Here is a 115,343-nt window from a genome sequence, read left to right as displayed (position 1 = left end):
ATTACAAAAAAAGAAGATACTGTTCTGCACTGATATACAGCACACCACGGTATCTTCTCCTTTATAATCTTCTTTTTTAATGAATGGAAACATTTAGTCCATACTCTTCCATAATACCTTTCAACTTCTGCATGTATTCTTCACTCGGCGGAGTCGCCTCAGCCACCGGTTTATCACTGATGCGAAGATATTTCATTACTCCAAGATTATGGTACGGCAATAATTGAATCATTGTAACTGCATCTCCTAATTCTTTACAAAATTCTGCCGTCTTTCTGATATTTTCTTCATCATGATTAAATAACGGAATGACCGGAATACGAATTTGTAATTTTTCTTTCATTTTAGCTGCATCTTCCAGATTGATTCCATGCGGATAGTGTAATGGCTGATTCATATATGGTGCAAGATTCTGCATTGCATGCAGACCTCTCGATACATGCAGCAAATCAATTTTATCTTCAATTTCCCGGGCAAATGCAATCTCATCATCCAATGACGGTGAGCCTTCTACCATATCACTTGCATTGATTCGATATTCAATTGCCATTGTATTTCCTATTTTTTTTCGAATTGCTGCTAAAAGTTCTTTTGTAAATCTTGATGCATTTTCAATTGTATCCGCACTATATTCATCTGTTCTTCGATTAATCACTTTAGATAAAAAACACCCCGGAAGCTGTCCATGCGCTCTATGCACAACCAGACTGTCAAATCCGCAACGTTTTGCCCGCTCCGCTGCATTTGCAAAATCTTCTATAATTTCTTTCAGCTGTTCTTTTGTTAAATCTGTAGGATCCAGCTCTACTATTTAAATACAAAAACCGGAAAATTCTTGGATAAAATAAGAGACAGGAAATATTACGCACCTTTGAGGAATCACCCACTACATATTTCCTGCCTCTTATTTTTATTATTCTAAAGCATCTCTAAAATAGCTTCTTTTGACTGTGCGCCTACGGTTCTGGCTGCCACTTCTCCATTCTTGAATACAAACAGCATCGGAATGGAAAATACCTTGTACTGTCTTGCAATCTCTGGGTTCTCATCCACATCAATCTTGCACACTTTAATATCTGTTCTTTCCTCTGCAATCTCTTCTATGATCGGTCCCACCATCTGGCACGGTCCACACCAGGTTGCCCAGAAATCAACCAGTACCGGTTCTTTTGCCTGTAATACTTCCTGTTCAAAAGTATCATTTGTCACATGAATCACTGCCATATCTATCGTCCTTTCTTCTATTCTTCTTAAAGTTAGTTTTTCTGTTTTTCAGCTATTATTATACTATATTTTGAAAATATTTTCGTAGCATTTGTTACATATTTTTAACTTTTAATGGCTCTTTCCTTTTCCTCCGCATCATCTTTATGCTTTGCTGATCCGATCAATCGCATCCAGTTCTTCTTTTGTAAATGATATATTTTGCAATGCTGCAATATTATCCAGGATCTGTTCCGGTCTGGATGCTCCGATCAATACGGAACATACGTCTCCATCTTTTAAAATCCACGCAAGCGCCATTTGCGCCAGTGACTGTCCACGAAGCTTTGCGATTTCATTCAACGCTGTTGTTTTCTTTACCAGTTCCGCTGTAATATCGGATTTGTGTAAAAATCGCGGATCTCTCGCTGCGCGGCTGTCTTCTGGAATTCCATGCAAGTATTTATCTGTCAGACACCCCTGCGCCAGTGGACTGAACGCAATAATTCCAACACCGTTTTCCCTGCAACAGTCTTTTACACCATCCTCTTCAATCGTCCGGTCATAAATTGAATAGCGGCGCTGATTTACGATAAACGGACAATGTCTTTCACGCAGCAACTCTACCGCCCGTTTTGTATATTCTTCGTTATAATTTGATACGCCTGCGTACAGTGCTTTTCCACTGCGCACAATATCGGTAAGAGTATCCATCGTCTCTTCCAGTGGTGTATTCGGATCCATTCTGTGATGATAAAATACATCTACATAATCCAATCCTAACCGCTTCAGACTCTGATCAAGACTTGCCATCAGATATTTTCTGCTGCCGCCGTCCCCATAAGGACCATCCCACATATCATATCCTGCTTTCGTTGCAATGACCAGCTCGTCCCGGTATGGCATAAAATCGTCTTTTAAAATCCTTCCAAGACTCTTCTCGGCACTTCCATACACCGGGCCATAGTTATTTGCCACATCAAACTGTGTAATTCCATTGTCAAATGCGGTTCTGCACATTGCTTTCATATTATCATAGTTATCTTTTGAACCGAAATTATGCCACAATCCAAGTGACACAGCCGGGAACTTAAGTCCGCTTCTCCCAACACGGTTATATGTCATCTTCTCATAGCGGTCTGCTGCCGCTGTATAAATATCTGCTATATCTGCCATTCTTCTGTCCTTCCTTTCAACTGTCTGATTTGCATATTGTTTTCTCTGATTGTGTAACGCTGTTCCTTTTTACTCAATCCAGAATACTCTTCCTTCTTTTCTGTCGGTTGCCTGCGGCAGTTCTCCATCCGCATATCCGACAGCACAGTGGGCAATTCCTTCCCATTCGCCTTCGATTCCTAATTTCTTCAATAACTGCTTGTATTCCGACATCTCAAATTCTTCTTTTGCACGGTGGATCCAGATGCTTCCAAGTCCCAGTGTATGTGCGGCAAGCATCATATTTCCCATAACAAGGCTTCCATCATAAACACAAGTGGATCTCTCCTTATTTGCTAACACAAGCAAAATCGCCGGTGCACCGTAAAATGGATCAAAGCCTTCATCCCAGCCACCAATCTTGCGGTTGATCTCTGATAACTCATCGCGAAGTTCTTTATTTGTCACAGCGATTGTAATAGTTGCCTGCTGTCCCATGCCATTTGCTGCATACAGACCTGCTTCAATGATCTGCTCCAGATCCTGCTTTGCCGGCATGTCCGGTTTGAATTTACGGATACTGCGGCGTTCTTCCATTGCTTTTATTATTTCATTCATATTCATGACCTCCAATCAATCTTTCAAACTACCGTCTATTATATATGATTTTATTTGATTTAGAATACTCTTTTTCGCTTTTTCCCATTCTGTCATATTAAAATTGCCTCTTGTTTTTCAGCAAATCACAAAGTAATTTTTGATTATCTTTTCAAAAGTTCTTATATGCCGGTATAGCCTATTGTTACAGGCTTTTCCGGCATTTTTTGTTATGGAAGATACTCTCAAATCTTCTTATATCCCCGTATGTTTTGATGTTCAAAAGTAGTATGTGGAGTAGTAAATTCTCCGTTTACTACTTATGCAATTAGCCGCTTCATTTCTGTTATCGACGTTTCGGAAGTCGTATGCGCGTAATAGTTCAGCGTCATATTGATGTTGGAATGTCCCATGATGTACTGCAATGCTTTGGGGTTCATTCCCGCATTTGCTAACGTGGTGCAGAATGTGTGGCGTAAGGTGTGCGGTGTCATTACTTTTGGCAATGCTACCTTTTGCGTTTTGTTGTATTTCCTCACAAGTCCTCGGAACATACTTTCATAGTTGACCGCCACTTTTGGCAAGCCGTTCCGGTTAAGGAACAGAAATTTTGTGTAGCCCTCTAAAATAATAGGCTGTGCATATTTCCGTTTGTTCAGCACCCGCTGAAATGCTTCCAACACTTTTTCACTCATAGGAATAACCCGGTTGCCGCTTTTCGTCTTAGGTGTTTCCACATAGTAGCCCACGTCTGCAATTTTCAAAAGTTGGTGGTCTACATTGATAAGCTGTTTGTCTAAGTCAATGTCAGCTTCCGTCAGTCCGCAGAGTTCCGAAATGCGAAGCCCTGTCCCTAACAGTATGATAATCTCGTCGTAGTATTTCTGATAGACTTTATCATGCTGCACAAAGGACAGAAAAGCCGCTTCCTGCGTAGGGGATAGAGGTTCCTTTGGTTCCGTATCATCTTCAAGGACGGTGTTCAACTGGAAGTCAAATGGATTTTTACGAATACAATCGTCCTGTATGGCTGTGTAAAAGGCAGCCTTTAAGGAACGCTTGTGGTTGTTAATAGTCTTGAAGCCGTAACCTTTTTCTTTCATGCGTAACGCCCATTCCTTTGCGTCGGAGAGCTTCACATTTTCAATCCGACAGGCTCCAAGTTTATCCTCCTGCAAAATCCGCATGAGCTGTTTTCGCCCCTGCTTTGTACCATGCCGCACATTTGCCCGGTGGCGTATCTGCTTTGCGTAGAGTTGGCAGACCGTCATTTTCTTTCCGATATGGTCGATACCGTCGTCAAGGTCTTTTTGGATTTCTTTCTCTTTTTCCCTCAACGCTATATCGTCGCGCTTTCCTGCCGGGGTTTTGTCCGTAGGCACTAACTTCCAAGAATAAACAAACTGCGGTTTCCCAAAGGTATCTATATATTTGTAGGCATATCTTCCGTCTTTTCTCTGGCTCTCTCCGGTTCGGAGAATACGATTTTTATTATCCCGTCTTTTTTCCGACATCGTTATGCTCCTTTCCATAATGGAAAGAGCCTTGATATGCTTGACTACATTGTACCACATTCAAGGCTCGATTTCACTATCAGATTGCGTCCACCGTATCAATCATTTTTTCAAACTGCTTACGCTTAATCTGAATACGGTTTCCGTTCATCATTACCCAGTCCGGGACGGGATTTTCTTCTGCCAGTTTCCGCAGCTTGCTTTCTCCGATACGGAAATATTTTGCTGCTTCTTCTATGGTAAGCGTGTACTTTTCCCAAATCGGCACGTCGTTATTGTTCAATTTGTCGTCCCCCTTTCTTAACGGGTCAAAAATCAATCTGTGACATAGGCTTTAATCGGACGGCTATTAGCGTAACCTCATGGGAGTTGCACCCCTCCGGCGGTCTGCCGAAGCCCTACCCATTGCCTGCGACGCTTCTAACGCTCGGACTATGGCTGTAAGGAAGTATCATTATATATTCTGTGCGTTATCGCCCGCAGGGTGCTATCCCTACTTTACGGTGTGGTATTTCTCGCTCGCTTTTCGGTTAAGAAAAAGGTCATGGCGTACCCACCGCATGGCTCGGCACAAAAGGAACGTATCCGATTTGCCTTATGCTGCGTCGCCGTTCTCTTGCGTCGCTTTCTTTGTCAAGGTTCAAAATGGCTGTGCTGCCGCGTCAGCAGCGGAACGGAAAAGGGGGAGTAAAGACGTTCCACCGCCGATTGCGGTTATTTTTCTGTTCTAAAATTGAGGACAGCCATCATCAGTTTGGCTTGCAGCCGTTCCCGAATGTCGTTGTCTATACCAAAATAAACATTTCCACGCTCGTCATATAACTTTCGCATGGATAAACGGGCTATATAACCGCTGAAATGCTGCAAGACCATTTTCATAGCGTCCGGGTCGCCCTTTGTCGCTGCCACAATGACAGGATAAGGAACAAGGGCATTTTCAGGGTAGCCGGGTTGATTACCATTCGTCCCATTCATCAGCATTTTCCTCCAAATATTTTCTTAATTGTTCAAAAGAGCTTGTCCGTCTGTACTGTATTGTACTTCTCGGTGTATTGAGCAACTCTGCAATTTCTGTATCGCTCATTCCCTCGAAATAATACAGCAATATGGCTTTGCGCTTTTCTTCCGGCAAAGTACGGATTGCTTCAAGAAGCAACTTCGGCGTGATTTTCTTTCCGGCTTTTTCAAAGACGGTTTCAGCAGTTTCCCGTTTGAAATATTCATCAAAGGTATGTAGCTGTCGCGCTTCATCTAAGGTCATGTCGGAAAAGGTTACTTCCTTTGCCTTATGTGTACGAAGCTCTCTATGAGCGTCGCACGCTTCATTGTGCAATACCGCATTGCAATACTTCTGAAAAGAACATTGCTTATAAAACTCCCTGCTATTAGGTTCCACATTCTCACCTCCTTTCTCGTTGAAAGTTGGTGGTGCTTCCCCCTTTTCGCGGGGTAATACGGAGCTTTGAAAAAATGCCAAATATTTTCGGAAATTTTTTCAAAAATTTTTTTAAGCATACAAAATGCGCCCGTCCGCAAAAAAACGCGGACAGGCGCATAGGAATAATAAAAAGTATTTAGATGATTTAATAGTTCATATCTAAGGGTAGGAATATCCCCGGTGGCGGTCGGGCTTTTTTTGATAAATCAAAGAATGTAAGAATTTGTTGTTGTGGTTTATAACTCATGGCGGCTACCTCCTAAAGCCGCCATGTCTACATGGTTAAGGGTCGTCGTACAGACAAAAAGAAACGGCGGCTCTGAAAATCAAAGCCGCCGAAATAGAATAGGCGCGTGAAAATATGGCTGCTCTGCGACGGCTTTTTTTCTTTGCCGTCGTCCGGCAGATGTTGGTTGTATCATTACTTATTTTTGATTGTTTTTTTAGATATTAAAATCAAGACAGAAAACAATCCACAAAAGAACAAACTCATAAGGCTAATAATGATTTCTCCAAAGGTGGCAGAATAATAGCCGGAAATATTGAATGTAGCAGTAATAGGATAGCAAGCCGAAAGAACATCGGATATACTTGTGAATAATCCTGCAAAAGAATAAATTACTGTAAAAATCAAAGCAAGCCAATAGCCTTTCTTTATTCTTGATACAACCGCAATAACAGGTGCAATAGCAAAGAAAATCCCAATGCCGTCAAGTAAATAGATTTTGAAAAAACTTAAAATCATTTTGATAGACAAGCCCCTAAAATGTAAAATAACTTCAACTAAAAATGTAATGCCGAAAAGCAGCAAATAAAAGAGTACGCTAAATGCAAAAGTAATAAGTAATTTTGCAATCGTCATTTTAGCTTCACTTATAGGAATTAAACGTAATGATTTAATAGTATCTTCTTGTTCCTCACGACAAATCATATAGCTCCCCAAAAGTGCAATAACCGCAGGAAGAACAAAAAAAGTTGCTAAAGACTGTGCTGCGTTCATAAACCACCCTGCGTCATCTATATAGCGTTTTTCCCCAAAAGAAAACTGCCCTTGAGTAAAAACAATAATTGCAACCATAATAACTGCGAATATGGCGACCAACACAATTTTTGAACGTCGGAGTTTTTGATGTTCTGCCCAAATCAATTCTTTCATCATTCAATCACTCACTTTCTATGCTTTAAGGAAATGTACGCAAATACGATAGAAACAATAGTCCATATACCGATACAAAAAAGTGCAGCCGGAATATTGACTTCCTGTGCCAAAATAACACCGGGAATATCTCGCATGATAATTGCTGTTGCACTGGATAGAGGGTGTAGGTACATATTAACCATAAGCAAAATAAAGCTAAGAAAGGTGTAAACCAGTGTCACACATACAGGGAGTATATAGTTCTTCCCGGCAGCTGCAACCGCTAAAAGTGGTAATATGGAAAATGCGGTAAGTATGGCGATTTCAATACATTTCTTAAATAGATAACTGATACTATTCCATTCAAAGGTTATATAACCGGGAAGCATACCGAAAAATACAGACGCTATGGCTGTAAGCAACATAAAACAAACGGAATAAGACAGTACAACAATAAATTTGCTAAAAAAATATCCTGTCTTGCTAATCGGTATAATCCACAACTGTTTGAGCATATCGTTTTGATTTTCGTCATACATGAGCATAGTAGAAACCAAACCCAATACAACAGGAAGTATAATCCAAGCTGTATAGCTGAATGTAGTCCACTTATAAAATTGTAATGGTTCAATAACTGTTTTATCAGCACTTCTGAAATAAAAAACTGCAAGAAGTGGCATGAAAAGAGCGGATAACAGCATTAACACAATAAATTTTTTTCGACGCAGTTTAAGAAACTCTGCCTGTATCAGCCTAAGCAATTCCTTCTCCTCCTGTGATTTTTTTGAAATAGTCCTCTAATGTATCATTGCATAGCTGAGAACTGATAACAGCTATATCCTGTACCACAAGAGCTTTATTGACAGCAGCCATATCCAACGAAGTGTCATAAATCCGCAGGGTGTGTTCGTCCTGTACGGAATATTCGGTAACCCCAAACTGCCTTTCCAAAACAAGAGAAGTTTTCGGTATATCAGAAACTTGCAGAAGTATATACTTACTGTTTTTCTTTTGTAGCTCATTCATGCTGTTTTCTTCCAGTAGTACACCATGGTCAATAATGCCGATGTCATCAGCCAGTAGTGCAATTTCGGACAGAATATGACTGGAAATAAGAATTGTTTTTCCGCGCTCGATACTTAAAGTCTTAATAAAGTCCCTTACTTCTGCAATGCCTATCGGGTCAAGACCGTTTGTGGGTTCATCTAAGATTAGCAGTTCAGGGTCATGTAAAATAGCATTTGCTATTCCAAGACGCTGCTTCATTCCAAGAGAATACTTGCTAAACAATTTTTTGTCCCGATAAGGCAGACCGACAATCTCCAAGGCGTTTTTTACTGCATTTGGCGCAGCAGTACCGCGCAGTTTTGCAAATATCTCCAAGTTTTCCGTACCTGTTAAATTCGGATAAAAGCCGGGTGTTTCAATAATAGCACCAATCCGGGGATATACTCTTTTTTCCCTCCCTTTGATATTTTGACCGAATACGTCTACTTCGCCGGAAGTAATATCGGTCAACCCAAAAATCATTTTCATAATTGTGGTTTTACCCGCCCCATTACGCCCCAACAGCCCATATATCTGTCCTTGTTTCACATGGATATTAACAGAATTGACTACCGTTTGCTCTCCATAAGTTTTTGTCAGTTGTTTTGTTTCAATTACATATTTATTCATCATATATCCTCACTTTCAATAGGTCTGTTTCCGCAATGCAAGTACGGAAACAATGGCTGAAATACTTCCAATTACCAAAAGAGAAATTAAACAGATATTCGGAGATATAGTTATTTCTATTCCTCCCGCCCATTTCTTAACCATTTCTGCTGCGTCAGATGAAATATAGGGATAAATTCCCATAACACTCGCCAGTGGGTGCAGTCCCATAATCCCCGACGGAATAAGCACGACAGGCACAAGATAAAGTAATGCAGCCCCAATCGGTAGAACATATCCCTTTGCCAATGTTGCTAAAAAAATAACGGGGAGCATTGCAAGTGGAACTAACACGCCACCGGCTAAAAATAATAATCCCGCCTGTAAAATTGTTTCCGTATTCAAATCTGTAAAGCCGCCTGCAAGAAAGCCGCCAAGAATACAGATTGCAAAAGTAAGCAGACATAGTGCTAATGACATAAAAATTACCACTGCTATCTTTGAAAAATAAAGTTGCGTTTTGGAAATCGGAATAATCAGAAGTCCTTTTAAGGTATCATTTTTCTGTTCATCAAAGAACAATGTGGTTGCAAACATACTCAACACAATAGGCAGAAACAAACTTGTAAGGTTCTTAAATGCCAATGTGTATAAATCACTAAAACTATTCATTAGTGAGCTACTTCTTGATATACTGAAAGCACGTTCAACTGCGAATATTCCTAAAATTGCAGTTAGAATAAAGATACCTAAGACTGTCTTATTGCGTTTCCATTTCAGCATTTCAGTAGAAATGATAGTCATTGTCTTTTCCTCCTTTCTACCTCCCATTATATAGTATCAACCTTGCCATAACCTTGCCGAAACCTTGCTTTTTTCTTGTTTTATAGCAGGAAAGCCCCGCATTATTTACAGGGCTTTGGGAAGCAATATAGTAAATACAGTCCCTTTATCAGAGCTGTTTTCAGCGGTAATGGTTCCTTTGTGAACACTGATAAGCTCTTTAGCAATCGCCAGTCCTAAACCATTTCCCTTTGCAGACCGCGACTGGTCGCACTGGTACATTCTTTCAAAAATATGTGGCAGCTTATCGGGAGCTATTCCTTTTCCATTATCTGAAATTATAATTTTAGCTTGTTGTATATCTTCACAAATATGCAGTGCCATTTTATCTCCCGCACTATGGATAATAATATTTTGAAAAAGATTGTTAAGTACGCGGGTATATGCGTTTACATCTATGTGAATAAAATACTCTGTTTCGGGTATGACAAACTCATATTCAAAATGATTGCTTTCTAAGACGGGAATCCAATCCGCTATAATGTTGCGGGATAACTCGTTAAGGTCAAATTTTTCAAAATGAAAAATCTGCTCTCCGGAATCCAGTTTTACCCATTCAAACAAATTTTCCACAAAGGATTTCATATAGTGGGCTTTTTCATGTGCGACATGGATATATTCGTCCTTTTCCTCTCCAATAACAATTTTGTTTTCAACCGCTTCCAGATAACCTACAAGAGAAGCAAGCGGGGTCTTTACATCATGTGAAAGACTTGTCATCAGCCGTTTATATGCCTGTTCAGATTGTCTTTGCCGTATAAGCTGCGCCTGACTGTTTACTGCTATTTTGTTAATGTCATAGCAAATTGTTTTTGTCATATCGTTTTCGCCTGCTAAAATACGTCGGTTCAAATTCCCGCCCTTTATATCCTCTAAGGCGTCTTTTATCAGCGCAAGCTGTGTCCGCACACGCCGTAAGACAAAAAGGAGATACATAATAATAAGCAGCATAAGGGCTATCACTATGAAAAGATAAACATTTATATCCATGTTACGCCTCCTTGTTAAAACGGTAGCCGACACCCCGGACAGTTAAAATGTAAAAGGGGTGGTCGGGGTCTGGCTCAATCTTTTTCCTTAATTTGCTAATAAAAGACATAATATTGCTATCATCAAAAGCGTATTCTTCCTCCCATACCTGTGAATAAATTTGTTTTTTGGTAAATACTCGTCCTTTGTTGGAAGCAAGAAAGAGAAGTAAATCAAATTCTTTTCCTGTAAGCAAAACGGGAATATCTTTGACCGTAACTGTACGATTTAATTTGTCAATTACCATATCTTTCAACGATATGCTGTCTATGTCTGCCGTAAAGGGGTTTAAGGTGGTATATCGCCGGATAAGGGAATTGACACGCGCCAAAAGCTCGTTAATACCAAATGGCTTTGTCAAGTAGTCGTCTGCTCCCAGTCGCAGACCGAAAACCTTATCTTCTTCGCTGCTTTTTGCAGTAAGCATAAGCACCGGGATATTGCTTGTATCTCTAATTTTTTGGAGAATCTGAAACCCGTCTATATCCGGCAGCATTACGTCCAAAATAATAAGGGAATAGCTATCTTTATTTTCATCAATTAGACGAACCCCCTCAATACCGTTATATACAGTTACGGCTGATAATTTTTCCTGCTCTATGCACTTTTTCATAAGAGCGCAAAGCTCTTTATCATCATCTATAATCAAAACTTTATTCATGGTGCAGCTCCTTTCCTCGTTTTGTTCTCCCGTCAATCGGTTTTTCAGCGTCCTTTGGTATCAGCCACATATATCCAAGTTTTGAAACACCCGGTATGCGGTTTTCTCTGCAAAGTACCTGTACCCGCCTTTCAGAAATTCCCCATTTCTTCGCTGCTTCGGGGCAAGACATATATTCCATAACACCCAAGTCCTTTCTACAAATCATATCAGTATAATTATAGTCGGACATACGAATAATAGCAAGTATATAAATATGAATTATTATGGCTAATTAGTGGAACTGTATAGACATATCCAAGAAGAAAGGGGAACAGTAAAATGTAACTGGGTGAATAAATATGGCAAAAAGACCAGTAGAAAAATATGACTTCAAAGCCTTTGGAGAAGCGATAAAAGCTGCGCGGACAGGACGCAAGGAAAGCCGCAAACAGGTAAGTGATGAAATGTATATTTCCCCTCGCTACCTTGCGAATATTGAGAATAAAGGACAGCACCCCAGTCTGCAAATCTTTTTTGAGCTTATGCTCCGTTACAATATATCCGTAGACCAGTTTCTTTTAGATACGCCCGTCGGAAAAGATACAAAGCGGCGGCAGCTCGACGCTCTGCTTGATGATATGAGCGATAACGGCATACGGATTGTAACAGCAACCGCAAAGGAAATTTCAGAAGTCGAAAAAGAGGACAAATAGAAACGTCCGGCAAAATTGAATATGGATTTTCGGAAGCGTTGTAATCTTTTTTGAGATTGCAGCGTTTTTCTTTTGCATAAGTTCGGCAAAATGGTTTTTTCTCCGTAGAGGGAAATAAGGACATAAAAGATAAAAAACTTTCTTAGCAAGCATAGGAAAAGAGTACCCTTTTCCGTATTTTCGCCCTCCCGCCCTGCGGTGCGTCGGTTAAAAATTGCTTGTTGGGAAGTGTCCCAAACCCTCGGAATGGAAAGGAACGATTGCATGAACGGACGCAAAAGAAAAGTACAAATCAAATTCTATGTAACAGAGGAAGAACGGGCATTGATTGAACAGAAAATGAAGCTCGTCCCTACCCAAAATATGGCGGCGTATCTTCGCAAGATTGCCATTGACGGGTATATCATTCAGACAGACCATAGCGACATAAAAGCCATGACAGCGGAGATACAGAAAATCGGGGTCAACGTCAATCAGATTGCAAAGCGTGTCAATGCGACAGGCAGCGTCTACCAAGAGGACATAGAGGAAATAAAGGGGGTGCTTGCGGAGATATGGCGGTTACAAAGATTAAGCCTATTAAAAGCACGTTGAGCAAAGCCCTTGATTATATCCAAAACCCGGATAAGACAGACGGGAAAACGCTTGTGTCCTCCTTTGGGTGCAGCTATGAAACGGCAGATATTGAGTTTGAATATACTTTGTCGCAGGCTCGGCAGAAAGGGAACAACTTAGCCTTTCATCTGATACAATCGTTTGAACCGGGAGAGGTGGACTGTGAGAAAGCCCACACAATCGGAAAACAGCTTGCCGACGCGGTAACAAAGGGACAGCATGAATACGTCTTGACTACCCACATAGACAAAGGGCATATCCATAACCATATCATTTTTTGTGCGGTCAACTTTGTTGACTACCATAAGTACAATTCCAATAAGCGCAGTTACTACGGCATACGGAACATAAGTGATAAGCTGTGCAGGGAAAACGGGCTGTCCGTTGTCATTCCGGGTAAAGGCAGTAAGGGAAAAAGCTATGCAGAATATCAAGCGGAAAAGACGGGAACAAGTTGGAAAGGCAAGCTAAAAATTGCCGTTGATACACTTATCCCCCAAGTAGCAAGTTTTGAAGAATTATTGCAGCGGTTACAGGCGGCGGGCTATGAGATAAAACCGGGAAAATATATCTCCTGCCGCGCTCCCGGACAGGAACGCTTTACCCGCTTAAAAACCCTCGGTGCAGATTATACAGAGGAAGCAATCAAAGAACGGATTGCAGGCAAGCGCACAAAGGCAGCGAAAGCTCCCAAAGAGCAGCGCGGCGTATCGCTGCTTATCGACATTGAAAGTAGTATCAAGGCACAAGAGAGCCGGGGCTATGAACAGTGGGCGAAAATCCATAATCTGAAACTGGCTGCAAAAACTATGAATTTCTTGACAGAACACAAGATTGAGCAGTACGCGGATTTAGTCAGCCGGATTGAAGAAATAAATGCGGAAAATGAAAAGACAGCAGACGCATTAAAGAGCGTGGAGAAACGTCTTGCAGACATGGCGGTGCTGATGAAGCACGTTACCACCTACCAAAAAACAAAAACCGTCTATGAAGCATACCGCAGGGCAAAGGATAAGGACACATACCGGGCAAAGCAGGAAAGCAGTCTGATACTCCATGAAGCGGCGGCAAAGGCATTGAAAGCGGCGGGCGTTACCAAGCTCCCCAATCTTGCCGCCATGCAGGAAGAATACGGGAAGCTCCAAGCGCAGAAAGAAGCCCTTTACACTGATTATGGCAAGCTGAAAAAACAGGTCAAGGAATACGACGTTATCAAACAGAACATAGACAGTATTTTAAGACTGGAAAAAGAACCGGAACGGGGCAGGGAAACCGAACGCTTACAGTAGAAATATCTATAAAAGCGTGGTAGGATAAAGGTATTCCAATATAGACAGGAGCGTGAAAACATGGCAGACCAAACGATACCCGATTATGAAACCATAAGCGCCGCCGTTACCGGAGAAACATGGGCGGTGGAAAAGGTGCTTATGTGCTACAAGGACGAAATCGACAGGCAGGCAACTGTAAAGAAACGTCAGCCGGACGGAACATTCAAACTGGAAATTGATGAAGATATGCGCCAGTATATCACAATGAAGCTGATAGAAGCCCTCCCCCAGTTTCCCCTTGAAGAAATGGAAAGAGAGGAAAAAAGAAATCGGGACAAAAAATCATAAAAAGGTAGACGGGAAGCTGCTGCGGACAGATAAGCAGTTCCGGCATTTGAAGCAACGGCAGAAAGAAACTATCAGTACATGGCTTTATGAGGAATACCGCCGTCTTTGGATAGAAAAGGGACAGGAGCCGCATAAGTACAACAACCGGGAAATCGTTGCCGCTGTTATGGAACGGATAGAAGCTGCGGGGATATGGCTGCCGGAACAGGAAGTAACAAAATATTTTTACCGCAGGAAAACCCATTACCGGAACCGGATAGAAAAAGAATTACAGCCGAAGCCGGAAATGCAGGATAAAGACAGTCAGACACAAAAAGAACAGGGCGCAGGAAGCCAGTAATGACCTCCCGCACCCTGTTCTTTTATAGGTACTGATTTTAAAATGTTACGCAGTAGAACCCCCATTTTAAGGGAAAAGGTATTCTGTATCGCCTATGCCAGTTTCACGTCATTTATGCCCTGTAAATCAAGGCTTTTTTTGCCCTTATCGCGTAACCGCCGCACGCCGTTTCCTCATGCGCTCGGCTGCCTGTCTGCGGGTAATCCGCTTCCGGCAGTCCGGGCAGTATTTGACGCTGTTCGATTTTGATACAAAGAACGTGCCGCACTCGGTACAACGCTTTTTGTCCTCTGTCTTGAAAAGCTCTGCATACAGTAGCTTATCAAGAGGAAGTACGGCAATTTGAAACCACTTGCATAAAAGCGAACAGGAAATGAGCTGCGGGCAGACACATTCCTCCCCGTCGTCCAGTAAGATACAGTGTCCGCGCTCGCAGTTGCAGCACTCCTTTTTTACAAGGCTGTTGACTTTTCGGCTCTGTGGCGGCGTAAGCCGCTTACCCCCGGTCATACTTCATCAGCGGCGAAAATGGCAAGCTCCGCATACTCGTTTTCTGTTAGCGGGGAAATTTTCTGTAAGGTGCGTTCTGCAAAGGGGCGCATATCCTCGTCCATGAACGGCAGCGCAGCCGTCATATTTTCCATAAGCTGTGCTTTGCTTCCCTCATGGTAAATACTCAACAGGTTCATTTCTTCAACGGTCAGTCTAATCATGCTCATACCTCCAATTCGTGATGTTTTGATTTTGCTGTCTTTTTCGGGACTTTTGGGGATTTTTCTGTTTGTAACTGCGCCCGGACAGAGGGAGGGGACTGTTTCATCTCTTTCTTCCTCTCGCTTTTATCTATCAGCGCATAAACGCCATGCCTGCCCTCCAACGTAGATAAGGAAAGGCTTTTGTAAGGGAGCATGGAAAGCAGCCGTTCCATATCCTTATCCGTTGCCAGTGGAACAAAGTAGGGAGAAAGTTCTACCGCACAATGGGTCTTTTCGGGGCTGTCCGGTTCTCCAAGCCCTTTTACATTTTCCACAATCCGGCGGGCTTCTGTTTCAATCTGTCTATCATGCAGGGCGGCGATATGTAACTGAAAATCCCTCTGCGTATGCGGTGTTCGTTTTTTCTGCTGTTCCCTCAAAAGGCTTTTTAAGGCTTCCGGGTCGTTTGGCTGTGCTTCAAAACGTATAAACTTTCCAAGTTGCGGGTCAGTGTCCCCGTCAAAATATTGTCCGGCAGGCTTTGTCAGCTCCCCATGCTCATAAATCAGCGTGTAGTTGTCGGCAGGGATTGATTTTTCGATTACTTCCCGGAAATGCTGCAAATAATCCAGTTCATAAAGATTGCCCTTGATTTTTTCCTGCTCTGTGCCTGTCAGTTCCACCGCATAGGCAAGGATAGTATCGCGGGTCTGTTCCCCGTAAAACCGCCATGTATTATGCTGCCTTGTGTCCTTTAGAAAAACGTCCCGTTCCCGGAAGCAGCACGTCCCGGACGGGCGGGAAAACCACAAAAGCCGTTTGTCCTCCGGGATAAGGCTTACCGCCGCTTTCCGCAAAATCTGTTTGTCTATGTCAAAATCGCTCTGATAAAAAGCGGTGTTCTGTTTCATTATGGCTTCAAGGGAAGCAATAACGTCCACATTTTCAAATTTTTGTAACTTCATAGGTCAGCTCCTTTCCAAATCCTGTGTTTTCTGTCTTGCCTGTTTCTTCGGTGCCTGTTCTTTCGCTGCTTTAAGCTGCGCCCGGATAGAGGACTTTTTCTCCGGCTCTGCCTGTTTCTTTTCTGCTTTGAGGGCTTCGGCGTATTCTGCAAGGGAAATCTGTCCTCCGGCTTTTGCTTTTTCTTCCAGTTCCGTAGCGGTCGGGGTGTTGTTTATCTGCCCGTCAATCATGTTGTAATTCTGCTCGGTGGTCTGTTCGGCAGCTTTCAGATAATTTTCCGGCTGCAAAAACTCCGGCACGTCCTTATAACCGAAGCTGTCTACATAGTGGGCGGTGTCCTGTCCGTTCTGATGAAGTACCACCACGTCGGAAACGGAAAGGCTGTGTCCCTTAAAATCTTTCGGGTGGTCGATATTAAAGCGGGTGTAAATATCTTCAAGGGAAGTCCCCGGCGTAAGAGGTGCGGAATAGACAAGTGTATAGTTTTTCGCGTCTACCCGGTGTCCGGCGGCAATCAGACGGTCGTAAGGCTCAAAACGCAAGTCCCTTGTTTCGTCCCCGCCTTTTATCTGATAAATGGAAAAGGTGTCTTTATCCTGTGGGGCTTCCTGCTCCGGCTGCCCTTGTGCGAATTGTTCCTGTGCAGCTACCTTTTGCGCCCGGATATGCGCCCGCTGTAACTCGGTAGGCTTTTCCCCGGTAAGAGGTGCAATCGCCTTGACATAATCAGCCGCATAATAGGCGTTACTGGTAAGCTGCCGCTGCCATACCCCGGCTTTTGGCGACCAACGGAAGCCGTTGCTTTTTAAGGCTTCCCGCGTAGCTTCGTCCGGCTTATCCTCAAAGAAGATTTGCAGACGGTTCGCTTCGGTGTTTGCTTCCACCTTGCCGCCGTCGAATTCCCAACCCACAAAACCGATTTCTTTTTGCTGTGAAAGGGATTTGATACGGTCTTTCACGCGCCGGATTTCCGCGCTGTTGTTGGATAACGCCCAAGTCGCAAAGGGCTTGTCCCCCAAATGCCAACTGCTCGCCATGTCCGCTTTTAATTTTTCAAGCTGTTCCGGCAACAAATGCGGGCAGCCGTCAAGGGTCTTGTGCTTACGGTAATAGGCGTTTACGGCTTTCATGGTTTCCTGTGATTTTTCAAGGCTTTCCAGTTTCTTTTCTAACTTCTGTACTGCCTGTGGGTCGTCTGCACTGATACCGCCCATGCCGGTACTGCGGATTTTATCAAGAAGTCCTTGTATGTCCTGCCATTCCCGGTAATTGCTGTCGCGGGCTGCGTTCTGCTTTTCTTTCTTCCTTGTGGGGAAGTTAGAGCCGCCCGCAATGAGGATAGAGGGAACACGCGCGTCAATCTCATAGCCTTTGTTCATGTTCGCCGCCAGTTTCCGGGCGTAGGTGTCAAGCAGGCTGTCGATTTTCTCATGGTACATCGGGTCTACCCGCTGTTTCTGCCTTTCTGCAAGCTGTACGGCTTCATCTACATAGTGCCTGTATTCAGCCGTCGCGCTGCCTTGCTTATAATCGGAAAAACTGTTTGCGTCCTTTGCACGTTTGGCGGCAGCTTCGTTGATTGTGTAATAAGGTGCGGCGGGTGCAGCTTGTTCCGGCTGTGGTGCTTCGCTGCTTGCGCCTGTATCAGCTTCCGGCTCGGTCTGTGCTTCTTTTTCCTGTACCGGGGCTGTTTCTTCGGGAAGCTCCGGCGCGGCTGCTTCTGCTTCGGGCTGTATGGTAGCTTCCTGTGGGGTCTGTGCCTGTTCGGTGGTCTGTTCCTTATCCTGTGCCTTTTGGATTTCTGCAAAATGTCCGTCTATGGTATCAATCAGACTTGCGGCGGTGCTGCGGATTGTTTCAAGAGAGCCTTTCAGTTCTGCAAGTTCTTTTCCGCTGCTCCACCCGGCGATATATCCAAAGGAATAGTCCGACGTATCAAGCCCGTAGTGTTGGCAAACGGCATAGGCGACGCTTTCTGCCTGTACCTCGCGGGTGCGGCGGTCGGGACGTTCCGGCGCGTCTTTGTCTATGTCATGGAGTGTCGCATGGGCAATTTCATGGATAGCGGTCTTGATATTCTGCAATTCGTCCATGCCCTCGTTGATGAGAATACACTTTTCCTCATAATTGCAGCGTCCTTTTATACTGCCGCTTAGTGCTTCAAATCCCATAGCAAAGGGGGAAGTTTTTTCAAGGGCAGCGAAAAAATCCTGATACTGTTCCACGTCGCCCGTAAGCTCCTTTATCCCAAGGTCGGGCAACTCCTTACCCTCGGTCTGCGACACGTCAAAAACAGATACCACACGAAAGGCGGGGATTTGGATTTCCTTTTCCTCGGTAACGGCTTTCCCGTTCTTATCGAAAACAGGCTTTTGCGTGTCCGGGTCGATTTTTTCCACCTGTTTCTTAACGGTAAAGGGCGCGGGCGCAATTATCTTGATAGCTTTTTCCCCCGGCTTTACATGGCGGTCAAATTCCTTTTCCCATTGTTTATAGCCTTTTACAAGGTTGCCGCCCTGCATGGCGATAAGGATTGTATTGTTTAGGCTGTAATCATGGAATTTAGACATAGTACGCAGATAGTCGGCGTAACGGTCGCTTTCATAAATCCCCAAAATGCCCTGTTCCAGTCGGTCGGTAATCTCTTTCATTTTGTTGGCGGGCTTTTCGGAAGATAGGATAATCGGGAGAACCGGGGGCTGCTCTGTGGCAGTGGTCGGTATGGCTGCGGCAGCGTCAAGGTCTGCCTGTTCCTTTTCCTGTACTGGCGGCTGCGGTGTTACCCGATATTCCTCCGGCACGTCCCGTCCGTCATACCACTGTGTAAAGGTGTTGCGGTTGTTGTAGATATATCCCTGCTCGGTAAATCTGCCCCCGTCATTGATAGCAGCGTCCCGCCCGTATTCCTCATAGAGAAAATAGTTTTTTGCTTCTTCCGGCAGCTCCAACTCGTCCAGTTCTTCAATCAGATAATGCCCGTAATCTTCCTCGGTTTTTACGGACGGATAAATCCAGTAACAGTCAAGATTTTGTGCAAGGTTTATAATGTCCTGCAAGTCCCTTGTATGGTCGCCGTATGTGATAGCCGCAGCAAATTTTTCCCGGTCGTCGTCAAACTGCATTTTCAAAAGCTCGCCCAAATAGTTCAGTTCGTCAAGGCTTTCAAGCTCGGTCAATTTCCCTGCCAGTCCCGGAATAGAGGACTGATATTCTGTGATGTGCAGCTCCCCGTAGTTTTTGCCGTCTATCCCGATACGGTCAAAGACTTCTTTCAAATGTTCAGCAGTCGTGGGGAATGATACCCATTCGCCCGCAGGTCTGCCCTCGGTGTACTTTCCAAGATTAGAAAGATACCCGCTTAAAATCGTTTCTTCCATGCGCTCACTCCTTTCTTTCTCAATCATGCGGTGCATAAGCTCGTAGTCCTCCATGCTCATGCTCCCGTCAAATAGATAGGGGTCGGGTTCTTCGCCGCCCCGGTAGGCTTTTTCAGAAAAAGGCAGCCCCGCAGCGTGGGCGGCGGCTCTTGCTTCCTCGATAAGCTCCGGCGGCAGCCTGTCGTCGTGGGCTTCGATAAATTCCCCGATATTGCTATATCCGTTTTCGTAGTGGCGGCGCACCCCGGCGGTCAGTTCGTCAAGGTTCCTGTCCTCGCCAAGATAGCCGGAATAATAGCCGTTTACCACAACGGCGGCAGGGTCAGCCTGTTTGATTTCTTCCATGCGGCTTCTGTCCTCCGGGTAGAGAATATCGCCCATTTCAAGGTGGAAATATTCCGCGTTCCAAGAACGTCCCGTTTTCCAAAACGCCACCCAAGCGATACCGTCCCTTAATTCTTCTTGATAGTCTTTTACGGTGTCCCGTAAATTTGCCATGTGTAACCTCCTTTCCCAAAGGCAGCGCGGACGCTGCGCTTTCCAGTTTCATCATTCAGTACCCCGCGCCCGCGTTTTTGCCAAAGAGTTTAGATATTTTTTCAAGATTTCAGAGGGTTTGGGAAACTTCCCAACAAGCAAAAATCCCCGCCGTTCTCGGTAGAGAAAGCAGGAATTTTACGGAAAAGGGTACTCTTTTCCTATGCTTGCTATTCAGTTATTTTTTCTTCGGAAGCTCCACCCGGTAGTTGACATATTTCCCGCCCGTATCAGCCAATACGATAGTTCCGTCGTAGGTCTTGCCCGTCTTTGGGGAATAGAGCTTTTTCACATTTACCTTGCCGGATTGTAAGAGCGCGGCGGCAATCTTCGGGGTAAAGGTTACTTTTCGTTCTTCAAAGAAACGGTCATTTTTCCACATGGTAAAGATACATTCCTTATTGCTGCAATAGTAATTCTTCTTGCCCTCATAGACAGGAGAACCGCAGCGGGGGCAGCTTCCCAACGCTTCCCGTTCCGGCTTGAACATCTGCGCTTTATCATCAGAAAGAAACGGGTACGTCTTTACCAGTTCCCGCGCCATATTCTCAATACCCTCCATAAATGCGGCGGGGTCTGCCTTGCCTTTTGCAATCTGTGTCAGATTGTTTTCCCATTCTGCGGTAAGCTGCGGGCTTGTCAAGGTGTCCGGCAGGACGCACACAAGGTTGATACCGTCCTTTGTGGGAAGTAGCTGCTTGCCTTTTCGCTCCACAAAACCGCCCTTTACCAGTTTTTCAATGACGGCGGCGCGGGTGGCGGGAGTTCCAAGCCCTTTGCGTTCTGCGTCCGGGTCGGTGTCCTCGCTTCCGGCGTGCTCCATAGCAGAGAGCAGCGACGCTTCGTTGTGAGGTTTTGGCGGTGTTGTGTCATGTTCCGTTACCGTTGCCGCCGGATTTTCAAAGGTCTGTCCCTCGGTAAATGGCGGCAGGGTCTTTTCTGTGTCGCTGTCTGCGTCGTCCGTTTCGGGCTTGTTCTTTAAGGCTGCCCGGTAACGGCGGTCAATCTCTTTCCACCCGTCGTACAGCACTGTTTTTCCCTTTGCGGTAAAGGACTGTCCGGCACATTCAAATGTAGCCGTAACCGCTTCAAAGGTATGTACTGCGGCGGTCGCCATGAGCAGACGCGCCCCGGCAAGGGTAAGGATATTCCTTTCGCTTTCCGGCAGCGCGGCAAGGTCGGTCTTTGCAAGCTCCATAGTCGGGATAATGGCATGGTGGTCTGATACCTTTTTACTGTTCAGCACTTTTGCAAGCTCCGGCGCAAAGTCCATGCCCGCCATAAAAGAAAATTTCCCACAAAGCAGCTTGATAATGCCCGCCGCTGTGTCGCCCATGTCGTCGGTCAGAAATGCGCTGTCGGTTCTCGGATAAGTAAGCAAACGCTTTTCATACAGGGCTTGTGCAAGGTCAAGGGTCTGCTTTGCGGTATATCCGAACAGGCGGTTTGCTTCCCTCTGCAAAGAAGTAAGGTCAAAGAGCTTCGGCGGGGCTGCGGTCTTTTTCTCTTTCACAAGGGAAGTACAGACTGCTTTTGAAGCTTCACAAGCAGCTTTCAGCCTGTCAGCTTCGGAACGGTCAGACAGTTTTTCGCTTGCAGCTTCCGCGCCGGATAAGGACAGGCGCACATGATAGTATTTTTCTTTCTTGAACGTGGTAATCGCCGCGTCCCGGTCAACAAGCATTTTTAAGGTCGGGGTCTGTACGCGTCCCACATTCAAGGTATGGTTGTAAAGGACAGAAAAAAGACGGGTGGCGTTGATACCGATTAGCCAGTCAGCCTTTGCCCTGCATAATGCGGAAGCAAAGAGCGCGTCGTATGCTTCGCCGTTCTTCAGATGAGAAAAGCCCTCTTTGATAGCAGCTTCTTCCATTGAGGAAATCCACAAGCGGCGCGTGGGCTTCCTGCACCCGGCAACTTCGTAGACAAAACGGAAAATGAGTTCTCCCTCGCGCCCCGCGTCGCAGGCATTGACGACTTCGGAAACGTCTGCCCGGTGCATAAGTTCCTTTAAGGTCTTGAATTGCTTTTCCTTGTCAGAAGCAACGGTGTACTTCCATTCCTGCGGCAAAATCGGTAAGCTGTCATAGCTCCACTTTTTATACTGCTCCCCGTAGGCGGCAGCTTCGGAAAGCCCTACCAAATGTCCCACGCACCAAGAAACGATATAGCCGCTTCCTGTGAGAAATCCGTCTTTCTTTTCCTTTGCCCCAAGTACGGCAGCGATTGTCTGTGCCACACTGGGCTTTTCTGCGATAACTAAAATCAATGATAATTCCTCCTTTTATCGTTCGGTCTGTCGTTTGTTTTCCAGTTTTCTCATACAGTACCCCACACAAGGGGACTGCCCCTTGTAAGGGCAGCCCGCGCAGCGTGGGGAAGAAAGCTCCGGCGGGGATTTTTCCCGTTTGCCATAGTCCGGCTTCTGTATCATCATCTTTTCAAAGGGATTGTCGGTAAACAGGGTCATACTTCCTCGTCCTCCGTTTCTTCCTCTTTGGAAACTTCCCCGGTATCTGCTTCCGGCTCGTCCTCGTCGTAATCCTCAAAGTCAAAATCTTCAAGGTCGGTGCTTCCTTTCACGTTATGCTTCGGTTTTACAAACTTAAAGTAGTAGAACGCCGCGCCGCCACCAAGCAGCACAAAGAGGACTAAGGCAAGCACCGCGCCGGGATTGCCGTCTTTTTCTTTGGGTTCTTCCGGCTGCTCGGTGGGTGTTGGCGTGGGTTCCTTGCCTGTGCAGCCTGTCAGAGTAGTTGCACATACCGGGCAGGACGTATTTACCTTTCCGACTTCGCATTTTTCCGTACAGTTGCAGACTTCCGGCTTTTTCGTGGCTTCCCCGGTTTCGGTCAGTGCCATAAGGTCGGCTTCGTCCACTTGATTAAGGAAATGTACGGTCTGTTCCCCCTCGGCTGCCCGGTCAATGAGGATATAAAAGTAGTTGCCGCCTTTGGTGGTAACAGTGATAAGCTGCTTATTGCCGCCGAAATCGTCCACCAGTGTTGCGTTGCCCTTTGGGGTAAGGGGCGGCGTTTCCGGTTCTTCCACCACTACATTGCTGTCGTTGGTCGCGTCCTCTGTGGGTGGCTCTGCGGCTGTTCCCTGTGCATAGGCAGGGACAGAAAAACCGCCCATAAGGATAAGGGCGGCACAAAGGGCAGTCATGGTCTGTTTGAGTTTATTTTTCATCTGCATTGTCCTCCTGTTCTTCGTAGTCTGCCGCTTCGGTAGCGGGTGCGGCGTTCATGCCGGGAATACCGCCGCCGGACAGCATAGCATTTAATTCCTGCGGGGTAAGTCGCATAGCGCGTACAAGCTGCACGATTTCAAGGTTTTCCGCTTCGGTTTTCTGCGCTTCCAGTCCTTTTAACTTGTTCTGATACTCTGTGATTTTCTCGCGGGTCTTTGCGATTTCCTTATTGATACGGTCGATTTTGTTGTTTGCCATAAAATAAATTCTCCTTTCTTTTCGGGGCTGCTTACCAGTTCATCAGCCCGTAGCCTTTGATACATTGATAGTTGAGGTCATAGCTTTTAATCTTGCAGGCGTCGCCGGAATTGCCCTCAACGGTATAGACGCGGCTTCCGTCCCTGCCAAGCACAAGCCCCACATGGTCGGCAACGCCGTCTAAATCCCAGTCGAAAAAGATAGCGTCGCCCGGTGCGATATTCTCATAGCCGCGTGCGCCCCATTGTCCCCTTGACTGGAACCAAGGAACGCCCTGCCATTCGCAGCCCGCAAAGCGGGGTTCGCTTTTTCCGGCTTGATTGTAGCACCATGACACAAAGCAGGCGCACCATTCCACGCGGCTGTTAAAGCCGTACCAAGACCAGTAAGGGTAGCCGCCCACGTTTCCGACCTGCTGTTTTGCAAGCTCCATAAGCTCCGGGTTTCCGGGACGTGTGCCGTTTACAAACTCCACGCCGCTTAAATCCTCGGACGGGCTTCCGTCGGGAGAGCCGCCGCCAAAAATCAACGGTTTGTTGCCCTGTGTCTGTAAGTACACCTTGAACATTTCAAACTGCTGTGGGTTCAGCAGTTCTTCCGCAAGGGAAGCAATCGGCTTGTTTGTCAGTTTCACATTTAAGATACGGTATTCGTATTCTTCCTCGTTGCCCTCCTCGTCGGTGGTGGTGCGTATCTCGATTTCTTCCGTCAGCGTCAAGGTGTACTGTAAGCCGAACAGCCGTTTTAGCTCTGCCTGTGCGCTCTGCGGGGTGTAACTCTGCAAAAGGGCAGTCAAGTACGACGCTAATTCGTGGGGGTTATGCCCGATAGTATCAAGGTCATAGCGGTATTCATCATAGCCGCTGTGGGTGCTTTCGATATTGTCAATTTCCTGTTGCAGCTCATTTTCCATTGCAGCATAGCTCTGTTCCGTTGCCACAAGGTCGCTGTCCTCGGACGTGTAGGAAGTCCCTAACACGCTGTTCATGCTGCCGGAAAACATTGCCCCACAAGAGGAAAGCCCTACGGATACCATGATGAACAGAAGCAGCGCGGCGATAGCGATTATCACGCCTGCCGGGTGTCGTCCTGCAAAGGCAGCCGCTTTCTTTGCTGCTGTTTGGGACGCTCCGGCGGCAGCTTTGGCGGTGGCTGAGCCGCTTTTCTTTACGGTTTTTGCATACTGGCGTTTGATTTTCTGTTTCTGCATGAACCGGGAAAAGGGATTGCTTGTAAGCTGCGGGTTCTCCTGCAAGGCTTTGTGATACTGAAAATTGACGTTTGCCTTAAACGCTGCCTGTTCTGCCTTTGCCGCTTCCCGGTAGGGTTTCAGCTTATGGCTGCGGTAGCCCTGTTTTAATTTTCTTGTCCCGTACCTTGCGCCGCGCTCGGCAAGTTCCTCCGATTTGTGCGCGCCCTCCACACCGGAATTATCTTTCTCGACGCTATGGATTTTGTTGTGAACAAAAATACCCGCTTCCTGCGCGGGGTGGGATAACGGGTTACTGTGGGCTTTGCCGCCGGGTATCGGCTTTTCCTGTTCTTCAAAGCGTAAACGGGTCTTTGCCTTTCCGGTGGTTTCCTCAAAGGTGCGCTCTTTTACAAGTTTCTTCTGCTTCGGGAGAGCTGCCTTTGCTGCGTCCAGTTTGTCGGCTGCTTTTTCCGATTTTTTGATGTAGGGTTGCAGTTTTGGCGTTTCCCGTTCCTCGTCGGTAAACTGCAAGCGTGAAGTGGAAGTACGCAAAACAGCCGCTTCCTGTGCTTTCTTGACTGCCTTTTTGCTTGCCTTTCGGGTATGGGCTGCGTCAAGGTGTTCCATGACACGCTCTGCGGTAGCGGTGTCCGGCTGTGAAAAGTCGCTGTCTGCTTCCCGGCTGCTGATACGCTCGGCAGTCTGCTGTGTTTCATTGATTTCCACCGCACCGTCGCGGGTCATTTTCTGCGTGATTTTATCGCGTGGTTTTAACTGTTTCATAGGCTGCTCACTTCCTCCGGCTTCGTCGTCATAATGCGGTAAAGCTCGGTATCTTTCGGGAAATGGTCTACAAAGGGAAGCACCACATTCCCATAAAAGATAAGTCCCTCGCCTGCTTCGGTGTGGGTTACATACTTCATCTGCTGTGGGCTGATATTTAACTGCTTTGCAAGGATAGCCCGGTCGCCCTGTGCCTGATTGAGCATAAGGACAAAATCAGAGTTTTCAAAGATATTTTCCACCTCGCGGCTTGCCAAAAGGTCTTTGATGTTCTGCGTGATTGCTGTGGGTATGCCGCCCCATTTACGGAAACGCTTCCAAATCTCCACGCTGTACGCGGCGGTCTGTTCCTCTTTTAAGAGCAGATGAAATTCGTCCATATAGTAGCGGGTAGATTTTTTCTCTGCCCGGTTAATGGTAACGCGGTTCCATATCTGGTCTTGCACAATGAGCATACCTAATTTTTTGAGCTGTTTTCCAAGCTGCTTAATATCGAAGCAGACAAGGCGGTTAGAAAGCTCCACATTCGTTCTGTGGTTGAATACATTAAGGCTGCCGGAAACATACAACTCCAATGCTGCCGCAATGCGGGCAGCTTCCGGCTCCGGCTGTTTTAGCAGCTCGTCGTAAAGGTCGCCCAAAATAGGCATTTTTGCCGGGTCGGGGTCTGCAAGGAACGGGCGGTACACATTTCTTACAGCCCTGTCAATGACGGTCTTATCAACGGGCTGCAAGCCCTCCTTGCCGCCAATGACAAGCTCACAAAGGGAAAGGATAAAATCACTTTTCAGCGCAAGGGGGTTGTCGTCCTCGCTGTAATTAAGGTTTATATCCATAGGGTTTACATACTGGGGCGTACCGTCCATGCCTTTCCCAGTTGGGGATAGGCGTATCACTTGCCCGCCAAGCCGCTTTACAAGGGCATAATATTCCGCTTCCGGGTCGCAGATAAAAATATCGTCGTCAGTAATGAGAAAGGCATTTGTGATTTCCCGCTTTGCTGCAAAGGATTTTCCACTGCCCGGTGTTCCCAAGATAAGCCCATTCGGGTTTTTAAGCTGTTTACGGTCGCAGAGTATCATGTTGTTTGACAGGGCATTTAAGCCATAATACAGGGCAGCCCCGGTCTGAAATAGCTCCTGCGTGATGAACGGGATAAAAATAGCGGTGCTGCTCGTCGTCAACCCTCTCTGAATAGGGATAAGGTTTTCCCCAAGAGGGATAGAGGACATTAGCCCCGCTTCCTGCTGATAGTCAAGACGGGTCAAGGCGCAGTTGTATTTCTGTGCAATGCCCGCCGCCGCGAAAATGTCATTTTCCAGTTTCCGTTTCGTGTCTGCCATGTTTACCACAAGGAACGTAAGGAGAAACATTCGCTCGTTTCGGCTCTGTAAATCCTGCAACAAGTTCTTTGCTTCATTCCCAAAAGTAGCAAGGTCAGACGGGATTATATCCATGTCATAGCCGCTTCTAACCGCTTTTTTCTGTTCCTCAATCTTCATCTTGTCAAGGTCTGTGATTTTGCGCTTAATGGTCTTGATTGCTTCCGACTGGTCGATACTTTTAATGTGGAGATTGACAATAACCCCTGTTTCCAAGTCCAACATATCCGCTAAGATACGGTCGTTCAGCTCCGGGGCAAGGATTTCAAGGAACGACACCGCCCCCGTCTTTTTCCCCATAGCAAAGTAGCGTCCCTCCCCAAACTTGAAAGAGGACGGGGCGATAAAGTCCTTTGTGGTAAGCCCTGTCGGGGTCAGCCAGTCATAGGAGAATGAGAACGGCTCGCCTGCCGGGTGGAATACCCCATGCAGCACCTTTAAGCGTTCATAGCCGGATAAGGGGTGCGCCGATACGCCAAGCACCTTGAAATTGTTGAGTACGTCCGTTTCGATACGGGAAAGTCGCGCCCTTGCCGCCGCCGGATTGTCCGCTTCAATGGAAAACGTGATGTACTTGTGCTTTACAAGCCCGTTGTTCCCTTTGGCAAGCTGCATTTTCAGCATATCGGAATACTCGGTGCGAATAGAGTTAAAATCGTCATTTTGCGGCGGGATATGGATTGCCCGCGCTGCCTGTTCCTGCTGTGAGCCTTGATTGATGAAAGAAAGCTGCACGTTCACGCTTGCGTCAAAGTAATTGAGGAAATCGCACCAGTTTTCAAAAATGGCGGTCTTATCGTCTGCCTGCGCAAGCTGATAGTTAATGTCCTCAAAAGCAATGCTCTTTGAATACTTCCGCTGCGCCACTTTGCAGATACCGTCCGGGTACATGGCAAGGTAGGGAATGGTCTGCTGTGCGGTGTGGGCTTTGCCGTCCCCCTTTGCCTGCCGGATAACCGCCGCTATCTGTTTCTTTTCCGCGCGGGTCAGCTTACGCCTGTTTCCTGCGGCTTCCCGCGTCTTTTTTGTCTGTCCTTTTGACAATCGCTGATACCTCCTTTTCTAATGCCCGCTGTTTCTCCAAGAGTGCATATAGGTTTTCTGTCTGATACGGTCGCACTTTGGGGCGGGTAAATTTTGTCTGAACGATGTTCTTTATTACCACTTCAAGGGGCTGCCCATGCTTTTCATACATGGCAACCAAGAAGCAGGGAAGCATGACGACAATCATTACCATTGCCGCAAGGCTCGTCCCTGCGCTGTCTTTGAGCAAAAAGAAAAGCGGCAGTCCCATAAGAAGTGCCACTGAAAAACAAAGGATTTGCCGCTTTGTCAGATTGAAAGCGACTTTTGTTTTGACTTTGGAAAGGTCTTTGGGTACAGGTACATACGCCAAGAAAAAACCTCCTTTCTGCCCTTAGTGGGCGTTGAATATGGATTTTGCCAGTGCGCCGGATTTGAACAGGGAGAAACAGAGGATAACGGTATAGGCTGCAAGGGAAAAAATCGCGCTGTGCAGGTTGTCCGCTAAGACCATTTCGCCTACCAAAACCGCATAAATGCCGACGCATATCATAATGAGGAAGCCTTGAAAACCAAGTGCAAACAGCCCCTTTAGGTAGTTGTTCCCAATCTGTCCCCATTCCCGGTTTGTCATGGTGGCAAAAGGGATAGGGGAAACGGAACAGTAGGCGTATATCTCAATCATTCTGCCGTAGAGGATAACGGTTATCAGTACGGACATGATTTTCATACAAAGGCTTACAAGGCTCGTTTCCATGACAAGTAACAGTAGTTCGGGGATTTCCATATCTTTTAGTCCCTCCTGCATGGCGGCAAGGGCTTCGGTTACGTCGATATTCGTATCGCCGCCGATTACCCCCGCCGCGCCGGACACAATATGCTGCGCCATATCAAACACCGCCATAGTAATATCAAAGGTATGTGTTACCAAGAAAACGGCAACAAAGGCTTTGAAAAACCACTTAAAGAACATGAATGTGTCAACGTCGTGCATATTGTTTTTTTCCGTTACCATGCTGATAAGCTCATAACAGAGGACATAGGTAATGACAAGCCCCGCAATGGGTACAATCACATTTTCGGACAGATTTTGTATCATGTTGAAAATGTTCGCGTTCCACCCCTGCGGGGTCTTGCCTACCTCCGCTGCAATGGTGCCTACTTTTTCGTTTACGTCCCCGAACATCGTTGACAGATTACCGTTTATCGCGCCGATAAGGATTTCCTTTATCCATTCGTTAATCGCGTCAAGTATGCTCTCCATAGGCTACCCTCCGTAAACTTATCCGAACAGACCGGAAAGAAGCGGTACAAGGATAGTGCCAATAAGGGCAACGCCGCCGCCCGCCATAAGCTGCTTAATGCCCTGTGATTTTGCACCTGGGTTGTCGTTTCCATATCCCTCTAAGAGGTTGATAACGCCCCAAATGCCTAAGCCTGCGCCCAGTGCGATAACAAGGGTCTGTAATACGTCGATAGCAGAGTTAAAAAATTCCATAAAGCTCCTTTCTGCCGCAAATGCGGCTTGCCCCATAAAAGGGCATAAAAAACGGCGGTCAGTTTTGTAACTGCCGCGGTCATAAGTCCCCGCGCTGCCTATGTGTCTGCCGCGCGGCGGTATTCAGTTGTTAGCGATAGGAATTTTTGTAGGGGCGCGTATTCTGTAAGTTATCTGTTTCTTTGTTACTGCGTCAATTCCTCCTTTCGCTGCTGCTCATACAGGGTTTCACACCGTTTTACAAACTGCCGGATAGCTGCCTGTCGCTGTTGCTCCCGTCGCTCGGCAATGAAAATAAGCCCGTTTATGGCTTCTGTGATTTTCTTATCCTGTTTCTTTCGGATACGTCTATTCATGGGCGGTGTCCTCCTGCAAATCTGCTTCGCTGATTTCGTAATAGTCAAAGGGTTCGTCCGGCTTCACAAGGGCGGGTCTGCGTCTTAAATGCTTTTCCATATCAAAAGTATTTTTCTTGTCATAGTCGGACAGGTATTTATAGTTGGGGTGTTTTGTAATGTCGTACTTATCAGAGAAGAACGGGCGCACCCCTCGTAGCTGCAAGATACATTTCCCGCCGTCCATGACTGCTATTTCATCTTCCGTCATAAGCTGCTTGCCTAACTTCTGATAGTTCAGTCCATGTGATACCTCCCGCCCCCGGTTCTCAGAAGTGTTGAAGCTGTCAATGGTTTCTTTCCCCAAGATTTCCGACATTTCTTTGAGGGTGGTTTTCTCCTTGCCGCCCAAGAACAGGGTGGTGTCGCAGTTGCCGGCTATGGTATCGGCGTTGTCCTTGTAAATGGCTTTTAGCTGCGACTGGCTCTGCAAAATGATTGAAGCGGAGATTTCCCGGCTTCGTATGGTGGCTATGAGCTTTTCAAACTTCGGTATCTGCCCGATATTTGCAAACTCGTCTAACAGACAGCGCACATGGACTGGCAGCCTGCCGCCGTATTCATCATCTGCCTTGTCGCAAAGCAGATTGAAAAGCTGCGTGTAAAGAATACTCACAACAAAGTTAAATGTATCGTCGGTGTCGGAAATAATAACAAACAGGGCGGTCTTGCGGTCGCCTATGGTGTCAAGCTCCATTTCGTCGGTTTCCATAAGGTCGCGCAGCTCTTTAATGTCAAAAGGGGCAAGCCGCGCACCGCAGGAAATGAGGATAGAGCTTCTTGTCTTTCCCGCAGATAACAAAAATTTCTTATACTGCCGGACGGCAAAGTGTTCCGGGTCTTTTCCCTCCAACCGTTCAAACATAAGGTCAACGGGGGACTGAAATTCCGGGTCGTCCTCGCGGGCTTCCGACGCATTTATCATTTCAAGCAGCGTCGTGAAGTTCTTTTCTTCCTCCGGGGCTTCGTACCAAATGTAGCCGATAAGGGCGCAGTAAAAGAGCCGTTCCGATTTTACCCAAAAATCCTCCCCGGCTTTTTCCCCGTCCCCTTTGGTGTTGGCAATCAAAGTGTTTACCAGTTTCAAAATGTCTTTCTCGCTGCGGAGATAGGCAAAGGGATTGTATTTCATGCTTTTTTTGAAGTTAATCGTGTTCAGCACTTTTATCCGGTAGCCGCCCCGATGCAAGAGCCTCCCGCACTCGACTAAAACCGTACCTTTCGGGTCAGTTACAACGTAGCTTGAGTGCATTTGCATTAAGTTGGGCTTCACGAAAAATCTCGTCTTGCCGCTGCCGCTTCCCCCGATAACAAGGATATTTTTATTCCTTGCATACTTCGGCTGCTTTGGGCGGCTGTTCATGGTAAGCCGTTCCGTCTGTGTCAGCAGCACATTATTTTGAAATACCGGGTCGGTGTAGGGCTTAATATCTTCGGCAGTCCCCCAACGGGCAGAGCCGTATTCGATACCTTTGCGGTATTTCTTCGCGTTCTTGCCTTTTACATAGACAATCAGCCGGATAAGGACAGCCCCCACAATACCGATAAGCAAATCCATACGGGCAAGGCTCGGAAGCGGATTTGTAAAGGCAGCGGAAAAGCCGTCTGCAAGGGAAAGCACCTTGCCGGACAGGTCAGCCCCCGGCGCAAGGCGTACCGCCTGCCCGACTTTATCAAAGAGATACACAAAGAGCAGATAGGGAATGTTGGGAAGCAGCAGCTTTTTCCAGTTGATAGCGTTCATCTTGCAATCCCCCTGTCTTTGTTTTTTACTTTGTCCCGCTGCGCGTTCAGAGCCGCCGCCTTTTCTTTGAGGGAAACAATCAGCTTGCGGATAGAGGGCTTTTGTTCCTGCGTCAGCTTCTTTGCGGAAAACTCCTTAAAGGCTGCGGTCAGTGCGTCCGCGTCCCGTCCCTTGAAAAACACAAGATAACGGGGCGGGGTTTCGGTGCTGTCTTTCTTTAGGGCAAAGTCAATCCCGTATTTTTTCGCCGTACTCTCAAAGGCTTTGATATTGTCCTTTGTGATTTCAATGTTGGAAACGCCCGCGTTCTGCTTCATAAGCTGCTTTAGGGTCTGCTTTCCATGTGGGATTTTCTGTCTGTCATGCTGCTTTTTCATCTGTGCAAGCAGGGCTTTCATAGCCTTTTGGAGCTGCTGTGCCGTCAGCTTCCCGGTCTTGATGTAAAGGGCTATGGTCTTTTCGTTAGTTTCCTCCTGCAATGGGTGTCCTCCTTTCGTGTTCTATGGTGGTATGCCCGCCGCCGGGAAGCGGGGCGGGCATGAAAAAAGAGCGTCCGCTTTCACGCCGCCCTGTTAAATCCGTACCCGCAGCCCGGAAAGGTCTGCCGCCCGAATACCCACAAGATACCAGTTGTCCCCGTACTCCATACGGGTCGGCTTCCATTTGCCCCGCACAAAGACCTCCATGCAGTCGCCGCAATGCAAGCCCCCGTAATAGTCGTTTACGTCAAAGCGAATGTCGTAGCGGTCAGCGGTTTCATCAAAAATCAAAGCTCCTGTTTTCTGTGTCATCATAAAATCCTCCTTTGGGTTGGTTTACAGGCTTTCGCCCTCGTTGCAGGTGTAATCGGGTATGCCCTTGCTTCTTGCCGACTGGATAGTACGCCCGCCGTACATATCGTGAGATACAAGGGACGTGTAATAGTTGCCAATCGTAGACGGGGCATTGAAAAGGGCAGCTTTCATGTACTGCTTGATGTTGCGGATTTTGGTGGTGTTTTCCTGCATACAGTCCAGTACAAAGCGGATATGTTCGCTGTTCAGTTTCATAAATTTTGCTTTTACAAGCTCTGCCGGGTGGTCGTCCCCGGCGATACGGATTGTTCTTCGTTTGGTGCAGACAGTTTCAAGAATAAGGGCAAGGATTTCCTCTATCCTGTCCCGGTCAAGGTATCTATCCTGTATCAGATAGTCGTACTCGATATTGTCCTTGATGATTTCCTCATACACGCTATATGCGTCTGTCGTTTCCTTTCGCTTCCGTTCCGGCGGCTGTGCCGCGTCCTCTAAGGGAGAGGGATTTAGGGAATGGAAAGGAATGGAATGGGTACTTGATATATCTGTATTTAATTTTTCTTTTGTTGGTAAGTTAGTCTTTAATAGTTCTTTATTTAATTGCGTTGGATTTTCCAACGTAGGTTTTTCCAACATAGGCTTTTCCAATGTTGGATTATCCAATGTTGGTTTTTCCAATGTAGGTAAATCCAACTTAGGCGGCTGCTCATAGATAACATACGTTGTACCGCGTAAGCATCCTTTCTCATCACGTTCCCTTGAACGCTGTATATATCCGGCATTTTCCAGTTCCCGTACTGCTTCCCGGATAGCGTCAATCTTTTCCCGGTTGATAAGGGACAGTCCTGCAAGGGTGTAGTCCCAATCTTCGGGAAGTGAGAGCATTTGCGACAACAAGCCCTTTGCCTTTAAGGAAAGCTCCTTGTTGCGTAAATGGTGGTTGCTCATAACGGTATAACCTTTGTTCTTTTCCACGCGGAAAACTGCCATAGCTTCGTCACTCCTTTTCGTTGGATTTGTTACGCAGTAGAAACGCGGTTTTGAGGGAAAAGGTATCAACCCTTGTCTTTCTCATTTCCACGCTCTAAGAGCCGCATAAATCAAGGCTTTGTTTGCCCTTACTGCGTAACACGAGGGCATAAAAAAAGCAGCGTTCCTGTTCTCCTGTGTAGGAGTGAGAAACGCCGCCTTATAGGTGGTGCTTATTTTATTTTTTCTTTTCGACGTGCCGCGTAAGGTGGTGCAGCGGTCTATCCGGCAGTCCGCAGGTGCTTTTTGCATATCAAGGCTCAATTCATTAAAAGTAGTAAATGAGTAGTAAAATCAATCTGCAAACCTGCGAATATGCCTGCAAATCAAGCATTTTTCAAGACAATCAACTAATTTTTATAAAATAGAAACGAAGTTTTCTATTTTATAAAAAGTAACGGCACTGTATAATGATTCATCACTACACAATGCCGTTATCCTGTTCCGTTAAAATGGACCTGGCGGGAGTTGAACCCGCGTCCGAAAGCCCATCCATCAGAGCATCTCCCATCACAGTCATTATTCTGACATTCCCTCCGCGAATCACCTAATGACAGGTTATCCGTTTTAGTAGCTTCATAAGTTCTTCCATCTCCGCAAAGCTTTGGAAACGAAGTGCTCCGCCTGTTTGAAGCCGGTTACCGGAACAGCGGATGATTCCGGGCCGACTGCCGCCTAATTAGGCTGCGTACGCTAAATTTTCGTCTGCGTTTATATTTAGTTGGAACTTTTAACGTAGTGTCCCGCTACGGATGGCTTCTCCAACTTCCAGACCCCCGTCGAAACCAGTACAAGCCCTTATGTGTAGACTACTGGTGTGCAGACGTCTTTCGTCTGCATATCATTATAGGGAGATGCCGCTGAAAAGTCAAGGGTTGCTCATTAAACTTGTAGTTTAAAATATCATCACTTCCTGCAATCTCCAGCAGTCACCGATTCCTTCAATTTCTACATATGCTTCTCCAAGTACTCCCGCACCATCCGAAACTCATCTTCATAAATACAGTTCGGCAGGCTTCCGTCCTGCACACCCTTCAGACATTCTTCATAGTCCATCCATTTTACGGATTCAACTTCTGACTCCTGTAATTTAAGATCCGCGATATCTACCGGCTTTGTATAAACATAGACACTGCTGAATTCTTTATCACGGAACATGCGGCCGTAAAACTCCGCTTCAAATGCCGCATTGTGAACCCCGACATAATGAAGATCTTCTGCCGCGACAGCAAGTCCCAGTTCTTCACCCATTTCACGGATTGCGGATTCCAGAAGCTCTGCGCCTGCCTCTACATGTCCTGCGGAAGATATATCGTAACAACCCGGATTGGAATCCTTGCAAGCACTTCGTTTTTGAAGCAACACATCATAATCTTTGCCATGTTCTGTCTCTTTTTCACGGACAATCCACATATGGACCGTTGCATGCGGACTTCCTTCTCTATGCACCACACCACGCTCTTTTGTTATGCCGGTTTTATTTCCATTTTCATCCAGTACATCGAAAAGCTCCATAGGCTTTCCATTCAATGCTGCTGCAACCAGCTTGTCTCCGCCGTCATAGGTCAATTTCAAAGAGAAAAATTCTTTCTGTTCATCCAACAGACGGAAGAAGATCTTATCTCCCTCCCAGATATTCAGATGCCATACTTCTTCGATATCCACCCATTCCAGTTCGCCTTCATCGCATGGAATCGGTTCTCCTTCAAATCCATCTGCAGTAAATAAAGACATATATTCTGTCACACCGCCACCGGATACAAAGGTCACGATTCCGCGGTACTGATAAGATGTCAGCGTATAGCCGGTCTCTTCTTTTACTTCGCGAAGAAGACACTCTTCCGGACTTTCATCCACTTCAAAATGTCCTCCGACTCCGATCCATTTATCTTTATTTACATCATTTTTCTTCACCGTTCTGTGAAGCATCAGATATTTTCCGTCTTTTTCTATATAACATAGTGTACTTAATCCTGTCATTTTCGTCCTCTCCTCTTGAGTGTCCGTTTTATCTTATGGTATGATACCAATGTTCCGTTATTATGATAATGAATTTTCAGGAGAAATGCAATGAATCGAACGATTGAATATAAAATAACAGAAGAGCAAAACGGACTCCGCGTGGAGCAGTTTTTACGCCGCAAAGGTTATTCCGGTCAGAATCTTGCCGAGATCAAGCGTATGCCCAAAAGCGTACTTGTAAACGGAAAACATTATTATATGCGCCAGACATTAAAAACCGGTGATGATCTCGTTATCAAGATCTGCGAAACTGCCTGTTCGGAAAAGATCCCACCGGTTTATCATCCACTTGATATTGTCTATGAAGATGAAGATATCGTTGTTATAAATAAAGCCGCCGGTATGCCGATCCATCCGTCTTTGAATCACTACACCGAATCGATGGCAAATGCGCTTGCATGGTACTATCAGGAACAGGAAAAACCTTTTATTTTCCGTTGCTGCAACCGCTTAGACCGGGATACTTCCGGGCTGACAGTTGTCGCCAAGCATCTGGTGAGCGGAAGCATTTTATCCACTATGGTAAAGGAGCGGCGTATCCACCGGGAATACCTCGCTATCTGCAAAGGTTCTGTCACACCGTCCGAAGGCACGATCAATGCGCCTCTTGGCCGCAAACCCGGAACGATCATTGAACGGACGGTAGATTTTGAAAATGGAGAAAAAGCGATCACACACTACCATGTCATGGATGAAAAAAACGGGCACAGCCTTGTCTCCCTCCGTCTGGAGACAGGCCGCACCCATCAGATCCGGATCCACATGCGCTACCTTGGTTTTCCACTCATTGGCGATTATCTGTATAATCCCGACATGGAACATATTACAAGACAGGCTCTTCATTCTCACAAATTGTCTTTTACACATCCGATCACCGGTGAGACAATGGAATTTACCGCACCGCTTCCTGATGATATGGCACAGGTACTTCAGTAAACTCCTGTGCCATTTATAACTTTATATCTTCTCAATTTTGTCTCGGAGTTTTAACATCCGGGCGTCCAGTTTTGCAATATCCTCTGCATATTTCTTTAATTCTGCTGCCACTTCATCGCTGCCGTCCAGCTGCTTCTTATAAAACAACTGATAATCCAACACAGACCAGTAATCCATCGCAACTGTCCGAAACTGCACTTCTACTTTCTGCTTCTGAGAACCTTTTGCAAAATAAATCGGGATTTCCAACGTAATATGCAGACTCTTATAACCATTCTTTTTCGGTACCTTGATGTAGTCCTTCTCCTTAAGAACTTCTACATCTCCCTGCGCTTTTAATATATTTGCGACTTCATATACTTCATCTTCAAACGGGCAGACCACGCGAACGCCTACAAGGTCATTCAATTTCTCCGCTGCCGTCTGGAAATCTGTCTTGTAGCCTTTTCGTACCAGTTTTGCGTAAATACTTTCTGCACTCTTCTTCCGGCTGCTGATCTGATTCACAACCGTTCTTCCTTTTTGTTTGGATAATTCTGTATTAATCATCTGTAGTTTCGCTATAAGAATGTCTATCGCACACTGGCATTTAATTTGATATTCTGTTTCAGCCAGACATTCCGCAATATCATCTATCTTCTGTTGTTCTTTTTCAGACAGGCATTGCAGTCTTTTTTCCTGCCTGTCTTTTTTTACACTTTTTTTCTTCTTTTTTGTCATGATTTTACTCCTTTATAAAGCAAAATAGTACCTTATTTTTCCGATTCTATCTATCGATATATTCGTAAATCCAGGAAAATTTTATGTAAAATCAGCACTGCATTGCCTTTCTAATTTCTATTGTCAATAGTTTTGCAGCCACCGGCTTCGCCACATATCCGTTCATTCCCGCATCCTTACACATCTGTTCGCTGTCTGAGGCACTTTGTGCAGTCATTGCCAGAATTGGGACATTTTTTGCATGGTCAGTTTCCAGCTTCCTAATTCTTCTCGCTGCTTCCATACCGTCCATCACCGGCATCATCAGATCCATTAAGATCACATCATAGTTACAGTTTTTACTCACCATATCAACTGCTTCCTGTCCGTTCCATGCTTTTTCTACCGTTGCCCCGGCATCTTCCAGATAGAACTGTGCAACTTCCATGTTGATATCATTATCTTCTACCAGTAAAACATGCAATCCTTTAAGTGATTTATCCGTTTTTTCTTTTTCTGATATGTCTGTCTCATATTCGGCAGTATCCAGTTCAAATGGAATCTGTACAATAAATACAGAGCCTTCACCAAGCACACTTTTTACTTTAATACTTCCATGCATCTTATCAATCAGTCCCCGCACGATCGACATTCCAAGGCCTGTTCCTTTATACTGTGTACGCGCATCTGTCTTTTCCTGTGTAAATGGCTTATAAATCTGATTTGCAATAAATTCTTTACTCATACCGATACCGGTATCGACAATCTTAAATTCATACAATGCATGTGTATCATTATATTTCACTTCTTGTACATACGTGTCAATATGTCCGTTTTCTTTATTATATTTGATCGAATTACTCAAAAGATTAATTAAAATCTGACGTAAATGCAGCGGACTTCCAATCAATTTTACATGCCTGAGATCAATTCTGTGCTTTTCATGCGTAATTCCGTTTTCTTTAATCTGGATATCCAGAAGTGCACTTACTTCATCCATCAGTTCTTCCAGATTAAATGGTTCTTTACCAAGTTTCATTTTCCCCGATGAGATTTTATTCACTTCAAGTACATCATTTACCAACGCCTGTAAATGATCTGTAGAAAGTCGAAGCTTTCTTAAGCAATCGTCCAGTTTCTCTTTATCATCCCAGTTTTTCTGGATAATATCTATCATTCCGGCAATTCCATTAATCGGTGTGCGAATATCATGACTCATACGGTTCATAAATTCTGTTTTGGCTTTGTTCTCTGAATCTGCAGTTTCATAAGCGACCTGCAGACGTTCTCTCTCCTGCTGTTCTTTTGCATGAAACAGCGAAGTATTTTTGAACAAAATCATTCCCTGGATCACTGTACTTCTTTTTCCTGTTTTACTGTCAAATAACGTGTCCAGTGACATAAGAACTGTTTTCTGCATCCAGACATATTTCCCTGTATGATTCCGTTCCTGATATTCTACTGTAACCTGTTTTTCGCCATTCAGATAACGTTCCAGCAGCTTGGAAGACGAATCTACGATCCGATAATTCTCCAGTGTCTCTTCTGCAACATACTGCTGTCGTTCCTGACAATAGAGGTCATAGGAACACGGTGTCTTTGCATCTACCGCAAATTCGTGTCTTCCGGTATGGTAGAAAATACTCTTCAGGCAGTCATTGGTCAGATCTACCGCATAAATTGCCTGTGCGGTTTCCATCAATGCTTCTACATAATTGCCGTTTTCCAGAATGGACTGTTTCATCTGCTCATAATATCTCGTCAGTTGAAATTTTTCATCTGTACCCATCTTCTCACTGTCGTGAAATTCATCAAATCCAAGGATGAAATGATGCAGTCTTCCATCTGCCGCATCATTTACAAAAAGTGCCGTCATTCTTCCATAACGATATCCCGCTCCCACTTTACGTTGATAAGAAAACTCTGTCTTCTCCATCGCAGGGCCAAGTGACTGTTCCATTGAAGCAATCTCAAGCCATTTCCGCATTTTCTTTCTTGTATCATCTGCTGCAAATTCCCGCAGCACCTGTTCTGCCGCTCCCGTATAACTTCCTTCTTCTGCAAGGAAAAATCCTTCTTCGGATCTTAACATACGATAAGTATCCATCCTTGCGTCACAGTACAGACAGTTTGCAAATACATAATGCTTTTCCCGAATCCGGTCCAACAATTGAAGGCTTTCTTTCCTTTTTCTCTCATTCTCCTGAACCTTGGCATGGTTTTTGTCTACATACATATTCTTATCCGCCTGTTTAAACAGCATGCGCATCGTACATGGCTCATAATCATCTGACAAAGCATATCCTGCCGCATAACTGATCGGCATTTCCGGATGCTGCCGCGAATACAGTTTTACACTTTTTCTCACACCTGCCAGGCACTCCTGCACTTCGGTATGATTTTTTCCTGTCAGCACTGCAAGGAATTCATCTCCACCATCACGGCCTACAAAGGCATCCTCCGGCATGGCTGCGCGAAGCTGTCCGGCAAAAGACCGGATATACGCATCCCCTTTGTCATGTCCGAGATTGTTATTGATCATACGCAGATTATTCAGATCAAACACACAGACTGCGATCTGTGCTCCCGCTTCAAGTTCTTTGTCATTTTCCAGAATCTCTTCGCATTTATTTTTATTCGGAAGTCCGGTTGCCTCATCCAGATAAATCTTTTTCTGTAAAAGACGGTTCTGCGCTGCATAACGCAGCATCTTCAAAACTTCCAGTCCAAGGAGCAGTACCAGACCACATATATCAAGAATTACAATTTTTTCCAATACATCCAGTGTTGATGTTCTTTTATCTGAATATACTTCCGCAAATCCGGTTGCTTCATCACATATTTTGAAAAACTCTTCACTCTTTTCAACAATCTGTGTATGCTCATATCCTTTCTCCCGGACAATCAGGATTTCTTTTTTTAACTGTTGGAAATAATCGTCCAGTTCTTTCATCTTACTCTGAAACTTCTTATCTTCCAGACGTACAAGTTGTAACTTATCACTTCCGCCCCGAAGACCATCGATATAATCCTGCACATCCTGCAGCATCTGATCCTGCGGTTTTCCGGCATCTTCCAGCTTAATGATCCGCTGTGTTTTTCCTCTGACCAGACCGGCATAATTGACAACACGCCCGGTTCCCTGAATCCTGGATACGAGTGCCATCATTAAAACAAATAATACAATCAGAACGAGCGTTAATATCATCATCCCGATACGCAACAGATATGTTCTTTTCTTCTTTTTATTGCTTAGTTCTTTATCCATTTTCATGCTCCAAAATCGTATGTTAGACTACACTCATTTTAGCCGATTTTCTGAGAATAAGCAACAAAAGCTTCTGATGGAATCTTCCGCAAAAAAGGAAAAACAGGTTGTCTTTTCATCAATTTCCAACAATGAACTTTAAACTCCAAAACCTTTTTCCAATTCCGGACGTCCATTCGGGAAAAAGAAGAAGTATATCTATGGCAAGCTCTCTGTCACACATAACCTTCCATATCCGCTCTCCGCATTCGGTCTCTCCTCATACCCCGGCAGTGGTTTTGCTCCCCCTTCTCAGATAAGCCTTCACCTTCTCCCCATACAAATATGGATCATTCCCTTTCACAATCCCCCATTCCATCAGAAGTGCTGCTGCTCCTGTCACAAAAGGGGTTGCAAAAGATGTCCCGGTAAATGCTGCATATCCGCCGCCTGTTGTCACCGTCGTCACATCGACTCCCGGTGCGACCAGATCCGGCTTCTGCACAATGCCTCCCCCTCCCCTCAGCGGACCTCTTCCTGAAAAATCAGCATAGGAAAATGTTGTTCCGTTATATGCACCGACAGATATTACCCGTCCTGCCGTAGAAGGAATCGTAAGCGTCGTCGTTGCTTCTGGCTTTAAAAACCCGGTTCCGCGGTTCAGCATGATATCTCCCGAAAGCCATAATTCATATAAACCATTCACAATCTTTACGGGTTGTATTATAATTTTCCACACACCACTGCCGACAAAACGGCTTACCGGCAGAAAATCAATATAAATTTCCTGCGCAGTACTGTATGGACTCGGTTTTCCATAATAAATAAGCAGTTCTGTCTGTCCCAGTGTAAATCTTTGTGTTCCAAGTATTTCTGCAATCTGCGTACTTCGAAGACCGGATGGCGCAATTACAGAAATCTCCACAACATCCGTATATTCTTTCCAGATCTGCACATTCAGCGCCGGCTGATTTTCCTGCACCGCAAGTTCAATGACTGTTTCCGTATTTTCCTGCAGCATACCGGATGTATGCCCGGCACTTGCCGCCTCATTTCCGGTTCCGACACAAATAACACTTTTCCACATATTTGACATATCATCAATATAACGTTCCACCAGTGATGTTCCATCATGTGTTCATTATAACTAGGGGAAAGTTATTGTAAAAAAATTTGCAGTCTTTACACTGCATTTTTCTCTTTAGAATAAGGTGACTGATACTTAAATACGATGTCAATGCTCTTATCTCCATTCACAACAATCTTTTCTATCAACTCTGTCACAATTTCTCTTGTCACTTCGGATAATGTTCCATACTTGATAAATTTCTCTATCCAGTTTTCATAAGATTCTTCTGCCTCTCCAAAGCTGTCTTTCTCTTGTTCTGCCAACTGAATCTTCGCCCTGATCTCTTTATCCTGCTTTTCATATTCTGCCTTATAGGAGAGGTATTCTTCTTTATCCAGAACACCATCTACATAATTTTCGTAAGTTTTCTTTTTATACTTCTGGACAGCCACAAGTTCTTTTTGTAACCGTTCAATCTTCTGATTTGCTTCTGCACATCGTCTCTGCACCTCCTTCTTCCTGTCTGCTGCTTTTAATATTTCATCCTTATCACTCTCTTTTAGTGCCAGTTCCGCTTGTCTTTGGATTTCATTTTTCACAATAGAATCTAATACTTCTTTTTTAATGAAATGAGAATAACAAACTGTGTTTCCTTTTTTATGATAGGTACCGCACTCATAACCATCCCGACAGGTAACCCTCTGGAAATTATATCCGCAATCTCCGCAAACAATAATTCCTGCGTATGGATTTACCTTTCTCACTTCGCTATTAAATCCCGGTGTCCGTGTTCTTTTCTTCATAAGTTTCTGTACCTGCTCAAAAGTATCTTTGCTGATAATTGCTTCGTGCATTCCTTCCACAATATACTGCTGTTCCTCTGGAATATATTGATACTTTTCCACTTTATAGGATATCTTTTCTGATTTATGCTGTACCATAGCCCCTGTATAAACTCTGTTTCGCAAAATTACATTGATCGTAGGATATGCCCAGCCCTTTGCACCCGCTTTTTCTAATGCATTGGCATATTTCAATCCCTGCACCTTTCTCTTATACTCTGACGGTGTCAGAATTCCTTCCTGATTCAGTTTCTTTGCAATACCATCCCTGGAATATCCTTCCAGACTCATATAAAAGATTCTCCGTACCACTTTAGCTGCTTCTTCATCTACAAGAAAATGATGCTTATCTGCCGGATCTTTTACATATCCATATGGGGCAAACCCAGACATAAACTGTCCCCGTTTCTTCTGGGCGGTCAATGCACCTCTGATTTTCTTAGATATATCACGACTATACATATCATTAAACAGCGTCTTAAACTGTGCCAATTCTTCATTACTGTGATGAACAGAATCCACGCCATCCAAAATTGCAATATAACGCACACCCAAAGATGGAAAAACACGCTCGATATAATTACTGGTTTCAATATGTTCACGCCCAAGCCGGGAAATATCTTTCGTAATAACGCCTTGAATTTTCCCTTTGTAGATATCCTCCATCATCCGCTGAAATTCCGGTCTATTCGCAAAATAAAGCCCCGAATAACCGTCATCAATATAAATATCTGCGATTTCCAGATCCTCTGATTTAGTCACATACTCACGAATCAGTTTCATCTGATTTTCAATACTCTCACTAACTTTATTCTCTCCATCATCCTTCGACAGACGACAATATACACCCATCTGATACATCATATCACCCCATCTTTCTCAAGTATTCTATCTGGTGAACTCTCTACTGAAGCAAACTTAAAATATATATCTATTTTCTGCTCTGGATATACATAAATTTTATCAACTAACTCCACAAGCACTTCTCTGGTAAGCTGCTTTACCGTTATTCTTCTGCGATTAAAATGCTCCAACCATATCTTTGTTTCATTGACCGCCGCCCGCTGCCTTTGCTCTTCATGATTCAGTTCTGATAATTCTTTTTGATATTTCTGATTCTCTGTTTCATACATCTGTTTTAATTCCAAATATTCCTCTTTGGAAAGTACTTCATCCATAAACTGTTCATATACTCGTTTCCGGTATTCCAGATTTCTTTCTATTTTTCCCTGCAATTTTGCAATTTTACCATCCAGTTCCGGCTGTTTCTGTCTGATCTGAGTTTCCAGATTCTTCATATCCATCTTCATCTGTTTCAATTGCTGGTTGATTGCAAATACAACCAGTTCATCCAGCTTTTCAAATGTAATATGATTCAGCTCACAGTAATTCTGCCCCTGCTTCTGGTGAAAACCACACATATATCCGTCATAATCTTTATGAGATGCCAGATAACGTTTTCGCATGGCTGTTTTACATTTCCCACAAAAGAGCAGTCCCACATATTTATGTGGTTCATTGCTTTTATCAAAATAGGAAACTCTGCGCCCCTTTCTTATTTGCTGAACCCTATCAAACTCGTCTTTAGAAATGATTGCTTCATGTGCATCCGGCACCAGCTCCATTTCTTCCAGTGGAATTGCCTTTTTGTATTTCAGCTTATAAGACGGTCTTTCATGCTTCCGAATCACAACCGCCCCAGTATAGACCGGATTCTTTAAAATTCCACTTACAGTAGACGATGTCCACAGACCTTTTCCCGAATCCCATACATAATTGGTTTTTAAAACTTCCTTTTTATATTTTGCGGGACAAGGGATTTCATCTTCATTCAAAGTCCTGCAAATAACCGTACAGCCAAATCCATTTTGATACATTTTATAAATTCTTCGGACAACCTCGGCTGCATAAGGATCAACTTCCAGATGATTATGAATTGTTTTACTTTTCACATATCCAAAGGGAGGCTGTTTCGGTGTATATTCGCCCATACTTCTTTTTGTCTGAATGGTCATTTTAATCTTTCTGGATGTATCTCTCAAATACATATCATTCAGCAAAGTTTTTATTTCTAACATTTCATCATAAGTTCCAACTACTGAATCATAATTATCCAGAATCGAAACAATCCGAATCTGTTTCTCCGGGAAATATTTGCCTAGATAATAGTTGGTATCAATATGTTCTCTTCCAAGTCGAGATACGTCCTTAAAAATCACCATATTGATAACACCAAGCTCAATATCTGCCAGCATCCTCCGAAATTCAGTTCTTTCAAAATTACTTCCAGAAGCCCCATCGTCTACATAAACTTTTTTCTCTGCAATATCTTTATTCTCTGCAATATAATCTCTTGCCATCTGAATCTGAGAGTGAATACTATTGCTGTATTCACCCTCTTTATTTTGCTCTTCAATGGAAATTCGGCAATAAATTCCTGCCTGATACATTCTATCCCTCTTTTCATCGGTCTTGCATAGTCATTGTCTTTAATTGTCTTCATTTTACAACAAGAACTTAAGAAAATCAACCTGCAATTTTTCGTTCAGTAAGATTCTGAATGCACTGGATCAATGTCTTTTCCCCATTAAAATGCACTCGAATCTGATATCCTGCATGTTCATAGCTTACATTCTCTTTTTGGATTTCTTTTTTTGTATCCAGAACTTCTACAGAATCAAATAACGTATTCATGCTATATGCCTCCTTCAGCATACAGTTCTCTCTACATCCTATGCCGGCAGGATTGTACAAAAGTTCTGTATGAATTGAATTCGGCTTTCGAAAGCCTGATTACATTCTAAAATTATTCTGCACCAATCACATTGAATTGAAATTGACCGCAGATTGAGTTTTTAAGATTCATTTTCTTCCTATACAGTATCAATTCCTATTGTCCGGAACATTTGTTCGTGTTATAATAAAAAGACTTTAAGAATATAAAACACGAAAACCAAAGGAGGGATTTCTGTTGGAACGATGTGATTTTTCTTCTATTAGCACATGCCTAAAAAATCAAATCAGTGAAAGCAATCAGATGAACCAACCTGATTTTTTATACGAATTATTTGAAGATTTTATGAATGATCCGATAAATGAAGATTTTTCTATGGATAATGGTCTAATTTGCCGCTGGATAACCGGACAGGCAAAAATCAGTCCCAAAATAACCTCATATTATGCAAAACCCAGCAATCAGAAAAAACTGGCAACAACCATTCAGCGGAACTTACTTCCCTTAATGGCAGACTGCAACATGGTTATACAGGACATTTACACGTTATTCATACAGGACGATACGATTTCGGATACAAAAAAGCAGGAACTTGTATCTCTATATAAACCTTCTGATTCAAGGCTGTTGTTTTTAGCAAAAGTACTTTCTTTTGGTATGGAACGGCAATTTATTAAACGTGATACAAGAAATCAAAAACTGATTGCAGGAGGTGTTCTATCTCCGATTGTTCTGGATTACATTATGGACAGCGAAGTCCCGAAACCATGCCGTCATTTTCTAGGAAGAGAAGAAGAACTGGATGAACTCCATACTTTGTTTAAAGAGAACCGACATATATTTCTTTATGGAATTGCCGGAATTGGAAAAAGCGAGCTTGCTAAAGCCTATGCAAAGCAATACAGAAAACAGTACACCAATATTCTCTATATGGAATACACCGGTAATCTATATCAAAATATCACAGACATGGATTTTATTGATGATCCACCAGAAATCAGTGAGCAGGAATGTTTTCAAAGACATAACCGTTTCTTACGCTCTTTGAAATCTGATACACTGCTGATCATAGACAATTTTAATGTCACATCCACACAGGACAGTTGCCTGTCAGTCGTATTAAAATACCGTTGCCGGGTTTTATTTACAACCAGAAGCCAACTGTCTGAATACTGTAGTTTTCAGTTAAAAGAACTAAAAGATATAGCCACTCTTTTTCAACTGACATCTGTATTTTATTCAGAAGCAGAGGAACACCGGGCAATCGTAGAAAAAATCATAGAAACTGTACACTACCATACTTTTGCTGTCGAACTGGCAGCCAAACTTCTGGAAAATGGAATTTTAACTCCAGAGCAATTATTGATAAAACTTCAAGAGGAAAAGGCTTCTCTTCATAATGAAGATAAGATTAAAGTAATGAAAGATGGTCAGAGCAAAAAAGCCACCTATTACAACCATATCCATACCCTGTTTTCGTTATACTCCTTATCACGGAAACAGCAGGATATTATGTGCAATATGTGTTTTATGCCTTCATCTGGTATTTCTGCCCGTATATTTTCCAAATGGCTGGAGCTGCCTACTTTAAATGACGTGAATGATCTGATTGAGACAGGTTTTGTACAGTCAAGTCTCCGGCATACTATTTCTCTGCATCCAATGATTCAGGAAATTGCAGTTTCCGAGACCGCACCTTCTATTACAAGCTGCCACACGTTATTGGATTCTCTGCGAAAAATATGTTTGATGCATGGCATTGAAGTTAGCTATTATAAAAAATTATTTCAGACAACAGAAAATATCATCCAATTCATTGAAAAGGATGATATTCCCCAATACCTGTTATTTTTAGAAGATGTTTTTCCATATATGGAGAAGTACCACTATCAAAAGGGTATGAAAAAAATCATTCAGGAACTACAGCATTTTATAAAAGCAAATACTTACGGGACTGCATCTGACCGTGCCTTACTATTGGATTATCAGGCAACTCTGGAACCCAAAACAGAAAAAGCGATAAAATTAGAAAAAGAAGCACTTGCTCAAATAAAAGAAACCACAAAAAAGAATGCACACCTTGTTTCCAACCTCCATTCCAATCTTGGGGGGCTTTACCGAATCAACGGACAACTTAATCTGGCTAAAAAACACATGGAAATGGGTATCTCTCTTTTAGAACAATACCAGCTTCTTTATACTAATGACAGTATTCCTCAGATTAATAATTATGCTGTCCTCTTAACTGAAATACAAGAACCTGACCTTGCCCTGTCTGCTCTTCAGAAATTAGCACAGATTATCAAAGAATATAATTCAAACCACTGTTTGGATTATGCACAGGTACAGGAATCCCTTGGAAGTATCTGCCTGATCACTGCAAATATTTCACAAGCGAAAACCCATTTTAAAAAAGCCTTGAAAATTTATGAAGATATATGGGCAGATGAACCTGAATTGATTGAAGAAAAATATAAAAAAATTCAGGAATTATATCCACAAGCTGGAATTGCTCTGGCAAAAAGTATTCTTCCCACCAAACACTAGCAGTTCCTATAACGCTTGTAAAATATATAATCAACTCGTTTTCTATAAATCATGATTACAGCAGAAGATACAAAAAATCCGTGTATCTTCTGCTCTTTCTAAAAAAACTTTTTTACTATATCACCCACTCATAAGAATTTCCCTTATTCTCTGATCAATTTCTGCTATTTCTTCTTCAATTCGACTATTTTTATTTTGCAATTGTCTTTTAAATTCATCAGCAAATTCCGCTTTTCTCAATCTTATGTTATCTAAAATGCTCTTTTGCTCATCAATCAAGAGTATTATCTTCTCATTTTCTCCCGCATATTCCCGCATATGTTCTAGTCCTACCAGTGCAGCGTAAATCTGTTCATCTTCCTCCTCTTCTTCTTTCCAAATCCTCTGTTCTTGAAACTTTAATTCCTCTTTATTTTTCTCCATCTTCTTCAAATGTGCCCGAAGTTCTTCCTCAGACATGCAATTAACCTCATTCACATAATACCTCCTTTATTTTTGTTGCAACAATTTATTAAGCTTCCTTATTTTCTGTATTCTTTTTTAAAGCAATCCATAAAACTATAAAAAAAGCCACATACACAACCATCCCCATCATAGTCGATTCCCTAGCATACTTTGTTGACAAATTTAATATACCCTGCTCTTTCCCAATTTCTTTTACCACATCCAAACCAGAAAATTTTTCCATCCAATGTTTGAGTTGCCATAAATAATAGACAATTACAGCAAAATATATACCTATAATTCCGCCTAATCCCAAAGTATAATTTTTCATAGATTTATTCCATAAAATTTCTTTCTTCGCTACATAAATATATAAAGCAAAGATAATGATACTCCCTAAAATAAGGATTCCCATTTCCATCATAAAGGCTGTAATAATCAAATTACTTGCAGACTTTGCAAATTGTTCTATAATAGCATCTACACCCATTTTTAAACATGCTACCGCTAAACCAAACATTACTCCAACAAATCCAATTTTTAAATAATTTTCATTTTTTCTGTTTTCTATTTTAATAGCTACATACAGCGCAGCACTATAAAATGTCCACAAAATAAATGCTGCTATAAACAATTGATCAAAATATCCCCATGCCATATATGGAACTCCAACTAATATCTTAGAAGCACCTCCGAAAATAAGCGTTGCAATTATTACAATCAAAATATCTTTATTCTTCTCCATCATTCATTTTCCCCTTTCAATAATTCTTCTAATAATTTCTGACTATCCTCGTCCGCAAAAGATGGTGTAGATAATTTATCACTAAAATCTAAAATTTGTGTTCGGCCAAACTCCATAAACCCATCAACAGATTCAATATATGCTTTATCACCAGAATAGGTTAACGGTGTATACATTAATTTTCCATCCGTTGAATATGATAAATAACCCGAAATATTTGTATCTTTATGTCTTTCATCCAAAGTGCCCGTTATCGTATAAGTTCCGTCTGGATTTGGAACATCTTTTCCCGAAGCTATTTTATATATTCCTGCTGCATAATCTGATGCCCATATTTTTCCAATGCCAGGTTCTGAGTCTCTATATGTATCCATTGGAATATTATAATTCCAGTTCTGAAAAGTTGCTCTATCTTCTGAATTTCCAACACAAATAGTGCCTCTATTTCCACCTTCTGAAGACTGGAAAATAACTGTCACTTCGCTTTTGGATAATGAAGAAAGTGTAAATTGCGTTAACCCTAATAACGCACTCAAACCTGCTGCTGCCTTTACATTTGGATCTGTTGAAGATAATTCTCCTGATAATACCTTATGTCCAGATGTTGTATATATATCTTCTTTAGGTATTTCTTCCAAACTAAATCCTAAAATTCCCTCTAATGCATCAAACTCCATTGCTGAGATTTCTTTTTTCCCATCCAACTTCCAAATAGGTTGAAAAGATATTTCATTATCTGGAACATAAATAGGATATATCTCTCCTTTATAAAACAACGCTTTTTTATCTTTTGAAAGAAATACTAATTCTGTTCCTTCTGTACGTTTTATACACGCAATATCCATTGTCGTTAAAACAATTCCTTTTTGTTTCAAATACTCAGTTTCTGATTCGCTTAATTTTAATTCCTCTTTAGCTTTCAACCACGATTCCAGCTTTAAGCATTCCACCTCCATAATTTTTTTCCAATCGAAACCTGTTCTGGGTATGTATGTTCCACTTTGAAATCGTCCGCTCATACTATTAAGTGCAGTTGTGATAGCTTCACGCAGACTACTTGTCGTTGAAAACAATATACTTGTACTACCTTCAATTTCATCATATTTATCTGATTTGCTTTTCCATTCATCATACAACTTCTGACTAGATTCAGCCAATCGTTTATAGTCATTTACCTTCCAACTATAATATAAATCTATGATAGAATTAGAAGTCTCTTTTTTCATTTCATACTCATCTGCTTTTTCCAAATAAAACTCCTTGTTATCAAGTGCTTTTTTCATTTGGCTTTGAATATTCGCCCCATCAAGAACTTCATCTCCTACCAAATCTTTTAGTGTTGAAAATTCTGCAATATCATACGCATTCGCCGACTTTATTGCATCAATTACAGTTATATAATCGGCCAACTGTTGCTTTAAATTCTCAAAAGAAACGCTTTTAATTTCATTATCTGTAGAAAATGCAGTTACACTCTTAGAAACAATATCCAGAGTCTCATTATCATTTTCGAGCTTATGGATTGCCTGATCACATTGGCTTTTTATATCATTCGGGTTTAAATAATCACTTTCTTTCATAAACTTTCCTCCCTAGTCATCGGCGGCTTTAATCACTGGATATCTAGTTCCATGTTGTGCAAGTTTCCCCATCATCTCATCAAACTGCGAAAAACTAAGATTCAGACTTCTTATATTGTGAACATCACCATCTAAGGTCTGCCCTAATAATTCAATTCCTTGCTGTGCATATCCGTATGCCTCTTTACTTTTACTGTTCGCTGAAATTGTTGTCTTAGAATCCTGTGGAACTAACGGAACATGACGAAAATAACTTTTAGCCGTTTCAATTTGAGTTGCAACTTCGTTTACATGCCCATTATTTACTTTTATTCCTTTTGACATCGTCACCATCTCCTTTACTAAATTTATAAACATGCACTCTTATATTTAATACTACTTTATTTACCATAACATTCAGCATAAAAACTTTATTATTATTTTCATAAATAATATTTCCATTTAAACCTAATGTTTTTATATAATTTCCTACTTCTATATTTGTGACACTTGTGTCAAGTTTTATATTATTTTCTTGATTATTCTGTATATCTGCTATCACCTTAATTATAGTAGCATAAGTCGAATTTATTGCCTTCTCAATCCCAGATAGTAGTAAAGATGAAGCCACTTTTTCTTGTAGTACTTCTGCATCAGTTTTCTTTTCTCCAGCTATCTCTAAAATAGTTTTTTTACCTAAATTGTGTTCTATAAAATAAGAATTTCTCCACGATAGTATTTCAAATCTTTGATTTCTTTTAGCATTCTGGTTACTTTCAATTACAACACCTAACGGGTTGTAATAATTAATAAAATCTGTATGTGTTAACTTAACAATATACTTTTTGCATTCTTCCTCCCAAGAAATAGTAACATATTTTCCATGCATCATTGTTCCCAGATCTTTCATTCTACAAATATAGGAGATAATAGCAGAAATCGTACAATGATTCTTTAGATTTTCTTGTTCCTGATTCATATAATCTAACATTCTACTTTGAGCAATAACCGCTGTTATTTCTGAATATCTTTTTAGAAAGTCCTATAAAAAAGGACTTAATTTAGCATCTCCATTGAACCATCTACAGCTTCTTCAAATATAGCAACACTAAATAAAACTGCCAAAAGTACAGATGATACAATTCCATAGATATTCAATTTTTCATATCTATTTCATGATCCTACTTTCTTCTTTATTCTGCCTCATTAATTGGTTTTTTCATAATATCATCATTGATTTGATATGATGGATCGTCTGCTTTTTTCATTATTTCTTTTAGCTTTTCGTACGAAAATGACTTGACATCCTGATTTGGAAAGTCATTCCCCTCCCTAACATAATTGAGCACAATCTCTGATAGGCGTGTCCAATACCGTTCTATCTGATGTTCGCCTTCAAAGTCCATACCAGTATCTGTAATAACTCTTTTACGATACCATTCAATGTAATCATGCACTTTATTATTTTTATTTAGGACATATAAATTCCCTTCCTCATCAAACTCACTTGATAAATACTTTTTTACATCCTCTAATGTGACCTTTTCTTTACAACGGTCAGACATATTATAAACATGTAACGCAACAAACAACTCCTTTTCATCAATATGTTCATATGAACTATATTCATATAAATGAAGCGGACCATCCTTGCGAATTAATGCATCATTTTGTCTTCTATAAGCTATACAAATCTCCCATTCTCTTTCTTCCGCTTCCTTCTTTTGAAATTGCAGATATCGCAGATATAAAATAGAGCCTATTGCTATAAAGCAACATATTAACACACCAACTTTCACTATTTTTTTCATAATCAATCCTCCATTATCGAATCCTTAATAACATACCACGAATTTTCTTTTTTCTTTATCAATTCCCTTAACTGTTCTTCCGAAAGTGATGCAACTGACATTGGTATATCATATTCTACATTAATCGTATAATTATCGCCTGCTCCCGGCGTACTTTCTGCTATCTCTACAGGTATTTGAATCTTTTCTGTCAGCTGTTCAGCCTGGGCAATCGCACTAGAAATTTCTTTCAATAAGTCTTGTTTGGGATTATTCTGTGCTCCCGGAACATCTACAATGGAGAATGTTACAGAAGGCGGAACTTCTGTTCCTGTTTGCTGAAAAGTAACTTGATAACTTCCATCAGGCTGTTCGGTGGCAACCAGCATCGGTACTTGAGATTTCAGTTCTTCCAAATAGCTTGCTAACGTATCCGTTAATTGTTCTTCTAATTTTTTATTGTTCTGATTATTAGCATTTACCCATCCATTCTTTATTTCTGTCAAGTGATTTTGAATTTCTCTTAATTGGGTTTGGATTCCGCCTTTGTCTGGAGCCTGACTCACATACTCTTTTAAAGACTGTTCTAACTTTTTATTTGCTTCCTCTGCAATTGAGTTTCCTTCCTCATCTACCGTTAAGTCTATTTCTTCCACATTAGAAGCAATTTCTGTTAAAACATTGGCTAAAGTATTCCCATTTTCACTTAATCCCTTAATTTCTTTTTCAATGTCTTCGACGCATTTTAAATATTGTTCATCTATATTTTTAGCTAATTCTGAATTTTTTTCTGTATAAGAGACAAAATCTGGTGCTTCAATTTTATTTTCTTCTCTCACAATTTCTGGCATTTCAATCAATGCCACAAGATCTGATGCCGCAATACGGTCAATCGCATCTTTATCCCGCAAATCATTACTCATTACATTAGATGCCCCGTCCTGTGCATTGTGAAACTCATTCAGAATATTGTTCAAATACATATAACTCAAACTGTCATTTAATGTTTCCGCATAACTTACAACATTATAAAGAAGTTCATATTGAGACTTTCCAGAAAATGATTTGTTAATCACATACTCAATCTGTGAAGCTTGAGGGGTTCCATTTAAGCTTTCAACACTTTGAGAAAAAGTGGCAGGAATTGTAACATACGCTCCATATTTTCCAGTTTCAAACCCCATACGTGCTTCTTCTAACGAAGAATATTCAAAATCTGTACTTGGAAATTTTGATATCCTATCAGCATAATTAATAATCTCTCCACCAACAGTTGTCCCTTCATCAAGATTAACTACTGCAATTTTTCTTGATTCCTGTTTCGTGTCTTCTGTTTCATCAACTGGGGCAACTACTTGTTTTACATCAGGTTCTTTTTGATTTGTTTATCCAAGAAAATATCCCAAAGTTCCTACAAGCCCAATACATCCCACAGCAAGCAGAACTGCAACGACTTTTTTATATTTCATTACAAATCATTCCCCTCCTTATCTTTAGAATTACATTTCAAATGTAGTTTCTATTTAGCCCATTTTACAATAATCTTCCTTTTCTCACAATATTTTTTTGACAGACTAACTAATTTTTTAACAATTATAGAAAGTATTTTGTTTACTTTCTCAGCAAACTGCATATCAGCAAGCACCATAATAATAAAAGGTATATTTTTTCAATTTCAGCTCAATTTCCCCTCAATGTCTTTTTCCTCCAACTTTCGTATGCTTATCTCACAGCAAAGCAGTACCACACCGGTACAGCCTGCTGAATCAATCAATACGAAAATGGAGGTGTTTTTTATACGAGAACTCAGAAACACAAAAATCATTGCTGTAGATCACGGCTACGGCAACATGAAAACAGCAAATACCGTCACACCAACCGGAATCAAAGCCTATGAAACAGAACCCATCTTCACCGGGAATATTCTGGAATATAACGGCATTTACTACCGGATTGGCGAAGGGCACAAAGAATTTATCCCGGATAAAGCTATGGACGAAGAATATTATCTTCTGACGCTGATGGCAGTTGCAAGGGAACTGAATGTCTTTTCCATCCGTGAAGCAGACATTCATCTAGCTGCCGGGCTTCCTCTGACGTGGATCAGAAACCAGAGGGAAGAATTTCGTTCCTATCTGCTCCAGAATTCTGAAATCCATTACCGATTTAACAGCAAAGAGTATCATATCCGCTTTGTGGGATGCAGCCTTTACCCGCAGGGATATCCGGCTATTGTAAACTGGCTTGGAGATTTCAAGGGAACCAATCTTCTTGCAGATATCGGAAACGGAACCATGAATATTCTATATATCAACAATAAGAAAGCTCAAGAAAGCCGGTGCTGGACAGAAAAGTTCGGCGTAAACCAATGTATGATTGCCGCTAAAAACGCTGTTCTGGACAAATTCGGAGTAAAGATTGAGGAATCCACCGTAGAGCAGATTCTACGGTTTGGAACCGCTGACATTTCAGCGCCTTATCTGGATTGTATTACTGCTGTTGCCAGACAGTATGTCACAGATATTTTTGCCACACTCCGCAAATATGAATACAATCCTGACCTGATGCGCCTGTATGTGGTCGGAGGCGGTGGATGCCTGATCCGTAACTTTGGAACGTATGACAAAGCACGAGTTACCATCCTTGATGATGTCTGTGCCACTGCCAAAGGTTATGAATCTCTGGCTTATATGAGCCTGAAAAGGAGGGGATAAGCCATGCAGAACCATATCCGCAACACAAACCTGCGATTTAATCTGGACAAAGACCAGCAGCGGAAAGCCTGGGAATATTTACAGACGATGGACAGGCAGAATTTTAAATCTTACAGCCAGGTAATCTCCCTTGCACTGGTCGATTATTTTGACCGCTACTACCGCACTCAGGCTGATCCCTATCTGGAAACAAGGGAACGGGAAGAACTTTTTGTGAAACAGATTGTAGAAGCAGTGGAACACAGCCTGAAACAGTCATTGCCGATTTTTCTGTCCGGGCTGACTGCAGGCATGTTGGAAAGGGAATCCCCCATCAGGGTGCCCTTTCCAGCTCCTGAAAAAGAACAGCCGGATCGTGATATAGACTGGGATTTCCTTGGAGAATAAACCATTGTGATTGGAGGTGAACACATGACGGACTTTCTGACAGCAGACACAAGCCTGCCATCTTATATGATGTTTCCCCGTTTTCCTCTGGACATGGAAATAAACGAAACTGCCAAAATGCTTTATATGATCCTGCTCGACCGTGCAAGGCTTTCCCAGAAAAATGAGGGCTGGTCAGATACAAATGGTCATGTGTTCCTCTACTTTACGATTGAAGCACTGGCAGAAGTTCTCCACAAAAGCCAGATGACGGTAAAAACTGCTCTGGCAGTACTGGAAAAACAAGAGCTTATCTTCCGAAAACGGCAGGGACCCGGACACCCTAATCGGATCTATGTAAAAATCCCGAAAGAAACCCTCAGCAATACAGACAGAATTCTTTCCTCAAGACAGACAGAAAACTGTCCTATTGACAGACAGGATTCTTTCCCTGATACAGACAGAAAACTGTCCAGTAATAAGAAAGAGATAAAAAAGAACCATTTAACAATAAGAGGGAGTAAAGAGCCACGCTCACCCTATGGAACATTTCAAAATGTTTTTCTGTCAGAGACGGAGCTGGAAGATATCCGGCAGACAATCCCTGACTGGCAGGACTATATGGAACGCTTATCCGGTTATATGGCTTCTACCGGAAAGAAATACCAAAACCATGCAGCTACCATCATCCGTTGGGCAAGACAGGATCATCCTGTTTCCCGGCAACGAAATTATGAAAGTGAGGAATACGAAACACTATGACAAGATTTACAGAAAAAGCAAATGCTATAACACCAAACAGAGAACTTCAGCCTGATGAATATTTTAACGAAACAGACCACCTGATCTACTGTTCCAAATGCAATACGCCAAGACAGTGCAGGCATGAATTACAGGGAAAGGTTCTTATTCCTTCCATCCGCTGTAAGTGCCAGCAGAAGATCTTTGAACAGGAGGAAGCCCAGAGAAAACTTCATGAAAAGCGAATGGAAATAGAGCATCTCAAAACCAGCGGCTTACAGGACAAATCACTTTATGACTACACCTTTTCCAAAGATAACGGCATCAATCCGGAAATGAAACTTGCACACAATTATGTAAGTAACTGGGAAGAGATGAAAGCAAACGCTTCCGGACTTCTCATCTGGGGCGATGTCGGTACTGGAAAATCTTTCTTTGCAGGCTGCATTGCCAATGCCCTTCTGGAAAAAGGCGTCCCGGTACTGATAACCAACTTTTCCCGGATTCTGAATACCCTTACCGGAATGCATTTTGAAGACAGGAATCAGTTCATCCACAGCTTAAACCGCTACAGCCTTCTGATCATTGATGACCTCGGAATTGAACGGAACTCTGACTTTGCACTGGAACAGGTTTTCAATGTGATTGACAGCCGTTACCGCAGTAAAAAGCCCCTGATCATAACAACCAATCTCACTTTATCAGAGCTGAATAACGCCGCTGATATCGCACACAAGCGAATTTATGACCGGATTCTGGAGAGATGTGTTCCCATCCGTATCAATAACCGGAATATCCGTCAGGACAATGCAACAGCTAATTTAAAAAAAACGAAAAAAATTCTGTTAGATAATCACACTTCAAACCAGAGTTGAAACAAAGCAGCATCGCACAATAACTATTTTTCACTGACAGTAGTACTACTTTCTTTTCTTATTTATCACCAGAGACATGCCACTGTCAGTTATCTAAAACTATAGTACTAAACCACAAGATTTTAAAACTAAATCGCCCGGATACGGGCATAAAAAGGAGGTGCCAGATATGGCAAATAAAAGAATTATGACACCAGAAGAAAAAGTGCTTTTACAGGCAAAACACAGACTGGAAGAAATCGAAGCAAGAAACCGTAAAAAGGTACGTAATGCCAGAACACGCAGATTGATTCAAGAAGGAGCGATTCTGGAAAGCATTGCTCCCCATATTAAAGAAATGGATTTAGATACCCTAAAGCGGGAGCTGATGATCCGGCTAAGGGGAATGTAAACGCACAAGTTCTACTCCCGAAGGGCGCACTTACTCACCACCCGATAAATCGGGCGGTGGTATCCCCTACGGGGCTCGTGCGCTCTGCCGAGGGCTATCCGCTGTTGCAGGCAACATCGAAAGGAGGTGCCAGATATGGCAATTTATCATATGCAAGCCAAGGTCGTCAGCCGTGGTTCCGGGCGGTCTGCTGTCGCTGCATCTGCTTATATGAGCTGTAGCCGCATATACAATGATTACGATGGCATCCAGCATGACTACACCCGAAAACATGGACTGATCTATCAGGAAGTAATGCTTCCCCCTATGGCTCCGCCTGAATGGAAAAACCGGGAGCAACTCTGGAATGCTGTAGAAGCTGCTGAAAAAACAAAAGACAGCCGACTGGCAAGAGAATTTGTTGTCGCACTCCCTATTGAGTTGGATAAAGACAGCAATATTTCTCTTCTTCAGAATTTTATTCAAAAGAATTTTGTAGATATGGGAATGTGTGCCGATTTCGCCATTCACGATACAAATGGTCACAATCCCCATGCACACATTCTACTTACTGTCCGTCCATTAAACGAAAACGGAACATGGCAGTATAAAACCGAAAAAGAATATCTATGCATCAAAGATGGAGAGGAAAAGGGATTTACTGCTTCTGAATTTAAGGATGCTCAGAAAGAGGGCTGGGAAAAACAGTATCGTTATAAAGCTGGGAAAAAGAAAGTATATCTGACTCCCTCGGCAGCACAGGAGAAAGGTTATGAACGTATCGACAAACATCCAAAAAGCACCCGGTATGGCAGACAAAACCCGATTTCCGAACAATGGAACAGTGAGAAACAGCTCTGCCTCTGGAGAGCAAACTGGGCAGATGCCGTAAATAAAATGCTTGCCCTTAATCAGATAAATACCACTATTGATCACCGCAGTTTTGCAGATCAGGGAATCACCGAACAGCCAACCATCCATGAGGGCTACATTGCCCAGAATATGGAAAAGAAAGGCTTGATAGCAGACCGGTGTGAAATCAACCGTCAGATTCGTGCGGATAACAGAATACTACGGGAATTAAAAACACAGATAAAAAAATTGGTTCAAGCTGTCGAAAAATCTATTCCGGTAATTGCAGAAACATTAGAAGCAATCCGCAATCATATGATTTTTACACAATATCATTTACTTCATAATGAAATGCAAAAAGAAGTGATCCATGACTGGATGCAGCATTTTCGTCCTATCCTAAATAAATATGATACCATTAAGAAAAAGCTCAAAGCGAAAGTTACTGAAAAGAAAGAACTAAATGTGCAAAAAAGTAAAACCAGTATTCTAAATCCTTTCCAGCATATAAAGTTAAACCAGCAGCTTACAACCGTAACAGAAGAAATCGAGGAACTGAAATCTGCCAAAGAACAACTGCTGTTTCAGGCTGAATGTTCCACAGATAAAGATATGGTGAGTCTTTCCAATAAATATAACCAGATGGATAAGAATCTGGATATTCTCGATTCTCAGGATATGGCTCTCAAAGAGCAGCTTGAAAAAGATGCTGTCGCTTTCCAAGAGGAAAAACTCCGGCCTAAACCAGAGCAATATACAGAATTACTGGATGCCAGAATCCAGATACGACCTACTTTCCGAGAGAAACTGATTGAGCAGCTCAAAGGTACTTTTGGTGAATATTATGACTATCACTATCGTGATATCGCAACCCATGAAGTGGATGATCTCAATATGGAAGATCCCTATAGCTTCTCTCATCGTACCTGGGAACTTGAATATCAGAGGAAACAGGAATTGCGAAAAAAACATCCTGTTCAATCCAGGCAAAAATCGCACAACACGGAACTATAATGTTTAAACTGATAACATGAAAAATATCCCGTTTTCTCAAAACAGTTATATTGCTTCATCCCAATAATTCACAAACTGCTAACCACTGAGCAAAAGGGGGTTGGGAGTTCTCCCAAAGTGCGTCTGGATATCCAAACGCTATGCTTGCAAAACCAGTTTCACTGATTTCCCTCGATACTCCCTTCTTCTAAAATCAATGATAATTATAACATTGCCAATTTTGTAAAGTAATAATCAACTTAAAATATAGACGACAAACAATAAAACCATGATACTGTTACAAAAAGCAGTAGCATGGTTTCTTTCTATTTCATTATAGATTTTCTCTATCTATCATATTTTCTATTGTTTCTGAGAAACAACACTCTTTCAAATCAATACTTTTGTCCATCTTTACAAGATTTGTATATTTCTCATCTGTATAGTGTTTTGATATTACAGCAAATACTTTATATGTAGGCTGTGCTGTTACATCTCTGATGTCCTTTTTCAGCAATGTGTTCGGTACATTTAATTTCGTATTTTTATCTTTTACGAAGCCAATACAACCACATATATTCCCGGCAGCTTTTTCTGTATATAATTTCGGTCCTCGATCTGTAAATTCTCCTATCATTGTTACGTTTTTCTTAATAAGCATCATACGTTCCAATATATCCAATTTTTGCCCCGTAGAGCCATCTTTTGCAAAAACAAAATCATTTTCTGTTAATCGCTTATCCAGGCATTTCTGGTAAAAATGAATTGCAGAAGCTGTCTCTTTTTTATTCAATCGAACTCCTGTCAAATGTAAAAAATTGTATCTATGGAAAACAACTTCATATCCCTGTACAGATGACAAAATCTTATTACTTTCCTGTAATTGCTTATTCACCTCTTTCGGTAAGCCATATAGGAACAAAACCTTCTGATCCTCAAGATGTTCTTTATATAGTTGTGCCGCTTTTGTCATAATCTGAATTCACGTCTTTTGTCCATAACTTAATCCTTATCCCATAAAATTTAGAGAAGGGAATGTTCACGCCGCAGCACTAAACATTCCCTTCTCATGGTTGATTTTTCCGTTGTCTGCCAACCTCCAGCACCTTCGTCTGGAAAATATCAGGTTTTTCCGTTGCCTGCCAACCTCCGACACCTTCGTTCGGAAAACGTATCAGATTTTAGGTGTCAACCCACCGCTGATGCACAGCTTTTCTAATTACATTTTACACGAACTATGTGGAAAATGCAATTACAATTTTATCTTATGATGCCCTACTACATTTTATACACTATTTATCTTACATTTCATTCTTGATAAATTATCTCTTTATCCACAATCTCCCTCGCACATACTTGTATATTGTTCATTCTTCCTATCCATTCCAAGACATTTTCCACCTTTAGCTGTTCTGCAATGCCTTGTGCCTGTTTCATCTGTTCTACAAGTCTTTCAAAGCGTTCCTGTGCCTGTTCTTCTATATCAGCCAAATAACCATTCAGCCTGCCGCTTGTAAGCATATTCAGATATAGCAATCTGCGGTATTCCTTCAAATACCGCAAATGTCTTTGTCCCCATACACCGACAACCCTTTGTTCTTCTTCCTTCGGTAAGGTAAGAGCAGGGATAAGATAATCCCCATGTCTGATATAAGTACCGCCCATCTCTTCAAAAATTGTTTTCTTCATTGTCTGTTCTACCTTTCTTATCGTTCTCTATTCATAGATTTTCTTTACGACCGTTCCAATTTTACAGTAACAATAATTCTTCAATTTTCAGTTCACATTGCCCCTCCCGAAGAAGTATGATAGAATAATTCTATTAAATTGAATCGGAGGTGCCACATGGCTATCAGTTCCAACAATATTCAGGTCTATACTACTTTGTCCAAAGAACTGGTTGCTGAGATTGATAAGGATGCGAAAGCGAACTATCGTACACGTTCCCAGCAGATTAACATGATCCTGACCGAGTATTATAAGACCCAAATGACAACCAAACATGAATCCGAGTAAAGCACTGAATCGCCTGAAAACACAGGAAATATCAGTGTTTTCTTATGTTTTCCCTTAATTATAAGGTTCATGTGAACCGTAGGTATTTCCAAAACTTAAATTCACAGCTGCCGGCATGCGAAGCTCCAACGCTTTTCGGATAACATAATCCAGTGCCAGCATAAGCTCCGTTGTCCGCGGGAATCCCTCCACATCAGGTGTTCCAAGTTTGACAACCAGCAGTTCACTTTCCGTCGCCACGCCCGCATACCTTCCATTACTGTTTCGTCCATTCCCTGCTGCCACACCAGCCACCGCTGTGCCATGCCCGGAAACATCCCGGCTTCTCACTCTTTTCATCCGCTCTGTCACAGAATTTTCCTGTAAAGCTTCATCGATCTGCTCACTTGTATATTCCACGCCAATTTCATATCCTTTCGGCGCGCTCTCCCCCGGTTCTGGATTTAAAGACTGATCCCACAGAAAACGGATTCTTGTATTTCCATCTGCATCTCTGAAATCCGCATTTGCATAATCAATCCCGGAATCTATGATTCCGATCAGAATTCCCTGTCCAAATAAAGAAAAACGCGTATCCTGTACTTCGTTAATACAAGATACCCGCTTTCCATTCGCTACCTGAAAAAATAATCTTTTCGGCTTTTCCACATATTCAACTTCTGTAATCTCCGTCAGATCTTCTATTTTTGATTCCGCGATTCTGATGACTGCATATTCATTCTGAAGTTCCGTTACACGTACTGCAATATTTCTTACACGTCCCAGGTTCCCGGAATATTTAACGATCAGGTCCCACTCTCTTTCCAGCCGGTCATACCCAACATCCAGATTCCGTGATCTTTTTCTCTCTTCTTCCGTAGAATCCAGTGCCAGATTTAAAAGATTCTCCAATTTCTGACTGGTCATATAAACACCTTAAATACTTTCTTATTTACTGAAAGTATATTCCACGTACACGCTTCATTTTCCTGAAATAATACATATTCATGATAAATGGCAGCACTTCTTCCCGTTTTTATTTTTCCGGAACTACATTTACAACAATATCTGTTATGAGTAAAAATACCGTAACATGAAGCAGAATGATACAGCGCTTTTTCTGTGACTATTGTGACTTGATTTTTCTCTTAAAATACACCGGCAATAAAGATCTCCAGACCGATCACGATCAGAATAATTCCCCCAAGGATCGTTGCTTTTCCGGCAAATCTTGTTCCGAACCGTTTACCGATCGCAAGTCCTGAAATACAAAAAAAGAACGTTACGGTAGCAATGACCAGGGAACAGACAAGCGCCATAAAAAAGTCATATTCTGCAATTGTAAATCCAACAGACAGCGCATCAATCGATGTTGCCACTCCCTGTACAAATAAAGCCCATGCGCCTACACCCGGCTTCTCTTCTTCCTCATCATTCCTAAATCCGTCCCACAACATCTTTCCACCGATATAAAGAAGTAATATTAACGCAATCCATGGGATAAACTTTTCAAACGCCCGGAAATACTGCACGATCGTATGTACACATATCCACCCGGTCATTGGCATCAATGCCTGAAAAAATGCATATACACCTGCTACTCCGCACATTTTTTTCTTCCGCATCTTTGGCTCATTAAGCCCATTCGCTAGCGACACGGAAAACGCATCCATTGTAAGACCAACACCCAGCAACACACTGTTTACAAAAAATAATACATTCCATTCCATCTTTCTTCCTCCGATATTAAATAGCAAAAAAGAACCAGATACAGTTCCAAACTATACCTGGTTTCTATTTTAATTAAATCCAATCAGACGTCTTGCAACGCTGTATGCAAGAGAAGAAATCTTTCTTCCTGATCTTCCCGGAATGTTCATTGTCTGTCCAAGAATTCCATAGCGGATTTTTACAAAGCTACGGAAATCCTTTCTTCGCAGATACTGCCAGAGTTCCTTTTTCTTCGCCAGATTCTCTTTATCTTTGGAACGAATACATAAAATAGAAGAAACTGTCATCATAATTGCAAGATAATTCAACATATAAGATCTTAGTTTCTTACAGCCGATATCCTTTAACTGGTACATATCGATCATTGTCTTTGTAACAAAAATCTGCTGATCCAGACGTTTGATCATTACTTTCTCATTGACTGACTGATCGTCTCTTCCAATAAAGTAACGGTAGAAATCCACATCCAGATAATATATTTTACGCACATGCGGAAGTGGATAATACACATAAATATTATCTACATAGAATGTATGCTTCGGAAGATGTAACTGAATCAGCTTCAGCATATCTGTACGATAGATAACCGAATGCATTAGGATATACTGATCCAGATGGAAATGCCCAATATCCTCCCAGTGGAAGATCTCATCCTGTGGCAGTACATTTCTGTAATGAATCACTTTCTTATGCGTTGCTCCAACCTTCTCGTAAACATAGTTGGAAATAAGCATATCAATCTCTTCACCGTCTTCTTCCAGATTTCTTAAAAGTGCAAGAATCTTATGCAGTGCTTCTTCATCTACCCAGTCATCGCTGTCTACTACTTTAAAATACTTTCCGGTTGCATGACTTAAACCTGCATTCACCGCGTCTCCGTGTCCGCCATTCTCTTTGTCTACCACCTTTACAATGTCCGGATACTTTTCCATATATTCATGTGCGATCTCAGATGTTCTGTCCTTAGATCCGTCATTAACAATAATAATCTCTACTTCTTCTTTCCCCGGCAAAATGCTCTCAATTGCTTTTGCCATATATTCCTGTGAATTATAACTTGGAATTGCAAATGAAATATACTTCATTGTATTCTCCTTTCTTTCGTTTCCCGAATCAGTATACCTTATTTTTCCCAATTTTCCAATAAAGAACAGTTAAATTTATTCTTAAGATTCTCTTTGGGATTGTAAATATTTTTATTTTCCGTTATAGTGAACCTGTAGTATGCATTATTGTCATACAGGGTTTTTGTTCAAACCGAAATAAAATATTTTAATATGGAGGATTAAATATGAAAAATATAATCGTTGGACAGTCCGGCGGACCAACCGCCGTTATCAACGGAAGTCTCTACGGAGTTGTTACCGAAGGACTTGCACATCCGGACAAGATCAGTCACGTCTATGGCATGATAAATGGAATCGAAGGTTTCTTAAACGACCGCATCATGGATATGAACGCACTTGCCGAAAACAGAGAACTTGAATTTGTAAGGACAACCCCCGGAGCTTATCTTGGCTCCTGCCGCTACAAACTGCCGGAGGATTTAACTGATCCTGTTTATCCGGAACTGTTCCGCAGATTCGAAGAAAAAAACATCGGATATTTCTTCTACATTGGCGGAAATGATTCGATGGATACCGTAAGCAAGCTTTCCCGCTATGCTGCCGGAACAAACAGCAAGATCCGTTTTATCGGTGTTCCGAAGACAATTGATAACGATCTCGTAGAAACTGACCACACTCCCGGATATGGAAGTGCCGCTAAATACGTTGCTTCTGTTGTCCGCGAAGTTACAGCGGATGCTTCTGTTTACGACAATAAACAGTCTGTTACCATCGTAGAAATCATGGGACGTCATGCCGGATGGCTGACCGCTGCCAGCGTTCTCGCCCGCAAATTTAAAGGCGATAACCCGGTTCTCATTTATCTGCCGGAAGTTGCTTTTGATCCGGATGCTTTCATTGCAAAAGTAAAAGAAGCTTTAAAAACAACACCGAACCTTGTTGTTTGCATTTCAGAAGGAATTAACGATGGAAAAGGTACTTTTATCTGTGAATATGCAAGCGATGTCGGAGTAGATACCTTTGGACACAAGATGCTCACCGGTTCCGGTAAATACCTAGAAAACCTTGTCAAAGAAAAAGTCGGTGTAAAAGTCCGTTCCATCGAACTGAATGTCTGCCAGCGCTGTTCCAGCTCCATGCTTTCTGCTGCCGATCTTACAGAAGCAATCGGTGCAGGTACTTACGGCGTTCAGGCTGCACTTGCCGGCAAAACCGGTAAGATGATTACTTTCATTCGCCGTCAGGATCATCCTTATGAGTTATCATACGGCACTGCCGATGTAAATCATATCTGTAATAAAGAAAAAGCAGTTCCAACCGAATGGATCACCGGTGACGGATCAGATATCAGTTCTGCATTTATTACTTATGCACGCCCGCTGATCCAGGGAGATGTAACGGTTCCAACCAAAGATGGGCTCCCTGTTTTTGCTTATCGCAAATAGCTCTGGAACGTTCATATTTTGTTCACTTTTCTTTAAAAATTCTTTCACTGATACAACACGTTTTCTTCACAGGTGTTGCATATAATGTAAACATACAAAGAAAAGACAACAACTAAACTTTTGAATAAACTTTTTCATAATACATGCCGGGTATCGCAAAAGCGATCATCCGGCATCCTCCCTTTTTAAAGAACTTTTTTACTCTGCCACCGGCAGCTTTTTTATTTATAAATCAGGGTCCTCGTAGCTATAACATAAAAGCCGCATAACCGCGCTTTAACAAGCGCAGCTATACGGCTTTTCTAAAATCCCCTCTCGTATCTTATTACTGACATACAAAAAAGCGGGTGATGGGAATCGAACCCACGTATCCAGCTTGGAAGGCTGGTGTTCTACCATTGAACTACACCCGCATTATCCGCATCACTCTCCGTGACACGAATAATATTATATTATGCGAATTTTAAAATGTCAACACTTTTTTACAAATGTTTCTCTAAATATTCTTTCCGTATCTCATCCGGTACAAGTCTGCCACCGGTTGCCCACACAATCTGTGTCGCATTTTTAAGTATTTTCTCCGTTAAAGCATGCTTCTTACAATATGCCTTTGTCTCCTCTTCTTCAAGCAAACGGACAGGTCCGATAAAAGTTGCACAGCTGGATGGCTCAATCTGCTCCTCTTCTGTCTTGTAGAGAAGTCTTAGGAAATCATACAGTTTGTTGTCATTGACTGTGAATCCCCCCGATAGCAAGTTCGTCATAATTCTTGTCACAAAGCTGGACGGACTGGCACATGCAAGACCATCCGCCTCTGTTTTGCCTGTCATTCCATAATCCCGCACATTGGCATGCTCAAATTTCTGCGTTGCAATTCCAAGCATTACAGACGGACATTCTACCGGCTCTACAAAGAAACAATGTACCAGATCTCCATAGAGACGTTTCAGCCCGTAAGACACACCACCCGGAGCGCCGCCAACACCTGCCGGTATATATACAATCAGCGGATGTTCTTCATCTACAACAACTCCCTGCTCTTCAAACTGTTTCTTAAGCCGCCCTGCTGCCACTGCATATCCCAGAAACAGATTCACCGATTTCTCATCATCTACAAAATAACTCTTTGGATCAGCATCTGAATTTTTCCGGCCTTCCTCAACTGCTCTGGAATAATCCTGCTCATATTCAATAACTTCCACTCCTTTGCTGCGAAGGAGGTCCTTCTTCCATTGTTTTGCGTCAGCCGACATATGCACGATCACATGAAAGCCAAGCGCCGCACTCATAATTCCAATAGACATGCCAAGGTTACCGGTAGAGCCGACCTGAACCGTGTATCCGGACAGAAACTCCTTCATCTTCTCATCTGCGAAGACTTCATAAGAATCCTGTTCTTTCAACATTCCGTTTTTCAGTGCCAGATCTTCTGCATGTTTTAATACTTCATAAATACCGCCTCTTGCTTTCACAGAGCCAGCGATTGCGAGATGGCTGTCTTTTTTCAGGAACAGTCTTCCCGGTATCTCACATGTATATTCCTTCTTTAAGCCTTCCTGCATCTTGTCGATCTCAACTAACGGAGATTCGATCAGTCCTCCCGTTTCCCTTGTTTCCGGGAATTCTTTCATAATAAATGGTGCAAATCTCTCCAGACGTTTTTTCGCATCTTCGATGTCTGCGTCCGATACTACCAGTTCGCAGACACCATTCACAAAATCAAATGGTAAATATGCCGGATTGCTCCACCCGACTTCCTGCTTGTCACGCATCTGTTCGATCATCTGTGCATTGCGCTCTTCCAATATGTTCTTATATGTTCCGTTCGCCATTGTCTGTCTCCTTTCCAGTCATTTTCCTGTCACTCTTCTAGCCTATGAAAACATTATAGACATTTCCGGGCACGGAGACAATCTTTTTCATAATTTCTTTTTCCGAACTACTTCAGTTCCCATTTCCGAAATCTCTTTTTCCCAATAAAATACGGCAGTAAAATCAGAATACCACATCCGAAAATGCAGCAAAATTCACTTCCCGCAAACGAAAGAGTAAGATCATTTTCCATGAACCAGGAACCGCAGGTAATCCACAGTATTCCCGGATTACATATGGCAAGTACGATATCCAGAAATGTTGTCGTATGAACCAGAGCAGCCTGTACCGAACCCATCAGCAATACACTTAAAGCCAGAAATACAAGATAACTGTTTTTCAGGCAATACCATCCCGCACCTGCCAGTACACCCGCCAGAAGTGCAATTGCCAGGAACATTACAAGCGTCAGAAGCAGATAAGAACGCAGATTCACATTCCAGAATGTCACAAATGGATTAAGCATTCCAAACCTTGGTTCTGCCATCATGCTTGCAGAAACCGGCACCTTCCACAGCCCCTTAAGCGGCAGTTTTGCTAAAAACCATCCATAGCTTGCAAGCAATAACAAAGCACTGTATATCAGCCCGCTAAGAATACCACCGATCATTTTTAAATGCAATGTATCTTTTCCACATCTTGTTACGAATACCTGATCTTCTGTTTTCTGCACCCGTTCGTAATCCATCAGATACAACACCGAAAGAAAGACAAGTACTACAATTTCAAGTAGCAGTTTCTTTCCAAGTTTTCCAAATAATGTGCCATGTACAAAATAAACAATTCCCGGATAAAAATCCGCCTGGTCTGCGCCGCTTGCTTTAATTTCATCAGTTCTCTTCTGCAGTTTTTTATAATTATTCTCAATGAACTTCTGATATTTTCCAGTCGGTTCGTAACGGCTCATCTTTTCTTTCATTTTCATAATTTTAAGCATATCCAGATTATCATACAGCTTCCCATAAGCTTTCTTATATTCATTATAGACTTCTACGTCACTGTTCTTTTTTCCCTGTTCCTTCGCCTGTAATACACGATGCATTCGCTGCACCGATTTCTGGTCATCCTGCGAACCATATGCATTCTGCACGACAACTATATTTATCAGAAGGAAAGTAAGAAATACAAGCAGGACAAGCGGATTACGAAATATTTTCTGACATTCCAGAAATATGATCCGGTAAGTCAGTCTGGTATTTTTTCCCCCTTTCTTATCTCTGTTTATCATAAAATATCCCTCTTTTCATCCCATCTGAGCCTGAAGTATACGACTAACACTGCAAGCACGACACACCCTGTCAGAGCATATAACTCCCACATTTTCATGGAAAACATGTTGAACGAACTGCACAAACCTTCAAATATAACAGAACCTGCCGCGCCTGTTATTACACAGCCGGGGATAGACAATACCACTCCGGTAATATACCCCTGTGCAAGTCTTGCAAGTCCATAAATTAATGCCATTGCTGCGATGCAGAACAATAATACAAGGATCTCATATATTCCCATATACTGTCCGAATGAGATACCTTTAATCCAGCATTCTATACCTCTTGTCTCCCATGCCGGACACTGCCAGAAGATTCCCATGCCTTTTGCATACCACACAATTGTATATGCCAGAAGCTGCAGCACTCCAATGATCAGGCAACAGATGAATCCGCCAAGATACTGGATCGGATAAATCTCCCTTCCCGTTTTTGTTGTGCTATAGAGCGGCATCACACCGCGAATCCGTTCCCTCACATGATAAGCTACCAGAAGAACGGCATAGCAGATCAATATCATTACCGGCATTTTGCTCATATCCGTCTGCAAAATATATAATGCGCCACTTCTTAACAGATTGACCTCCGGGCGGTCAGTTAAGGCAAAATCATCCAGCAGACTATTCGCATACTGGATCTGGAACATGATCTTTTCTCCTTCTGTCTCGAATGACGTGAAATCCATGATTGCTTCCTTTTCTTTCTGTTCTTTTTCTGACATCTGTTCATCCGTATAATCCGTAAGCCGGTCACGCTCTTTCATCATCGTATCAAAATCAGAAATTCCTGCCTTTATCAGGGCGGAATCTTCCCGGATCAGCTTTGTTGACTGTTTTTTCAAATCTTCAACTTCTTTTTCAATCTTTCCTTTCTCTGTGACCGGAAGTGTCGATCCATATTTACGGATCAGTTTAGCGGCATAGGGCATGTCATACGGCGAATCTGTACACTGACCACCTGCCGGATACAGATTCAGTTCAAAAAACATGTTATAAAATAACACGGTAAATAACGCAAGTAATAACAACAAACGGACAGACAATATCTTTTTACATTCCTGTATTAAAATTCTCACAGTATCACCTCCGTCTTCTCATCGCCATAACTTACGAGGAATACATCCTCCAGATTAGCGGCACACAAGACCGGTTTCCATTCTTCCTTAAGCTTTCCTGCCCTGGCAAACGAGCTGTCCGGATCATAATAGCGGACTTTCAGATAGCCATGCTCCTGTCTTGCTCCCAGCACCAGATACTGCTTTTCAAATAATGGAAATTCCTTCTCCGGAACTGCACATTCAAATATCTCGCCGTCCAGCTCGCTGCAAATATTTGATACGGTGTCTTTCCGGTACAGCTTTTTATCCTTGATCATGATCACCTGATTAGCAATCGATTCAATATCCGACACAATATGTGTAGACAGAATCACAATCCGATTCCTTGACAGAGACGAAATCAGATTACGGAATCTTGCCCGTTCTTTCGGATCAAGCCCGGCAGTCGGCTCATCCAGAATAAGAATCTTCGGATCATTTAACAATGCCTGTGCGATTCCGACACGTTGGATCATTCCACCGGAGAATTTTTTCATTTTCTTATCTGCGTTTTCACTAAGCCCGACAAGCTCCAGAAGCGCCTTTATTTTCTCTTTTAATCCTTCTTTCGGTACAGCTTTTAATGCTGCCAGATAATTTAAATACTGCACAGGTGATTGATTTTTGTAATAACCGAACTGCTGTGGCAGATAACCGATTAGATCCCGGTAATTTTCTCCCATTTTCTGGATTTCTATTCCATCATATGTGATTGTACCTTCCGTTGGGTATAAGAGTGTAACGATCATCTTGATAAGTGTTGTCTTTCCGGCTCCGTTCGGTGCAAGCATTCCGTAGAGACCATCCTCCAGTTCGAGAGAAATATCGCGGACTGCACAGAATTTTCCATAATTTTTACTGATATGCGACAACTGTAACATTTTCTTTCTCCACCTTTCCTGTTAAAACCACAAAACATATAAAGAAGCCTGCTGCCACTGCAAAATGAATTGCCAGCGGAAGCTCTGTCAACAGAATTTTGATCCATGCATATCTGCTCCACGCACTGAATACAGCTAAGATTCCCCACAGCACAAGCAAGACTCCAATTCCATAGCTCGATGAAAAGCGATGGTACAGATACAATGCAAAGACTGCAAAGAGGCACATGCTACTGACTCCGAGTGCGCTTAATTTCCAAAATATAGCATCTGCCTGTCCATCAAGCACCAAAAGTGTTCCTAAATTAATCAAAGCACTGACAAGACTTGCATAAAACATCCTGAGTCCAACAATGTAATGCATGGAATAATGCATGGAATTTATAAGTTCTGTCACTGCTTCCTGCTCATCTACCCAGCAGGACAGAAACGAAAAGCCCAGATACATTGCCGGAAATGCAAATAGCACAACCGCCATCTGTGTCTGCCTTGCATCTCTTGTTCCAATACTTAGAACCAGGACACCTATATAAAGTAAAATCATCACTACCCAGATCAGAGTGCATCGATAAAAAATAATCCCCAGTCCAGGTCCATAATATATTTTCTTTAACCGCTCAAACAGACTGTCCTTCTCCGGAAGCGCGCTTTGCAAAATTCTGTTTTTCTGCTGTTCCATTTCTGCCATATCCGGATATTCAACCTGTATCCGGCAGTTTTCTTCCAGCCATTCATTCCATTTCTGATCTTCCGATCTTTGTTTATCATTCATTATCCGCTACCTCCTTCCGAATCTGTGCAAGCATTTTATAATATCGCGTTTTCACTGTTCCTTCTGACAACTTCAGTACTTCTGCGATCTCTGCAAACGTCTGCTCTTCAAAGCAGTGCTTCTGAAAGATCTGTATCCACGGTTCATCGTAACGGACAATAACTGCCATCACTTCTCTTATCGTTTCCTGCCGGAGCACCTGTGAACTGATATCCGGACTTACTCCGGTATGTTCATATTCCTGCCCATAGGGTCCTTCCAGCTGACTCTTCCTGTATGCAAGACTTCTGTAATAATCGGTAATCTTATTTGATGCGATCCGGTAAATCCATGTACGGAAAGAGCCTTTCTTTTCATCAAAAGCCCGTATTCCTTTCAGTACAAGAATAAAGATTTCCTGGGTCAGATCCATGGCAAGTTCTTTGCAAGCAACCTGACGATAGGTATAGGCATAGATTTCTCGGTAATATCTTTCAATCAGAAGTCCTGCTGCTTCTTTGTTCTGTTTTTTCTTTATTTTACGGATCAAATGGTTGTCCGACTGCATGCAATATCACTTCCTTCTTATCCGTTCACTTATAGATACGAAATCTCCGCTAAAATAGTTTGAAATTTTTATAATTATTTTTTGAAAATCATCTGGCAGTTTCCTGTTTATATAATAAAAAGCGTCAGAACCGGCATAACCTTTTACCGAAACTGACGTTTTATCTGCGACAGATTACTGTCCGCTTAAATCTATATCTGTTTTCTGATCGATATCATGAAGTTCTTTCTTCGTTGTTTCGCAGATTATAACTTCATCCGGATATTTTTTCATAATCTGCCTGCCACCTGTGTCCCCTTCTAATTTCAGAAGCTCCTGAAAATATTTCTGATCCCACAGCACCGGATTTCCCGGTCTTCCATGCGTGCCGGCGCAGATGATCTTTCCCGGATACTGCACAGATACACCCATCAGTCTTCGCAGTGTTTCCGCTGTCAGATACGGTTGATCTCCTACCACGAATAGAATTTTCTTCACATCCGGCTTCTGCTCCAGACACTTCTTCAATCCACACTGCAGAGAGTAAGCGATTCCCCACTCCGGATGATTATTTTCCGCAACGGCAATTCCTTGCTTTTTGGCCTCTTTCATGATCTGTGGAAATCTTGTGGAAACAACCTTTTCACATATCGGAAATTCTTTCAACACCTCAAAAATGTGCCGGAACATCGGACTTCCTCCAACCTCTGCCAGGAGCTTGTTCTCTCCATATCTGCTGGATCTTCCTGCTGCCAGCACAACGATTCCTGTCTGACTGCAAAAATATTGTTCGGCTGCTTTATATGCCTGCATTCCAAGCAGATTGGATTTGTCCGAGATCTTATATACAAGCGATATGTCTTTTCTTGGATCTACATCCCCAATCTTAAGTCCCGTCTTTACATTTATACCTGTCTGCAGCATACCGCGGACAACGCCTGCCACTCCGGCGTACACCGGTTTTCCACCTGTGTATGCAACAATCTGCCCTTTTTCCACAATGTCACCGATCTTAGCCTTCGGTTCTATCTTTCCATCCCCGGATGCTTTTAAGAGGCGCTCGATACTGTATCCGCCGACAACTCCGGGTACACCGGTATTCGGAATCGGTGTGCTGTCATACAGAATCTTTCCCAATGTATCTCCACGCATAGTTTCAAGCGCCGCATAGCAGTCTTTTCCTCCGCAGAATCCCGGGCCAAGCCCGATCACGCAAGGGGCATCGCCCTTCTTCGTTCCTGTATTCCGTTTTGCAAGAATCGCATCCACTAACACATCCGGCTTATATACTTCCCGAATCTTCGCTTCCGGATCAACGATCACTGCAACTTTGCCGCTGCTGACTGCCTGCTGCATCTGACTTGCATCTTTTACAAGAACTGCTTCCATCTCTTCTACAACTGCACGTTTTTCATAGACAGTTCTGGAAAATGCCACCTGCCGCCGCACGGTAAGTGGGCATGCGATCTCTGTCATAACAACCTGATGCCCTTTTCTAAAAAAGGCGGCAGCTATACCTGTCGCCAGATCTCCCGCTCCTTTGATTAAAATTTTCATAGCTGCCTCCTCTCTTTATTTCTATTTTCAATCTTTATTTTCTGATCTATCTTATATTTCCAGCATATCTTCTTTTGATTAGAAACTATTTTATTGCTATAGATTTTATTTACTATATAACCAGTCGGTGATATGAACTGATTTTACTACAGAGTGTGCTTGATTCTCAGAACATTCTCTTTCCCGCCCAGACATTTGCGCCTGCTCTATGATTGCTTCTGCAATCTTCTTTGCCAGTTTTTTCTGTTCCTTAGTATCTGCTTTATTCAAAATAATATGATATTCCATCTCATTGGTCACAGATTTTCTTCCGCCACACGGACTTAATGCAAGTTTTACCAGATCCTTCCATTCAAGTATCTCATCTGTATTTTTATTAAGGATCTGCGCCACATGCTCCGGACGGCAGCAACATTCTTGAATCTGTTGCCCAATGCCATCCAGCCCATATACACTAATTACATGAGTTGTTCCCTTTAAAATGACCGGTTCGGTATCTCTCGGCGCTTTAACCGGCAGACATTTTGCTCCGTCTGCCTCCAGAAACATCCAAACATTTAAGTTTTCCACATTTATAAGAAAATCCAACGGAAAACTCCCCATTTTCTCTTTACTTATGGGGATTCCCATCCACACCGTACCTTTTTTTTCAAGTACACTTTTTATCTGCTCCAGATCTGGTTCTTTCACAAAACATTCTTCCGGTCCGGTCTGCATATGTGTTGTCGTAGACACAATATGCGGTATTTTTTCTGCAAGACACTCTTCCCGGAGTCTCCGGATAACAGTTGTCTTACCTCCGGCTCCTACAACACTGACTATGCCTGTCCTTTTTTTTTCCCACATCCTGGCCATCGGATTCGATACAGCTCCAGTCTCCAACGCTTTCCAGAGACTGTCTGTCCATTTCCATCCATTTTCATCTAAACTGTATATTTCACCAGTCATTTTCTATTCTCCGTCCAAAAGTGCCATAGCAATCTTCTCACTGGTAATTGGAAGGTCTCTGTGCCAGCATCCGGTTGCGTTGTAAATCGCATGCGCAATTGCCGGTGCCGGAGTATTGATTACAATCTCTCCAATTGATTTTACACCAAATGGTCCAGTCGGTTCATAGCTTGGTCTGAATTCCACACGTAGCGGTCCATAATCTCTTCTTGTCGGGATCTTATACTGCATGAAGGAATTATTTATCATCTGACCTTTTTCTGTATACTGGATATTCTCATAAAGAGTCATTCCGATTCCCTGTCCAAGACCGCCTTCTGCCTGAACAGTCGCAAGGTTCGGATTCACAACCGTTCCACAGTCGATGACAGACGCATAGTCCAGAACTTCCACATGACCGGTTGCTTTATCCAGCTCGATCTCGACTGCTCCTGCCATATATGGCGGTGGAGATACCGGCGAGGTGTGGCTTTCTGTAACCTGTAAAGCAAAGTCATTGAAACTCTGTGCTTTAAACCCGACTTCTTCTGTCGTCACAGATCTTCCAGTCTTTATATTGCGCACCTGATGACCTTCCAGTTCGACATCTTCTTCATCACATTCCATCATGAGCGCAGCCAGCTTACAGATTCTCCTCTCAAGCTCAGTACATGCCTTAACAACTGCCTGACCGGTAATATAAGTCGTACTGGATGCATAAGATCCGGAATCATATGGAGAATTGTCCGTATCCGCACCGGACACAAAAATCTCATCCGTCGATACATGCAGTACATCTGCTGCCATCTGTGAAAGAATGGTGTCACATCCGGTTCCCATATCTGCCGCTGCAATGGAAAGTTTGTAGCTGCCGTCTTCATTTAACATTACAGTTGCCGATCCAACATCGACAAAGGAAATACAGGATCCCTGCATTGCCATCGCAATTCCTACAGAACGGACTTTTCCATTTCCCATGTCCCGGCATGGATATTTATCTTTCCATCCGATCATATCTGCCGCTCTCACAAGACATTCATCCAGACGGCAGGACTCCGCAGTCTCATCAAAATAAGCCGGCATTTTCATGCCCTGTTTTAATATATTCTGCATACGCAGTTCTACCGGATCACGTTTCAGAATTCCTGCCAGTTCATTGACCATGGATTCGAGTGCAAAAATTCCCTGTGTTGCTCCGTATCCGCGGTATGCACCCGCGGCAAGCTGATTCGTATAAACTACATCAAACGTATGACGGAATGCCTCCAGATTTCCGGTATACATTGGAATGGACTTATGTCCGGTAAGCCCTGCTGTCGTTGGCCCGTGGTCACCGTAAGCTCCTGTATTCGACAGATTGTAAATATCGATCACTCGAATTTTCCCGTCATTGTCTGCTCCAAGTCTCACAGTGACATCCATCTCATGCCTCGGCGAGCCTGCGATTTGACTTTCCACTCTTGTGTAGATCATCTTGGATGGTTTCTTTGTCATCCACGTTACAAATGCCGGATAGACTTCCGATACTGATGTCTGTTTCGCACCAAATCCGCCGCCAATTCTTGGTTTTATAACACGTATCTTACTCTTCGGGATGCCCAGAGCATTTCCGAGAATACGACGCAGATGGAAAACAATCTGGGTTGAGCTCAGTACAACCAGTCTGCCATATGTGTCCAGATAGCAGGCTGTCCGGAATGTCTCCATCATCGTCTGGTTCACTGCCGGGACATGATAAGTGTGTTCCAGTACGATATCACAGTCTTTAAACGTACCTTCCACATCTCCCTTTTCTTCCTCCATGTGGGCACATAAATTTCGCTTATTGTCTGCGCCAACCGGATACAGGGATTTCCAGCTGTCCTCCGGATGCACCAGTGTCTCGTTGTCCTTCGCAGTATGATAATCCAGCACTGCCGGAAGGACTTTGTATTTCACTTTTAACATCTTAAGTGCACGGTCTACGCATGCCTCGTCCTCACCAGCCACGATTGCAACCGGATCTCCGACAAAACGTACATGCCGATCCAAAATGAGCCGATCATACGGACTCCACTCCGGATACGTCTGCCCCGCCTGCGCAAAACGTTCTTTCGGGACATCCTCCCATGTATAAATAGCTTCAACACCCGGAACTTTCAGTGCGACCGTTTTATTGACTTCTTCTACGATTGCATTAGCGTGCGGACTTCTCAGAACTTTGACAATGAGACATTCCTTTGGCGCAAGATCATCGGTATATACCGGCTGACCGGTCACCAGCGCCATTGCATCTTTTTTGCGTACTCTTTTTCCTACTTCCCGCATGTCGCACCTCCATTTTTCCGATATTCCATAAATGCATGGATTCCCCGGAGCTGTCCTTCATATCCGGAACAGCGGCAGAGGTTTCCTGCCAGATACTGTTTGATTTCTTCGTCTGTCGGTTCTTCTTTCTCCCGGAACAGGGCGATTGCATTCATGATCATGCCCGGATTACAGAAACCACATTGTTCTGCTCCCTGATCGGCAATAAATCTTCCAAACTCTTCTGCCTCTTTCTGAAGTCCTTCCATTGTCTCCACTTTATGTCCATCCGCTCTTGCAGCCAGAACAGCACAGGACAGTACCGGTTTCTCGTCTAAAAATACAGTACACAAGCCACAGTTCGTTGTCTCACAGCCACATTTGACACTGTAGCATCCATGCGCACGCAGAAATTTGAAAAGCGTCATATCCGGGCTGATATCATCAACCACTTTTTTTCCATTTAATATGATACTGATGAGCATCCTACTTTTCCTCCTTTTCTACGTCTTTTATCTTGTCAAAGCATCGTGTGATCAACACCTCTGCCAGATGCGAACGGAATTTCGCCGATGCACGCATATTGCTGTCTGTCTTCACCTGCGCTGCCAGTTTCTTTGCTGACTCTTCACTTAAATCTCCGGCTCCAAAAAGCTCGGCTTTCATCGGTCTTGCTCCGACTGCCACACGGATCTCTTCCCCGGTCTTTGAAGCGGAAACCGCAAGAACCGGAAAATCAGTCTTCGTATTCCGATGGGTCAGATAAGCAAAATGTCCCGGCGTCTTTGCAATACGGACATTTACAAGAATATCATTATCACGTTTCATCTGTGCAAATTCTTCCAACGGAACAATCCCGCCTTTATAAAGCTCTACAGATGTATGCAGAGACAACAATACGGTCAATACATCAGAAAAACCAAATCTTCCAAATACGCTTCCTCCGACGGTTGCTAGATTCCGGAACTGTACTCCTACGATATCCTGCACTGCATCCCGGATCGCATTTTCAAAATAATCATTCAACGCACTGTGAAGTTCCAGTTCACGGAGCGTCACCATCGCTCCAATAATAAATTCTGTATCTGTCTCTTCTATCGTATCCAGTCCGAGTCCGGACAGATCGATCGCTTTTTGCACCTGCACATCACTCATCCGCATCCAGAGCATTCCGCCAAGCACCCGGTTGCTGCGCTTCTGATTCAGTTCATACGCTTCTTCCAGACTGGCTGCTTTTACATATTCTTTTATTCGCAACATCTGTAAAACCTCCTGTTTAGTGGACATACTTTCTTTTTTCACTTAATTATACACTATCTTTTTCTGTTTTTACATAGAAAATCCCCTCGTTTCTTCTGTTATCCAGTGAACAAGGGGATTGCCCATTTCATTTTTTATTTGTCTGTCTGTTTTTATGTATAGTTATTCTTCTGCATCCGGCTTTGCTTCTTCATCTTTCGGCAATGCAATATTTAAAATAATTGCAACAAGTGCTGCCGGCACAATACCGGAGCCTCCGAAAATAAGCTGGATTCCTTCCGGTAATCCGGATAAAACAGCGCTGTTCGCGCCAATACCATATCCAAGTCCAAGCGCTACGGATACGATTGTAATACTTCTCATCGTCATCTTTTCTTTTGTGATCAACTGTATACCACTGATTACAATAGAAGAGAACATCATAACCGCTGCTCCACCAAGAACGCTCTGTGGCATAATAGAAATCAGTGCAGCCAGTTTCGGGAACAATCCGCACAGGATCAGGAAAATTGCTCCTGTAGCGAGCGCGAAACGGTTCACGATCTTCGTCATCGTTACAAGTCCTACATTCTGGCTGAACGATGTATTCGGCAGTACACCGAATAATGCAGCAAGTGTAGATCCGATTCCGTCACAGACAACGCCACCGGAAAGTTCAGAATCTGTTGCCTCTCTGGCCATACCACCTTCGATTACACCGGAGATATCTCCTACTGTCTCTACAGCAGTTACTATAAACATGATCATAACAGGGACAATCGCTCTTGCGTCAAATACAATTTTTATCGGCATAATTTTCGGAACTGCAAACCAGCTTGCCTGTGCAACTTTATCCCAGTTTAATACCCATGCTTTTGTATACTCCACACCATCCGCATCGATACCTGTCGTCGGAAGTACCACGCCCATAATTGCTGCAATGATATAACCCACAATAATACCTATTAAAATAGAAGATGCACTGGTCATTCCTTTTGTACCATGTTTTAAAACAATAATCACAATCAGTACAACCAGACCAAGGAGCAGATTTTCTACAGAGCCAAAATCTTTTGCTGAATTTCCACCGCCAAACGAATTCACACCAACACCTATAAGCGAAAGTCCAATAGACAATACAACTGTACCGGTTACAACTGCCGGGAAAAACTTACGAAGCGGCTTTAATAAAAATCCAAGCACACTCTCAAAAAGTCCGCCGATCACAGAAGCCCCCATAATGGCACCATATCCTAAGACACCTCCGCCCATCACACTGGCAACACTGCTACAGACTCCGATAAATCCGGAACTGGTTCCCATGATGATCGGAACTTTTCCACCAATCGGTCCAATCGCATAAAGCTGAATCAACGTTACAACACCCGCGATCAACATCGCATTCTGTAAAAGCGCAATCTGAACGTCTGCAAATTCTGTTCCGGAGGCAATTCCACAGGCTCCTGTAATAATAAGAACCGGTGTCAAGTTACCTACAAACATTGCAAATACATGCTGCAGACCAAGGAGAATCGCTTTTCCCAGCGGAAGCTTCCCATAGAAGTCGTACTCCGCTCCTTTGTTTTCTACTTCTTTCATTTCTTTAGTCTCCTTTTTGCTATATAATAGGCAGCCGACCACGACTGCCTTATTTTGACAACTTATTATAGCGCAATTTTTTTATCCTGTACAGATTTACATATTATTTTTCATCTGGAACAATATATATTTTTTTTATATATGCTATTGACATCCCATTTCTGTCGCTTTATGATATATATATAATTTATATATATAATTTTTATATATGATATCAGGTTACAAAAGTCTTACATTCATATGTGCCTGCACATAAGTAGCTGGAAGACTTTTGTAACCGTCCCAATATTACAAGGAGGTATTGCGATGTATTACTTTCCAGTATCCGCTCTGCTGATCGAATATCTGATCCTTACAATCGTAGATTCCAGGGACTCTTACGGATACGAGATCAGCCAGACGATCAAACTGGTCGCTGATATTAAGGAATCAACCTTATATCCAATCCTGAAACGCATGGAAAAAGCCGGTTACGTCACAACTTATTCACAGGAATTTCAAGGAAGAAAGAGAAAATATTACTCCATCACTCCTTCCGGCAAAGAACAGATGAATTATCTGCATACAGAATGGAACGCTTACCGGGATACTATTGATGGAATTATAGAAGGGAGAATCAGACATTGAGTATCACAACAAAGAAAGAATACCTGGATCAACTGCATAAATATCTGAAGAAACTTCCACGCGAAGATTATGAAGATGCCATGGAATACTTTACCGAATATTTTGAAGAGACAGACGAGGAAGGCGCACAAAAATTAATGGAAGAACTCGGCACTCCAAAGCAGGCAGCAAGAGATCTGATCGGCAATCTGTTAGACAAGAAAACAAATGCTTATCACACTTCTGCGCCCTCACCAAATGCATATAACACAACATCAGAGTTACCAAAGAAACGAAAAAATTCACATATTATCTGGATTGCATGTCTTGCACTCCTTGCAGCACCAATCGGGGGACCATTGCTTTTAGCTGCCGCAGTTGTTATCTTCTGCATCTTCCTCTGCCTTGCACTTTTGCTTTTCTGTGGATTTCTGCTTGTATTCTGCGGAATTATTGCAGGTGTTGTCATTGCCATCCGTGGAATTCTGGCGATTCCATTTTCTTCTGCCGGATTTGCCGTCGTTGCCGGAAGTGGGCTGCTTATACTGGGTGTCAGCATCCTGTCTGCTTTATTTATCTACTGGCTGTGTCGCCTGGCAGCCAGACTTTTTGTAAAACTTGTCAGATATCTGACTAACAGAACCAGTCACCGTCAAAATCTTTCCAATACTATTGGAACTACAGGAAAGGAGATGCGATAAATTATGAAAAACTGGAAAAAAATTACACTCATCACTGGCACAGTCTGCACTATACTTGGATTTTTTCTTCTAATTTTCGGTCTATTTGCAGGTGGTATCCAATATCTGACATCCACTGATCTTGGCAGTTTTAATAATTCCGATAAAAGTGCAGCAAAAGTTCAGAAATTAGTTACAGAAGAACTTTCTCCATATAAAAACTTGGATGTATCTCTGGATTCCTTGAATCTGCAAGTGCGCTATTCAAAAGATAATACCTATGCTCTTTCATATAAAAATACTAAGACATCTAAAACGAAAAGCACCATTCCAATTACCTGGTCACAGTCCGGAAACACTTTAAAAATCCGTGAGCGTAATTTGAAAAAGCATACCTGGTTTCATATTGACCTTAACTTTCTGATCTGCCTTTTCGGAAACGATGATGAAAAAGAAGCAGTATCTGATGAAGATATGGTAACTTTATATATTCCGAAGAATGCTGCTTTTGACCAGATTACACTGGAAAACAATGATGGTAATCTGCTCCTTAACAATCTTAGAACCAGCCAAGGTATTATCCAGGTCAATGATGGCGATATTATTTTCAAGAACTGTGCACTACGCAATACACTACTAACTTCTAATGACGGAGATGTTCTTAGTACCGCTACTACCTATTCCGGAAATACGGCAATCACATGCAAAGATGGAGATGTACTTTTCTATCGTGCAGCAGATGTATTGAAGCCACTTTCCCTGAAACTTGAAACGAACGACGGTGAAATCATTGTTCCTTCTTCATTTTCCGGAAAAGTAAAGGAAAAAGATGATAAAAGCATCTACCAGCAGAATGGCAGGGATGGATACGGAACTTTATCCATTCAATCAGAAGACGGAGATATTGTCTTACATGCTTAAAATCATATATCTTCTCGTTTCCTATACATACATGCTTTGGGTAAATATTTTTGTTTTTATAGACACTTAAAACAATCCCAAGCATTGCATAGCATACGACAATATAGTTCCCTCCCGCCGACAGAAATGGCAGGAATTCCCAAAAATTTTAAGTATAAAGAAACCCCCAAAGCACAAGGCTTTGAGGGTTTTTTGTAAATTCTTTGTTCTGTTTTGAATTATCTCTTTGAGAACTGTGGTGCTCTACGAGCTGCTTTGAGACCGTATTTCTTACGTTCTTTCATACGTGGATCACGTGTTAAATATCCGGCTTTCTTAAGTACCGGTCTGTAATCAGCATCAGCCTCAAGAAGTGCTCTTGCGATACCATGACGGATTGCTCCAGCCTGTCCTGTGTATCCGCCACCTTTAACATTAACGATAACGTCGAATTTTCCTTCAGTCTCTGTAGCAACCAACGGCTGACGTACAACAACCTTTAATGTTTCAAGTCCAAGATACTCGTCAATATCTCTTTTATTAATTGTAATGTTACCTGTTCCAGGTACTAAATATACTCTTGCGATAGATTTTTTTCTTCTTCCTGTTCCGTAGAATTTTGCCTTAGCCACTGTAATATCCTCCTTTCAACCTTTCCTTAGAATTTCAGTTCAACTGGTTTCTGAGCTTCCTGTTTGTGCTCCGGTCCAGCGTATACATGAAGTTTCTTGATCATTGCTCTTCCTAAAGGTCCTTTCGGAAGCATTCCTTTTACAGCCAGTTCGATAACTTTCTCAGGTTTCTTAGCCATCATCTCTTTTAATGTAGTCTCTTTCATTCCTCCTACATAATCAGAGTGATTATAATATACTTTCTGATCCAGTTTCTTTCCTGTTACTTTTACCTTCTCAGCATTTACAACTACTACGTAATCACCTGTGTCTACATGTGGTGTAAATTCTGGTTTATTCTTACCTCTTAAAACTTTAGCTACTTCTGATGACAGACGTCCTAATGTACATCCAGCAGCGTCAACTACGTACCATTTTCTTTCAATCTTATCTGGATTAGCCATATAAGTTTTCATTGGTTTCCCTCCTGTGAATCATTAACTTTTTCATTAACACTTTCATGATAAATATATTGAAATCAATAAAGCTCCGGGGCTTTGGTGCTTTACTGTTTCTCCTTTTGTCATACTGCATTATTATATTACACAACCCCGTGTGTGTCAACCTTTTTTATAAACAATATGCTGTTTTCTTCATCTTTCGATCTCAATACTATCTTATGGTGTCAAGGTTAAAAAACTCCACTCGTGTGCAAGCACATCGTGATTTTCAGTCTTTTGACCATGGAAGCATCTTATAGTATAATATTTTCTGTTGAGCTCTTATTTTAACATAAGATCAATAATTTATACAATTAATAATATTTGGGGGAAAACTAAATGAAAAAGAACATTGATATGCTCCATGGACCTGTGCTGCCGGCACTTACGAAGCTGGCACTTCCGATCATGGCAACTTCACTTATCCAAATGGCGTACAACCTGACTGACATGATCTGGATAGGAAGGCTGGGGAGCAACGCTGTAGCCGCAGTCGGCGCAGCAGGTATGTATATGTGGCTTTCCAACGGGCTGGCTTCACTGTCTAAAATGGGTGGTCAGGTAAATACAGGCTACTCACTGGGGAGCGGTAGCCGCAAAGAAGCTGCCGGATATATCGCAAACACTTTACGTTTTGCAGCCATTTCGGGCATTATTTTTGGTATTGTCTGCATGTTGTCCGCAACACCATTAATCGGTTTTTTCAATCTGAACAGTCCACAGGTTATCGCCGATGCGAAAATCTATCTCCAGATCACTTGTGGTCTGGTTGTATTTTCCTTTGTGAATCAGAGCTTTACCGGAATCTTTACGGCACTTGGAAACAGCAAGGCTGCTTTTCTCGCTACCACATCCGGTCTGATCGTCAATATCATTCTGGATCCAGTTCTTATTTTCGGTCTCGGACCATTTCCGGCTATGCGGATCATGGGTGCTGCTGTCGCAACCGTAATCGCACAAGCGATCGTAACCCTGACATTTCTTATATTTACAAGGAAAGATACTCTGATTTTCCCGGAAGTACATTTCTTCGGAAAACCGAACATGCACTATCTTACTTCTATTATAAAGATTGGCCTTCCGACTTCCATCCAGAGTATGCTGTTTACCGGCATTTCCATGATTATTGCAAGACTGGTTGCAGGCTATGGAGATGCGGCTGTTGCTGTGCAGAAAGTTGGTTCACAGATTGAATCCATTTCCTGGATGACGGCTGATGGTTTTGCCGCTGCCGTCAATTCTTTTATTGCGCAGAATCACGGTGCCGGAAACCGCGACCGTATCCGCAAGGGCTATTCGCATGCCATGGGAATCGTGCTGGTCTGGGGAATCTTCTGCACACTGCTTCTGATTCTCTGCCCGGAACCAATCTTCCGGATCTTTATCACAGAACCGGATGTCATACCAATGGGCGTGGACTATTTGATGATCCTCGGCGTGTCACAACTCTTTATGAGCGTAGAGATCACTACAGCCGGTGCATTTTCCGGCTACGGCCGTACAGTACCGCCGTCTGTCATCAGTATTATATTTACCTCCGCGCGGATTCCTCTGGCGATGCTGCTGATCACAACGTCACTCGCCTTAAACGGTATCTGGTGGAGTATAACCATTTCCAGCATTTTCAAAGGGATTTTACTGCTGATCTGGTTTTTGTTCTTTTTAAGGAAAGAAATGAAAAAATTCTGATTTATTTTAATGATGCCAGGGGCAAAAGCCTGAACTCACGATGTGCTTGCACATAAGTGGTTTTATGGCTTAGTGACCCGCTCGATATGAGCATAAAAGTGGAGCGCAAGCTTCATGATATGCGGATATTGGGCAGAATTGCAGGAGCGCGAAGTACGGAACAATTCGTATGGCATCTTTCTAAATACAATTATCATCAACAGGGAGGACTTAATTATTATGTGGGCTTATGAAGGCGTTTTTTATCAAATCTATCCGATTGGATTCTGCGGTGCACCTGTGCACAATGACGGCGTGACCGTTTCCAGAATTCTGAAATTAAAGAACTGGGCAGGTTATCTCGGTGACCTCGGGATTACTTCTATATTATTAAACCCGATTTTTGAATCCGACAATCACGGATATGACACGAGAGATTTTAAGAAGATTGACTGCCGTCTCGGCACAAATGAAGATTTCGCTGAAGTATGTAAATCGCTCCATGAAAATGGTGTGAAAATCGTTCTCGACGGTGTTTTCAACCATGTCGGTCGTGGTTTCTGGGCGTTCAAAGATGTACAGGAGAAGAAATGGGATTCTCCTTACAAGGACTGGTTCCATATCAGCTTTGACGGAAACAGCTGCTATGATGACGGTTTCTGGTACGAGGGCTGGGAAGGTCATTTTGAATTGGTAAAATTAAATCTGCAAAACCCGGCAGTCGTCGATTATCTTCTGGAATGTGTAAAATTCTGGATCAATACTTTTGACATCGACGGGCTCCGGCTGGATGTCGCTTACAGTCTGGATCACAATTTCATGCGCAGGCTCCGTAGTTATACCCAGGAATTAAAGCCTGATTTCGCACTGATTGGTGAAGTTCTTTTTGGTGATTATAATATTATCGTCAATGATGAAATGCTTCACAGCTGCACAAATTATGAATGTTACAAAGGCTTGTACTCCAGCTTCAATTCCATGAATCTGTTCGAGATTGCCCATTCTCTGCACCGCCAGTTCGGGGCTGATCCATGGTGCATTTACCGTGGAAAACATTTGATGACATTTGCAGATAACCACGACGTCACAAGACTTGCCAGCATCCTGACAAACAAAGCTCATATTCCACTTGCTTATGGACTACTTCTCGGCATGCCGGGTGTACCGTGTCTTTATTATGGAAGCGAATGGGCTGAACCGGGAGAGAAAGCTCCGGATAATGATTACGCACTGCGTCCTTGCTTCGATGCGCCAAAGCCGAATGACCTGACCTCATTTATCAAAAAATTAATTCAGATTCGCGAGCACAGCGATGCACTCTGCAACGGCTCTTACAGAAATGTTGTGATTCAGAATCATCAGCTAATCTTTGAACGCTGCACGGAGAACACACGTGTTCTCGTTGCCATTAACGCTGCTGACTATCCATACACCGCTTATCACGGTGACCTGAGCGGTCAAATGACGGATCTGATCACCGGCGAAACCGTTACCATGCAGGGACAACTTGAGCTGCCCCCATACAGCGTGCAGTATTTAAGATAATGCCATAATAATCAAATTGCACAATTCAAAGCATCAAGATATGCCAAAACGTAAAATTTTTAACAAAAAAACTTACATTTTCCTTGTAATTGCAATTTATTGTTGCTACAATGCAATTAGATAATTTTTTCATAAACAAAGAGGAGGCATGTAAAAATGAAAAAAAGAAACATTATCACATCTATTGCATTAGCTGGTGCCCTGTGCTTCAGCTCATTACTTCCGGTATCTGCTGCCACATTTGACAACAGTGGAATCAAGGAAACCCAGGTTGAAAAAGTTACATATCAGTTCATGAACGAAACACAGGCTGGTAAGTACAAACTTGTTGACACAGATACTCTGCACAGTTGGGTTTCAAAGAAAGACAAGATGATCATTGTAGACACAATGCCGGCTGCTGCATCTTACGACAAGCAGCATGTTCCTGGTGCTATCAACTCAGTTGCTCCAATGAAAGAAGCTGAGTACACACCAGAACAGAAAGCTGATCTGACCAGCCAGGTTGAGAAGCTTCTTCCAAACAAGACAATCTCAAAGACAACTTCAAAAACTACATGGTCTAAAGTTTCTAAGAAAACTTACAGCAAACTGAAAAAAGCTTACAGAAAAACGAAAAAAGTAAAAAAAGGCAAAAAGACAGTTACATATTATTACAAAAAAGTTGTAAAGAAATCTACAAAGAAAACTACTATCAAAGATAAAAACTACAAGATCGTAGTATACTGTGGCCATATCGGATGTGCTCGTTCTCACGTTGCTGCAGCTTACCTTGTAAAACAGGGATACACAAATGTATATCGTTACGGCGGTGGAATCAGTGCATGGGTTGATGCAGGATATCCTGCCGAGAAAGTTGAAACCGAACAGCCGGCACAATAATAAGGAGCTCATGGATTTGAATGGTTCCAGGTAATCACAACGGGGAGTTGATAGACAGCTCCCCGTTTTTTCAACAATGAAGAGAGAGAGGTTATGAAATGCAACATTCTATTTCTTTAAAAAAACGGCTTCTGACGCTTCTGATAGCAGCTGAATTTTTATTAGGCTCGGTATTTGCGGCCGGATCAGAAACATCCGCAGCCACAAGCCGTCTCAAGGTGTCACCGACTAAGAAAACGATTTATGTCGGAAAGGCAACCACCCTTAAGGCCAACAAGAAAGTTCGCTGGTCTGTATACAAAGGAAAGAAATATGTAAAAATTGTTTCCAAATCAAAATATGCGAAAAAAATCACCGTTAAAGGATTAAAGAACGGAACATCTTATATCAAAGCAAAATACGGAAAAAAAATAAAAAAAGTTAAAATTACCGTTAAGAAAAAAACAGTTGCAAGCAACGTTCCAACGAAGATCACACTTGCAGCCACCCAGAATTCTATTGGTGTAGGTGACCACTGTTCTGTATATGTAAAATCCGTATCACCTTCTACCGCAAGCAAGGCTGTGACCTATTCATCCAGCAATGAAAAGATAGCTACTGTATCCCGAAGCGGACTGATCTCAGGAGTCAAAGATGGTACAGTTACGATCACAGCGACTTCAACAAAAAACAATGCACGGAAAGCAACTATCAAGATTACTGTTTTAAAAACACTTCGTGGCACTGTCAAACTGACCGCAAGCCTTTCCACTGAAGAGAAATGCCCAAAGGGAAAAGTGGCACGCCTTTGGATTCCGGTGCCTGAAACAGACGCAAATGGTTCACAGACTGTTTCTCCTTCCAGTATCAAATACACAGCAAAACACGCCACAGAAGCAAAGATTACGACAGACTCTGCCGGTAACAAAGCCTTATACGTTGAATGGGATGAGAATGCAGACCCGAAAGATCGTACAGTTGATTTCTCCTTCAATGTAGTTCGAAGAGAAATCATCCGCCCTGCCAACATGCAGGCATTAGAAAAAGGTACTGTTGATAAAGAAAAAATGGCGCCATATCTGAAAGAAACCAAGCGAAGCGGATCTCTGACCAGCGGAATTGTAAAAGAAACAGCTGACAAAATCGTCAAAGACGCACATGCTACTACTGTTTATAAGAAAGCATATGCCATTTATGACTGGGTCTGCGAAAATCTAAGGCGTGACAATAGCACTCCGGCGATCGGTTCAGGAGATGTACAGTATATTCTTAAAAATACCGATAAAGGTATCGGAAAATGTACTGACGTAAATGCTGTATTCGTCGCACTCTGCAGAGCGGAAGGCATCCCTGCAAGAAGTGTTTACGGATTAAAGCTGAATGCCATGATCGATAATCCTAATACTCCTTATGTTCAGAAATGCAAGCCACAATATTATCTGCCAGGATATGGATGGGCAGAAGCTGATGTGAGTGCATTGCTGAAACTCCCGGATATCATGGGACACGAAGATGATTATCGTGGAAAAAATGTATCAGCAGAGAAAGCCCAAATCTGGAAATCCTTAAAAGACGAATACTGGGGTTCAGCCGATGATCACTGGATGATGCTAAGTGCCGGCGGAGATATCACACTTTCTCCAAAACAGGACGAAAAAACTGCAGCCGATGCAGTACTTAACCCAGATGGCTCTGTAAAAAATTACGGAATCCTTAACGGCGATGGAACCCTACACTATTTTATATATCCATATGCAGAATATGACGGACATTATCTAAAAAACTATGGCACTACCGAATTTGATTACAAATACTCTTTTGAAGAAGGTAATGACGACTGCGGATGCTAAGGAAAAAAGCGGTTGGAATGCTGACATATCATCAGCGTTCCAACCACTTTTTATCTTGGTATCACGTTATTGTTTCTCTAATACCTTCACGATCTCTGCCATATACATGGTGTGATAATCTTTCTGCGGATACCATCTTGTATCACATTCTTCATCTGTGAAACATTCTGGCAGCATATCCTGCGCATAAAGCTTTCTGCACACAAATACCAGATCTGCTTCCTCAACTGCTGTTGTTCCATCCACATAATATGGATGAAGTCCGGCTTCTGCCCACTTATCTTCCACATCTCGTCCGGAGACTCTTCCACACACATTCAGCGCTTCCCTTTTCTCTTCCGGCAGGAAAGAAAGTGTAAAATACTCTGAATTATCTACAAATTCTTTCGTATATCTCTGCGGACGGATGTAAGCAGTTGCCACATTCTTGCCCCACATGATTCCGACTCCGCCCCAGCTGGCTGTCATCGTATTGCTCTTCTTCTCATCACCTGCCGTGATCAGCATCCATTCTTTGGAAATCTTGTGAAATGGATTGATTTTTAATGTATCAATAGAAATCTCTTTAAATGCCATTTTCTACGCCTGCTTTCTGATTTTTTATTTTTTCATATACTGTTCTTTATACTTTGCATTTATAATTCCGGATTATTTCATAATCACTTTACGGAAATTCTTCTTTCCTTTTTTCAGTACAAGACCTTCTCCGCTCATATCTTCTGCCTTAAACGCTGCATGGATATCTGTAACTTTTTCACCATCAACAGCAACTCCGCCCTGCTGTACTGCACGGCGTGCTTCTGATTTGGATGGAACCAGTCCGGCTTTTACAAGCATTGTCATAATGTCAATCTCACCATCTGTCATGTCATCAGCTGTAAGTTCTGCTGTCGGCATATCAGCGGCAGCACCTTTGCTGAACAGTGCTCTTGCAGCTTCCTGCGCTTTCACAGCCTCTTCTTCACCATGGACAAGTTTTGTCAGTTCATAAGCAAGAATCTCTTTTGCTGTATTTAACTGTGCGCCTTCCCAGCTGTCCATCTTGTCAATCTCTTCCAGCGGAAGGAATGTCAGCATACGGATACATTTCAGAACGTCTGCATCTGCAACATTTCTCCAATACTGATAGAAATCAAATGGAGAAGTCTTCTCCGGATCAAGCCATACAGCACCACTCTGTGTTTTACCCATCTTCTTGCCTTCTGAGTTCAGAAGCAGTGTAATCGTCATCGCACTTGCGTCTTTCCCAAGTTTACGGCGAATCAGTTCTGTACCTGCAAGCATATTGCTCCACTGGTCATCTCCACCAAATTCCAGATTACATCCATATTTCTGGAATAACTCATAGAAATCATATGCCTGCATGATCATGTAGTTAAACTCAAGGAAACTTAATCCTTTCTCCATTCTCTGTTTGTAACATTCAGCAGTCAGCATACGGTTTACGCTGAAATGAGCACCTACTTCACGAAGTACTTCAATGTAGTTCAGATCCATCAGCCAGTCTGCATTATTTACCATCAATGCTTTTCCATCTGAGAAATCAATAAAACGGCTCATCTGCTTTTTAAAGCAGTCACAGTTATGCTGGATTGTCTCCGGTGTCATCATCTGACGCATATCTGTACGACCGGATGGGTCTCCGATCATCGCTGTTCCTCCACCGATCAGAGCGATCGGTTTATTTCCTGCTTCCTGAAGACGTTTCATCAGGCACAATGCCATGAAATGTCCGACATGAAGGCTGTCTGCTGTCGGATCAAATCCAATATAGAATGTTGCTTTTCCATTATTTACCAAATCTCTGATCCGTTCTTCGTCTGTTACCTGCGCGATCAGTCCGCGGGCTTTTAACTCTTCATAAATTCCCATTTTCCTGTCCTCTCCTTTTCTTATCTTAAGATTTACTTTCACGCAAAAAAAGTCCTTACCTGATCAAACAATCAGATAAGGACGAGATTATCGTGTTACCACCTTATATTCACCGATATGCTTACGCTTATCAGCCTCAGAAGGTCTGCGTGTTCACAAACCTGTGCACATAACGTATGCCACACGTCGCAGCCTACAAAACGCTTCTATGCAGGTATCTTATGAAACCATACATGCGCTTCTTCGGTGCGCAGCTCCGGGATGTATTCGCAACCATGTCCTTTGTGCGCCTCTCACCAGCCGGCAACTCTCTGTACAGGTGTCAAGACTGTTACTTCTTCTCTTCTTCGCCTTTGTAAATATTCTCATATCGTTTAAAGACTAACTTATTTGCAGATATTTGTCAAGGCTTTTATTGCCTGAAATGTCCCGGCAATATTCCCAAAATAATATGCCCATTCCCAGTCACGCCTTATTGTAATAATGCAGGATCAGAAGAGACCTTACGAATTGCTCCGTATTTCGTACTCTCATAATTCTTATAATACGGGCACTGTGCTTTCAGGCACTGTGCATTTTCATCTGAAAATGTACAACATATCTTCTCTGGCAATTCCATCTTCACACCCAACTCTTTCTCCACAAAATTCACTGCTTCTGTCACAGCCTTGAAGGAATCCCGTTTACAGCATCTTGGACCGCCCGCCTCACCGATTGCCTCTAACGCTCTGGCAGTCATGCGGTTTGCTCTTCCCCAGGATTTTCCGGTAAGCGGTGTAGCCTTTAAAATAATGCTCATGAAAATGCCCGTACTCACTGCAGCTCCACAGCACCCCCACATTCCACAGGCACCACCCGGATATTCACTGCCACGATGCCGCATTTCTTCCAGTGCATCTTCAAAAGAATCCACTTTTCCGCCTGCATTCTTATATGCCGCCAGAAGTGCTGCTCCGACAAGAATATGATGTTCCGGTCCATGCATGTAAATGTATGGATTCTCCATAATCTCCTGCATAATCTCAATCGGATTCACCGAAGTCGTTTTGCCCGTTTCTTCCATGATCACTTCTACGCCTTTTTTCTCATGACAGCTATCACATACATAATGTCCATCTTCACAGCACGCATAACTTTCAAATATCTGATGGCACATCTGACATTCTAACTTTTCTGCCTTCTCTGTGTATACTAACGATTTCCCGCACACCAGACAGGCGCCTTCTCCTCTCGCCATACCTTTTCTCTCCTTTTTTTAATGTGCCTTGCATATTCTCGTGCCAGGAGCGCGATTATATGCAACACTCTACCTCTCATGCGAGTGTGCAACTCGCCAGAGGCTTATTATATAATAACAGATCTGCCTGAAAAGACAGATCTGTCTGTAATTACATTATCCCAAAAATACTACATCATCTTTCGGTTTCTCCGCCTCTGTCAGTTCTTCCAGATAAAGTACTGGCTGCTTACGGTCCGGATACATGACTGCTTCATACTCAAATCTTGCCCGCACATGTATCCACTGATTCTTCTTAACCTTTGTTCCATCTGTGATCTTGCACGGATATCCGTAATAACGGACATCATTTGCACAACAGGTCATAATCTTACGCACCGGCACAAACATGTCATCTCCCATTCCTCTCGGGATAAGTACCTGCGCTGTAAATTCAACTTCCTTGTGCAGATACAATTCCGGATGATCATATGCATCTACATACCATACACCGAAATCCATATCCTCAATCACAATCTTGTCTCCCTTTACATCATATGGAAGATCGTCCTCTGACGGTTCAATGATCTTGCCTTCCAGATCTTCAAAAATCAGCTGTGCCATCGGATTCTGTACCTTCAAGGCACGGCGGAATCCGGCACGGCTCATGTTGCGGTCACAGCGGTTAACAATGATCAGTGAAGATTCTGTCAGCTGCTCCATCAGCATATTACGCATATTTGTCAGATACATATCCAGTGTTGTTCCGTCCACAGTAGAGTAGATTCCCTGAATCTCCCATCCACGTGGGTAACGCATCTTAATCAGTTTTTCCAACTTCCACATACCATTGAACTCAATCACGACCTGTGTCGGCTGGTAATTCTTCAAACAATTTTTGAAAAATGTAGGATTCAGCTGCTCTTCCTCTTCTACCTGCAGCATTACCATATTCTTCATCTTCAAATATTCCGGTGAAAACTCTTTCTCACCTTCCTCACATACGATCAGAAGTGTAAGTCCCGGTTCGATCCAGTCCTGTGTCATCAAAGTATCTTTGATCAGTGTTGTCTTACCACTGTCCAGAAATCCGGTACAAATAAAAATCGGTGTTGTTCCCATTTGTTTCTCCTTCTATATCCTGATTTAAAACTCCATCATTAAAAATGATATTTTATAAATGGAATAACTTCATCAGGTCTTCTTCTTTCAGATCTGTACCAATGACACAGATACGTCCTGTATAATCTGCCTGGCACTCACGAGTCTCGTACTCTTCCGGCACAAGGTCAAACTGTCTCCATGTTCCGTCTTCCATAGCGATAATTCCTTTAGAACGAAGGATTGTTCCATAACCATCTGTCTCTGATAATGCTTTCAGGATCAAATCCAGCTCTTCTTCTGTATACTTGTGAGCAGTCTCCTTGCCCCAGCTTGTAAACACATCATCTGCATGATGGTGATGATGGTGATCGTGGTCATGTCCGCAGCCACATCCACACTCATGGTCGTGATCGTGGTGATGCTCATGATGTCCACAGCAGCCGTGCTCCTCATGGTCATGATCGTGATCATGGTGATGCTCATGATGTCCACAGCAGCCGTGCTCCTCATGGTCGTGATCTTCGTGATCATGATGATGTTCATGATGTCCGCAGCAGCCGTGCTCCTCATGGTGGTGATCGTGATCATGGTGATGCTCATGATGTCCGTGACCTTCTTTATCCTCGAACAGCCCTTCGATCTCTGCTCCTGCATGAAGTGCATGCTGGATTGCTTCTTTTCCAAGCTGATCCCACGGTGTGGAAATAATTGCTGCCTTCTCATTCTCTTCACGCAGCATCTTTACACAATCTTCTACTTTCTCATCTGTCATCATCTGTGTACGGCTGACAACGATTGTAGAAGCATGCTCTACCTGATCCTTAAAGAACTCACCAAAATTCTTCAGATACATCTTAGCTTTCTTACCATCAACGATCGTAATTCTTCCTTCGATCTCGATATCTGCATCTTTCTTCACGTCTTCGATTGCTCTTGCTACATCGGATAATTTTCCAACTCCTGAAGGCTCGATGATTACACGGTCCGGTTTGTACTCGTCCAGAACTTTCACGAGCGCCTTGCTAAAATCTCCAACCAGTGTACAGCAGATGCATCCAGAGTTCATCTCTGTAATCTCAATTCCTGCATCTTTTAAGAAACCACCGTCAATTCCAATCTCACCAAATTCATTCTCAATCAGAACCAGTTTCTCTCCTGCGAATACATCCTGTACCAGTTGTTTAATAAATGTTGTCTTTCCGGCTCCGAGGAATCCGGAAATAATATCTACTTTTGTCATTATATAGTTACCTCTTTTCTTTATACATTTGCATATTAGTTGCGTTTAATCTCCGTTTCTTATCTTACCACAAACTTGCCCTGTCTTCTAGACCTTTCCCGGCTTCATGAGAAAAAAAGAATATGAATTTTCTATAAAATTGTCAGTACGTGAAAAAGAAGCAGTATTTTTATCCCCCTGAAAATACTGCTTCTTTTGTTATACCATATGAAATTTTTAATTTTAACGAACAAAGCCTTATTTCACTGCCCAGTGTGACAGGCTCTGACCGACCACTTATCTTATTAGTTTTGTTTGATTATCTTGTGGATCACCTTACAGGATTCCGCCTACAGACAGGAATAATGGTGCAAATACAAGTGATACGATCGTCATTAACTTAATCAGAATGTTAATAGACGGTCCGGAAGTATCTTTAAACGGATCACCAACGGTATCTCCGACAACGGCTGCTTTGTGAGCCTCACTTCCTTTTCCACCATGATTGCCATCTTCGATGTACTTCTTCGCATTGTCCCATGCACCACCTGCATTAGACATGAAAATTGCCATCATAACACCTGTTACAAGTGCTCCTGCCAGAAGTCCGCCAAGCGCGGATGGTCCAAGTAACAGACCAACTGCAAGCGGTGACAGTACTGCCATCACACCAGGAACCAGCATCTCGTGAAGTGCTGCTGTTGTGGAAATCGCTACGCAGGACTTGTAATCCGGCTTCTCTTTTCCATCCATAATGCCAGGCATCTCTTTGAACTGACGTCTTACTTCCTCGATCATCTGATATGCTGCCTTCGATACAGAAGACATTGTCATAGCAGAGAACAGGAACGGAAGCATACCACCGATAAACAATCCAATGATTACACGGCTGTCCAGAATGTCAATGTTCTTTAACTGAACTGCTTCTGCATAAGATACAAATAAAGCAAGTGCTGTAAGCGCCGCAGAACCGATGGCAAATCCTTTACCCATAGCTGCAGTTGTGTTACCAACAGCATCCAGCTTGTCCGTGATCTTACGAACACTTGGATCAAGACCTGACATCTCAGCGATACCACCGGCATTGTCTGCGATCGGTCCGTATGCGTCTACAGCAACTGTAATTGCAGTTGTAGACAGCATACCGACTGCCGCCAGAGCGATTCCGTAAAGTCCACTGACTGTATAAGCCACAAAAATACCTACGCAGATCAGTAGGATCGGAATAGCTGTAGACTTCATACCAACAGCAATACCACTGATGATCGTTGTTGCAGATCCTGTCTCAGACTGTTCTGCGATCTCTTTTACAGATTTGTAGTCACCTGAAGTATAAACTTCTGTGATGATACCGATCAGAAGACCAACGATCAGTCCTGCTGTTACAGAGATTGCTGCGTTAAAATTGCCAAAGCAGTATTTGCTTGCAAAAAACGCAACGATCAATACCAGAATACTGGATACATAAGATCCCATCTTCAGTGCTTTGTGTGGATTGGAGTTCTCATCACCCTTAACAAAGAATGTACCAAGGATAGATGAGATCAGTCCCAATCCTGAGATCAGAAGCGGGAACAGTGCTCCGGATACCTGGAAATACACAACTCCGAGTGTCAGCGCAGAAATCAGCGCACCAACATAAGACTCGAAAAGGTCCGCTCCCATACCGGCAACATCACCTACGTTATCTCCTACGTTATCAGCGATTACGGCCGGGTTACGCGGATCATCTTCCGGGATTCCTGCTTCTACCTTACCAACAAGATCCGCTCCAACGTCAGCAGCTTTTGTATAAATACCACCACCAACACGGGCAAATAATGCAATAGAAGAAGCACCTAAACTGAATCCGGAAAGGACTTCTACGTTCTTCGTGATCACATAGATTGCGCTTACTCCGAGAACACCAAGTCCTGCTACACACATCCCCATTACAGCACCACCTGAAAATGCGATGGAGAGTGCACGGTTCATACCGGACTCTTTTGCAGCATTCGCTGTTCTGACATTTGCCTTCGTTGCTACAGTCATACCACAGTAACCAGCCAGTGTGGAGAATAATGCTCCCACAACAAAACATACAGCAGTTACCCAGCTCTTGATCCCGACTCCGATCAAGATGAATAAAATCAGCACGAATACGACAAGGATCTTGTATTCTGCTGTGAGGAAGGCCTGGGCTCCTTCACTGATCGCTCCTGCGATCTCTCTCATCCTTTCGTTACCGGCACTCTGTCTGCTTACTTTTGCTGCAAGATATGCGGCAAAAAGCAATGCGACAACTCCGAATACCGGAACAATCACAAAAAGATTTTCCATATACTTAACCTCCCAATAGATTAGTGTTATCTATAATACCATATTTACAGAAAAAATAAAAAGACTTTTTTTAGATTTTTTGTGAATTTTCTTGTTATTCCTCCTGTTTTAACGTTTTTTCTTCTCTTTCGCAAGCAGTGCTGCCCCCAAAGCACCTGCGTATCTTCCATTTTTCGTTGTCTCAACCACACATCCTAACTTCTTTGACAAAATATCTGTAAAATAGACACTGTCACTTAAACCGCCTGTCAGGATCACCTTATCGGAAAGTGTTTTTCTCTGGCTGAGTTGGGCAACTTTGGCTGCCACTGAATCTACAACGCCCGCTGCAATGTCTTCTCTTTTCTTTCCTTCTCCAATATAATTAATGACTTCTGACTCTGCAAATACCGTACACAGAGAACTGATCGGAAGCACTTCCCCTTCCGCTGCCAGTTCAAACAGTTCCTGAAGCGTCACGCCGAGACGGTTTGCCATAACTTCCAGAAATTTTCCCGTTCCCGCTGAACATTTATCGTTCATCAGAAAATCCCGTACCATTCCATGTTCCACAAGAATTACTTTTGTATCCTGACCGCCTACGTCAATGATCGTGCAGTTGTCACCCGCCATTTCGCGTCCCCCTCTTGCATGACAGGTAATCTCTGTGATAACAAAATCTGCGAACTCAACCGCAACACGTCCATATCCGGTTGCCACTACTTTTGTCTCGTCCGACAGAACATCTATATTTTCTGTCTCTAATTTTTCTTTAATGATCTGACAGGTCTCCTTGCTGCTCCATCCTGTTGGCAAAACGAAATGTAATTCTTTTTCTCCGCGCACAACTACTTTAGAAGCGGTTGAACCAATATCAATTCCTACGTAATACATCTTAATCTCCTGCTCTTTTTGCTGACTTTTCCACATTTATCTTCGTTCTTCTTCGGAATATCCACCATTTTCCGAATCATCATAGCCGATTTCCACAAGTACAAGTCCGTTCGGCGGTGCTGTAACGCCTGCTGCTGTACGGACTTTCTCATCCAGAATCTCTTTTACCCGTTCCGGTTCGTAAAATCCCCTACCGACACGTATCAGCGTCCCGGCAATGATACGGACCATATTATAGAGAAATCCATTTCCCGTGATTCGAAGGGTAATGTCTTCCCCTTCCTGCATGATATCCAGCGCATAAACCGTACGCACTGTGTCTTCCACGTTTGTCTTAATATTGCAGAAACTCACAAAATCATGCTCCCCGATCAGATACGCTGCACCTTTTTTCATCGCTTCTACATCCATCGGGAACGAAACATGTGTACTGTATCTTCGTTTCAGCGGATTTGGCACCGGCGCATTACAAATGTGATATTCATATGTTTTAACTACATGATCCTGATAACGCGGGTGCCAGTCATCCGGTACCTGACAAGACTGCCGGATGACAATATCATCCGGCAGTTTCTGATTCAATGCATAAGCCATGCGCTCCGGCGGAATGGAAGACTCCGTATCAAAAACGGCAACATTTCCCAGTGCATGCACACCGGAATCTGTACGGCTTGCTCCGATGATCCGGATATCCTCTCCCGTCAGCTTACTGATTTTTTTATTTAATACTTCTTCTACGGTGATTCCATTCGGCTGAATCTGCCATCCGCAGTAATCCGTACCGTCATAGGCAACCGTTAATTTCACTCTTCTGCTCATTTATGTTCTCCTGGAACTTAAAAAATACTGCCATCATTTCACATTGATTCTTCTGTTGATGCCATCACCGCTTATTTAAAATACCCAGATATGCAACTGCACACCACGACCGATTGCGACCACTGCGACCACATATGCAATCACAATGATATAAGCCGCATAATCTCTGCTCTTATAGCGAAGTGGCTTCATCTTCGTGCGCCCATCGCCGCCCCTGTAGCACCTGGCTTCCATCGCCATCGCAAGGTCATTTGCACGGCGGAATGCCGATACAAACAACGGTACCAGGATCGGCACCATGCTTTTCGCTCTCTGCAGTATATTACCGCTCTCGAAATCCGCACCTCTTGCAAGCTGTGCTTTCATGATCTTATCTGTCTCTTCCAGCAAAATCGGAATAAACCGGAGTGCGATTGACATCATCATTGCAATCTCATGTACCGGCACATGAATCTTATTCAGTGGATGAAGCACCGCTTCGATCCCATCTGTCAGCTCATTCGGTGTTGTCGTAAATGTCATCAGCGAAGAACCAATAATCAGATAAACAAGCCGGATTGCCATATACACCGCAGTACGAAGACCACCTTCTGTGATTGTAAAGATCCATGCATGAAACAGCACGTCTCCCTGTCTTGTCAGAAACAGGTTAAATAATACTGTGATCATAAGCAGCATGATCACCGGCTTCAGTCCTTTTACAATATAAGAAAAAGGAACTTTGGAAATGTGGATCACACAGATCAGAAATACCGTTGCCACAAGATATCCCGGAATACTGCTGAATAAGAAAAGCGAGATCAGATACAGCAGTGTACATATCAGTTTTACTCTCGGATCCAGTCTGTGGACCACACTTTTTGCCGGATAATATTGTCCTATTGTAATATCTCGAATCATTTTCTCTTCTCCAGTGCCTTCTTAATCTGCGCAGCCGCTTCTTCCACGGTTGTTACATTTGGTTCCACTGCAAATCCCTGTTCTTTCAGATCATGCATAATATAAGTTACCTGCGGTGCTGCAAGCCCTACCTGCTCCAACTCCCGATAATGTTCAAATACCTTGCGCGGGCAGTCATTGTACATCACTTCGCCTTTATTCATAACGATAATGCGATCAGCATATCTGGCAATATCCTCCATACTGTGGGACACCAGAATAACTGTCATATCTCTCTGCGTATGCAGATAAGCGATCTGATCCAGAATGTCATCACGTCCTTTCGGATCCAGTCCCGCTGTCGGTTCATCCAGTACAAGTACCTTCGGATGCATGGCAAGCACACCTGCAATCGCTACACGTCTTTTCTGCCCACCCGAGAGTTCGAAAGGCGAAGAATTGTAATATTTTTCTTTTAATCCAACAAGTTTTAATGCCTCCAGCGCACATTCCATACACTGATCCGGATTCAGTCCCTGATTCTTCGGCCCAAAGCAGACATCACTCATAACATCCACTTCAAAAAGCTGATGCTCCGGATACTGAAATACAAGTCCAACCTGATTTCTCAGTTCACGCATATTATATCCCGGTTCGTAAATATTCTTTCCATCATAATAAAGTGCACCGGATGTCGCCTTTACCAGTCCATTCAGATGCTGAATCAGCGTGGATTTGCCCGATCCTGTATGACCGATGATCCCTACAAATTCTCCATGCGGAATTTCCAGACATACATCCTTCAATGCCTGTTTTTCGTAGGCGGTTCCTGCGCTGTATACATAATTCAAATGTTCTAATTTAATCGACATAATGCTTCCACCAACTCTTCCTTTCGCAGAATTCCTTCCGGAATATCCACTCCCTGTTTACGAAGTGTATCTGCAAGGAGTGTCACCTGCGGTACATCCAGGCGGTACTCTTTTAATTTATCTACCTGCGAAAATATCTTCTTCGGTGTTCCTTGCATAACTACATGACCATGATCCATAACATAGATCTGATCCGCATCGATGACTTCTTCCATATAGTGCGTGATCAGAATCACCGTCACATGTTTCTCTTTTCTTAACTTCTGAACTGTTTTCAGAACTTCTTTTCTTCCGACCGGATCCAGCATCGCGGTAGGCTCATCAAGCACGATACACTTCGGCTCCATCGCCACTACGCCCGCAATTGCCACACGCTGCTTCTGTCCGCCGGACAGCTTGTTTGGCGAATGGTGTCTGTATTCCAGCATGCCGACTGCTTTCAGACTTTCTTCCACACGTGTCCAGATCTCATCTGTTGGAACTCCAAGGTTCTCCGGACCGAATCCTACATCTTCTTCCACAACTGTTCCGATGATCTGATTGTCCGGATTCTGAAATACCATTCCCGCCGACTGTCTGACATCCCACAGATGCTCCGGTTCTTTTGTATTCCAACCGCTCACCCACATCGTGCCACCGGTTGGAACTAATATTGCATTCATATGCTTTGCCAGCGTTGATTTTCCGGAACCGTTATGTCCCAAAATGGCAATAAACTGCCCTTCTCTGGCGTTTATATTCACCCCGTCAATTGCGCGGTACGTTCCGGTCACGTTACCTTCTTCATCCCGCTTCTCATATTCAAATATCAGATTATCTGTCTGAACCATATCCATCTGTTATATGCCTCCAGCCATAAAATATCAGGCTGCACCCGGCAAGGTGCAGCACACGGTCTTCTTTGTTTCTTTCATCTTATTATGAAACTTTCTCCGGCTCAGGATAAGTCTCTCCGAATGTCTCAACCGTTACACTCTTCATCTTCTGTTCTTCTAACGGTCTGTCACTGTAATCTGTATCGGTTGCAGCAATCTTATTTACCACATCCATACCTTCGATGATCTTACCAAATGCAGCATAAGCGCCGTCCAGATGTGGGGAGTTCTTGTGCATGATGAAAAACTGGGATCCTGCTGAATCCGGGTGCATGGCTCTTGCCATAGACAGTACACCTTCTGTGTGCGCAAGGCTGTTCGCATAACCATTCTGCATGAATTCGCCACGGATCGTATATCCCGGACCACCCATTCCTGTTCCATCCGGACATCCGCCCTGGATCATGAATCCACTGATCACACGATGAAAGATCAGTCCGTTGTAGAATCCTTTATTAACGAGAGAAACGAAATTGTTTACTGTATTCGGTGCAATCTCAGGATACAGCTCCGCTTTCATAATATCTCCATTTTCCATTTCAATTGTAACTACTGGATTTGCCATTTTTTATATCCTCACTTTTTCCTGTAATTTTACATACTCGGTTATTATTGTAACTGAAAAACAGTTTTTCGTAAAGAGGGGACAGGGATTTTCTAAAAAGGGACAGGGGAATTTTAATTTGGGACGGGGAATTTTAATTTGGGACGGGGATTTTCTAGAAAATCCCCGTCCCAAATTAAAAATTAAATCGTATACAACACTATCCCGCCTTTTTCCTCATAGCCGGTGGCCCACATTTTCCGGAGCGACAGCCAAATTTTCTCGCCATATGTCGCAATACGGATGAGCATATCTTCATCCTTCTCTTCATAACCGACAACCAGGAACCAGTGCCATGTGAAATCCTTAAATTCTTCGGTATTCTTATGTTTCAACATCAGATACGGAACCGGAAGTCCTGCATCGATCTGGCTCTTGATCCGCCGGTATGCCTCTGCATATTCTACATCACCGGATATTTCCTGCATACGTATATTTAAAAACCCGGCTTCTTCTATATCCAGCTTCGCCTGCACAGCCGCTATATATTTGCTGAATCCATCCATATACCAGGATAATTTGCGGACACCGCCCACTCTTGGACGGATGTAAGGCTTCATCACCTGGCTGAACCGCTTGTAATCTTCTTTTGTCAGATTGTTGATATCGTAGGGATACAATGCACGCATTCCCATATATTTTGCAAAATAGATACAGCTGTCGCACGCTGTTGCCGCAGCGCAGCCACCCATATTCATAACTACATTACTGAACCAGTCCTGATTTCCGCCAAATGCCCCCTCAATAGCGAAATATTCCAGTTCTTTCTTCATTGTCTGTTCACCTTCTTGTTTTTATTTTCCTGCACTCTCATTCTACTTATACTCTTACTCTGTCCAAAGCGTTGCCACAAAATCGCTCTTAACCACTTTTCTCAAATACTTTTATTCCGTCCGGAGTGCTGTCACCGGATCACTCTTTGCTGCTTTTCTGGACGGGATCAGTCCGCCTAGAAGTGTCAGAACAACACTTAACACAATCAGTACAAGTGCCGGCACAGTCGGAAGGACTGCATTTATATTGGTATTATTTGTCAGTGTATGAATCACCATGTTTGCAGGAACAAGAATCAGAAGCGACAGTCCGATTCCCATAAGCCCTGCACAAAGACCAATGATAAATGTCTCGGCATTAAACACCTGTGAAACATTTCCTTTGGATGCTCCGATCGCACGCAGGATTCCGATCTCCTTCTTACGTTCCAGTACACTGATATAAGTAATAACACCGATCATGATCGAAGATACGATCAACGAAATTGCCACAAATGCGATCAGTACATAACTGATGATATTAATAATATCTGTTACCGAATTCATCATTGTACCCACAATATCCGTATAGGTGATTACCTGTTCATCTTTTCCGGCTTTTTCCATCTTTTTATTATAATTATCCAGAATATCGACAACCTTTGCTTTTGCGTCAAAATTCTTCGGATACAGGGAAATCGCACTCGGCTTCGCAAAATCAGCATAACCAAGTTTCTGCAGATTTCCTTCGTAAGTTGCCTTTTCCTGACCACTCATTGACATAAACAGTTCCATCAGATCATCCTGGCTCATATTCATATTAAATGCTTTGGCAAATGCTGAAGGATCGATCTTCATGGCATCCTGAAGCTGCGTACCGATATTTGACATTGCCTGTGTCATTGCTGTCTGCATACCTTTTGTCATCTGACTGGTGATCTGCTTCATCGCAGAAGTCATCTGTTTCTGCAATGTTTTCGACAATGCTTTGCTGTATGTTCCCATCGCACCTTTCATATAAGTTCCCATAGATTTGGAAATCTGTTTTTCCAGTTTATCCATGTCGATTGCCTGCGTAAGTCCTGCTGCCAGGTATTTCTGACCATCCGGCGTTCTGATATAATCCAGAAAATACTGTCCCATCTTCGTCGGATCAGGCTTGTTATTTTTCTTCGCATACACCAGATATCCTGCTGACAACTGTGAAGACAGACTATCCATCTCTGCATCCGTAATCTGGATATCCATATCCGCAAATACTTTGTCCGCCCACGTATTCATGATACTCACTGCACCGTCTGTTTTCAGATATGCCTGCAAATATTCACTGAATTTATCAGGATTCGTCAGGTTGTTTGCCTTCTCATACTGCTGGAAGCCTTTCATCACATCTGTGACAAGCTCCTGCATACGTTCGGTCGTAAGCGTTACTTTTCCCTGCTTTTTCAAAATAGCTTTCATATTCGTCTTAAGGATTGTCTGCGCACTGTCCGTCTTCAGATATGCCGCAAACGCACTGTCCAGACTCGAATAATCTGCTTCCGGATGTGTCTTCACATACTCGTTATAGCCAAGCATCAGACTTGCCGATAACTTCTCCATACCACCCGGTTTTACTGCGACCTGCAGATTCTTCACCATATCATCCAACTGCAGATCCGGCATATCTTCAAGGTTCATTGCAATTTTGTCTAAATCGATCATTTTCGACAGATCCATAGACTTTCCGGCATTTTCAAATAATTTCTGCATATTTAGGGAATCCCCGGAAAATGCATTCTTCATACTGCCTGAAAATGCACTTGTATCCATACCGAAAGCATTTTTTAACGCATCCTGATCAACCGCAAACATAGAATTCATATCCATGCCTTTTTTCTTATCAGGTTTTCCGAACTTTTCTCCGGTGAAAATGTCTTTTTTCTTATTTTTCAACTGTTCTCTTACGATCTTACTGTTCTTTGCTTCCTGTACCGTATGCTGTACAAGCGAAGCCGGATAGTTAATTCCCGGTGTCAGTGATGCAGCTTTTCCGCCCTTTTTCGGCTGTACAACACCGACAATCTTTATATCTTCCGCATTTTTCATCAGTTTCTTCAGATAACTCTGATTACCGGACTTATCCTTCCAGACCTTATATTTGCTGTCATACTGATAATAATCCGAAGCGTTTACCAGCTTGAACTTCGCATTCATAATATCACGGTAAGTATATTTTCCAATATCTCCCGGCATCTTTATATTCTTCTCGTCGATAAAGTTCTGGACCATATCATCCAGCTCTTTGATATTACGAAGTCCCAGTGTATACAGAAGAAAATCACTCATACTTCCATCCGGTGTCAGCACAAGAACGCACTCGTTATAATCCTGCGGCCAGCGTCCTGCCTTAATGTTATACTGCCCCTTATACAAATCCGGGTTATCCGGCATCCGGTAAAATACATTGGTGCTCATCATACTGGACATCATACTGTTCGTTCCAACGGAGGAGCCAAGTCCCATTGCCGCAAATGACTGATCCGGATTCACTTTACGGATCTTCTTGCCAGTATCTCTGTAGATCTGTGGTGTTATATTATAGGAATATTCGATAGATTTCGTATATTTTCGAACATCCGACTGATCACTGTCCAGATACTTCTTCAAAGACTTGAGGTCATTGGAATTCATCTTGCTGAACATTTCCGTCACATTTTTGAAAATTTTCACCTGCTGATCTGCTTTGTTTTTTGTATTCGTTGTACTTTTTTTATCTTTTGCGCTGTCTGAATCACTGTCATTACCACCCATTCCGACGATCATTGAAGAAATGTCAAATCCGGTGCTCTGGATCTGCAGCGGATATTCAGAAAGCGTATCTTCTTCCACCGACTGGATATAATCATTCACTCCGGTCGAAAGTGCCAAAATGAGTGCAATTCCGATGATTCCGATGGAACCTGCAAATGCAGTCAAAAGTGTTCGCGCCTTCTTCGTCCTCAGGTTATTAAAGCTAAGTGCAAGCGCCGTTAAAAATGACATAGAAGATTTGCCCATGTTCTGATGAACCGGAACTTTCTCTTCATCCTGCTTCGGAATATATGGATCGGAATCCGAGCGGATCTTTCCATCTTTTAACTTCACGATCCTCGTTGCGTACTCCTGCGCAAGCTCCGGATTGTGCGTAACCATTACAACCAGGCGGTCTTTTGCCACTTCACGCAGAAGATCCATAACCTGTACGCTTGTCTCGCTGTCCAGCGCACCGGTCGGCTCATCTGCCAGTAAAATATCCGGATCATTGACAAGCGCTCTCGCGATCGCGACACGCTGCATCTGTCCCCCGGACATCTGGTTCGGCTTCTTATGTAACTGTTCTCCGAGTCCTACCTGCTCCAGTGCTTCTATCGCACGTTTTCTCCGCTCTTCCTTACCGATTCCTGAAATCGTCAGTGCAAGTTCCACATTTGACAGTACCGTCTGATGTGGAATCAGATTATAACTTTGAAACACAAATCCAATCGTATGATTCCGATATGAATCCCAGTCTCTGTCCTTGTATTTTTTCGTCGATATTCCATTAATCACCAGATCACCACTGTCGTAGCGGTCCAGCCCGCCGATAATGTTCAGAAGCGTTGTCTTACCAGAACCGCTCGGTCCAAGAATTGCAACAAATTCATTATCCCTGAGATTCAGGCTCACATCATCCAGTGCTTTCTGGACGAGATTCGCTGTCCGGTATTCCTTGCATATATGTTGGATTTGTAACATGTAGTATTCTCCTTCTTTTCAGCCTTATCTTTTTATTATAGCGAAAAAATCTATAAAAAGCTCCTTTTTATAGAAAATTAAGAAATTATTAAAGCATCGCATTTTCCTCGTCGCCATAAAAAAATCTGCTGCCTATTCCGGCAACAGATTTTTCATACTCTTTAAACTGATATATAAAGTTGAAGAATTATGTAAAAGTGCGGATGTTGTCGGCGGTATCACGCCCATCACGCCTAACAGGATCAGTCCTGTATTAATTCCGACAATACTTCTGTAATTGCCATGGATCCGGCTCATTAACCGGTCACTTAATTCTTTCAGTGTCACGATCTCATGTAAGCTGTCTGCTCCGACCGTCACGTCTGCGATCTCTCTTGCAATCTCAGCACCGTCACTGATCGCAATGCCAACATCTGCCGCTGACAGTGCCGGCGAATCATTGATTCCATCGCCAATCATGATGACTTTTCTTCCGGCTTTCTTCTCAGCTTCGATAAAGTTCGCCTTATCTTCCGGCAGTACTTCTGAGAAATACCGGTCAACACCAACTCTTGCAGCAATCGCTTTCGCTGTCCGGTCACTGTCTCCTGTCATCATAACAACCTTGGATAGTCCGACTTCTTTCAGTCTTGCAACCACTTCTCTCGCTTCCTCACGGATCGGATCTTCGATACAGATAACGGCCGCAAGCTCCTGCTCGATCGCCATATACAAATGAGAATATTCATCCGGCAGTGTATCGAACTTCTCCTGCATCCCTTCCGGAATTTTGCAGTTCTCATCCTCAAATACGAAATGGTAACTTCCGATCACAACCTTCTTTTCCTCAATCTTAGAAGAGATTCCATGTGCAACAATATATTCTACTTTTGAATGTAATTCTTCGTGTACAAGATTCTGCTCTTTTGCAGCTTTCACAACTGCTTTTGCCATAGAATGTGGGAAATGTTCTTCCAGACATGCGGCAATACGCAGTAATTCTTTTGGCTCTCTGCCATCAAAAGAAACAACCTCAGCAACTGTCGGCTGTGCTTTTGTCAACGTTCCTGTCTTGTCAAATACGATCGTCTCAGCTTCTGCCATGGCTTCCAGATATTTTCCACCCTTGACCGTAATGCTGTGTTCACTCGCTTCACGGATTGCAGACAATACGGAAATCGGCATTGCAAGTTTCAATGCACATGAGAAGTCAACCATCAGAACAGCCAATGCTTTCGTCACATTTCTTGTGAGGAAATAGGTCGCAAATGTTCCCGCAAATGTATACGGCACAAGACGATCTGCAAGATGCTCTGCCTTGCTCTCCAGAGAAGATTTAAGTTTCTCAGATTCTTCGATCATTGTCACAATCTTCTCAAACTTGCTGGAACCATTCGTCTCTTTGACACGGACAGTCAGTTCGCCTTCTTCTACCACTGTACCGGCATAAACATAACGGTCTTCACATTTTCTCACCGGAACAGATTCACCTGTCAGGGATGCCTGATTGACCATCGCCTCTCCGGCTGTCACAACACCATCAAACGGAATTACATTGCCGACATGCACACGAACTTCGTCCATCGGCTGGATCTTCGTTGCATTGACAAGAACTTCTTTTCCATCTGTTACCAGCCATACTTTACTGATATTCAGTGACATGCTTCTTGCCAGATCATCTACCGACTTCTTATGCGTCCACTCTTCCAGTACTTCACCAATGCCGAGCAGGAACATGACAGAACTTGCTGTATTTATATCTCCACGTAACATGGAAATTGCAATTGCTGTTCCATCGAGAACCGGCACTTCAATCTTACCTTTTGCAAATGTACGAACACCCTGCCAGATATATTTTACTGATTTCACAGTTGCAATCGCTGTACGGATTGGCAGCGGCATGAATAATTTATTACCGAAATGCAGGACAACTTTGTTGACCAGCTTATCCCAGTACTCCTGATTTAACTCTCTGCCTGATTTTTCCAGATAGCTCTCAGGAACCGTCACTCTGTCATATCCAAATGCACGCAGGTCATCGATCACTTGTGCTCTCGCACTTTCTTCATATTGAATCACCACGCCCTGTGTTCGCACCTGAATCTTCACTGCATGGATATACTCTCTGTCTTCCAGATAATATTGCAGCATATCTGCCTGTGTAAATGTCATTCTCGTCTGGCACATCTGCACACGGATTCTGCCTTTAATATCATGCTTGATTAAAAACTTCATGATCTTACGCTTCTTCCTCTTTAACTTCTTCTGTCTCTTCTGCTGTTTCTTCAGCTACCTCTTCTGCATCTGCTACAGCTTCTGCCTTTGCGGCTCTATCTTCGTTTACCTGCTGAGCCTCAGCATAAATATCCTCTGCGTTCTCCTGTACTTTTGCTGCTGTCTTCATTACACATTCTTTTGCACGAAGCACTGCTGCTGTACATCCTGTGTATACTTTTTTTGCATCATCACTTGCAAGTACTTTAATTCCTGCTGTGCCAAACAAAACACCTGCCGCAAAAAGTCCACTTTTCTTCATATTAGATTTTGATAAAAATTTTAAACAATCCATCTTGTATCTTCCTCCTTGTTTTCTCTTATTTTTTCTCCCCATTTCTTTGGGTTCACACAAGTATAATCCCTCATTTTCATAAAATCCACAGAAAAGTTCTTTATTGATATTTTTTCTCCATAATAAGTTAGGACGGGCTTTCGTTAAAAAGCTCCGTCCTGCTTGTATTATTTATGCCAATGCTGCTCCGAGGTCTTCGCAAGATTTTACTTCCGCGTCTCCAGGCCCCTCATTGCTCATTACGCTATCACACGCAAGCTCTGCTCCTGCAGCTTTGCAGTCTTCTTCCCAGTTGCGCATCCATTCGCCATCTCCCCAGCCATATGAACCGAAAAGTGCGATTTTCTTTCCGTCAAGTGCGCCCTTGCAAGCTTCGAACATAGGCTCAAATTCGCTTTCTTCCAACACTTCTGCTCCCATTGCAGGGCATCCAAATGCGATTGCATCATATTCCGCTACCTTTGCTGCTGAGAAATCACTGCATCCTAAAAGCTCTGCCTCTGCTCCTGCTTTCTTTGCTCCATCTGCAACTGCATTTGCCATTGCCTCTGTATTGCCTGTTCCACTCCAATATACGACTGCTACTTTGCTCATATCCATTCTCCTTATCTTTTCTTATGTTTCACCTAACTTATTTGCTTTTTTTCAATCTTTAGTTAGTTCTCACTAATCGTTTCTATTAGTTAGTATAGACTAACTTCGTGGGGAAGTCAATTCCTTTCCTCGTTTGTTCCAGATGTATTTTTATCAATAAAACGTTGGATCATTGCTCATCCTGCCGGAGGCTTTTTACATAATGAGGAAATGTTCTTTCTTAATTATTCCGTACTTCGTGCACCCACAATATCTCTACAAATCACTCTGTGAGGTGAATTTTCCACCGATATCAAATCCATGATCCATCGGTCCGCTGCCGGCTCCCAGATCCAGCATTGCAGCAAGTGCTCCGGAAATATATTCTTTTGCACGCTCCACAGCTTCTTCAAGTCCATATCCTTTTGCCAGATTTGATGCAATCGCACTGGATAATGTACATCCTGTTCCGTGCGTGTTCGGATTATCAATTCTACGCCCATAAAACCAACGGTTCTTTCCTTCTGCATACAACAGATCATTGGCATCATTTAACTGATGACCGCCTTTTAACAACACAGCGCAGTGATATTCTTCGCTGATTGCCTGCGCTGCGCGCTCCATGTCTTCTGCTGAATGAATAGATGCACCAAACAGGACTTCTGCTTCAGGAATATTCGGTGTCAGCACACTTGCCAGCGGAAATAGTTCCGTCTTCAGTATCTGGATCGCTTCTTCGCTGATCAGTCTGGAACCGCTTGTGGACACCATCACCGGATCAACGACGATCCGTTCTGCTTTGTATTCTTTAAGTTTGAAAGCGATCATTTTTACAAGTTCACCGGAAGCGACCATACCAATTTTAACCGCATCCGGGTAAATATCTGTAAATACCGCATCCAACTGCTGTCCTAAAAATTCCGGTGTCACTTCAAAAATTCCGGATACTCCTGTCGTATTCTGTGCTGTCAGCGCCGTGATCGCACTCATGGCATAAACGCCATTTGCCTGCATCGTCTTGATATCTGCCTGAATCCCCGCACCGCCGCTGGAATCACTTCCCGCAATTGTGAGGGTTGTTTTTCTTTTCTTCGTATTCATCTACTTATCCTTTTCCAATCTATTCTAATTATTTTTCTTATCCATCGCATTTATCCTGAACCTCTTCCCACAGACAGGAGCGCAGTTAAAATTGCAGCTCTCCCACAGACAGGAGCGCAGTTAAAATTGCAGTTTCCCCGTAGCCTCCACAAGGTCACCCGCATAAAGATCCGCCAGTTCTTTTAACTCATCCTGTCCTTCTTCGCTGAAGCGGTCATACAGTCCGACTACCGGGAAGCCTGCCTGTTTTGCGGTTGTTGCCGCATGTAATGCGTCCTCAAATACCAATGTATGCTCCGGTGTGCTTCCAAGCTTATCAGCACATTGAAAATAAATATCCGGTTTGTCTTTTCCTGCTCCTGCATCCGTGCAAGTCCATATTTCCTTAAAGTATCCGGCAATCTCCAGTCGTTCAAACGCCGCTTCGATCTGCTCTTTATCGCTGGAAGTCGCCACGATCATCGGCACCTTTGCCTCTTTCATCTTCTCAAGGAGCTTACGTACACCCTTTTTCAGCGGTGCCTCTTCTTTATAAAAGATCTCTACCTGTTTTAATACCGCTTCTCTTAATTCTGCTTTTGACTCTTCCAGATGGTATTCTCGCTTCACATAAGCCACGCCATCATCCAGGCTCATCGGAAATAATATCTTCCCAAGATCCGGCGCCGGTTCAATCCCGGCACTACGCAGATATCTGGCTCCGGCATCCTCCCAGATCGCCATCGAATCCAGCAAAGTACCGTCCACATCGAAGATCACACCGTCTATTTCTCTGTTTTTTAATTTCATTTCCTATTAAACCTTCTTATATCGAACTTCTTTATGCATAACTTCTCTTAATTTCTCAACATATTCTGAGTGCGTTCGCGCAGTTCTTTTGTTGCAGCTTCAATATCTTTCTGTCCGAAAATCGCACTGATCACTGCGATTCCGCAAATGCCGCTGCCGGCAAGGTCTTTTACATTGTCTTTTGTAATTCCACCAATGGCAATAACCGGAATATCCACTGCTTCACAGATTGCTTTCAGCACATCATGATCCACTTCTACCGCATCTGCCTTGGAACCTGTCGGAAATACCGCACCAACGCCAAGGTAATCTGCGCCATGTTCCTGCGCACGGAGTGCCTGCTCAACCGTCTGCGCAGAAACACCGATGATCTTATCCGCTCCAAGTTTTGCACGCACATCTCCGGCTTCCATATCACTCTGTCCGACATGCACACCGTCTGCCTCAATTTCTGCTGCAATCTCTACATTATCATTGATCACAAACGGCACTTTATATTCTCTGCAAAGTTTCTGGATTTCCTTCGCCTCTTCTAAGAAATGCGCTGTATCCAGTTCTTTTTCACGCAGCTGGATAAATGTAGCTCCACCTTTCAGCGCTTTCTCCACCTGTTCATATAATGTTTCTTCTCCAAGCCAGTGACGGTCTGTCACCGCATATAAAAGTAAATCTTTCTTATCGCAGTTCATATTTTGCACCTTCTTCCAGTGTTTTTGCGTCCATATTGTAAATCGCATCGATAATACGGTTTCTGTATGTAGAATTGCCGTCTCCGTCCTGCATCCGTGAAAATCCGATCTCACCGGCAAGTCCCATCACACATACTGCTGCCGCTGCCGCCTCCAGCATATGCTCCGGATTTGCGGTAATATATGCAGTCATCATTCCGGATAACTGGCAGCCAGTTCCTGTAATCTTACCCATTTCCGGGCGTCCATTACGAATCACATAGCAGGATTTTTCATCACTCACCAGATCAATCGCCCCTGTAATCGCAACAACACAGTTTGCTTTCTCTGCAAATGCCTTTGCAAATGCAACTGCTTCATCCAGATTCTCTTCTGTCACTGCATCTGCAACATCAGCATCTACGCCTTTTGTTGTACCACTGCCGGATGCCAGGGTCTTGATCTCGGAAATATTTCCACGGATCACGGAAAACGGAATTTCTTCCATCAGAGAAACGGCTGTGTTCGTGCGCAGTGCACTTGCTCCCGCTCCTACCGGATCCAGCAGAATTGCATGTCCAAGTTCTGCCGCTTTCTTTCCAGCCAGCTTCATACCTTCGATACTTCTTATATTTAATGTGCCGATATTGATATTCAATCCTCCACAGATGGAAGTAATATCTTCCACATCCTGCGGCTCGTCAGACATGATCGGACTTCCGCCACATGCCAGCAATACATTTGCCACATCATTTACGGTTACATAATTTGTGATATTGTGAACCAGAGGGGTTGTCTCTCTGACTTTATTTAACATTTCTCCAAGCATAATTCTCCTCCTGATGTTTGAATATACTATTCTATACTTTCGTATATTATCTAGTACAGTTCTCTGTAAACTGCCTCCATCTGCTCAATGGTAGGCTTCACATAGCTCTGATTTAAAAGTCTCTGCTGACTTGCGTCTACACTTACGGCAAATGAATGGATTTCTTCTTCCTTCATGCCATATTCTCTTAATTTTTTACGACTGATAATCTGGTCTAATAATTCCTGCAGTTTTTCATAGACAACCGCTTCATCACATTCCATCATTTTTGCAAGAAATGCATTCAGACGAATGATTTTGCCGGTCGGATTCATTTTCTGATAAGCAGCAAATACGGCAGTCAGGAACTGATAATTTGCCTCTCCGTGTGCGACATGATACATTCCGCTCAGCGGATAGGACATGGCATGCACCATTCCAGTTCCGGCATTGCCAAATGCAACACCTGCCAGATTACTTGCCACAAGAAAATCTTCCAGCAGCTCCATCCGGTATTCTTTTCCATGAGCGATAATCTCACGGAATCCATGCACGATCATCTCCATTGCTTTCTCGCTGAACATCTCCGTGTAGAGGTTCGCTTTTGGTGATACAAAAGATTCAATCGCATGGATAAATGCATCGATCGCGCTGGTTGCGAAGAACTCATATGGAAGCTCACGCAAAAGTTCCGGGATCAGCACTGCCTCATCTGCATAAATCTCGTCTACGGCGAGTCCTAATTTGCTGTGGATCGAAGTAATCTCTGTAATGGAGACATTGGACACTTCCGATCCTGCGCCACAGGTTGTCGGCACTGCAAGAAGTGTGCGCACTTTGCGAAGCGGTACTTCTTTCCGATAATAGCTCTCTGCTTTCGCTTTCCCGTCCAGTACAAGAATCTTCGCCATATCAATGACAGCTCCACCGCCGATAGCAATGATTCTCTTATAATCTCCCTGACGGAAATCCTCAAGCAGTGCATCGATCATTACATCTGTCGGCTCACCGCTGCCATATTTGCTCTTGTATTCTACATGTGCTTTCAGATTCAGCGGTGCAAAACAGGTCTCGTAAATCCGTTTTGTCGCGAGAATGAAATCATCCGCTCCGATGTTGTATGCTTCCACGAAGCTTTTCACATCATCATATTTCTCGATCACTGATTTCTGCTGAAATAATTTCATGACTGTTATCCTCCTGTTGTTTTTCTTCTTTTTAAGCTTATTCTTAGCCTTCCTTCGTAAGCTCCAACTTGCTTTTACCTGCCGTTAAGCTTACTACGCCGTCGCAATCCGCTTAATCTGCGCAAGTGCTTTCTTTACTGCCGGGATAGAAATAACGAGCACAGTCAGTACACCTTCTGCAAGCAGATAACTATAGTTATACACAATCGGATATACACTCTTCAATGCCTGTGGAAAATTTTCCGGCATATAACTCATCCAATATAGATAGCCACCCAACGCATGAAATGCTCCTCTTGCAAGAACTGCGGCAATATATCCTTTGAGCAGTCCATTGGAACTCTTCGCAAAAAAGCCGGCAACTCCAAGTGCTGCAAAAGCAAGAATATAATCACAGCATACCTGGAAGAAAGAAAGTACATATGGCTCCTGGATAAACTGTAAGATTCCATAAGTTAAACCTACTAAAATACCCGTCTGTACACCGTACCAGTTTGCAACCAGTACAATAAATAACATACTGCACAACGTGACACTTCCGCCCCATGGCAGAGAAAAGATTTTCAAATAAGAAGTCACCACTGCAAGCGCAATTGCCATTGCACAAAATACAAGCTGATTGGTTCCCACCGCTATGCCGATACCTTTCTTTGCTTTACTTCCATTGTCATTCACATTCTGCGTACCTTTCCGCGCAAACATTGATCCAAGCAGGAACAAAATAACTCCCACCACAATACAAGTTACATATCCGGCAGTCGTCAGACCACCTTCACTGTTTACTAACATTTGAAACACAAAAAAATCCTCCTGTATCTTCGACTGAAGACGAAGGAGGGTTCTGTAATATCTAATACATCCCTACGATGGCATTATCCATATCAGGTTCCGGGTCGAAGTTTCTAAACTTCCTCTCAGCCTATACATAAGCTCCCCTTGTCATCACTCTTTTACTCGTTAATTCATCTACTGTAACTATACTGGATAGTTACAGTCTTAACACAGTTAATGATACTCGCCCCACCAACAGATGTCAAGAAATTGCAATTATAAATCATGCAAGTATGACGCATTTTTCCCATCACCATAAGCTACAGAACTTGCCACCGGCAACTTTCTCCGGATGCCATAGCAAAAAAAATCTCAAAGCAATAAGCTTTGAGATTCATCTTAATCGGAGTGACAGGATTTGAACCTGCGACCTCTACGGTCAACGAACAACGTATTTACGGGCTTTGTAAGGGGTATTTAAGAATCCCAACCAAAAGCCAACCAATGACAAATATAAACAAGCGACCTAAACGGTCAGAAAGGAAAACTTGTATATCCGTTTGTTCTAAAAGTTTATTAAATTCAATAGATTAGCTAAAAAACACTAGCCATAGGTGTTCCCTGTGGCTAATTTCCGCCATTGTGCCAAGCAAGATTATGTACTTAATTTTGACAAACTGGAAGTTGTCGAGTTTTATATATTGACCAAAAGTTTGATTTAAGAACTATAAGACTTTTTTCAAATAATATCTATAATGCTTTTCTGGACAATTTTCTAATATACCAAATACAATATACCCTTGCTTCTCATAAAATTCTTTGGCTTGAAAATCAAATGTATCAAGATGAATAAGTTTAGCACCTTTTGATTTAGCATCATTTTCAACTTCTTCTAAAAGTAAGCTACCAAGTTTTTTCCCTCTATAACTAGAATCGACCCACAATGTATCAACATAAACTACATTCCAACAATACATCCTTGCTACAATACCAGCAACAATCTTATCATCCTTACCGATTTTCTTGCTTAAATCTATGAAATTTTCTTTCTGTTTAGCCTCAACCTGAGATAGATTATATTCCACCAGTCTTTCAATAATATAATCCTGTTCTTTCTTTGAACATACATCAATTTTCATAATATAATTTCCTTTCATATAATAAATCGGATTTGTCCAGATTTACAAATTCTATTTGCTTAACTTTCACTACTCACAGTATAATTCGATTTTATAAAATACACAAGTAAAAAGGTATGAGAGACTTTCACACCTCCGCATACCCTTTTATCCATTCCATGCCAATAACAGCAACAGCTCGTTATTCTTTTACATAACAA

Annotated in this window: 112 protein-coding genes, 1 tRNA gene, 1 other RNA gene, 1 pseudogene and 1 riboswitch (1 of these 116 only partly in view); of the genes and pseudogenes, 22 read left to right on the top strand and 93 right to left on the bottom strand. The window is 42.9% G+C overall.

Annotated elements, in window-relative coordinates; genetic code table 11:
- Window positions 1–76: 76 nt before the first annotated feature.
- The 15 genes from DXC04_RS01155 to DXC04_RS01080 form a co-directional block, all read right to left on the bottom strand.
- The gene (locus DXC04_RS01155) at window positions 77–802 is read right to left on the bottom strand and encodes an oxidoreductase (protein WP_207722410.1); all 726 of its coding nucleotides are present in this window, start codon (window positions 800–802) and stop codon (window positions 77–79) included.
- A gap of 116 nt (window positions 803–918) precedes the next feature.
- Window positions 919–1,224, bottom strand: coding sequence for a thioredoxin (gene trxA, locus DXC04_RS01150; RefSeq protein WP_021860886.1), 306 nt, complete (start codon window positions 1,222–1,224; stop codon window positions 919–921).
- 144 nt (window positions 1,225–1,368) lie between these two features.
- Window positions 1,369–2,379, bottom strand: a complete 1,011-nt coding sequence (locus DXC04_RS01145; RefSeq protein WP_199692511.1) for an aldo/keto reductase — start codon at window positions 2,377–2,379, stop codon at window positions 1,369–1,371.
- 69 nt (window positions 2,380–2,448) lie between these two features.
- On the bottom strand, window positions 2,449–2,976 hold the full coding sequence (locus DXC04_RS01140) for a nitroreductase (protein WP_118659576.1): 528 nt from the start codon (window positions 2,974–2,976) through the stop codon (window positions 2,449–2,451).
- 299 nt (window positions 2,977–3,275) lie between these two features.
- Window positions 3,276–4,469, bottom strand: coding sequence for a site-specific integrase (locus DXC04_RS01135; RefSeq protein WP_055152828.1), 1,194 nt, complete (start codon window positions 4,467–4,469; stop codon window positions 3,276–3,278).
- Window positions 4,470–4,548: 79 nt separating this feature from the next.
- Window positions 4,549–4,752, bottom strand: a complete 204-nt coding sequence (locus tag DXC04_RS01130; RefSeq protein ID WP_009905235.1) for an excisionase — start codon at window positions 4,750–4,752, stop codon at window positions 4,549–4,551.
- Between the two features lie 431 nt (window positions 4,753–5,183).
- Entirely contained in the window at window positions 5,184–5,444 is a 261-nt protein-coding gene (locus DXC04_RS01120) for a helix-turn-helix domain-containing protein (protein WP_005933821.1), read from the bottom strand.
- Entirely contained in the window at window positions 5,425–5,865 is a 441-nt protein-coding gene (locus DXC04_RS01115) for an RNA polymerase sigma factor (RefSeq protein WP_021421424.1), read from the bottom strand. Before DXC04_RS01115 ends, DXC04_RS01120 begins: the two co-directional genes overlap by 20 nt.
- Before the next feature lie 463 nt (window positions 5,866–6,328).
- Entirely contained in the window at window positions 6,329–7,066 is a 738-nt protein-coding gene (locus DXC04_RS01110) for an ABC transporter permease (RefSeq protein ID WP_005933814.1), read from the bottom strand.
- 8 nt (window positions 7,067–7,074) lie between these two features.
- Window positions 7,075–7,806 carry an ABC transporter permease gene (locus tag DXC04_RS01105; RefSeq protein WP_021421426.1) on the bottom strand — a complete coding sequence of 244 codons (732 nt, stop codon included), beginning with the start codon at window positions 7,804–7,806 and terminating at the stop codon, window positions 7,075–7,077.
- Window positions 7,799–8,722 (bottom strand): ABC transporter ATP-binding protein, encoded by a 924-nt coding sequence (locus tag DXC04_RS01100; RefSeq protein WP_118659574.1) that lies wholly within the window; start codon window positions 8,720–8,722, stop codon window positions 7,799–7,801. Before DXC04_RS01100 ends, DXC04_RS01105 begins: the two co-directional genes overlap by 8 nt.
- A 15-nt stretch (window positions 8,723–8,737) precedes the next feature.
- On the bottom strand, window positions 8,738–9,505 hold the full coding sequence (locus DXC04_RS01095; RefSeq protein ID WP_021421428.1) for an ABC transporter permease: 768 nt from the start codon (window positions 9,503–9,505) through the stop codon (window positions 8,738–8,740).
- A 105-nt stretch (window positions 9,506–9,610) separates the two neighbouring features.
- Window positions 9,611–10,534 (bottom strand): sensor histidine kinase, encoded by a 924-nt coding sequence (locus tag DXC04_RS01090; protein WP_005933807.1) that lies wholly within the window; start codon window positions 10,532–10,534, stop codon window positions 9,611–9,613.
- Window position 10,535: 1 nt separating this feature from the next.
- Window positions 10,536–11,234, bottom strand: a complete 699-nt coding sequence (locus DXC04_RS01085; protein ID WP_005933804.1) for a response regulator transcription factor — start codon at window positions 11,232–11,234, stop codon at window positions 10,536–10,538.
- Entirely contained in the window at window positions 11,227–11,415 is a 189-nt protein-coding gene (locus DXC04_RS01080) for a helix-turn-helix domain-containing protein (RefSeq protein WP_025578756.1), read from the bottom strand. Before DXC04_RS01080 ends, DXC04_RS01085 begins: the two co-directional genes overlap by 8 nt.
- Window positions 11,416–11,575: 160 nt before the next feature.
- On the opposite strand from DXC04_RS01080, the gene DXC04_RS01075 reads away from it, so the two are divergent.
- The 5 genes from DXC04_RS01075 (at window position 11,576) to DXC04_RS01055 (ending at window position 14,503) form a co-directional block, all read left to right on the top strand.
- On the top strand, window positions 11,576–11,929 hold the full coding sequence (locus DXC04_RS01075) for a helix-turn-helix domain-containing protein (protein ID WP_005933802.1): 354 nt from the start codon (window positions 11,576–11,578) through the stop codon (window positions 11,927–11,929).
- Between the two features lie 264 nt (window positions 11,930–12,193).
- Window positions 12,194–12,523 carry a plasmid mobilization protein gene (locus DXC04_RS01070; protein WP_015529200.1) on the top strand — a complete coding sequence of 110 codons (330 nt, stop codon included), beginning with the start codon at window positions 12,194–12,196 and terminating at the stop codon, window positions 12,521–12,523.
- Window positions 12,484–13,833 (top strand): relaxase/mobilization nuclease domain-containing protein, encoded by a 1,350-nt coding sequence (locus tag DXC04_RS01065; protein ID WP_117626625.1) that lies wholly within the window; start codon window positions 12,484–12,486, stop codon window positions 13,831–13,833. Before DXC04_RS01070 ends, DXC04_RS01065 begins: the two co-directional genes overlap by 40 nt.
- Window positions 13,834–13,893: 60 nt before the next feature.
- A complete protein-coding gene (locus DXC04_RS01060) occupies window positions 13,894–14,163 on the top strand; it encodes a helix-turn-helix domain-containing protein (protein ID WP_015529202.1) in 270 nt (89 codons plus the stop codon).
- Window positions 14,114–14,503 (top strand): hypothetical protein, encoded by a 390-nt coding sequence (locus DXC04_RS01055; protein ID WP_217292091.1) that lies wholly within the window; start codon window positions 14,114–14,116, stop codon window positions 14,501–14,503. Before DXC04_RS01060 ends, DXC04_RS01055 begins: the two co-directional genes overlap by 50 nt.
- Window positions 14,504–14,647: 144 nt before the next feature.
- Here DXC04_RS01055 and DXC04_RS01050 read toward each other — a convergent pair whose 3' ends face one another.
- The 20 genes from DXC04_RS01050 to DXC04_RS00955 form a co-directional block, all read right to left on the bottom strand.
- Window positions 14,648–15,013: a cysteine-rich VLP domain-containing protein gene (locus DXC04_RS01050; RefSeq protein WP_005933796.1), complete on the bottom strand. Its 366-nt coding sequence runs from the start codon at window positions 15,011–15,013 to the stop codon at window positions 14,648–14,650.
- Window positions 15,010–15,222 (bottom strand): transposon-transfer assisting family protein, encoded by a 213-nt coding sequence (locus DXC04_RS01045; protein WP_005933795.1) that lies wholly within the window; start codon window positions 15,220–15,222, stop codon window positions 15,010–15,012. Before DXC04_RS01045 ends, DXC04_RS01050 begins: the two co-directional genes overlap by 4 nt.
- The gene (locus DXC04_RS01040) at window positions 15,219–16,163 is read right to left on the bottom strand and encodes a hypothetical protein (RefSeq protein ID WP_117767613.1); all 945 of its coding nucleotides are present in this window, start codon (window positions 16,161–16,163) and stop codon (window positions 15,219–15,221) included. Before DXC04_RS01040 ends, DXC04_RS01045 begins: the two co-directional genes overlap by 4 nt.
- A gap of 3 nt (window positions 16,164–16,166) precedes the next feature.
- Complete coding sequence (locus DXC04_RS01035; RefSeq protein WP_118010402.1) at window positions 16,167–20,039, bottom strand: antirestriction protein ArdA; 3,873 nt, start codon at window positions 20,037–20,039, stop codon at window positions 16,167–16,169.
- Window positions 20,040–20,256: 217 nt separating this feature from the next.
- Window positions 20,257–22,347 (bottom strand): DNA topoisomerase 3, encoded by a 2,091-nt coding sequence (locus DXC04_RS01030; protein WP_054344402.1) that lies wholly within the window; start codon window positions 22,345–22,347, stop codon window positions 20,257–20,259.
- Between the two features lie 15 nt (window positions 22,348–22,362).
- Window positions 22,363–22,548: a hypothetical protein gene (locus tag DXC04_RS01025; RefSeq protein ID WP_015529206.1), complete on the bottom strand. Its 186-nt coding sequence runs from the start codon at window positions 22,546–22,548 to the stop codon at window positions 22,363–22,365.
- Window positions 22,545–23,270 (bottom strand): DUF4366 domain-containing protein, encoded by a 726-nt coding sequence (locus DXC04_RS01020; protein WP_015529207.1) that lies wholly within the window; start codon window positions 23,268–23,270, stop codon window positions 22,545–22,547. Before DXC04_RS01020 ends, DXC04_RS01025 begins: the two co-directional genes overlap by 4 nt.
- Window positions 23,260–23,529, bottom strand: coding sequence for a DUF4315 family protein (locus DXC04_RS01015; protein ID WP_005933780.1), 270 nt, complete (start codon window positions 23,527–23,529; stop codon window positions 23,260–23,262). The genes DXC04_RS01020 and DXC04_RS01015 overlap by 11 nt, the downstream gene beginning before the upstream one ends.
- 31 nt (window positions 23,530–23,560) lie before the next feature.
- Window positions 23,561–25,348 (bottom strand): CHAP domain-containing protein, encoded by a 1,788-nt coding sequence (locus tag DXC04_RS01010; RefSeq protein ID WP_439362997.1) that lies wholly within the window; start codon window positions 25,346–25,348, stop codon window positions 23,561–23,563.
- A 152-nt stretch (window positions 25,349–25,500) separates the two neighbouring features.
- On the bottom strand, window positions 25,501–27,930 hold the full coding sequence (locus DXC04_RS01005) for a VirB4-like conjugal transfer ATPase, CD1110 family (RefSeq protein ID WP_117814543.1): 2,430 nt from the start codon (window positions 27,928–27,930) through the stop codon (window positions 25,501–25,503).
- The gene (locus DXC04_RS01000; RefSeq protein WP_097771236.1) at window positions 27,878–28,282 is read right to left on the bottom strand and encodes a PrgI family protein; all 405 of its coding nucleotides are present in this window, start codon (window positions 28,280–28,282) and stop codon (window positions 27,878–27,880) included. Before DXC04_RS01000 ends, DXC04_RS01005 begins: the two co-directional genes overlap by 53 nt.
- A gap of 21 nt (window positions 28,283–28,303) precedes the next feature.
- Window positions 28,304–29,173, bottom strand: coding sequence for a VirB6/TrbL-like conjugal transfer protein, CD1112 family (locus DXC04_RS00995; RefSeq protein WP_015529210.1), 870 nt, complete (start codon window positions 29,171–29,173; stop codon window positions 28,304–28,306).
- An 18-nt stretch (window positions 29,174–29,191) separates the two neighbouring features.
- Window positions 29,192–29,407, bottom strand: a complete 216-nt coding sequence (locus DXC04_RS00990; protein ID WP_009906233.1) for a Maff2 family protein — start codon at window positions 29,405–29,407, stop codon at window positions 29,192–29,194.
- Between the two features lie 185 nt (window positions 29,408–29,592).
- Window positions 29,593–29,763 carry a hypothetical protein gene (locus tag DXC04_RS15675; protein WP_179860393.1) on the bottom strand — a complete coding sequence of 57 codons (171 nt, stop codon included), beginning with the start codon at window positions 29,761–29,763 and terminating at the stop codon, window positions 29,593–29,595.
- Window positions 29,756–31,546, bottom strand: coding sequence for a VirD4-like conjugal transfer protein, CD1115 family (locus DXC04_RS00985; RefSeq protein WP_097771237.1), 1,791 nt, complete (start codon window positions 31,544–31,546; stop codon window positions 29,756–29,758). The genes DXC04_RS15675 and DXC04_RS00985 overlap by 8 nt, the downstream gene beginning before the upstream one ends.
- Window positions 31,543–32,025: a PcfB family protein gene (locus tag DXC04_RS00980; protein ID WP_074430170.1), complete on the bottom strand. Its 483-nt coding sequence runs from the start codon at window positions 32,023–32,025 to the stop codon at window positions 31,543–31,545. Before DXC04_RS00980 ends, DXC04_RS00985 begins: the two co-directional genes overlap by 4 nt.
- Window positions 32,026–32,118: 93 nt before the next feature.
- Entirely contained in the window at window positions 32,119–32,337 is a 219-nt protein-coding gene (locus tag DXC04_RS00975; protein WP_004611927.1) for a DUF5348 domain-containing protein, read from the bottom strand.
- Window positions 32,338–32,361: 24 nt separating this feature from the next.
- On the bottom strand, window positions 32,362–33,330 hold the full coding sequence (locus DXC04_RS15795) for a DUF6017 domain-containing protein (RefSeq protein WP_097771238.1): 969 nt from the start codon (window positions 33,328–33,330) through the stop codon (window positions 32,362–32,364).
- 489 nt (window positions 33,331–33,819) lie between these two features.
- Window positions 33,820–34,167: a transfer-messenger RNA gene (gene ssrA / locus DXC04_RS00960) on the bottom strand.
- 150 nt (window positions 34,168–34,317) lie between these two features.
- Window positions 34,318–35,349: an NUDIX domain-containing protein gene (locus tag DXC04_RS00955; RefSeq protein ID WP_118659572.1), complete on the bottom strand. Its 1,032-nt coding sequence runs from the start codon at window positions 35,347–35,349 to the stop codon at window positions 34,318–34,320.
- A gap of 90 nt (window positions 35,350–35,439) precedes the next feature.
- Between DXC04_RS00955 and DXC04_RS00950 the strand changes: the two genes are divergently transcribed.
- Window positions 35,440–36,327 carry an RluA family pseudouridine synthase gene (locus tag DXC04_RS00950; protein ID WP_118659570.1) on the top strand — a complete coding sequence of 296 codons (888 nt, stop codon included), beginning with the start codon at window positions 35,440–35,442 and terminating at the stop codon, window positions 36,325–36,327.
- A 21-nt stretch (window positions 36,328–36,348) separates the two neighbouring features.
- Here DXC04_RS00950 and DXC04_RS00945 read toward each other — a convergent pair whose 3' ends face one another.
- From DXC04_RS00945 to DXC04_RS00920, 6 genes and pseudogenes are all read right to left on the bottom strand, one after another.
- A complete protein-coding gene (locus tag DXC04_RS00945) occupies window positions 36,349–37,047 on the bottom strand; it encodes a GTP pyrophosphokinase (RefSeq protein WP_021860891.1) in 699 nt (232 codons plus the stop codon).
- Between the two features lie 91 nt (window positions 37,048–37,138).
- Window positions 37,139–40,294 (bottom strand): response regulator, encoded by a 3,156-nt coding sequence (locus DXC04_RS00940; protein ID WP_243112074.1) that lies wholly within the window; start codon window positions 40,292–40,294, stop codon window positions 37,139–37,141.
- A 198-nt stretch (window positions 40,295–40,492) separates the two neighbouring features.
- Window positions 40,493–41,408: pseudogene (locus tag DXC04_RS00935) on the bottom strand (S8 family peptidase); the annotation flags it as partial.
- Window positions 41,409–41,455: 47 nt separating this feature from the next.
- Window positions 41,456–43,048 (bottom strand): recombinase family protein, encoded by a 1,593-nt coding sequence (locus DXC04_RS00930; RefSeq protein ID WP_117636461.1) that lies wholly within the window; start codon window positions 43,046–43,048, stop codon window positions 41,456–41,458.
- Window positions 43,045–44,634, bottom strand: a complete 1,590-nt coding sequence (locus DXC04_RS00925; RefSeq protein WP_004614745.1) for a recombinase family protein — start codon at window positions 44,632–44,634, stop codon at window positions 43,045–43,047. Before DXC04_RS00925 ends, DXC04_RS00930 begins: the two co-directional genes overlap by 4 nt.
- A 76-nt stretch (window positions 44,635–44,710) precedes the next feature.
- Window positions 44,711–44,878: a hypothetical protein gene (locus DXC04_RS00920; protein ID WP_009245398.1), complete on the bottom strand. Its 168-nt coding sequence runs from the start codon at window positions 44,876–44,878 to the stop codon at window positions 44,711–44,713.
- A 343-nt stretch (window positions 44,879–45,221) separates the two neighbouring features.
- On the opposite strand from DXC04_RS00920, the gene DXC04_RS00915 reads away from it, so the two are divergent.
- The gene (locus DXC04_RS00915) at window positions 45,222–47,465 is read left to right on the top strand and encodes a tetratricopeptide repeat protein (RefSeq protein ID WP_004614747.1); all 2,244 of its coding nucleotides are present in this window, start codon (window positions 45,222–45,224) and stop codon (window positions 47,463–47,465) included.
- Window positions 47,466–47,585: 120 nt separating this feature from the next.
- On the opposite strand, the gene DXC04_RS00910 is transcribed toward DXC04_RS00915, so the two are convergent.
- The 7 genes from DXC04_RS00910 to DXC04_RS00880 form a co-directional block, all read right to left on the bottom strand.
- Window positions 47,586–47,942 (bottom strand): hypothetical protein, encoded by a 357-nt coding sequence (locus DXC04_RS00910; protein ID WP_044988160.1) that lies wholly within the window; start codon window positions 47,940–47,942, stop codon window positions 47,586–47,588.
- Between the two features lie 34 nt (window positions 47,943–47,976).
- Window positions 47,977–48,657 carry a hypothetical protein gene (locus DXC04_RS00905; RefSeq protein ID WP_004614749.1) on the bottom strand — a complete coding sequence of 227 codons (681 nt, stop codon included), beginning with the start codon at window positions 48,655–48,657 and terminating at the stop codon, window positions 47,977–47,979.
- The gene (locus tag DXC04_RS00900) at window positions 48,654–50,234 is read right to left on the bottom strand and encodes a hypothetical protein (RefSeq protein WP_004614750.1); all 1,581 of its coding nucleotides are present in this window, start codon (window positions 50,232–50,234) and stop codon (window positions 48,654–48,656) included. Before DXC04_RS00900 ends, DXC04_RS00905 begins: the two co-directional genes overlap by 4 nt.
- A 12-nt stretch (window positions 50,235–50,246) precedes the next feature.
- Window positions 50,247–50,558, bottom strand: coding sequence for a TIGR04197 family type VII secretion effector (locus DXC04_RS00895; RefSeq protein ID WP_158551238.1), 312 nt, complete (start codon window positions 50,556–50,558; stop codon window positions 50,247–50,249).
- Window positions 50,533–51,192, bottom strand: coding sequence for a hypothetical protein (locus DXC04_RS00890; protein ID WP_044988162.1), 660 nt, complete (start codon window positions 51,190–51,192; stop codon window positions 50,533–50,535). The genes DXC04_RS00895 and DXC04_RS00890 overlap by 26 nt, the downstream gene beginning before the upstream one ends.
- A 214-nt stretch (window positions 51,193–51,406) precedes the next feature.
- Window positions 51,407–52,024: a hypothetical protein gene (locus tag DXC04_RS00885; protein WP_004614753.1), complete on the bottom strand. Its 618-nt coding sequence runs from the start codon at window positions 52,022–52,024 to the stop codon at window positions 51,407–51,409.
- Window positions 52,025–52,026: 2 nt separating this feature from the next.
- A complete protein-coding gene (locus DXC04_RS00880; protein WP_004614754.1) occupies window positions 52,027–53,187 on the bottom strand; it encodes a hypothetical protein in 1,161 nt (386 codons plus the stop codon).
- Window positions 53,188–53,799: 612 nt separating this feature from the next.
- Here DXC04_RS00880 and DXC04_RS00875 point away from each other — a divergent pair.
- The 6 genes from DXC04_RS00875 (at window position 53,800) to mobQ (ending at window position 58,935) form a co-directional block, all read left to right on the top strand.
- Window positions 53,800–54,717, top strand: a complete 918-nt coding sequence (locus tag DXC04_RS00875; protein ID WP_117753648.1) for a ParM/StbA family protein — start codon at window positions 53,800–53,802, stop codon at window positions 54,715–54,717.
- Between the two features lie 3 nt (window positions 54,718–54,720).
- Window positions 54,721–55,104 carry a hypothetical protein gene (locus DXC04_RS00870; RefSeq protein ID WP_004614758.1) on the top strand — a complete coding sequence of 128 codons (384 nt, stop codon included), beginning with the start codon at window positions 54,721–54,723 and terminating at the stop codon, window positions 55,102–55,104.
- Window positions 55,105–55,128: 24 nt separating this feature from the next.
- Complete coding sequence (locus DXC04_RS00865) at window positions 55,129–55,845, top strand: replication initiator protein A (RefSeq protein WP_118659566.1); 717 nt, start codon at window positions 55,129–55,131, stop codon at window positions 55,843–55,845.
- Window positions 55,842–56,699, top strand: a complete 858-nt coding sequence (locus tag DXC04_RS00860; protein WP_004614760.1) for an ATP-binding protein — start codon at window positions 55,842–55,844, stop codon at window positions 56,697–56,699. The genes DXC04_RS00865 and DXC04_RS00860 overlap by 4 nt, the downstream gene beginning before the upstream one ends.
- Window positions 56,700–56,868: 169 nt before the next feature.
- Complete coding sequence (locus DXC04_RS00855; RefSeq protein WP_004614761.1) at window positions 56,869–57,090, top strand: hypothetical protein; 222 nt, start codon at window positions 56,869–56,871, stop codon at window positions 57,088–57,090.
- A 135-nt stretch (window positions 57,091–57,225) separates the two neighbouring features.
- Complete coding sequence (mobQ, locus tag DXC04_RS00850) at window positions 57,226–58,935, top strand: MobQ family relaxase (RefSeq protein WP_004614762.1); 1,710 nt, start codon at window positions 57,226–57,228, stop codon at window positions 58,933–58,935.
- 313 nt (window positions 58,936–59,248) lie between these two features.
- On the opposite strand, the gene DXC04_RS00845 is transcribed toward mobQ, so the two are convergent.
- Window positions 59,249–59,887: a PBECR4 domain-containing protein gene (locus DXC04_RS00845; protein WP_004614763.1), complete on the bottom strand. Its 639-nt coding sequence runs from the start codon at window positions 59,885–59,887 to the stop codon at window positions 59,249–59,251.
- Window positions 59,888–60,222: 335 nt separating this feature from the next.
- Window positions 60,223–60,603, bottom strand: a complete 381-nt coding sequence (locus tag DXC04_RS00840) for a TnpV protein (protein WP_004614764.1) — start codon at window positions 60,601–60,603, stop codon at window positions 60,223–60,225.
- A 156-nt stretch (window positions 60,604–60,759) separates the two neighbouring features.
- Between DXC04_RS00840 and DXC04_RS15670 the strand changes: the two genes are divergently transcribed.
- Window positions 60,760–60,930, top strand: coding sequence for a hypothetical protein (locus tag DXC04_RS15670; protein WP_004614765.1), 171 nt, complete (start codon window positions 60,760–60,762; stop codon window positions 60,928–60,930).
- 54 nt (window positions 60,931–60,984) lie between these two features.
- Here the strand turns inward: DXC04_RS15670 and DXC04_RS00835 are convergent, their stop codons facing one another.
- The 3 genes from DXC04_RS00835 to DXC04_RS00825 form a co-directional block, all read right to left on the bottom strand.
- Window positions 60,985–61,836 (bottom strand): S8 family serine peptidase, encoded by an 852-nt coding sequence (locus DXC04_RS00835; RefSeq protein WP_118659564.1) that lies wholly within the window; start codon window positions 61,834–61,836, stop codon window positions 60,985–60,987.
- 221 nt (window positions 61,837–62,057) lie between these two features.
- Window positions 62,058–62,639, bottom strand: coding sequence for a manganese efflux pump MntP (locus DXC04_RS00830; protein WP_118519476.1), 582 nt, complete (start codon window positions 62,637–62,639; stop codon window positions 62,058–62,060).
- 69 nt (window positions 62,640–62,708) lie between these two features.
- A complete protein-coding gene (locus DXC04_RS00825; protein ID WP_117536801.1) occupies window positions 62,709–63,725 on the bottom strand; it encodes a glycosyltransferase family 2 protein in 1,017 nt (338 codons plus the stop codon).
- A 206-nt stretch (window positions 63,726–63,931) separates the two neighbouring features.
- Between DXC04_RS00825 and DXC04_RS00820 the strand changes: the two genes are divergently transcribed.
- Window positions 63,932–65,152 carry a 6-phosphofructokinase gene (locus tag DXC04_RS00820; protein WP_117536802.1) on the top strand — a complete coding sequence of 407 codons (1,221 nt, stop codon included), beginning with the start codon at window positions 63,932–63,934 and terminating at the stop codon, window positions 65,150–65,152.
- 342 nt (window positions 65,153–65,494) lie between these two features.
- Here the strand turns inward: DXC04_RS00820 and DXC04_RS00815 are convergent.
- The 13 genes from DXC04_RS00815 to DXC04_RS00755 all read right to left on the bottom strand — a co-directional run bounded on the left by DXC04_RS00815 (window position 65,495) and on the right by DXC04_RS00755 (window position 79,178).
- Window positions 65,495–65,565, bottom strand: a tRNA-Gly gene (locus DXC04_RS00815).
- Between the two features lie 69 nt (window positions 65,566–65,634).
- Window positions 65,635–66,984 carry a D-serine ammonia-lyase gene (locus DXC04_RS00810; RefSeq protein WP_118659562.1) on the bottom strand — a complete coding sequence of 450 codons (1,350 nt, stop codon included), beginning with the start codon at window positions 66,982–66,984 and terminating at the stop codon, window positions 65,635–65,637.
- 107 nt (window positions 66,985–67,091) lie between these two features.
- Window positions 67,092–68,252, bottom strand: coding sequence for a hypothetical protein (locus DXC04_RS00805; protein ID WP_118659560.1), 1,161 nt, complete (start codon window positions 68,250–68,252; stop codon window positions 67,092–67,094).
- Entirely contained in the window at window positions 68,249–69,370 is a 1,122-nt protein-coding gene (locus DXC04_RS00800; protein ID WP_021860135.1) for a hypothetical protein, read from the bottom strand. The genes DXC04_RS00805 and DXC04_RS00800 overlap by 4 nt, the downstream gene beginning before the upstream one ends.
- Window positions 69,367–70,272: an ABC transporter ATP-binding protein gene (locus DXC04_RS00795; protein ID WP_118659558.1), complete on the bottom strand. Its 906-nt coding sequence runs from the start codon at window positions 70,270–70,272 to the stop codon at window positions 69,367–69,369. Before DXC04_RS00795 ends, DXC04_RS00800 begins: the two co-directional genes overlap by 4 nt.
- Window positions 70,247–71,044 (bottom strand): hypothetical protein, encoded by a 798-nt coding sequence (locus DXC04_RS00790; RefSeq protein WP_118659556.1) that lies wholly within the window; start codon window positions 71,042–71,044, stop codon window positions 70,247–70,249. Before DXC04_RS00790 ends, DXC04_RS00795 begins: the two co-directional genes overlap by 26 nt.
- Window positions 71,037–71,591 carry an RNA polymerase sigma factor gene (locus DXC04_RS00785; protein ID WP_021860132.1) on the bottom strand — a complete coding sequence of 185 codons (555 nt, stop codon included), beginning with the start codon at window positions 71,589–71,591 and terminating at the stop codon, window positions 71,037–71,039. Before DXC04_RS00785 ends, DXC04_RS00790 begins: the two co-directional genes overlap by 8 nt.
- A 174-nt stretch (window positions 71,592–71,765) precedes the next feature.
- Window positions 71,766–73,127, bottom strand: a complete 1,362-nt coding sequence (gene yqeB / locus DXC04_RS00780; RefSeq protein ID WP_118659554.1) for a selenium-dependent molybdenum cofactor biosynthesis protein YqeB — start codon at window positions 73,125–73,127, stop codon at window positions 71,766–71,768.
- A 105-nt stretch (window positions 73,128–73,232) separates the two neighbouring features.
- Entirely contained in the window at window positions 73,233–74,075 is an 843-nt protein-coding gene (gene yqeC / locus DXC04_RS00775; protein WP_118659552.1) for a selenium cofactor biosynthesis protein YqeC, read from the bottom strand.
- A 3-nt stretch (window positions 74,076–74,078) separates the two neighbouring features.
- Complete coding sequence (locus DXC04_RS00770) at window positions 74,079–76,361, bottom strand: xanthine dehydrogenase family protein molybdopterin-binding subunit (RefSeq protein WP_021860129.1); 2,283 nt, start codon at window positions 76,359–76,361, stop codon at window positions 74,079–74,081.
- Entirely contained in the window at window positions 76,349–76,825 is a 477-nt protein-coding gene (locus DXC04_RS00765; RefSeq protein WP_118659550.1) for a (2Fe-2S)-binding protein, read from the bottom strand. The genes DXC04_RS00770 and DXC04_RS00765 overlap by 13 nt, the downstream gene beginning before the upstream one ends.
- A gap of 1 nt (window position 76,826) precedes the next feature.
- Complete coding sequence (locus tag DXC04_RS00760) at window positions 76,827–77,600, bottom strand: FAD binding domain-containing protein (protein WP_021860127.1); 774 nt, start codon at window positions 77,598–77,600, stop codon at window positions 76,827–76,829.
- A gap of 162 nt (window positions 77,601–77,762) precedes the next feature.
- Complete coding sequence (locus DXC04_RS00755) at window positions 77,763–79,178, bottom strand: uracil-xanthine permease family protein (RefSeq protein ID WP_118659548.1); 1,416 nt, start codon at window positions 79,176–79,178, stop codon at window positions 77,763–77,765.
- Window positions 79,179–79,484: 306 nt separating this feature from the next.
- On the opposite strand from DXC04_RS00755, the gene DXC04_RS00750 reads away from it, so the two are divergent.
- From DXC04_RS00750 to DXC04_RS00740, 3 genes are read left to right on the top strand one after another with little or no spacing between them, the layout of a single operon-like run.
- Entirely contained in the window at window positions 79,485–79,805 is a 321-nt protein-coding gene (locus DXC04_RS00750) for a PadR family transcriptional regulator (RefSeq protein WP_021860125.1), read from the top strand.
- The gene (locus tag DXC04_RS00745; protein ID WP_243112073.1) at window positions 79,802–80,485 is read left to right on the top strand and encodes a DUF1700 domain-containing protein; all 684 of its coding nucleotides are present in this window, start codon (window positions 79,802–79,804) and stop codon (window positions 80,483–80,485) included. The genes DXC04_RS00750 and DXC04_RS00745 overlap by 4 nt, the downstream gene beginning before the upstream one ends.
- A gap of 3 nt (window positions 80,486–80,488) precedes the next feature.
- Window positions 80,489–81,385 carry a DUF4097 family beta strand repeat-containing protein gene (locus DXC04_RS00740; RefSeq protein ID WP_118659546.1) on the top strand — a complete coding sequence of 299 codons (897 nt, stop codon included), beginning with the start codon at window positions 80,489–80,491 and terminating at the stop codon, window positions 81,383–81,385.
- Between the two features lie 218 nt (window positions 81,386–81,603).
- On the opposite strand, the gene rpsI is transcribed toward DXC04_RS00740, so the two are convergent.
- Window positions 81,604–81,996 (bottom strand): 30S ribosomal protein S9, encoded by a 393-nt coding sequence (rpsI, locus tag DXC04_RS00735; RefSeq protein WP_021860120.1) that lies wholly within the window; start codon window positions 81,994–81,996, stop codon window positions 81,604–81,606.
- 26 nt (window positions 81,997–82,022) lie between these two features.
- Entirely contained in the window at window positions 82,023–82,451 is a 429-nt protein-coding gene (gene rplM / locus DXC04_RS00730; RefSeq protein ID WP_021860119.1) for a 50S ribosomal protein L13, read from the bottom strand.
- 363 nt (window positions 82,452–82,814) lie between these two features.
- On the opposite strand from rplM, the gene DXC04_RS00725 reads away from it, so the two are divergent.
- From DXC04_RS00725 to DXC04_RS00710, 4 genes are all read left to right on the top strand, one after another.
- Window positions 82,815–84,164 carry an MATE family efflux transporter gene (locus tag DXC04_RS00725; RefSeq protein WP_118659544.1) on the top strand — a complete coding sequence of 450 codons (1,350 nt, stop codon included), beginning with the start codon at window positions 82,815–82,817 and terminating at the stop codon, window positions 84,162–84,164.
- Between the two features lie 219 nt (window positions 84,165–84,383).
- Window positions 84,384–85,688, top strand: coding sequence for an alpha-amylase family glycosyl hydrolase (locus DXC04_RS00720; protein WP_118659677.1), 1,305 nt, complete (start codon window positions 84,384–84,386; stop codon window positions 85,686–85,688).
- A 156-nt stretch (window positions 85,689–85,844) separates the two neighbouring features.
- Complete coding sequence (locus DXC04_RS00715; protein ID WP_158580405.1) at window positions 85,845–86,570, top strand: rhodanese-like domain-containing protein; 726 nt, start codon at window positions 85,845–85,847, stop codon at window positions 86,568–86,570.
- Window positions 86,571–86,668: 98 nt separating this feature from the next.
- Complete coding sequence (locus DXC04_RS00710) at window positions 86,669–88,399, top strand: transglutaminase domain-containing protein (RefSeq protein ID WP_118659542.1); 1,731 nt, start codon at window positions 86,669–86,671, stop codon at window positions 88,397–88,399.
- Window positions 88,400–88,465: 66 nt separating this feature from the next.
- On the opposite strand, the gene DXC04_RS00705 is transcribed toward DXC04_RS00710, so the two are convergent.
- From DXC04_RS00705 to DXC04_RS00585, 25 genes are all read right to left on the bottom strand, one after another.
- Window positions 88,466–88,975: a flavin reductase family protein gene (locus DXC04_RS00705; RefSeq protein ID WP_118519493.1), complete on the bottom strand. Its 510-nt coding sequence runs from the start codon at window positions 88,973–88,975 to the stop codon at window positions 88,466–88,468.
- A gap of 72 nt (window positions 88,976–89,047) precedes the next feature.
- The gene (gene tyrS / locus DXC04_RS00700) at window positions 89,048–90,271 is read right to left on the bottom strand and encodes a tyrosine--tRNA ligase (RefSeq protein WP_118659541.1); all 1,224 of its coding nucleotides are present in this window, start codon (window positions 90,269–90,271) and stop codon (window positions 89,048–89,050) included.
- A 472-nt stretch (window positions 90,272–90,743) separates the two neighbouring features.
- Window positions 90,744–91,508, bottom strand: coding sequence for a DUF5714 domain-containing protein (locus tag DXC04_RS00695; RefSeq protein ID WP_021860112.1), 765 nt, complete (start codon window positions 91,506–91,508; stop codon window positions 90,744–90,746).
- Between the two features lie 156 nt (window positions 91,509–91,664).
- Window positions 91,665–92,609: a TIGR03943 family putative permease subunit gene (locus DXC04_RS00690; protein WP_118659539.1), complete on the bottom strand. Its 945-nt coding sequence runs from the start codon at window positions 92,607–92,609 to the stop codon at window positions 91,665–91,667.
- Between the two features lie 52 nt (window positions 92,610–92,661).
- Window positions 92,662–93,831 carry a CobW family GTP-binding protein gene (locus DXC04_RS00685; protein WP_118659537.1) on the bottom strand — a complete coding sequence of 390 codons (1,170 nt, stop codon included), beginning with the start codon at window positions 93,829–93,831 and terminating at the stop codon, window positions 92,662–92,664.
- A 315-nt stretch (window positions 93,832–94,146) separates the two neighbouring features.
- Window positions 94,147–96,129 (bottom strand): sodium-translocating pyrophosphatase, encoded by a 1,983-nt coding sequence (locus DXC04_RS00680; protein ID WP_021860109.1) that lies wholly within the window; start codon window positions 96,127–96,129, stop codon window positions 94,147–94,149.
- Between the two features lie 108 nt (window positions 96,130–96,237).
- Entirely contained in the window at window positions 96,238–97,002 is a 765-nt protein-coding gene (locus DXC04_RS00675) for an acyl-CoA dehydratase activase (protein ID WP_118659673.1), read from the bottom strand.
- A 36-nt stretch (window positions 97,003–97,038) separates the two neighbouring features.
- Window positions 97,039–97,821, bottom strand: a complete 783-nt coding sequence (gene truA, locus DXC04_RS00670; protein ID WP_118519496.1) for a tRNA pseudouridine(38-40) synthase TruA — start codon at window positions 97,819–97,821, stop codon at window positions 97,039–97,041.
- 75 nt (window positions 97,822–97,896) lie between these two features.
- Window positions 97,897–98,721 (bottom strand): energy-coupling factor transporter transmembrane component T family protein, encoded by an 825-nt coding sequence (locus DXC04_RS00665; RefSeq protein WP_117536825.1) that lies wholly within the window; start codon window positions 98,719–98,721, stop codon window positions 97,897–97,899.
- Window positions 98,718–99,572: an energy-coupling factor transporter ATPase gene (locus DXC04_RS00660; RefSeq protein WP_021860105.1), complete on the bottom strand. Its 855-nt coding sequence runs from the start codon at window positions 99,570–99,572 to the stop codon at window positions 98,718–98,720. Before DXC04_RS00660 ends, DXC04_RS00665 begins: the two co-directional genes overlap by 4 nt.
- A complete protein-coding gene (locus DXC04_RS00655; protein ID WP_021860104.1) occupies window positions 99,557–100,408 on the bottom strand; it encodes an energy-coupling factor transporter ATPase in 852 nt (283 codons plus the stop codon). Before DXC04_RS00655 ends, DXC04_RS00660 begins: the two co-directional genes overlap by 16 nt.
- Window positions 100,409–100,490: 82 nt before the next feature.
- Window positions 100,491–101,012, bottom strand: coding sequence for a peptidylprolyl isomerase (locus DXC04_RS00650; protein WP_117536826.1), 522 nt, complete (start codon window positions 101,010–101,012; stop codon window positions 100,491–100,493).
- Window positions 101,013–101,194: 182 nt separating this feature from the next.
- Complete coding sequence (locus DXC04_RS00645; RefSeq protein WP_118659535.1) at window positions 101,195–101,824, bottom strand: hypothetical protein; 630 nt, start codon at window positions 101,822–101,824, stop codon at window positions 101,195–101,197.
- Window positions 101,825–101,935: 111 nt separating this feature from the next.
- A complete protein-coding gene (locus DXC04_RS00640; RefSeq protein WP_118659533.1) occupies window positions 101,936–105,559 on the bottom strand; it encodes an ABC transporter ATP-binding protein/permease in 3,624 nt (1,207 codons plus the stop codon).
- A 132-nt stretch (window positions 105,560–105,691) separates the two neighbouring features.
- Entirely contained in the window at window positions 105,692–107,773 is a 2,082-nt protein-coding gene (locus DXC04_RS00635; protein ID WP_118659531.1) for a heavy metal translocating P-type ATPase, read from the bottom strand.
- 4 nt (window positions 107,774–107,777) lie between these two features.
- Window positions 107,778–108,107, bottom strand: coding sequence for a DUF6110 family protein (locus tag DXC04_RS00630; RefSeq protein ID WP_021860099.1), 330 nt, complete (start codon window positions 108,105–108,107; stop codon window positions 107,778–107,780).
- 171 nt (window positions 108,108–108,278) lie between these two features.
- Complete coding sequence (locus DXC04_RS00625; protein WP_118519500.1) at window positions 108,279–108,701, bottom strand: flavodoxin; 423 nt, start codon at window positions 108,699–108,701, stop codon at window positions 108,279–108,281.
- A 255-nt stretch (window positions 108,702–108,956) separates the two neighbouring features.
- Window positions 108,957–109,781 carry a bifunctional hydroxymethylpyrimidine kinase/phosphomethylpyrimidine kinase gene (thiD, locus tag DXC04_RS00620; protein ID WP_118659529.1) on the bottom strand — a complete coding sequence of 275 codons (825 nt, stop codon included), beginning with the start codon at window positions 109,779–109,781 and terminating at the stop codon, window positions 108,957–108,959.
- Between the two features lie 120 nt (window positions 109,782–109,901).
- Window positions 109,902–110,570 (bottom strand): HAD family hydrolase, encoded by a 669-nt coding sequence (locus DXC04_RS00615; protein ID WP_118659527.1) that lies wholly within the window; start codon window positions 110,568–110,570, stop codon window positions 109,902–109,904.
- A gap of 47 nt (window positions 110,571–110,617) precedes the next feature.
- Window positions 110,618–111,259 carry a thiamine phosphate synthase gene (thiE, locus tag DXC04_RS00610; protein WP_118659525.1) on the bottom strand — a complete coding sequence of 214 codons (642 nt, stop codon included), beginning with the start codon at window positions 111,257–111,259 and terminating at the stop codon, window positions 110,618–110,620.
- Window positions 111,246–112,067, bottom strand: coding sequence for a hydroxyethylthiazole kinase (gene thiM, locus DXC04_RS00605; protein WP_118659523.1), 822 nt, complete (start codon window positions 112,065–112,067; stop codon window positions 111,246–111,248). The genes thiE and thiM overlap by 14 nt, the downstream gene beginning before the upstream one ends.
- Before the next feature lie 50 nt (window positions 112,068–112,117).
- Window positions 112,118–113,233 (bottom strand): 4-hydroxybutyrate dehydrogenase, encoded by a 1,116-nt coding sequence (locus DXC04_RS00600; protein WP_118659521.1) that lies wholly within the window; start codon window positions 113,231–113,233, stop codon window positions 112,118–112,120.
- 93 nt (window positions 113,234–113,326) lie between these two features.
- On the bottom strand, window positions 113,327–114,031 hold the full coding sequence (locus DXC04_RS00595) for an energy-coupled thiamine transporter ThiT (RefSeq protein WP_118659519.1): 705 nt from the start codon (window positions 114,029–114,031) through the stop codon (window positions 113,327–113,329).
- Between the two features lie 43 nt (window positions 114,032–114,074).
- Window positions 114,075–114,180: riboswitch (TPP riboswitch) on the bottom strand.
- 549 nt (window positions 114,181–114,729) lie between these two features.
- On the bottom strand, window positions 114,730–115,143 hold the full coding sequence (locus DXC04_RS00590) for a GNAT family N-acetyltransferase (RefSeq protein WP_330371137.1): 414 nt from the start codon (window positions 115,141–115,143) through the stop codon (window positions 114,730–114,732).
- A gap of 181 nt (window positions 115,144–115,324) precedes the next feature.
- Window positions 115,325–115,343, bottom strand: the 3' end of a protein-coding gene (locus DXC04_RS00585; RefSeq protein WP_004614640.1) for a helix-turn-helix domain-containing protein. The gene runs 197 nt beyond the window's last position; 19 of the gene's 216 nt are visible here — the last part of the coding sequence; the start codon falls outside the window, past its right edge; the stop codon is at window positions 115,325–115,327.

It is taken from the genome of Dorea sp. OM07-5, assembly GCF_003481355.1.
Classification (GTDB): domain Bacteria; phylum Bacillota; class Clostridia; order Lachnospirales; family Lachnospiraceae; genus Dorea_D; species Dorea_D hominis.
This window is presented reverse-complemented; position numbering and strand designations above follow the sequence as displayed.

Bases quoted from the DNA above. Each gene is read 5' to 3' on its own strand.
- DXC04_RS00845 (WP_004614763.1), bottom strand. From the start codon at position 59,887: ATGACAAAAGCGGCACAACTATATAAAGAACATCTTGAGGATCAGAAG.
- DXC04_RS00635 (WP_118659531.1), bottom strand. From the start codon at position 107,773: ATGAAGTTTTTAATCAAGCATGATATTAAAGGCAGAATCCGTGTGCAG.
- DXC04_RS00825 (WP_117536801.1), bottom strand. From the start codon at position 63,725: ATGAAGTATATTTCATTTGCAATTCCAAGTTATAATTCACAGGAATAT.
- DXC04_RS00880 (WP_004614754.1), bottom strand. From the start codon at position 53,187: ATGGGGTTTGAAACTGGAAAATATGGAGCGTATGTTACAATTCCTGCC.
- DXC04_RS00630 (WP_021860099.1), bottom strand. From the start codon at position 108,107: ATGGATTGTTTAAAATTTTTATCAAAATCTAATATGAAGAAAAGTGGA.
- DXC04_RS00720 (WP_118659677.1), top strand. From the start codon at position 84,384: ATGTGGGCTTATGAAGGCGTTTTTTATCAAATCTATCCGATTGGATTC.
- DXC04_RS01040 (WP_117767613.1), bottom strand. From the start codon at position 16,163: ATGAAGTTACAAAAATTTGAAAATGTGGACGTTATTGCTTCCCTTGAA.
- DXC04_RS00895 (WP_158551238.1), bottom strand. From the start codon at position 50,558: ATGTCAAAAGGAATAAAAGTAAATAATGGGCATGTAAACGAAGTTGCA.
- DXC04_RS00675 (WP_118659673.1), bottom strand. From the start codon at position 97,002: ATGTATTACGTAGGAATTGATATTGGTTCAACCGCTTCTAAAGTAGTT.
- DXC04_RS00640 (WP_118659533.1), bottom strand. From the start codon at position 105,559: ATGTTACAAATCCAACATATATGCAAGGAATACCGGACAGCGAATCTC.
- DXC04_RS00650 (WP_117536826.1), bottom strand. From the start codon at position 101,012: ATGGCAAATCCAGTAGTTACAATTGAAATGGAAAATGGAGATATTATG.
- DXC04_RS00945 (WP_021860891.1), bottom strand. From the start codon at position 37,047: ATGACAAAAAAGAAGAAAAAAAGTGTAAAAAAAGACAGGCAGGAAAAA.
- DXC04_RS00615 (WP_118659527.1), bottom strand. From the start codon at position 110,570: ATGAAATTAAAAAACAGAGAAATAGACGGTGTGATCTTCGATGTGGAC.
- DXC04_RS00835 (WP_118659564.1), bottom strand. From the start codon at position 61,836: ATGACCAGTCAGAAATTGGAGAATCTTTTAAATCTGGCACTGGATTCT.
- DXC04_RS00805 (WP_118659560.1), bottom strand. From the start codon at position 68,252: ATGATAAACAGAGATAAGAAAGGGGGAAAAAATACCAGACTGACTTAC.
- DXC04_RS01110 (WP_005933814.1), bottom strand. From the start codon at position 7,066: ATGATGAAAGAATTGATTTGGGCAGAACATCAAAAACTCCGACGTTCA.
- mobQ (WP_004614762.1), top strand. From the start codon at position 57,226: ATGGCAATTTATCATATGCAAGCCAAGGTCGTCAGCCGTGGTTCCGGG.
- tyrS (WP_118659541.1), bottom strand. From the start codon at position 90,271: ATGGGAATTTATGAAGAGTTAAAAGCCCGCGGACTGATCGCGCAGGTA.
- DXC04_RS01020 (WP_015529207.1), bottom strand. From the start codon at position 23,270: ATGAAAAATAAACTCAAACAGACCATGACTGCCCTTTGTGCCGCCCTT.
- DXC04_RS00755 (WP_118659548.1), bottom strand. From the start codon at position 79,178: ATGAAAGAAGTAGAAAACAAAGGAGCGGAGTACGACTTCTATGGGAAG.
- DXC04_RS00860 (WP_004614760.1), top strand. From the start codon at position 55,842: ATGACAAGATTTACAGAAAAAGCAAATGCTATAACACCAAACAGAGAA.
- DXC04_RS00710 (WP_118659542.1), top strand. From the start codon at position 86,669: ATGCAACATTCTATTTCTTTAAAAAAACGGCTTCTGACGCTTCTGATA.
- thiD (WP_118659529.1), bottom strand. From the start codon at position 109,781: ATGAATACGAAGAAAAGAAAAACAACCCTCACAATTGCGGGAAGTGAT.
- DXC04_RS00690 (WP_118659539.1), bottom strand. From the start codon at position 92,609: ATGGGAACAACACCGATTTTTATTTGTACCGGATTTCTGGACAGTGGT.
- DXC04_RS01010 (WP_439362997.1), bottom strand. From the start codon at position 25,348: ATGGAACACCTTGACGCAGCCCATACCCGAAAGGCAAGCAAAAAGGCA.
- DXC04_RS00645 (WP_118659535.1), bottom strand. From the start codon at position 101,824: ATGAAGAAAGAACTGGAATATTTCGCTATTGAGGGGGCATTTGGCGGA.
- DXC04_RS00950 (WP_118659570.1), top strand. From the start codon at position 35,440: ATGAATCGAACGATTGAATATAAAATAACAGAAGAGCAAAACGGACTC.
- DXC04_RS00995 (WP_015529210.1), bottom strand. From the start codon at position 29,173: ATGGAGAGCATACTTGACGCGATTAACGAATGGATAAAGGAAATCCTT.
- DXC04_RS00840 (WP_004614764.1), bottom strand. From the start codon at position 60,603: ATGAAGAAAACAATTTTTGAAGAGATGGGCGGTACTTATATCAGACAT.
- DXC04_RS00955 (WP_118659572.1), bottom strand. From the start codon at position 35,349: ATGACAGGATTAAGTACACTATGTTATATAGAAAAAGACGGAAAATAT.
- DXC04_RS00665 (WP_117536825.1), bottom strand. From the start codon at position 98,721: ATGATTCGAGATATTACAATAGGACAATATTATCCGGCAAAAAGTGTG.
- DXC04_RS00725 (WP_118659544.1), top strand. From the start codon at position 82,815: ATGAAAAAGAACATTGATATGCTCCATGGACCTGTGCTGCCGGCACTT.
- DXC04_RS00655 (WP_021860104.1), bottom strand. From the start codon at position 100,408: ATGGATATGGTTCAGACAGATAATCTGATATTTGAATATGAGAAGCGG.
- DXC04_RS01045 (WP_005933795.1), bottom strand. From the start codon at position 15,222: ATGAGCATGATTAGACTGACCGTTGAAGAAATGAACCTGTTGAGTATT.
- DXC04_RS00920 (WP_009245398.1), bottom strand. From the start codon at position 44,878: ATGAATACGTTATTTGATTCTGTAGAAGTTCTGGATACAAAAAAAGAA.
- DXC04_RS00865 (WP_118659566.1), top strand. From the start codon at position 55,129: ATGACGGACTTTCTGACAGCAGACACAAGCCTGCCATCTTATATGATG.
- DXC04_RS00625 (WP_118519500.1), bottom strand. From the start codon at position 108,701: ATGAGCAAAGTAGCAGTCGTATATTGGAGTGGAACAGGCAATACAGAG.
- DXC04_RS15795 (WP_097771238.1), bottom strand. From the start codon at position 33,330: ATGGCAGTTTTCCGCGTGGAAAAGAACAAAGGTTATACCGTTATGAGC.
- DXC04_RS00760 (WP_021860127.1), bottom strand. From the start codon at position 77,600: ATGTTGCGAATAAAAGAATATGTAAAAGCAGCCAGTCTGGAAGAAGCG.
- DXC04_RS01100 (WP_118659574.1), bottom strand. From the start codon at position 8,722: ATGAATAAATATGTAATTGAAACAAAACAACTGACAAAAACTTATGGA.
- DXC04_RS00870 (WP_004614758.1), top strand. From the start codon at position 54,721: ATGCAGAACCATATCCGCAACACAAACCTGCGATTTAATCTGGACAAA.
- DXC04_RS01145 (WP_199692511.1), bottom strand. From the start codon at position 2,379: ATGGCAGATATAGCAGATATTTATACAGCGGCAGCAGACCGCTATGAG.
- DXC04_RS01120 (WP_005933821.1), bottom strand. From the start codon at position 5,444: ATGAATGGGACGAATGGTAATCAACCCGGCTACCCTGAAAATGCCCTT.
- DXC04_RS01015 (WP_005933780.1), bottom strand. From the start codon at position 23,529: ATGGCAAACAACAAAATCGACCGTATCAATAAGGAAATCGCAAAGACC.
- yqeB (WP_118659554.1), bottom strand. From the start codon at position 73,127: ATGAAAATTTTAATCAAAGGAGCGGGAGATCTGGCGACAGGTATAGCT.
- yqeC (WP_118659552.1), bottom strand. From the start codon at position 74,075: ATGACTGGTGAAATATACAGTTTAGATGAAAATGGATGGAAATGGACA.
- DXC04_RS01080 (WP_025578756.1), bottom strand. From the start codon at position 11,415: ATGGAATATATGTCTTGCCCCGAAGCAGCGAAGAAATGGGGAATTTCT.
- DXC04_RS00590 (WP_330371137.1), bottom strand. From the start codon at position 115,143: ATGAAAATTGATGTATGTTCAAAGAAAGAACAGGATTATATTATTGAA.
- DXC04_RS00685 (WP_118659537.1), bottom strand. From the start codon at position 93,831: ATGACAAAAGTAGATATTATTTCCGGATTCCTCGGAGCCGGAAAGACA.
- DXC04_RS01060 (WP_015529202.1), top strand. From the start codon at position 13,894: ATGGCAGACCAAACGATACCCGATTATGAAACCATAAGCGCCGCCGTT.
- truA (WP_118519496.1), bottom strand. From the start codon at position 97,821: ATGAGCAGAAGAGTGAAATTAACGGTTGCCTATGACGGTACGGATTAC.
- DXC04_RS01085 (WP_005933804.1), bottom strand. From the start codon at position 11,234: ATGAATAAAGTTTTGATTATAGATGATGATAAAGAGCTTTGCGCTCTT.
- DXC04_RS01035 (WP_118010402.1), bottom strand. From the start codon at position 20,039: ATGGCAAATTTACGGGACACCGTAAAAGACTATCAAGAAGAATTAAGG.
- DXC04_RS01140 (WP_118659576.1), bottom strand. From the start codon at position 2,976: ATGAATGAAATAATAAAAGCAATGGAAGAACGCCGCAGTATCCGTAAA.
- DXC04_RS01065 (WP_117626625.1), top strand. From the start codon at position 12,484: ATGGCGGTTACAAAGATTAAGCCTATTAAAAGCACGTTGAGCAAAGCC.
- DXC04_RS00855 (WP_004614761.1), top strand. From the start codon at position 56,869: ATGGCAAATAAAAGAATTATGACACCAGAAGAAAAAGTGCTTTTACAG.
- DXC04_RS00905 (WP_004614749.1), bottom strand. From the start codon at position 48,657: ATGATGGAGAAGAATAAAGATATTTTGATTGTAATAATTGCAACGCTT.
- DXC04_RS00940 (WP_243112074.1), bottom strand. From the start codon at position 40,294: ATGGATAAAGAACTAAGCAATAAAAAGAAGAAAAGAACATATCTGTTG.
- DXC04_RS00770 (WP_021860129.1), bottom strand. From the start codon at position 76,361: ATGCGGGAAGTAGGAAAAAGAGTACGCAAAAAAGATGCAATGGCGCTG.
- DXC04_RS00790 (WP_118659556.1), bottom strand. From the start codon at position 71,044: ATGAATGATAAACAAAGATCGGAAGATCAGAAATGGAATGAATGGCTG.
- DXC04_RS15670 (WP_004614765.1), top strand. From the start codon at position 60,760: ATGGCTATCAGTTCCAACAATATTCAGGTCTATACTACTTTGTCCAAA.
- DXC04_RS00750 (WP_021860125.1), top strand. From the start codon at position 79,485: ATGTATTACTTTCCAGTATCCGCTCTGCTGATCGAATATCTGATCCTT.
- DXC04_RS00705 (WP_118519493.1), bottom strand. From the start codon at position 88,975: ATGGCATTTAAAGAGATTTCTATTGATACATTAAAAATCAATCCATTT.
- DXC04_RS01070 (WP_015529200.1), top strand. From the start codon at position 12,194: ATGAACGGACGCAAAAGAAAAGTACAAATCAAATTCTATGTAACAGAG.
- DXC04_RS01095 (WP_021421428.1), bottom strand. From the start codon at position 9,505: ATGACTATCATTTCTACTGAAATGCTGAAATGGAAACGCAATAAGACA.
- rplM (WP_021860119.1), bottom strand. From the start codon at position 82,451: ATGAAAACTTATATGGCTAATCCAGATAAGATTGAAAGAAAATGGTAC.
- DXC04_RS00740 (WP_118659546.1), top strand. From the start codon at position 80,489: ATGAAAAACTGGAAAAAAATTACACTCATCACTGGCACAGTCTGCACT.
- DXC04_RS00930 (WP_117636461.1), bottom strand. From the start codon at position 43,048: ATGATGTATCAGATGGGTGTATATTGTCGTCTGTCGAAGGATGATGGA.
- DXC04_RS01135 (WP_055152828.1), bottom strand. From the start codon at position 4,469: ATGTCGGAAAAAAGACGGGATAATAAAAATCGTATTCTCCGAACCGGA.
- DXC04_RS00600 (WP_118659521.1), bottom strand. From the start codon at position 113,233: ATGAAATTATTTCAGCAGAAATCAGTGATCGAGAAATATGATGATGTG.
- DXC04_RS00680 (WP_021860109.1), bottom strand. From the start codon at position 96,129: ATGGAAAATCTTTTTGTGATTGTTCCGGTATTCGGAGTTGTCGCATTG.
- trxA (WP_021860886.1), bottom strand. From the start codon at position 1,224: ATGGCAGTGATTCATGTGACAAATGATACTTTTGAACAGGAAGTATTA.
- DXC04_RS01075 (WP_005933802.1), top strand. From the start codon at position 11,576: ATGGCAAAAAGACCAGTAGAAAAATATGACTTCAAAGCCTTTGGAGAA.
- DXC04_RS00660 (WP_021860105.1), bottom strand. From the start codon at position 99,572: ATGTCGATTAAATTAGAACATTTGAATTATGTATACAGCGCAGGAACC.
- thiE (WP_118659525.1), bottom strand. From the start codon at position 111,259: ATGAACTGCGATAAGAAAGATTTACTTTTATATGCGGTGACAGACCGT.
- DXC04_RS01050 (WP_005933796.1), bottom strand. From the start codon at position 15,013: ATGACCGGGGGTAAGCGGCTTACGCCGCCACAGAGCCGAAAAGTCAAC.
- DXC04_RS01025 (WP_015529206.1), bottom strand. From the start codon at position 22,548: ATGACCCTGTTTACCGACAATCCCTTTGAAAAGATGATGATACAGAAG.
- DXC04_RS00785 (WP_021860132.1), bottom strand. From the start codon at position 71,591: ATGCAGTCGGACAACCATTTGATCCGTAAAATAAAGAAAAAACAGAAC.
- DXC04_RS00975 (WP_004611927.1), bottom strand. From the start codon at position 32,337: ATGACACAGAAAACAGGAGCTTTGATTTTTGATGAAACCGCTGACCGC.
- DXC04_RS00695 (WP_021860112.1), bottom strand. From the start codon at position 91,508: ATGGCGAGAGGAGAAGGCGCCTGTCTGGTGTGCGGGAAATCGTTAGTA.
- DXC04_RS15675 (WP_179860393.1), bottom strand. From the start codon at position 29,763: ATGAATAGACGTATCCGAAAGAAACAGGATAAGAAAATCACAGAAGCC.
- DXC04_RS00900 (WP_004614750.1), bottom strand. From the start codon at position 50,234: ATGAAAGAAAGTGATTATTTAAACCCGAATGATATAAAAAGCCAATGT.
- DXC04_RS00810 (WP_118659562.1), bottom strand. From the start codon at position 66,984: ATGGCGAACGGAACATATAAGAACATATTGGAAGAGCGCAATGCACAG.
- DXC04_RS00990 (WP_009906233.1), bottom strand. From the start codon at position 29,407: ATGGAATTTTTTAACTCTGCTATCGACGTATTACAGACCCTTGTTATC.
- DXC04_RS00765 (WP_118659550.1), bottom strand. From the start codon at position 76,825: ATGCTCATCAGTATCATATTAAATGGAAAAAAAGTGGTTGATGATATC.
- DXC04_RS00915 (WP_004614747.1), top strand. From the start codon at position 45,222: ATGAACCAACCTGATTTTTTATACGAATTATTTGAAGATTTTATGAAT.
- DXC04_RS00830 (WP_118519476.1), bottom strand. From the start codon at position 62,639: ATGGAATGGAATGTATTATTTTTTGTAAACAGTGTGTTGCTGGGTGTT.
- DXC04_RS00795 (WP_118659558.1), bottom strand. From the start codon at position 70,272: ATGTTACAGTTGTCGCATATCAGTAAAAATTATGGAAAATTCTGTGCA.
- DXC04_RS00715 (WP_158580405.1), top strand. From the start codon at position 85,845: ATGAAAAAAAGAAACATTATCACATCTATTGCATTAGCTGGTGCCCTG.
- DXC04_RS00890 (WP_044988162.1), bottom strand. From the start codon at position 51,192: ATGAATCAGGAACAAGAAAATCTAAAGAATCATTGTACGATTTCTGCT.
- DXC04_RS01090 (WP_005933807.1), bottom strand. From the start codon at position 10,534: ATGGATATAAATGTTTATCTTTTCATAGTGATAGCCCTTATGCTGCTT.
- thiM (WP_118659523.1), bottom strand. From the start codon at position 112,067: ATGCTTGGAGAAATGTTAAATAAAGTCAGAGAGACAACCCCTCTGGTT.
- DXC04_RS00925 (WP_004614745.1), bottom strand. From the start codon at position 44,634: ATGTATCAGGCAGGAATTTATTGCCGAATTTCCATTGAAGAGCAAAAT.
- DXC04_RS00985 (WP_097771237.1), bottom strand. From the start codon at position 31,546: ATGAACGCTATCAACTGGAAAAAGCTGCTGCTTCCCAACATTCCCTAT.
- DXC04_RS00885 (WP_004614753.1), bottom strand. From the start codon at position 52,024: ATGAAAAAAATAGTGAAAGTTGGTGTGTTAATATGTTGCTTTATAGCA.
- DXC04_RS00820 (WP_117536802.1), top strand. From the start codon at position 63,932: ATGAAAAATATAATCGTTGGACAGTCCGGCGGACCAACCGCCGTTATC.